We start from the raw sequence: 111478 nt of genomic DNA, 5'->3' as shown, positions 1-111478 counted from the left end.
AGCACCTGGGAAGCGAGCACTTGGGAAGCGAGCACTTGGACAGCATCAACGATGCTTTCCTGAAGGGAACGCTGAACGAGCCGGTCCGGCCGATGTCGGATCAGGAACTCGCCCACGTTATCCGCGAGTTCCGCGCTATGCCCGTCTCCGACTGGACCGTCGCAAAGCTCTCGCGGCGCTTCGTCGACGTGCCCCGTGACGACTGAAGTCTCATGCCGCATCCGAATTTCATCGCGCGCCTCGATGCCATAGAAGGCCTTTCCGAGGACGAACGCCGGCAAATCGCCGGCTTGCCGTCTACGCTGCGCCAGGTCGCGGACGGCGAGATCGTGTTGCGCCAGGGCGAGGCCGCCACGCGCTGTGTCTTTGTTGTGAGCGGCTTCTTCTATCAGGCCCGCATCGTCGGTGATCGCAGCCAGATCCTTGCATTCCACGTGCCCGGCGACATGCCGTGCCTGCACACGCTGCTGGTATCACCCATGGATGCGGACCTCGTCGGCCTCGGGCCAAGCATCGTCGGCACCGTCGCGCACAGTCAGCTCAGGCAGCTTCTCGATGGCTCCGTCCACCTGACCCGCGCGTTCTGGCGCGAGACGCTGATTGACGCGGCGATCTCGCGGCAATGGATCGCCCGCCTCGGCGCTCAGGCAGCGCTGCCGAAGGTAGCGCATCTCATTTGCGAGCTCGCCGCGAGGCTGGAGATCGTCGGGCTCGTCACCGACGGCTGCTTTCAGATGCCGATGACACAGCGGCACGTGGCGGACGCCTGCGGACTGTCCATCGTCCATGTCAATCGCACCATTCAGGAGCTGAGACATCGCGGATTGATCGCGTGGGAAGGCAGCGAGATCGAGCTGTTGCAGCCCGAAGAACTGCGAAGGCTTGCGGATTTTGCGCCTGACTATCTGAGCTGAACGCAGCGAGTGAACGCATGCTCGAGCTGGGGCTGGACGCATTACCCTCTCGCTCGCGGCTTCGTCCGCCATGATTTGAGCAGCGGGCCGTTACGTCCCAGCACCGGATCTGTTTTCGGCCTGCGCACCTTGGTGATGCGTTTGATGGCGTCTGGACGCTCCCTTGTGTCGGTGCACTCGTCATACGTTCCGTCCCGCGGATACGCTCCGACGACCAGAAAGTCCCGGCTGGCCTCGATGAGCCGGTGTCCGATGCCTGCGGGAAGCACCAGAACGTCGCCGGCCTTCACGCGCAGAACCCGCCCCTTGATCCCGCCGCACTCGATCTTGGCCGTGCCGCGCGCCACACCCATCACTTCATGGACTTGCGAATGATAGTGCACAAAGTCGTACACGGTATCGCGCCATGACCGGCCCCAGCCGTTCGCATCGAACAGCGTGTCGATGATGACCTCTGGCGCAAAACGCCGAGGCTTGAGGTTCACCGCCCCGCGATAGTGCAAGAGCGGAAAATGCGGGTTGTTCGGCACGACGCCGTCGTCCCTGAAATGGATGGCCACCGGCTTCCGAGCCCGCACCAGCGCCCGCAGTGTCGCCGCGTCGGGATGCTCCTCCACCAGCTTCTTGGCGAGATTCTTGATCTGGTCCTTAACCGGCATAGCGTCGCCTCAGCCGCGATTCAACGGCTGCGGAGATGATAAGTTTCCAACGGAGAACCTGCGCAGCCTGCCATTTGATTTCTACTCCGGTACGTTGCGCAGCCGCCGCAACAAGCCGCCGAAAATCGGTAGACCTTCGATGCAATTGGTGAGGCCGTGCGCGGCGCTGCATGAAGGGCGATAGTCCGGAGTTGTCTGACGTGAGGGCGTTGGCCGCAACCTTTCCAGTCACGACGAAATACGTTCGGATTATTTCCATCACGACTAATAGAAGGAGCGCCCAGAAACGAAGGCTGCCAGTGCGTAGCCGCTTCGGCTCCGCTTGCTTGCAAATGACGTAGAATCCGAGACGACGGGCGGCGGGGTTGATGTTGCCCCCGGGGCCGCCGAGCAAAACACCTCGTCAAGCCCTCGCCGCGAAAAGATTTTTCTTTTCCGAATTTCGGATTGTGGCATACACCGCGACAACCCGGCCCTCCCAAAGGGGCGTTCGCGACCGTCACGAGACGCGGGCCGGGTGGCGGTGGACGCGGCAGCGTCGGCGCGAACCGTGGGTTGACAGGGCGGCCAACCGTGAGTCCTCACACGGCGCGGTGCGACACGATGCTGTAACAGCGGTCTCGTTGATGCCGGGGGCGGGCACACGCAAGCCTCCAGCCATTCAGGCGGGACCGTCCGCGGACGGAGAAGTCGTGTGGTCCTGACGCCCGGGGTCTGTGCGTCAAGTCCTGCGGTGATGTGGCGGCCCGACCGGGCACGTGCATCAATCATCGGCAGTGGCGACGGGGGCAATAAAAACGCGCCGCGGGGAGCGCGCCGGCGGCCGCAGCGGTTGCAGCTGCGGCGGACCTGGAGTTCGGCGGGACCAGCAGCGACGCGAAAAGGCCCGATTTCGCGGCGGAACCAACGCGCCGCGAGCCCGATTCAAGCCACATCCTCTCCGGATTTGCGGCTCATTGCCACCCAAGTCTTTGATGACAAAGGGGCGAGTAAGAGTTGCGTCATGCGTAACCGGGAGACCAGGATGGGCAACCGCACCGCAAAATTCATATCCGCGCTAGTCGGCAGCATCATTGCCGGCGCGCCACTGGCCGCCGTGTCGCAGAACGCGCAGAACGCGCCGAGCACGGCCAACGCGGCCGCCGACTGCCTCGTCTCGCCCAAGGGCGCCGCGCCGCAGGGGCAGCACTGGTACTATCGCATCGAGCGCGGGACCAAGCGGCAGTGCTGGTATCTGCGCGCCGCCGACGACAAGGACGGCGCGAAATCCGTGCAGAGCGCGCAGGCTACGAGCGATACGCCGACCGGAGTCGCGCCGGCGCAGCAGCAGCAGCAGCAACAGCAGCAGCACCCGGCGCAGGATGCGCGCGCCGAATATCTGACAGCACGGAGCGGTGTCGCCGCCAAAGCACCAAACGCAACTGCGCAAGCCGCAGGCGCGACACCGGCGCAACCATCTGCAGATCAGACCGCTGACGGCAACGCGCAACAATCCGCCACGCCGTGGCCCGACGTCTCCGCAACCTCCGCCCCGCCCGCGCCGCAGCCGGCGCCTGCCGTTGTCGCGACAGCCGCCCAGCCGAGCGCAAAGCCATCAAAATCCCCTTCCTCCCCGGCACCCGCCGCGGCAGACAGCACGACCGACAAGCCGACCGGCTCGGTCCAGATGCTGCTGCTCGTGATTGGCGGTGCGCTGGCGCTCGCCGGAATCCTCGCCAGCCTCATCTACCGCTTCGCCGGCGCGCGCGTCCGGGTCCAGTCCGCCGACCGCCGCATACATTGGGACGATTGGGAGCCGCAGAAACAGGACGCAAGCCGCGCGCCCTGGCTCGATGCGACGTCGGCCAACGCCCAGCCGTCGCGCCCCATCGACTTCGATGCGCCGCGTCCGCAAGCGACGAAACAAGCGACAAAACTTGCCGCGATCGGTCGCGAGATCGATCTGATCGACGCGCGCAAGTCGCGTGCCGCGATCCCTGCCGCAGAACCCGACGAGGTCAGGCCCGCCGAGGCCAAGATCAAGATGTTCGACCGGGATTTCGAAATCGAGGCCGCTGCGCCCCGGCTCGCCGCCAACGAGATCGGCAAGGATCGCGATGAGGCGCCTGCAGGCCGCGACGAGGATGCGGTCGACGTCGACGTCATCACGACGATGCTGGAACAGCTGGTGAAGGAAGGGCCGCGCCTGTCGCGGCCTAACCTTGAAGCTGACCTTGCAAACTTCGCACGAAGCCTACAAGGCCAATCCGCCGCTCGCGCTTGAGGCGCTCGGCCTTCAGGATCGACTGTACCTCGGCGAAGGCCTGGTCGACGTCGTGGTTGATGACGATATAGTCGTACTCGGCCCAGTGGCTCATTTCGTGGCTGGCGCGGCTCATCCGCTTGCGGATCACCTCGTCGGAATCCTGTGCGCGCGAATGCAGGCGCTTTTCGAGATCGGCCGCGGAGGGCGGCAGGATGAAGACGCGAACGACGTCGACGCTCGCTTTCTGGTGCAGTTGCTGCGTGCCCTGCCAGTCGATGTCGAACAGCACATCCTGCCCGGCCGACAGTGCTGCCTCCACCGGAGCACGCGGCGTCCCATAGAGATTGTCAAACACGGTGGCCCATTCGAGCAGTTCGCCCTGCTCCACCATCGTCTCGAACTTGCGCTTGCCGACGAAGAAATAGTCGCGCCCCTCGACCTCTCCCGGCCGCTTCTCGCGCGTGGTCGCCGACACTGACATCTTCAGGCCGGGCTCCCGCTCGAGCAACATCCGCGACAGCGTCGTCTTACCCGCGCCCGAGGGCGAGGACAGCACGAACATCAATCCGCGGCGCTCGACACCGTCAGTTCCGTGACTGCCCGTCGTCATCGATCACTCCAGATTCTGGACCTGCTCGCGGAACTGCTCGACCACATTCTTCATGGCGAGTCCCGTATTGGTGAGCTCGATGTCATTCGACTTCGAGCAGCAGGTATTGACCTCGCGGTGAAACTCCTGCGCCAGGAAATCGAGCTTGCGGCCGATCGGACCGCCCTTGCCGATCAGCTCGCGCGCCTGCGCAATGTGGGAGGCGATGCGATCAAGCTCCTCGCGGATGTCGGCCCTGGTCGCGATCAGGATCGCTTCCTGCATCAGGCGATCGGCATCGAAACGATCGGAGGTGTCGAGCAGGGCCGCGATCTGCTCAGTGAGCTTCGCCTTGATCGCCTCCGGCTTGCGGCCGGGCGCAGCCTCCGCTTTCTTCGCCAATTGCTCGATCTCGTCGACGCGCTGGGTCAGGATCTGCCCCAGCGAGATGCCCTCGCGCTTGCGCATCCCTACGAGATCGGCAAGCGCTTTGTCGAAGGCCTCCGCCACGGCGGCGCGTGCGGCCTTGTCCTCCTCCTCGTCGCCGTCGGGCTCGGCGACCTCGACGACGCCCTTGATGGCGAGCAGGCCGTCGACGCTCGGCGCCACCGCATCGACCTTGCCGGCGATCAGCGCCGCCGCCTTCAGCACGGCGTTGAGCACGTCCTCGTTGATGCGGACCGTGGCGGCGGCGTTGGTGCGCTTGACGTTGAGATTGGCGTAGACCGTGCCGCGCGACAACAGCTCGCCGGCGCGCTTCTTGGCGTGGGCCTCGAGCTCGTCGAACCCCTGCGGCAGCCGCACCCTGAGGTCAAAACCCTTGGCGTTGACCGACTTCAATTCCCATTCGAACGTGTACGGCCCGCTTGCGCCGTTGCTTCGGGCAAACCCGGTCATGGACGACAGCGCCATCGGTTGAGATTCTCCAGAAACTCGGGATTCGCGAGGACATCAAGCCACGCGAATCTTAAGACTATTTTGCCGGAAAGTGTAATCCGCAAAGTGTGATGGACGGCGCTGCGCGCAGCCCCGGCCTAGCGCTGGACCACCGGCGGCGAGGGTTGCACCGCGCCCTGCCGGGCCGGCGCGGGATTGGCTGGATTGGCCGGCCGGGCCGCGGGTGGCTTTTTCTGCTGGTTGGACCGCGCCGGCGTGGTCGCGGTCGGTGTATCGGCGGCGCCGGGCGCAGCAGCGGCCGGCGGCTGCGCGTCCTCGGCCGGCTCGACCGTGTCGTTCTGGATCTGCTTCTCGATCGCACGAAGCTTCGCGACGTTCTTCTGATGCGCGTCGTAGGTCTCGGTGAAGGCGTGCCCGCCGCTGCCGTCCGCGACGAAATAGAGATCGCGGGTGCGGGCCGGGTTGGCGGCGGCCTCGAGCGAGGCTCGGCCCGGATTGGAGATCGGCCCCGGCGGCAGGCCCTCAATCACATAGGTGTTGTAGGGAGAGGGCTGCGTGATCTCGCTGCGCTTGATCGGACGGCCCAGCGTGCCCTTGCCGCCGACGAGGCCGTATATGATCGTGGGATCGGACTGCAGCTTGATCCTCTGCTTTAGGCGGTTCACGAACACCGCCGCGACGCGGCTGCGCTCGTCCGGCTTGCCGGTCTCCTTCTCGACGATGGACGCCAGCGTCACCAGTTGCTCCGGCGTCTTGACGGGAATGTCCTGGTTGCGGCGCTCCCAGATCTCGGCCAGCACCCGCTTGTGCGCCTGCTGCATGCGCTGGATCACCTGCTCGCGCGTGGTGCCGCGCGGGAACTTGTAGGTCTCCGGCAGCAACGTGCCCTCGCGCGGCAGCTCGCGCACGGTGCCGGTGAAAATGTCGTTGTCGGACAGCCGCGCCACGATCTGCTCGGAGGTCAGGCCTTCCGGGATCGTCACGGCATGCTGCACCACCTTACCCTCGACGATGGTGGCGATGACGTCGCGCAAGGATGCGTTCTTCTGGAACGAATACTCACCGGGCTTGAGGTCCGAGCTCGCCTTCAACGCGGCGACGCTGGCGATGAACACCCACGGATTGACGTCGGTCACGCCTTCCCGGTTCAGCGTCTCGGCGATGTCGCGCTTGCCCGCGCGCTGCGGGATGTTGACGATCTTGTCTTCCTTCAGCGGTCCTGGCGCCTCGAGTACCTGCCGGCCGTAATAATAGACGCCGCCGGCACCGAGCATGGCGAGCAACAGCAGCGTGATGATCGCGTTGCCAACCACCACGAAGGGATTGCGCGCACGGTCCGATCGCTTGGGCGGCGGCGGGACCTGCTCGGGCTCGAGTGCAGCCCGCGGACTCCGGGGCGAAATGGGCGGCCTTTCACTCATCGAAGCAACCTGAATCCTGCCGGTTCAATCGCGGCCTGACAATGACTTGCCGAGCCAAATGCACGCGCCCACTTCTATGACTATCGCCGAATACGGCAAAACGGTGGATTCGTCTCAAACACAAACTAATTGGCCAAACGCCGGACGATCACCGACGCATTGGTGCCACCAAAACCAAAAGAGTTCGACAATGCGACATTGACCTCACGCTTCTTCGCCGTGTGCGGCACGAGATCAATCGCGGTCTCGACCGACGGATTGTCGAGATTGATGGTCGGCGGCACGACATTATCGCGAATCGCAAGAATGGCGAAGATCGCCTCGATCGCACCGGCCGCGCCGAGGAGATGACCCGTCGACGATTTGGTCGAGGACATCGCAACCTTGGAGGCAGCGTTACCGAGCAGGCGCTCCACCGCACCGAGTTCGATCTCGTCGCCGAGCGGTGTCGAGGTGCCGTGCGCATTGATGTAGTCGAGATCGGATGCGGTGAGACCAGCACGCTTGAGCGCGGCCGACATGCTGCGGAAGCCGCCATCGCCATCGGGCGACGGCGAGGTAATGTGATACGCATCGCCGGAAAGGCCGTAGCCGATCACCTCGGCATAGATCCTTGCGCCGCGTCGCCTGGCGTGCTCGAGCTCCTCGAGCACCAGGACGCCGGCGCCCTCACCCATCACGAAGCCGTCACGGTCCTTGTCATAGGGACGCGAGGCCTTTTCGGGCGTCTCGTTGAAACCGGTGGACAGCGCGCGCGCGGCATTGAATCCGGCAATGCCGATACGGCTGATCGGCGATTCCGCACCGCCGGCAACCATGACGTCGGCATCGCCGAGCGCAATCAGGCGAGCGGCATCGCCGACCGCGTGCGCGCCGGTCGAGCAGGCTGTGACCACCGAATGGTTCGGTCCCTTCAGCCCGTGCGCGATCGACACGTAGCCAGAGGCGAGGTTGATCAGACGACCGGGAATGAAGAACGGCGACACTCGGCGCGGCCCACGCTCCTTGAGCAGGATCGCGGTGTCGGCAATGCCGTTGAGGCCGCCTATGCCGGACCCGATCATGGTGCCGGTCGCGCACTTGTCCTCTTCGGTCTCGGGATGCCAGTTGGCATCGTCGAGCGCCTGGCCGGCTGCGGCCATGCCGAAGATGATGAAGTCGTCGACCTTGCGCTGGTCCTTCGGCTCCATCCACTTGTCAGGATTGAACGTGTCGTTCGACCCGTCGCCGCGCACGACCGTGCAGGCGATCTTGGTCTGAAGATCGGAGACGTCGAAGCTCTCGATTCTGCGCGCACCGCTCTCGCCGTTGAGGATGCGCTTCCAGGTCGGCTCGACGCCACAGCCGAGTGGCGACACCATGCCGAGACCCGTGACGACGACCCGCCTCATATCCGAAAACTCCGTATCGAAAGATTCACGGCCAATAACAAGAAACCGGCTGACCGCTGCGAAGCGGCCCGTCCGGTTTCAATGTTGTCCCCGCGAAATTGAAGAGCCTTAGCTCTTCGCGTTCTTCTCGAGAAACTTCGTAGCGTCGCCGACGGTGAGAATCGTTTCCGCAGCGTCGTCCGGAATCTCGCAACCGAATTCCTCTTCGAACGCCATCACCAGTTCGACGGTGTCCAGACTGTCGGCGCCGAGGTCGTCGATGAAGCTCGCGTTGTCGACAACCTTCTCGGGTTCAACACCAAGGTGTTCGACCACGATCTTCTTAACCCGCTCGCCAATGTCACTCATTGCTTAACCTCGTGTTGTTCCCTGTAGACCCGACCCCCCGGGACGATACGAGCCGTCGTGGTCGTTTGACTGCCTTCGCTTACGAACTTTGATTTGGCCCATCCTAACCGATGCAGGCCCCGGCGAACGACGGCCAAAGGCTCCGCATCGCCAATATACAGGGTTTCAAAAACCTGCAATGGCGTTCTTTGCCCATCCGTTGTAGGTCCGGTTATCATACTTCAATTGCCTTGACTACAAGCCTCATTTCGCTCCGGAAACGGCCGTTTGCCGCATCCGGCACCGGTCTGACCGGCGGTGCGGCACGAGGCGTCAGATCATGGCCATGCCGCCGTTGACGTGGATGGTTTGCCCGGTGACGTAAGCCGCTTCGTTCGAGCTCAGGTAGACGGCGGCTGCCGCGATGTCTTCGGGCGTCCCCAGGCGGGCAGCCGGAACCTTGGTCAGAATCGTTTCGCGCTGCTTGTCATTGAGCGCATCCGTCATCGGCGTCTTGATGAAGCCGGGCGCGATGCAATTGGCGGTCACGCCGCGCTTGGCGTATTCGGCGCCGAGCGTCTTGATCATGCCGATCAGGCCCGCTTTCGATGCTGTATAATTGCCCTGTCCCGGATTGCCGGTGACGCCGACCACCGAAGTGATGGCGATGATGCGGCCGAAGCGCTTGCGCATCATCAATTTGGTCGCCGCGCGCGCCAGGCGGAAGGTCGCGGTCAGATTGACATTGATGACCTCCTCCCAATCCTCATCGCGAAGCTGCACGAAGAGATTGTCGCGGGTGATGCCGGCATTGGCGATGAGGATGTCGACTTGTCCCATCGCGGCTTCCGCGGCGGGCACCAGCGCTTCGACCTCATCGGCCTTGGAGAGGTTGCAGGGCAGCACAAAGGCGCGCTCGCCGAGCCTGCCGGCAAGCTCGTCCAGCACGTCCTTGCGTGTTCCGGAAATCGCAACGGCAGCGCCCTGCGCATGCAGCGCCTGCGCGATCGCGCCGCCGATGCCGCCGGTCGCGCCGGTGACGAGCGCCTTTCTGCCAGTCAGATCGAACATGAAGTACTCCTCTAAGCCTGCTTGGCAGCGGCCAGTGCATCCTTGGCGGCAGCGATATCGCTCGGACCGCCAACCGCAACGCCGACGGCACCGTCCGCAATGCGCTTGACGAGTCCCGTAAGCACCTTGCCCGCGCCGATCTCGAAGAAACGGGTGACGCCCTGCCCTGCCATATAGGCGACCGATTCACGCCAGCGCACCGTGCCCGTGACCTGCTCGACCAGGCGGCGACGGATCTCGTCGGGATCGGTGATGGCGCTCGCCAGCACGTTCGACACCAACGGCGCGGCCGGCGCCTTGATCGTGACCGTCGAGAGCGCCTCCGCCATGGCGTCGGCGGCCGGTTGCATCAGCTTGCAATGAAACGGCGCCGACACCGGCAGCAGCATCGCGCGCTTGGCGCCCTTGCCCTTGGCGATCTCGACGGCGCGATCGACCGCCGCCTTGTCGCCGGAGACCACCACCTGCCCGCCGCCATTGTCGTTGGCGGCCTGGCAGACCTGCCCCTGCGCCGCCTCATCGGCGACCTCGATGGCGGCCTCGTAGTCGAGGCCAAGCAGCGCGGCCATTGCGCCGGCACCGACTGGCACGGCTTTTTGCATTGCGAGACCGCGGGTGCGAAGCAGCCGAGCGGTATCGGAGATGCTCAGGCCGCCGGCCGCAGCCAGCGCCGAATATTCACCAAGCGAGTGGCCAGCGACGAAGGCTGCGTCCCGCCCGACGGAAAAACCGGCTTCACTCTCCAGCACGCGCAGGGTTGCGAGGGAGACCGCCATCAGCGCTGGCTGGGCGTTTTCGGTAAGCTGAAGGGTCTCGGCCGGACCATCCCAAATGGTCGCCGTCAATTTCTCCCCAAGCGCAGCATCGACCTCGTCGAACAGGGCGCGCGCTGCCGGAAAGGCGTCGGCGAGGGCCTTGCCCATGCCAACCGCCTGGGACCCCTGCCCCGGAAATGTAAATGCTGCCGTCATCGGCGCTCCCTGCATGTCGGGCGTGATCCTCACGAGAACCGGCAGCCGACTACGCGCGGCCTCAGCCCAAGGTTCCGGATCACGCTCCAAAGGGGGCCGTAGACACTGTCCGGGGTCGGAATGTCAAGCCAAGATGGGAACCCCGGCCGGATTCAACCGGTGATACGGTTTCCTAGAATCCGCCGGCCGTCTGGTTGACGTCGACCTCTGCCCCCGCCCGCGCGCGGCGCGCGCTGTTGACCAGTTGCCCCGGCCGATCGTCCTGATTTGGCTTCGCGGTGGCAAGCCGCAGCACCGCGGCGTAGCCCGGCTGCACCTCCATGCGGTCGGCATGCCGGCTGGCGCTCAGCAGGCGATGCACCTTCGGCAAATTGTAGCAGGGCACATAGAACAAGAGGTGATGCTCGAGATGATAATTCACGTAGTACGGGGCGATGAACAGGCGCTCGAGAAAATTGGCATGCGTGGTCCGAGTGTTGCGCAAGGGATCATTGCTGTCAGGGACGACGGCGTGCTCGGCGATGTTGCGGATGCGGGTGATGACCATCATCCAGGTCAGCAGCGGCACCAGCCATAGCAATGGATAGGCCCACCACACGCCGGCCGCCGCGAGCGCAGCGAACATTGCGGCATTGACGACGCATTGTGGGCCGAGCTTCTCCCAGAAATGCGCCGCACGCTGCCGCCATGCCCAGTCCTTTGGCCCGAGCGCGTTGAGCAATTGCGCCTTGCGCTGCTGGTAGCCGGTCTGTCCGGTGATGTCGCGAATGAACTTGCGGCGATAGCTCAGCTTGGTGATCGGAAACGGCGCCGACAGCACCAGATCGGGATCGTCGTCCTGCTGGGTGCGCGCGTGATGCTGCAAGTGATAGCGCCGGTAGCTCCGCGTCTCCGCAAACAGCGGATAGGCACAGAACCATTGGCTCAGCGCCAGATTGGTTTTCTCATCGGCGGACAAGCAGCCATGCGCGCCGTCATGCATGAGGATGGCAAGTCCAAGCTGGCGCGAGCCGATGATGGCGACGGCGAGAATGTACGTCAGCGGATTGGGCCACCACGCGACCAGAGCGATCGCACCGATGATGAGCGCCCAGGCGTGCGCGATCAGCGCAACGCCCTTCCACGTCACGCGCTGGCGCACGTCGGCCAATTGATCGTCGGTCAGGAAATCGCGGGCACGCATGCGAAGCGCGGTCATGGCCTAACTCTCCTCGTTCGAATTGCTCGGCGCGTCGCGCTGCTCGACAAGACGCAGGCGCGCAGCCTCGCCCGTGGATTTCGCCTGCTCACCGAGCACGCGCAGCATCTCGCTGCAGAGCTCCTCCGGCGATCGGCCCATGGCGTAGCCTTCGAGGATGACGCCGATGGCAACGGCCCAGAACCGCCGCGAGCTTTCATCGGGCGCGCGCAGCGTGCGCCAGCCGTGTCGTGCGACCTGGCTTGCATAGGCCCGCGCGCCTTCGCTGTGCAGGCGCTCGATGGTGCGCTCGACCAGGGGTGCGAGATCCTGGCGACGCCGCGTCAGCGTCAGCGCCTCGGCGAAGAAGGCGACCGAATCGCTCGCCGTGACCGTCTCCGCCAGCGCGTGCGTGTATTCCTGCGGCGTGCGCGTCCTCAGCGCCGCCTGTTCCGTTGCGCGCGCCAGATACAGCAGCTCGCGGCAGGCACATTCGACGAACAGCGCCTCCTTGGTGCGGAAGTAGTAGGTGATCTGGCTCGGGAACGCGTCCGCCGCGGCCGCGATGTCGGTGATCGACGTGCCCGACAGCCCCCGCTCCCGGAACAGCGGGCTTGCCGCATCCAACAGCAGCGACCGCATCTTGCGGCCGGCCGTGCGTGTGGCGCGCGCGGCGTGCTTGGGGTCGCTGGCGCCCGGTTCAAACGGAGCATGGGCAGAATTGTCTGCCATTGGATCCTCCCGCTGACTTCTTTGTATGCCATACAAACAAACAGGTCAAGCTGATTCGATTTGCGGGCCGACCACCACCCGCCTTCGGTTGTGCGAGCCGAGACTTGGCCCCCAACCTTGCAAAGCCGGCCAAAATCCGTATAAGGCGCACATCCGCAGACCCCGGCCGGGAGCTGAACGGACGGTCTCAGCAAATCATTCGTGATTTTGGTGTGGCAGGGCCAGTCGGCCCGTCGTCCCGTGTTTCCGCCTTCTGAGCTTAATCCCAGAGTCCTTTCCGAAGGTCTCTTAAGGGCTTGACGCCGGGCGATGCGCCAACATGAGGAAAGGACTTCCATGCCTCTTTACGAGCATGTTTTTCTCGCGCGTCAGGACGCGAGCCCGCAGCAGGTCGAAGAGCTGACTGCACAGATGACCGGTATCGTCGAGGGTCTCGGCGGCAAGGTCACCAAGACCGAGAATTGGGGCGTTCGCTCCCTCACCTATCGCATGAACAAGAACCGCAAGGCTCATTTCGTGCTGCTCAACATCGATGCGCCGTCCGCGGCGATCGCCGAAATCGAGCGCCAGGAGCGCATCAGCGAAGACGTGATCCGCTATCTCAGCGTCCGCGTCGAGGAGCTTGAGGAAGGCCCGTCCGCGATGATGCGCAAGGCCGATCGTGATCGCGAGCGTGACGACCGCGGCGGTGGCTTCCGCGGCGAGCGTGAAGGCGGCTTCCGCGGCGACCGTGAGGGCGGCTTCCGCGGTGACCGCGGTCCGCGCCGTCCGCGCGAAGAAGCTGAAACCACTGCGGATGCGGAGTAAGATCAATGGCTGAAGCTGGTGCACGCCGTCCGTTTTTCCGTCGTCGCAAGAGCTGCCCGTTCACGGGCACCAATGCTCCCAAGATCGACTACAAGGACTCCAAGCTGCTGATGCGTTACGTCTCTGAGCGCGGCAAGATCGTGCCGAGCCGCATCACCGCGGTGTCCGCGAAGAAGCAGCGTGAGCTCGCCCGCGCCATCAAGCGCGCGCGGTTCCTGGGCCTCTTGCCCTACGTCATTCGCTGACACGACCAATTCGACCGGCGGCCGCTGAGCCGCCGGTCGTCATATTCTGAAATCATAAGGCCTCCGGGTCGTCCGGTCGCCGATGGTTGGGGCAAACGACGCCTCTAACCGCTCGAAGGGAGCGGGACAGCTGATGATGGCCTTTGGATTGATAGCCCTGATCGCCGGCGCCGCGTCGGCGCTGATGTTCGCCTCGATCATCTCGGGCGCGCTGATCTCGCTCGTCCTGTTCTATCTCGCACCGCTGCCGCTGATGGTCGCCGCGATCGGCTGGGGGCCGCTTTGCGCGTGCCTCGGCGGCATTGCCGCCGCAATCGGCCTCGGCGCGCTGTTCGGCCTGCCCTACTGCATCGCCTTCGCCGTCACCGTCGCATTGCCGGCCTGGTGGCTCGGCCATCTCGTCCTGCTTGGCCGGCCAGTGGGAAGCGTCGCACCAGATATCTCTGCCGTCGAGCCGCCGGCCGAGCCCGAGATCGAGTGGTATCCGGTCGGCCGCATCCTGCTCTGGATCGCAGGCTTCGCCGCGCTGACCACCATTGCCGCCCTGCTCACGCTCGGCACCGACGCCGACACCATCAGCGGCACGCTGCGGGGGGGCTTGATGCGCCTCCTCCCCGCCGCCGATCCGCAAACTTCGGGTGAAGCCAGCCAGTTCGTTGACGCACTCGTGCGCATTGCACCGGCCGCCGCCACCATCGTCGCGATGATGACGCTGACTCTCAGCCTCTGGCTCAGCGCCAAGGTGACCGCGACGTCGGGCCGGCTGCGTCGTCCCTGGCCGGACCTGAAGGCGGCCGAGCTGCCGCCGATGACGCTCGTGGCGCTCTGCATCGCGCTCGCCTTCTGCTTCACCGGCGGGCTGCTCGCGATCGTCGCGCAGATCACCACGGCCGCGCTGATGATGGGCTATGCGCTGACCGGTTTTGCCGTGCTGCATACGCTGACACTGGCGCTGAAGAGCCGCACCTTCTGGCTCGGCTCGACCTACGCCGTCGTCGTCGTGTTCGGATGGCCTGTCATCGCGATGGTGATCCTCGGTCTTGCGGATGCCGTGTTCGGCTTCCGCGAGCGCTTCCTGCGCAGCCGGCGGCCGCCGCCGCTGCCAACCTCTTAAGTTCAACCCCGGAAACTGAAACTCAGATCCCTTCAAAGGAGAACGAATATGGAAGTCATTTTGCTGGAACGCGTCACCAAGCTCGGCCAGATGGGCGAAGTCGTGAAGGTTCGCGACGGCTATGCCCGCAATTTCCTGCTCAAGCGCGGCAAGGCGCTGCGCGCCACTGCCGACAACCGTGCCAAGTATGACGGCATGAAGGCTGAGCTCGAGGCTCGCAACCTCCAGGCCAAGGGCGAAGCGTCCAAGGTCGCCGAAAAGATCCAGGGCAAGAACATCATCGTGATCCGCCAGGCCTCCGAAGCCGGCCAGCTATTCGGCTCGGTCACCGTGCGCGACATCGTCATGGCGTTCGAAACCGACGGCGTCCATCTTGACCGCCCGCAGGTGCAGCTCGACGCACCGATCAAGACAATCGGCAAGCACACGGTCACCGTCGCCGTTCACCCGGAGGTCGAGGTCGACATCACCGTGACGGTCGCGCGCAGCCAGGACGAGGCCGAGCGCATCAACCGCGGCGAGGACATCTCGACCCGCAACGAGGACCGCGACGCGGCTGCCGAGGCAATCGCCGCGGCCGGCGAGTTCTTCGATCCGGAAGCCCAGCACGACGAGGTCGAGCCGGCGCCGGCTACGGAAGAGAAGTAACTCCAATGTCGTCATTCCGGGATGGTCCGAAGGACCAGACCCGGAATCTCGAGATTCCGGGTTCTCGCTTCGCGAGCCCCGGAATGACGAGCTCAAAATCAGCCCGGCTGCCTCAGGCGGCCGGGCTTTTCGTTTTCGCGGCGTCCTCGCTCAGCATCGCAATCGAGGCCAGCGCCGTTGCCGTGTGCTTCTCGACGCCGTCGCTGACGCAGAATACGTCGGCCGCAACCACCGAGACCTGACGGCCCGGCTTGATCACCCGGGCACGGCAGATCAGCTTCTCGCCGACTGCAGGCGACAATAAATTGAGCTTGTACTCCGCCGTCAGCGCCGGCTGGCCACGCGAGGTCGCGGCTGCGATCGTTGTGGCGTTGTCGATCAGGAAGGCGGTGACGCCGCCGTGGAAGAAGCCGTGCTGCTGCAGCAGCTCCGGCCGGCGATCCACGGCGATCGTGCAGCTGCCGCGCGACAAGTCCGAAAGCTCGGCGCCGACCAGGGTCATGAAGCCCTGCCGGCCGACATTGGCGTGGATGCGGTCGGCAATCGGTGCGAACTCCGGATCAGCTGCGGCTGACATGCACTCTGTCCTGTTGCTGGTTGATGCGGTCGAACGGCCTTAGCGCCCGAATGGCGCAGGCGATCAGTATGTCGGCCTCCCCGCGAGGGTCGGTGTGGTCGCGTCCCGACAGGAAGGCGCGGCAGAAGATCTGCGCCGGCCCGATCAGCTGGCTGATGAACATTGCCGGCGTCATCGGCAAGAGCTCACCGCGTGCAACCAGCGGCGCGCGCCAGCGCTCGATGCCGTCGGCGAGGCGCGCGTTCTGCGCGCGCTGGGCATCGCGAACCTCCTCGCCCCACTCGCTGCGGGAAATCTCGAAGAGGTAGCGCGCCTCGCGCCGGCTGCTCACGACCCACTCAAGATGCGCCCGGATCAGCCGATCGATGCCCTGCTCCGCACCGGGCACGGGATTGAGCGCGGTCAGCATTGCGGCGTGATAGTGCCGCAGGACCTGCAGGAACAGCGCACCGGCGAGCTCCTTCTTTGAGCCGAAGGCGTGAAAGAAGCTGCCATTGGAGGCGCGCGCCCGGGTGCGGATCGCAGCCACCGTCGCGGCTTCGAAGCCGACGCGGTCGAACACGATCAGCCCGGCCGCCAACAGGTCGTCTCGCACGTTCGACGTCATTGCCGCCTCCTAGAGCATTAATCTAGAGTATCACTCTAGGCCTCGTCAATACGGTGCGGAGGCCGCGATCAACGCGGTCGGCGCATGTCCATCAAAACCAAGCTGGTTTAGCGCGAGATCGGCGGCGTCGGCGGGCCGGACGACTCGGCCGGCGGCGCAGGCGGGGCTGCAGCGGTCGCGGGAGGTGCCGGCGCCTTGGCCGGTTCGGAGCTGGCAGCAGGCGCAGTCGGAGCCGCCTCTTCCGTCGCTCTGGGCGCGGCCGGCTCGGTCGGCTTCACGGCGGCTGGTGCAGACGGCGTCACCTGCGGCACCGGATCCGGGCGCAGCGACGGAGCTTCACTGCCGCGCGGCTCTACCTTCGCGCTATCAGGCATGGCGTCGGCGGGCTTCTCCGATGCCGTGCCACTGTCGGGCTCGGTCTCGTCACGATTCGGCTCGACCTTGGCCCTGTCGGGCTTGACCGTCTCAGGCTTCGACTCGGCCTTCGGCTCGCTCTTCTTGTCTTCAGTGGCCGGCGCGGCGGCGTCGAACTTCGGTGCTTCCTCAGTGCCGGGCTTCCCGCGGCGCTTGGCCTTGCGTCCCTCGGGTGCTGCCTGGCCTTCGGATTTCATGCCTTCGTCGGCCGGCCGCGCAGCACGCTTTTGGCGCGGGCCCTCGACCGCAGGAGCGGACCCCTCGCCCTCCGGCTTGGCGGCCTCCTGCGAGCGCTGGCGGCGGCCCTGATGTTCGGACTGGCCCGGAGCTGTATTGGCTTCTCGCTCCCTGGTGCCGTCCTTCTTGTCCCTGCCGTCCTTGGCCTGATACCGGGTGTCGGTGGCACCATTGGAGACGAGGTAGGAGGCGAGAATGCCCGCCATGTCCGAGCTCGTGGTGTAGTGCTGGCGCAGGAATCCCGGCAGCGAACTCGGCGCCACGGACTTCAGAAGTCCACGCGGGCTCTTGTGGCAGGCATTGCAGGTCTGCGCGAAGAGCTGGGACGGAGTCTTGCCGGCCTCGAGGTTCGTTGCCTGCGCAAGAACGGTATCGGTCGCGCCGAAGCCGATCAGAAGCAGTACCGTCGCGAGACTGAACGCTCGGCTCGACATTTCCCATCATCTCCACTGAAATACGAGAGGTGCACCGGCATCCCGCGCGGCGGCGGTCACCTTTTATCCGATTGCGCCGCGAATGGAAGCAGGCCCGCGCGCAAGGATGTGATTAAGCGCTTTTCGAATATCGGCTTTGAGCACAGCGCAATGGCGGAGCCGGAACTGGCTCGCTAGATTTTAGATGCAAACGCATAGGAACCGCTGCGGCGCCTGGGCGTCAGATATGAAGGCCGGGTTAGTCGCATCTTTCGGGTCCGCTCGAGAGGAAATGCCGATGGACCGCTTGTTGCATAAGTTTCTGTCTCAATTCATCCGGCGCGGGTCGATGACGGTGACCAGCGCAAGCGGGACGACGTTCACCGTCGGTGACGGCTCCGGCGCCCCGGTCGCAGTCCGCTTCGTCACGAAAGACGCAGAACGAAAAATCCTCATCAATCCCGAACTCGGGCTTGGCGAAGCCTACATGGATGGCGAGTTCGTGGTCGAACACGGCACCATAGCTGATGCCCTCGCGATCCTGCTGGATCAACCCGACCTATTGCCGCAGTGGGCCAAACCGTGGTGGCACCTGCGCTATCTGACGCGCCACCTCAAGCAGTTCAATCCGCGCTCGCGCTCGCGCAGTAACGTGGCGCACCACTACGATCTCGACGCCCGGCTCTATTCGCTCTTTCTTGATGCCGACAAGCAATATAGCTGCGCCTATTTCGAGACGCCGGAGACGACGCTCGATGACGCGCAGCTCGCCAAGAAGCGGCACATCGCCGCGAAGCTGCTCGTCGGGGTCCGCCAGCGTGTGCTCGACATCGGCTCGGGCTGGGGCGGGCTCGGGCTCTATCTTGCCGAGATCGCGGGCGCCGACGTCACCGGCATCACTCTGTCAACCGAGCAATTGCGGATCGCCAATGCACGCGCCGCCGAAAAGGGGCTGACGGGCTCGGCCAAATTCCTGCTGCAGGACTACCGCGACATCGAAGGCCCATTCGACCGCATCGTCTCAGTCGGCATGTTCGAGCATGTCGGCGCCCGCTTCTACGACACCTACTTCCAGCGCTGCGCCGAGCTCCTGAGCGAGGACGGGGTCATGCTGCTGCATTCGATCGGCCGTTCGCAGGGACCGGACTCGACCAATCCCTGGATCGCCAAATACATCTTCCCCGGCGGCTACATCCCCGCGCTGTCCGAGGTGCTGCCGTCGATCGAGCGGGCGGGCCTATTGGTCTGCGACATCGAGATCCTGCGCCTGCACTACGCCGAGACGCTCAAAGCCTGGCGAGAGCGCTTCATGGCGCGGCGCGAGGAGGCCGTGCAGCTCTACGATGAGCGCTTCGCGCTGATGTGGGAGTTCTACCTGGCGGCCTGCGAAATGACCTTCCGCAAGCAGGCGATGATGAACTTCCAGATCCAGCTCACCCGGCGCCAGGGCATCGTGCCGATGACGCGCGACTACATCGCGCGCGAAGAGGCCCGGCTGCGGGCCATCGAGGGCGGCGCCAAGCCCAGGCTCAAGCTGGCAGGTGAATAGGCCCTAATGATGCAGGCCGGAAATCTGGGAAAGCCGCAAGGAGGCGCTTAGCGCCAGTTGCGTCCGCAATTCCAAAAGCACTTCAGGTGCAACCGGCTGACGCCGCACTTCAGGCCGCTCGGCGTGCTCCATGGCCGCGATCAGTCCAGCTAGCCAAAGCCGGCTGCCTGCCTCGCTTCGCCACATCTGCTGCTGCCGTTCTGGCCGCATCGCTTGCGTCTCCCTGCTGGCGGGTCGGGGACAACCCCCTGCCCGCCGGCCTGTTCCGGCTCTACCCGAAAGAATCCGGGAAGATGTGATCTGCTTCACACAAAGCTGGTCGGACTTGGCTTAGATCGTCGCCATGCGCAAAGAGACCCAAACCGCATTCGACGTGCAGAACGACCTCCGCACCGATTACGCCCTGATCGTCACTGGCGTCGGGGCGGCCTTGGCTGCGCTGGTCTACCTCCTGCTGGTCTGAATCCCAGCCGAAAGCTCCCAGCGTGCGTCAATTCGCGCGCTCTTCGATGGGTCTGCGCGCCAATCCATAAGGTTCACGGCTTCAGGCTTTTTCCACCGCGCGGGTGCGTCCGCTCCCAAGCCGCACCCGGTTCCGCGAAAATCCGTCAAGCGTGGGGCGTGCTGCGGCGGCCAATCATCCACCATTTTCACTGAACGGTTGATAGCGGTCAGCTTTTGCTTCCGCTTTCGCCTGCAGCGGCGCTTTATCCCCGCCCCGCATCCGCCCAAGAAAATTGCTAAGCACGTCCGACCATGGCCCTGACTGATTCGAACGTTCTCAAACTCGCGCCCGACGCCGGAACGCCCGCCTATCGGAGCGCGCCGCACAATATCGAGGCGGAACAGAGCCTCCTGGGCGCGATCCTAGTCAACAACGACGCCTTCTATCGCGTCTCCGACTTCCTGGAGGCGAAGCATTTCTTCGAGCCGCTACACCAGACCATTTTCGAGACCGCCGGCAGCCTGATCCGGATGGGCAAGATCGCGACGCCCGTCACGCTGAAGACGTTCCTTCCCGCCGATACCGATGTCGGCGGCATGACCATCGGGCAATATCTGGCGCGGCTCGCGGCCGAAGCGACCACCATCATCAACGCCCAGGATTACGGCCGCACCGTCTACGACCTGTCGCTCAGGCGCGACCTGATCGGCATCGGCGAGGACATGGTCAATGTCGCATACGACGCGCCCGTCGATTTCCAGCCGCGGGCGCAGATTGAGGACGCCGAACGCAAGCTCTACGAACTTGCCGAGTCTGGCCGTTATGACGGCGGTTTCCAGAAATTCTCGCAGGCGCTGACGGTCGCCGTCGATCTTGCGGCGAAGGCGTTCCAGCGCGACGGAAAGCTGTCAGGCATCTCGACGGGCCTGCGCGATCTCGACACCAAGATGGGCGGCTTGCAGCATTCCGACCTCATCATCGTGGCGGGACGTCCCGGTATGGGCAAGACCTCGCTGGCGACCAACATCGCCTACAACGTCGCGCAAGCCTATGTTCCGGAACTCCAGGCCGACGGCACCATGAAGGCCGCCAATGGCGGCGTGATCGGCTTTTTCTCCTGCGAAATGTCGGCCGACCAGCTCGCCACGCGTATCGTGGCCGAGCGCACCGGCATCCCCTCCTCGCACATCCGTCGCGGCGGCATCACGGAAGCCGATTTCGAGAAGATCCGCCAGGTCTCGATCGAGCTGCAATCGCTGCCGTTCTATGTCGACGCCACCGGCGGCCTGTCGATCGCGCAGCTAATGGCGCGCGCCCGCCGACTCAAGCGCCAGAAGGGCCTCGATCTCCTGGTGATCGACTACATCCAGCTGTTGTCCGGCTCAGGCAAGCGCGCCAGCGACAGCCGCGTGCAGGAAATCACGGAGATCACGACCAGCCTGAAGGCGCTGGCGAAGGAGCTCAACGTCCCCGTGATCGCGCTGTCTCAGCTTTCGCGTCAGGTGGAGTCGCGTGACGACAAGCGGCCGCAGCTCTCGGACCTGCGCGAATCCGGCTCGATCGAGCAGGACGCCGACGTCGTGCTGTTCGTGTTCCGCGAGGAATATTACCTCGCCATGAAGGAGCCGCGTCCCGGCACTGAGGAGCACGCCAAATGGCAGGCCGACATGGAACGCACGGTCGGCCGGGCCGAAGTCATCATCGGCAAGCAGCGCCATGGCCCGACCGGCACGGTCGAGCTGCACTTCGACGCCTCCGTCACCCGCTTCGGCGACCTCGCCCATGACGGCCAATTGCCGGATCGCAGCGACTATTAGAAACTGTTCCCCGGGTTGAACCCTTGGGGCCTCTTGCGTAAAACGGCGCCATGACAATGGCGTCCGACCCGAAAACGATCCCGCAATCCGGTCTTCTCTCCGCGGAGGCCAGTCAGGCTGCCGCGCTCGCCGCCTATGGCGGCGTGCTCACCGTCGATCTCGACGCCATCATCGCCAATTGGCGCAAACTCGAGAAGACGGCGGTGCCGGCCGAGTGCTCGGCGGTTATCAAGGCCGACGCCTATGGCTGCGGCGCCGCCGAAGTCGCGCGTGCCCTGAGCAAGGCCGGCTGCAAGACCTTCTTCGTCGCCACCATAGAGGAAGCGCGCAAGGTGCGCGCGGCCGTGCCGGAGCCCACGATCTACGTGCTCAGCGGCTATTTCCAGAACACCGGCGAGCACTATGCGAAGATCAACTGCCGGCCGGTGATCGGCGACCTCAACGAGCTCGCCGAATGGGACGTGTTCTGCCGCCGCACCGGCTGGACCGGAGGCGCCGCTGTTCACATCGACACCGGCATGAACCGGCTCGGCCTGACGCTTGCGGAAGCGCAGGCCATCATCCCCCGCATCAATGCCGGCGATCACGGCATCACGCTGGTGATGAGCCATTTGGTCTCGGCCGAGCAGCTCAACAGCCCGGTGAATGCAAGACAACTCGCAGCCTTCCGCGGCATCGCCAGCGAGTTCTCCGGCGTGCCGGCGGCGCTCGCCAATTCCTCCGGCATCTTCCTGGGCGCGCCCTTCCAGTTCGACATGGTGCGGCCTGGGGCCGCACTCTACGGCGTCAATCCGACGCCGGAGGCCGATAATCCGATGCAGCAAGTCGTGGATCTCAAGGCGCGCATCGTGCAGATCCGCACCATCGAGCGCGGCGAGACCGTCGGCTATGGCGGCACCTGGACCGCACGGCGGCCGACCAAGCTCGCGATCATCGCGGTCGGCTATGCCGACGGCTATTTCCGCGCCGCCAGCTCCAATGACGGCACCCGCGGCGCCGAAGTCATCGTGGCCGGAAAACGCTGCCCGGTCGCGGGCCGCATCTCGATGGACCTGATCGCAATCGATATCACCGACCTGCCGCCGAACGCGGCGCGGCGCGGCCACATGGTGACGCTGCTCGGCGAGGGCATTACCGTCGACGAGCTCGCGCATCATTTCGGCACGATCGGCTATGAGGTGCTGACCAGCCTCGGCCGCCGCTATGCCCGCCTCTACAAGGGCGGCAATATCGTGGAGCCGGTGACAAAGCCAGCTGCCGCACAGGCAGTTGAGCAGCCGCCCTCCCCGCCGTCGATCGAGCAGCCGGCAAGCCCGCCGCCGCTGCGGAGCTGAACTGCTCCTCGCTTACTTCTTTTTCCGGTTGTCCAGCGCCGCCTTGCAGGTCGCGCTGAGCTGATCGCGCTTGCCGTTCAGACAGGCGACGATGCCGCCGCCGGGCGCGATGCCGGCGCAGAATTTGTCATAGTCCGCCTTGCACGCGCCGCGCGGATCGGACGATTGTGCCGATGCGCCTCCGGAGAACGCGACGACAAGTGCGATGGCAATAAAGCTCAACTTGGACATTGTGTCTCCGGAATCGGAAGGCAGAAGCGTCAGCCCTACATGAAGATTGCGACATTCAACATCAACAACGTCAGTCGCCGCCTGCCCAATCTCTTGGCATGGCTGCGGATCGCGAAGCCCGATGTCGTCGCGCTTCAGGAGTTGAAGGCAAGTGATGGCGAATTTCCGGCGGCGGCCATCGAAAAAGCCGGCTATGGCGCAGTCTGGCGTGGACAAAAGACCTGGAACGGCGTCGCCATCCTCGCCCGCAGCGCCGAGCCGGTGCTCACCCGCGACCGCTTGCCGGGGACGACCGACGATCACGAAGCCCGCTACATCGAAGCCGCCGTCCGCGGCGTCATCGTCACGAGTATCTATCTGCCGAACGGCAACCCGCAGCCCGGGCCGAAATTCGATTACAAGCTGGACTGGTTCGCGCGGCTGAGGCGCCACGCCAAGAGCTTCATCAAGCAGGAGCTACCGGTGGTGCTCGCCGGCGACTACAACGTCGCGCCGACGGCGATCGACATCTATCCGACGCGCTCATGGGACAAGGATGCGCTGATCCAGCCGAAGAGCCGTGCGGCGTTTGCCTCACTGGTCGAACAAGGCTGGTGCGACGCGATCCGCGAACTGCATCCCGAAGAGCGCATCTACACGTTCTGGGACTACAAGCGAAACCGCTGGCCGCGCGATGCGGGCCTGCGGCTTGATCATCTATTGCTCAGCCCTGCCCTCGCCCCGCGCCTGGTCAAAGCCGGCGTCGACAAGAAGATCCGCGGCGAGGATGGCGCGAGCGATCACGCGCCGGCGTGGATCGTGTTGCGGTGACTCCTCACCACAGATTCCTGCCGTCGATCACGTTCACCGGTACCGCGTCCAAATCGAAATCGTCGAACAGGCGCGCATTCACGGCGACCTTGGGATTGTCGAAATCGGGCTTGCCCGTCGACCAGTCCGGCGATTCCGAATAGGTGCCGCAGCCGCAATTCGCACAGAAGTGATGCTTGACGGAGCGGCTGCCCCAGAGATAGGTCGCGACGTTGTCGGGGGCAGGCGGAACTGCGCCGGCGTGTAATAGGCCCATAGCGCGCCGCGCTTGGTGCAGAGCGTGCAGGTGCAGCGCGTCACGCTCGACGGCGCCTCCGTCACCTCGAACACCGTCTCACCGCAATGACAGCTTGCCTCGATCGGCATGATCCTCTCTCCGTTTTAGTCAGGACATGGTCGTAGCCGGCCGCTGCTGCCAACATGCTGTCAGCAGCCTCGCCATTGGGTTTCAAAACCCACGCGGATGGCGGTCATCCGGTCGCTCCAACAGAACATGGAAAACAACCCCATGCACAGTAGCCCACCCCTATCCGCTCAATGGGTTACGCGTATTCCGATTCCATTTGACTCGTCGGCCTCCAAGCCGGCCGTCTGGAAGCAGTTCGCGCATTTTCCGACCCATTCAATGTTGAGCCTCTTGACCTCAGCGGTGCTGGTTATCATACTGGTCTGACCAGGATCAGACCAAGAGACGTGGGATGGAGCTCAAGCGGGCGGTCGAAGGCGAAAAAGGGTTCGAGAAGGTGTTCGCCTTCTTGCGCGAGCGCCTGCTGGCGGGCTCGCTCAAGCCCGGCGACCGGCTGATTTCCGAACGCGAGCTGGCGACCCTGCTCGGCGTCAGCCGGCCGATTGTCCGCGAAGCGCTGCGGGCCCTGACCGTCCTCGGCATCGTCGAGATCCGCCACCGCATCGGCACCGTGGTGACGCGGCCGGACGTCTCCGTGCTGAATGACTTCTTCACCTTCGCGCTGGCCCAACAGGCGGACATGCTCGATGACGTCATGCAGGCCCGCGTGGCGATTGAATGCCAGGCGATCAGGCTGGCCTGCGAACGCGCCAACATAGCCGATTTCGAACGTCTCCAACGCGCGCTGGCAAAAATCGGGGAAACGATCGACGAGGCGGATGCCGGCGGCATGGCCGACTTCGACTTCCATCGCGCTATCGTCGTCGCCTCGCATTCGGAGACGTTGACGGTTCTACACAGTTCGATGGGAGGCCTGTTGACGCATTCGCATCGCAGCCGCCGCGAGCTGGTCCAGGCTTTCCCGTCGATGAAGACGTATCTGATCGATGATCATCGGCGCATCTTCGAAGCGGTCATTGCACGTGATCCGGAGCGCGCAGATGCGACGCTGCGCAAGCATTTTGCCATCGGCGACGAATACCGGCGGCGCGCCGTTGCCGGCGACATCGACAAGACCAGCGCCTCAGGTTGATCGCGGCAGGCCAATCAAGCAAGAAACCAATCAAGCAAGAAACGGACTGACACCATGGGACGGAACGACAAGGGCAATGTCGGCTTCATAGGCATCGGCACGATGGGACGCGAGATGGTGCGCAACCTTCTGGCGGCCGGACACGCGGTTCGCGTCTTCGATCTGAACGAAGTCGCGCTGGCGGAAAGCGTCAAGGAAGGTGCGACCCGCACCAACAGCCCCGCCGACGCCGCGCAAGGCGCCGAGATCGTCATCACCATGCTGCCCGACACGCCCCATGTCGAGGCGACCATTTACGGCGACCATGGGCTCCTGAAGTCCCCTCCTCCCGGCAAGCTGATCGTCGACATGAGCACGATCTCGCCGGTCGCCGTCCGTCGTATCCATGCCGAGCTGCAAAAAGCCGGTGTCGGCTTCATCGACGCGCCGGTCTCGGGCGGGCCTGTGGGCGCCAAGAACGCTGCGCTGTCGATCATGGCCGGTGGCGATGCCGAAGCCTTTGCCAAAGCCGAGCCGTTCTTCCGTGCGATGGGCACGACCATCACGCATGTCGGAGCCTCCGGCGCTGGCCAGACCGTCAAACTCTGCAACCAGCTGATCTGCGGCATCAACATCCAGGCCATTTGCGAGGCGGTTGCGCTCGGGCGCGCCTCGGGGGTCGATCTCAACCTGCTGCGTCGGGTGCTGCTCGGCGGCTCGGCTGCCTCGTGGATGCTCGACAAGCTCGGCCCGTCCATGATCGAGGGCGACGTCGGCGCCGGCTTCCGCATCGACCTGATGCTGAAAGATCTGCGCCTGGTGCAGGAGCACGCGCAGGCGCTGAACGTGCCGCTGCCCGGCACTGCGCTCGTCACCAGTCAATATGTCGATGCGCGCGCGCATGGCGAAGGCAGCAACGGCAACCAGGCGCTGTTCCGCGTCTATGACCGCATGACCAACCAGGTGACGGGCTGAACCCGATACGATGACCCTCCAACTCGACTTTCCCGCAGTGCTGGAGCGCTGGCCAAGTTTTCTGGCCGGTGCCGCGCTCACGTTGGAGTTGGCATTCTTCGCGACCGTGCTCGGCGCCCTGCTCGGAACGCTTGCGGCGGTCGGGCGCGGCACGCATAACGCGCTGATCGCGGGCGCCTGCAAGGTCTATGTCGAGACCATCCGCAACACCCCACTGCTCGTGCAGATCTTCCTGGTTTATTTCGGCCTCGCCAGCCTTGGCCTAAAGTACTCCGCCTTCACCGTGGCGGTGGCCGCGCTGACCATCAATGTCGGCGCCTATACCGCCGAGATCATGCGGGCCGGCTTCGAGGCGATCCCGCGCGGACAGATCGAGGCCGCCGAAGGGCTGGCACTGTCGCGTCTCCAGATCTACTGGCACATCATCCTGCTGCCGGCGATCGAGAAGGTTTATCCGGCGCTGACCAGCCAATTCGTGCTGCTGATGCTGGCCTCCTCGGTCTGCTCGCAGATCTCGGCCGAGGAGCTCACCGCGGTCGCGAACTACATCCAGTCGGACACGTATCGCGCCTTCGAGACCTACATCATCGTGGCCGTTCTCTACGTCATCCTGTCGTTGGTGATGCGCGCGGGCTTCTGGGGCCTCGGCCTCGTGCTGTTTCCGCGCCGACGCCGGCTCGGCACGCCGTTGTGAGATGACCATGGGCGGACATCTCAACATCAATCATCTGATGTTCCTCGGCCAGGGCGCGCTGTGGACGATCGGATTGTCCATGATCGCGCTGATCGGCGGCGGCATCGTCGGCTTCGTGATTGCGCTGGCGCGTATCTCGCCGCTCAAATCGGTGCGGATCGCCAGTGCCGTCTATGTCCAGCTCGTCCAGGGCACGCCGCTGCTCGTCATTCTGTTCCTCGGCTATTTCGGCTTGGCCGCCATCGGCCTGAAGGTCTCGCCGCTCGCGGCGGCCGGCGCCTCGCTGACGCTCTATGTTGCCGCCTATCTCGGCGAGATCTGGCGCGGCTGCATCGAGTCCGTGCCGAAGCCGCAATGGGAGGCTGCCGAAGGCCTGGCGCTGAGCCGGACCCAGCGCATGATGAAGGTGATCCTGCCGCAGGCGATCCGCATCGCGACGCCTCCGACCGTCGGCTTCATGGTGCAGATCATCAAGAACACCTCGCTCGCCTCCGTCGTTGGCTTCGTCGAGCTGATGCGCTCGGGCCAGATCGTCAACAACTCGCTGTTCGAGCCGTTCGCCATCTACGCCATCATCGCCGCCACCTACTTCGCCATGTGCTATCCCCTGTCGCTGTTCAGCCAGAGGCTGGAACGGCGGATGGGGTATGGCAGGTCCAACCTCGCGCCGGCCTGACATGCAACAAAACGCCCTCTCCTCCGAGCCCATCGTGTCACTTCGCGACGTGCAGAAAAGCTTTGGCCCGCTGCGGGTGCTCGACGGCGTCTCCTTTGCCGTCGAACGCGGCGAGGTGCTGGCGCTGATCGGACGCTCCGGCTCCGGCAAGAGCACGGCGCTGCGCTGCATCGACCGCTTCGAGAAGGTCGACGGCGGCGAGATCGTCGTCTGCGGACACCGGGTCGACCGACCGGACGTCGATCTGCGTGCGCTGCGCCAGGACGTCGGCATCGTGTTCCAGAGCTACAATCTGTTTCCGCACCTCACGATCGAGCAGAACATCACGCTCGCGCCGTGTGCCGTGAAGGGCCTGACCGCTTCGCAAGCCAAGGACCTCGCGCGAAAAGTGCTCGCACAGGTCGGGCTCGAGGAGAAACTGCATGCCTATCCCGAACAGCTCTCGGGCGGCCAGCAGCAGCGCGCCGCGATCGCCCGCTCGCTTGCCATGCAGCCGAAGGTGATGCTGTTCGACGAGGTCACTTCCGCGCTCGATCCGGAGCTCACCGGCGAAGTGCTGAAGGTGATCGAGCAACTCGCGGCTGATGGCATGACCATGGTGATGGTCACCCACGAGATGGGCTTTGCCAAAGGCATCGCCGACCGAATCGTCTTCATGCATCGCGGCAAGGTCCACGAGACTGGGCCCGCCTCGATCCTGACGTCGCCGGTAACGCCCGAGCTCATGCAATTCGTGGGCACGGGAAACCTGAAATCATAATAGGAGAGGAGAACCAAGGATGACAAACAAGACATTGCTGGGGGCGGCCGCGCTGTGCTGCCTCGTCATGATATCAGCCACGCCGGCATCTGCCGATCTGCTCGACGACATCACGAAGGCGAAGAAAATCCGCATCTCGACGGACCTTGCCATTCCGCCCTCGGGCATGATGGATTCCACGATGAAGCCGACCGGCTCCGACGTCGAAGTCGCCCAGCTGCTCGCCAAGGATTGGGGGCTCGAGCTGGAATTCATCCAGACCACCGGCGCGACCCGGATCCCCAACGTCCTGACCGGCAAGGCGGACATCATCATCTCGACCCTGTCGGTGACGCCGGACCGCGCCAAAGTGATCGACTTCACCAAGCGCTATGCGACGCTGCAATCCGATGTCGGCTGCCTGAAATCGTCGGCCGTCAAGGACTGGCCCGACCTGAAGGACAAGCCGATCGGCGTCTCGCGCGGCACCACGCAGGACACGACGCTGTCCAACATGAAGGACAAGGACCTCAAGATCGCCCGCTACGACGATGATGCCACGATGGTGACGGCGGCCGTCTCCGGCCAGGTCGACTGCGTCGCCTCGTCCGCGACGATCATCAACCAGATTGGGGTGAAGAACCCCTCGCGGGTGTTCGAGTCCAGGATTCCGCTGGCGACCTTCGACCTCGCCATCGGCCTGAAGAAGGGCGAGCAGCGCCTGATGGACAAGCTCAACGCCTGGATCACCGAGAACGTCAAGAACGGCAAGCTCAACGCGATCTACAAGAAATTCCACGGCGTCGAACTGCCGCCCGACATGCGCAGCTGAATCAAACGGACAATCGTGACAGCCGCATACGGCTGTCACGATCAATGCAAGCTCAAGAAGGATATTACATGCGTCTCGTCATCGGATCCGACCACGCCGGCTGGCCGCTCAAGCAGACCGTCATCGATCACATCCGCAAGCTCGGCCACGACGTTATCGACGTCGGCTCCTATGACGACAAGCCGGTGGACTTCCCCGACATCGCGCGCGCGGTGGCGCAGAAGGTGACTTCGGGCGAAGCCGCACGCGGCATCATGGTGTGCGGCACCGGCGTCGGCGCCTCGATCGCGGCCAACAAAATGAAGGGCATCCGCGCCGCGGTCTGCCATGACGTCCATTCCGCCCATCAGAGCGTCGAGCACGACGACGTCAACGTCATGTGCATCGGCGCGCAGATCGTCGGCGCCTGGCTCGCTGTGGATCTCGTGTCCTCCTACCTCTCGGCCGAATTCTCGACCGACGAGGATTTCCGCCGCCGCGTGGAGAAGCTGCGCGTCATGGACGAGCAAGGCTGACCGCCTCTCCATGACCCTGGTGTTCGGCTCGCCGGCCGATACGATGGGGCCGGCGATACCTTTGTCGGCGCATTCGCAGCCATGCTCAGGGAAAGCGTGTCGCTGCAGCGCGCTCGTGGTAAGCTGCAAAGCCGCGGCATTGAAATGTCTCAAAGCCGGCCAGACCGGCATGCCGATGCGTCGCGCGATCGGTTCCCTCGCCTCACGGATCGCCCATATCGCTGGGCGCGGCTAAACTCTCCCGATTCGCGGAGCCCATTTTGGCCTTTCTCTTCGTCCTCAGCGTCGGCCTCATCGCCGGCACCATCTCCGGCATCGTCGGCACCGGCTCGTCGATCATGCTGATGCCGGTGCTGGTCTATGCCTACGGGCCGAAGGAAGCCGTGCCGATCATGGCGGTGGCCTCTGTGATGGCGAACTTTTCACGGATTTTGGCGTGGTGGCGCGAGGTCGACTGGCGGGCTTGCGTGGCCTATTCGGTGACGGGCATTCCGGCCGCAGCGCTCGGCGCACGGACGCTGCTGGCGCTGCCCGCGCACGCGGTCGATCTCACCATCGGCATCTTCCTGATCGCGATGGTTCCGGTGCGACACTGGTTGGCGCAGCACGACCTGAAGGCCAATCTCTGGCATCTCGCGATCGGCGGCGCCGTCATCGGCTATCTCACCGGCATCGTGGTCTCGACTGGCCCGCTCAGCGTGCCCTTGTTTCTGTTTTACGGGCTCAGCAAGGGCGCCTTCCTCGCGACTGAAGCTGCCTCCTCGCTTGGCCTCTACTTCGCGAAATCCGTGACCTTCGAGCGCTTCGGCGCCCTGACCGGCGAGGTCTTCGTCAAGGGCCTGATCGCGGGCGCCTCGCTGATGTCGGGCGCCTTCGTCGCGAAGCGTTTCGTGCTGCACCTGAAGCCGGAGATGTTTCGCCTGCTGATGGATGGCATCATGCTGGCGGCGGGCTTGACGATGCTGTTCAACGCGTTCTGACTGCGCTCCCTTCGAGACATATCGCCGAGAAGGACCAATGCATGCACACAGTGCCCCTGATTGTCGCTGCCGCCGGCATCGTCCTTTCCGCACCACAGCCGACTTTCGCCGCGCAGCCGTTCGACGGTTTATGGGCTCTAACCAAGCAGGATTGCCGCGACAAGAACGCCCCGGACAGCAAGACGATGATCGATCTCGACAACGCCATCAAGGGCAAGCCGGCCCCGCTGATCGATCGGTAAGAAAACCACTGCCGCGTCGACCGCACAGTGCCGGCCGGCGACGGCCTTGTGCTGTCCGCCACCTGCTTCGAATTCTCGGACGACTTCACCAGAGGCGCGAACGGCAGCAAGGTCGCGATCAAGTTGGCCCCGGGCGCAAACGGCGCGATCAAGATCGACGGGAGGCCATACGTGCTGTGCAAGCGCAAGGACGAGTTGCCAAGAGCGCGATAGCGGGAGACGGTTCGCAACTTCGGGTCTGATCGTGCTAAGCACGCCGCACCCAAAGTAGCGACTCACTTCGTTCCATGGCCAAGAGCACCCTCTCCTTCGTCTGCCAGAACTGCGGCGCGGCCTATAATCGCTGGCAGGGTAAGTGCGAGTCCTGCGGCGAGTGGAACACGCTGGCCGAGGAGGACACCAGCGGCAGCGTGCCGGTGTCGATCCGTTCCAAACGCAAGGGACGGACGTTTGCGCTGGAGAGCCTTGCCGGAAGAAGCCCGGATGCGCCGCGTTTGTCGTCAGGGATGACCGAGCTCGACCGCGTCACCGGCGGCGGGTTCGTCCGCGGCTCGGTGCTGCTGGTCGGCGGCGATCCCGGCATCGGCAAATCCACCCTGCTGACGCAGGCGACAAGCCTGCTGGCGCGCGCCGGCCACCGCGTCGTCTACATCTCCGGTGAAGAGGCGGTCGCGCAGGTGCGCCTGCGCGCAGAGCGGCTTGGGCTGTCGGATGCGCCGGTGCAGCTCGCCGCCGAGACTTCGGTGGAGGACATCGTGTCGACGCTGTCGGAGGGCGCGGTCCCTCGGCTGATCGTGATCGACTCGATCCAGACGATGTGGACCGACACGGTGGAATCCGCGCCCGGCACCGTGACCCAGGTCCGTGCCTCGGCGCAGGCGCTGATCCGCTTTGCCAAGAAGACCGGTGCTGCCATCATCCTGGTCGGCCATGTCACCAAGGACGGCCAGATCGCCGGCCCCCGCGTGGTCGAGCACATGGTCGATGCCGTGATGTCGTTCGAGGGCGAAGGCTCGCAGCAATTCCGCATCCTCCGTGCCGTGAAGAACCGGTTCGGGCCGACCGACGAGATCGGCGTGTTCGAGATGACGGGCCTCGGCCTGCGCGAGGTCACCAACCCCTCCGAGCTGTTCCTGTCCGAGCGCGATCTCGGCACGCCCGGCACCGCCGTGTTCGCAGGAATCGAGGGCACAAGGCCCGTCCTGGTGGAATTGCAGGCACTCGTGGCCCCGACCTCGCTCGGCACCCCGCGCCGGGCCGTGGTCGGCTGGGACCCGAGCCGGCTCTCGATGCTGCTGGCGGTGCTGGAAGCCCATTGCGGGGTCAAGCTGTCCGGCCATGACGTCTATCTCAATGTCGCCGGCGGCCTGCGCATCAACGAGCCGGCGGCGGATCTGGCCGCTGCGGCGGCACTGGTGTCGTCCCTGGTTAATGCGCAGTTACCGACCGATGCCGTCTATTTCGGTGAGATCTCGCTGTCCGGCGTGGTCCGCCCCGTCGCGCAGACCCCAGCCCGGCTGAAGGAAGCGGCAAAACTCGGCTTCCAGCGCGCCGTGCTGCCCGAATCGGCCCGGGGTGAGACCAGCGCCGATGCCGGGTTGTCGCTGAACGCGGTCAACAGCCTGACGACATTGGTGGCCGAAATCGCCGCCCGCGGCTCGCGCCGGGGCGAATCGAACGGGCCGGCAGAGAAAAATGCCACACCGGCAAGATTCCGCCGTGGAGATGGTTAGCCGGAGGTGACGTCGGAGGCCCCCGCCGCTATACAGCCGTCACAAAAGCAGCATGGGATTGCGTGGTTGCGGCCTTGCCGGGAACGCCGTCTGCCCGTCTTTTAGGGCAGCGGCCAAACACCGATTCGCTAGAGCACCTTTGAGAGTACGAGCGGACCAGACCAGCCGATGCCAGTAACACTCCTCGACCTGATCCTGCTCGGTGTGATGCTGATTTCGGGCCTGCTCGCCATGGTCCGCGGCTTCATGCGCGAAATCCTGTCGATCGCAGCCTGGGGCGCTGCCGCGATCGTCACGCTGTACTCCTTCTCGAAGCTGCTGCCGACCGCCAAGACCTATTTCAACAACGACACTGTGGCGAGCGTGGTCGTGGTCGCCGGCGTATTCGTGGGCACCCTGGTCGTGGTCTCCGTGATCACGGTCCGAATCTCGGACATGATCCTGGATTCGCGCATCGGCGCGCTGGACCGCACGCTCGGCTTCCTGTTTGGCCTGGCTCGCGGGCTTTTGATCGTCGTGGTCGCCTTCCTGTTCTTCACCTGGCTGGTTCCAGACAAGCAGCGTCCGGACTGGGTTACAGGGGCGAAATCCCGCGTGGTGCTCCAGGGAACCGGGGATTGGCTGATGGCCCTCTTGCCCGACGACCCCGAGAACACCATCTTGAAGAGATTCAAGAAAAACAAACCAGATGATGATCAAGCTGAATCCGAGCAGCAGCCTTCGGGCAGTGGCGACGGATACAGTAAACCGGCTCGTGACAGCCTGAAAAAGCTGATCGAGAAACCTGCGGCGCGTTGATTGGCCCTAAAGAAAGGCGCGGACGAGATGCGACACCCTGACCAGGACGCCCAGCTTGATCTCGATCCAAGGGCCGGTTTGGGCCCGGCCGCTCTGGAGGTCCAGGACGATCTGGAGGGGGATACGCTGCGAGAGGAATGCGGCGTGTTCGGCATCTACGGCCATCCCGATGCCGCCGCCATCACCGCGCTCGGTCTCCACGCTCTTCAGCACCGCGGCCAGGAAGCCGCCGGCATCGTCTCCTACGACGGCAGCCGCTTTCACTCGGAACGCCGCCTCGGCCTCGTCGGCGACACCTTCTCCCGCCGCGAGGTGATCGACCGCCTGCCCGGCAATGTCGCGGTCGGCCATGTCCGTTACTCCACCACCGGCGCCACCATCCTGCGCAACGTGCAGCCGCTGTTCGCCGAGCTCAACGCCGGCGGTCTTGCCGTCGCGCATAACGGCAACCTCACCAACGGCCTGACACTGCGCCGCGAGCTCGTGAAGAACGGCGCGATGATGCAGTCGACCACCGACACCGAGGTGATCCTGCATTTGGTTGCGCGCTCCAAGCGCAGCCGTTTCATCGAGCGCTATGTCGACGCGCTGCGCGAGATCGAAGGTGCCTATGCGCTGGTCTCGCTGACCAACAAGAAGCTGGTCGGCGCGCGCGATCCGCGCGGCATTCGTCCGCTCGTGCTCGGCGAGCTCGACGGCTGTCCGATCCTGACCTCGGAGACCTGCGCCCTCGACATCATCGGCGCGCGCTTCGTGCGCGACATCGAGCCCGGCGAAGTCATCGTGTTCGACGAGAACGGCCAGGACATCCACAAGCCGTTCCCGCCGATGGCGCCCCGCCCCTGCATCTTCGAATATATCTACTTCTCCCGTCCGGATTCCATCGTCCACGGCCGTTCGGTCTACGAGGTGCGCAAGAACTTCGGTGCGCAGCTCGCGCGCGAGAGCCACGTGCCGGTCGACGTCGTGGTGCCGGTGCCGGATTCCGGCGTACCCGCGGCGGTCGGCTACAGCCAGTTCTCCGGCGTGCCGTTCGAGCTCGGCATCATCCGCAACCATTATGTCGGCCGTACCTTCATCCAGCCGACGCAGGCGATCCGCGAATCCGGCGTGCGCATGAAGCACTCGGCCAACCGGGCTGCGATCGAAGGCAAGCGTATCATCCTGATCGACGACTCCCTGGTGCGCGGCACCACCTCGAAGAAGATCGTGCGCATGATGCGCGATGCGGGTGCGACCGAAGTGCACTTCCGCCTCGCTTCGCCGCCGATCCTCTATCCCGATTATTACGGCATCGACCTGCCCGACCGCGGCGGCCTGCTCGCGGCGACGCATTCACTCGAGGAGATGCGCGAGATCATCGGCGCAGACTCGCTCGCCTTCCTGTCGATCGACGGCATGTACCGCGCCATGGGCGAACCGGGCCGCGATCCCGCCAATCCGAAATTCTCGGACCACTGCTTCACCGGGGCGTATCCGACCCATCTCACCGACCAGACCCAGACCGAGCCGCAGCCGCGGCAGCTCTCGCTGCTGGCGGAGGCGAGCTGACCACTGTCATTCCGGGGCGCGCGCAGCGCGAACCCGGAATCTCGAGATCGTGTCGTAAGCTCTGGATTCCGGGGTCGGTCCTGCGGACCGCCCCGGAATGACGAGACCATGGGGGCTTGTCCCGGCCATCCACGCCTGTAAAACCCCGCCATGACCAAACCCCTCACCGACCGCATCGCTCTCGTCACCGGCGCCTCGCGCGGCATCGGCTTCGCCACGGCCAAGGCCCTCGCTAAAGCCGGCGCGCATATCGTGGCGGTGGCGCGCACGCAGGGCGGGCTGGAGGAGCTCGACGACGAGATCCGGAAAGACGGCGGCAGCGCCACCTTGGTGCCGCTCAACCTCATCGACTCCGACGGCATCGCTCGGCTGGGCGCAGGCCTGCACGAGCGCTACGGCAAGCTCGACATCCTGGTGGGCAATGCCGGCGTGCTCGGCCCGTCCTCGCCGGTCGGCCATATCGAGCTGAAGGCCTTCAACGACGTGATGGCCGTGAACGTCTCCGCGAACTTCCAGCTGATCCGCTGCATGGAGCCGCTGCTGAAGCAGTCCGATGCCGGCCGCGCCGTGTTCATCACCTCGGGTGCGGCCAACAAGGCTACCGCCTATGTCAGCCCCTACGCGGCGTCCAAGGCCGCACTGGAAACGCTGGCCCGCGCCTGGGCGCAGGAGACCGCGAACACGAAACTGCGCGTCAACCTGTTCAACCCCGGCCCGGTCCGCACCCGCATGCGCGCCACCCTGATGCCGGGTGAGGATCCGGCGACGCTCGACACGCCCGAGCAGGTGGCCGAATTCATCGTGCCGATGTGCACGCCCGACTGGACCGAGACCGGCAAGTTCTACGATTACAAGACGCGCAGCCTGATGAGCTTCCGCGCGCCGGCCTGATTGACTCGGATGCCTCCCCGCGATTGACTGCCGCCGCTCAAACGGCAGCAAGCCGCAAAGCCAAAAAAGGGAGGTTGTCATGGCGCCATGGCATGATCGCGCAGGCCCTGCGCGTGCGCTCGCAAATGTCTCTCGAGCTTTCTTCGTCCTGATCGCAGCCAGCGCATTCGCGCTTCCCGTTGCCGCAACCGCCGGCGACGTCCCGACCTTCGCGGTCGATGCCTCCTGGCCAAAGCAGTTGCCGAACAACTGGATCCTTGGCCAGGTCGGCGGCATCACCGCCGACTGGCAGGGCCACATCTGGGTAATCCATCGCCCGCGCTCGCTGACGGACGACGAGAAAGGCGCGAGCCTCAATCCGTCGCGCTCGAAATGCTGCGTGTCGGCACCGCCCGTGCTCGAATTCGACAGCGATGGCAATCTGCTGCGGTCCTGGGGCGGTCCGGGCCAGGGTTATGAATGGGTCGGCCGCGAGCACGGCATCGAGGTCGACGAGCGCGGCTTCGTCTGGGTCGGCGGCAATGCCGACAACGACAACGCGATCCTGAAGTTCACGCTCGATGGCAAGTTCGTCGCCCAGATCGGCAAATTCGCGCCGAGCCTCGGCAGCAACGACACGACGCAGCTTGGCAAACCCGCTGAGACTGCGATCGACAAGGAGGCAAACGAGATCTACGTCGCCGACGGCTACGGCAACCGCCGCGTCATCGTGTTCGACGCGACGACGCTCGCCTACAAGCGGCACTGGGGCGCCTATGGCAACAAGCCTGATGACGCCAAGCAGGCACCCTACGATCCCAAGGCGCCGGCGGCCCAGCAATTCGGCAACCCGGTCCATTGCGTGAAGCTCGCCAATGACGGACTGGTTTACGTCTGCGATCGCATCAACAACCGTATCCAGGTGTTCCGGAAGGACGGCAGCTTCGTGAAGGAGTTCTTCTACGAGAAGAACACGCTCGGCAACGGCGCCGTCTGGGACGTCGCGATCTGGCCTGATCCGAAGCAGACCTATATGCTCACTGCCGATGGCGAGAACAACGAGATCAGGGTGATCAAGCGCGAGGACGGCAGCGTGGTCGGCAGCTTCGGGCACAACGGCCGCAACGCCGGCCAATTCCACTGGGTGCACGCCATGGCGATCGACGGCAAGGGTAACGTGTATACCGCCGAGGTTGACACCGGAAAGCGCATCCAGAAGTTCAGGCTGACATCGGACGCGCTCAAATAGCGACTTGACGCATTTTGCCCAAAAGTTAACCGATGGATGACGCTACGACGCAGCGTCATCCGGCTTTAGGCGCATTGCCGCCGGCCATGGGACAGGCTAGAGCCAACAGCCGGAAACAAGGCTCCGCAAGAGAGCCGTCCGCTTATTTGACAATGGAGGGAACCTTTCATGACGACGACATTCGCGCGCCGGTCGGCGGCGCTTCTGGCCTGTGCCGCTTTCGGTTTTGCCACATCCGCCTACGCCCAGGACAAGACCGTCAAGATCGGCGTGCTCAACGACATGTCGAGCCTCTATGCCGACATCGGCGGCCCGAACTCCGTGGTCGCAATCAAGATGGCTGTCGAGGATTCCGGCCTGCTCAAGAAGGGCTGGAAAATCGACCTCGTCAGCGGCGACCATCAGAACAAGCCTGACGTCGGCGTCAACATTGCCCGGCAATGGATCGATACCGAGAAGGTCGACGCCATCGCCGACACGCCGAATTCCGGCGTGGCGCTCGCGGTCAGCAATGTCGTCAAGGAGAAGAACGCAGTGCTGCTCAATTCGGGCGCGGCCACTGCTGACCTGACGGGCAAGGCTTGCACGCCGAACACGATCTCGTTCACTTACGATACCTACATGCTCGCCAACGGCACCGGCAAGGCGCTCACGAAAGCGGGCGGCGACACCTGGTTCTTCCTGACAGCCGATTATGCATTTGGTCATGCGCTCGAGCGCGACACCAGCGCGGTCGTCACCGCCAATGGCGGCAAGGTGCTCGGTGGGGTCAAGCATCCGCTGAACACGGCCGACTTTTCGTCCTTCCTGTTGCAGGCGCAATCCTCCAAGGCCAAGGTGATTGGGCTCGCCAATGCCGGCGGCGACACCACCAACGCGATCAAGCAGGCCGCCGAGTTCGGCATCGTTCAGGGCGGCCAGAAGCTCGCCGCGCTGCTGCTCTTCATCAACGACGTGCATTCGCTCGGTCTGAAGACGGCGCAGGGACTGACCTTCACCGAATCCTTCTATTGGGACCTGAACGATCAGACCCGCGCCTGGTCGAAGCGCTTCTCGGCGCAGGCCAACAAGAACGCGATGCCTTCGATGACCCAGGCCGGCAATTACGCCATGGTGCTGCACTATCTCAAGGCGATGGAAGCGCTTGGCGGCAATCCGCATGACGGCGCCAAGGTCGTCGCCAAGATGAAGGAGCTGCCGACCGACGACCCGCTGTTCGGTAAAGGCCCGCTGCGCGAGGACGGACGCCGCCTGATCCCCGCCTACCTGTTCGAGGTGAAGAAGCCCGAGGAATCGAAGGGGCCGTGGGACTATTACAAGCAGATCGCCACGATCGCGGCGGAAGACGCGGCCAAGCCGCTCAAGGACAGCGATTGCCCGCTGGTGAAGAAGTAGGCGAGGCAACGCTGCCGTAGGGTGGGCAAAGGCGCGTAAGCGCCGTGCCCACCTTCTCTCCGCGAACTGACGAAGCAGCGGGGGGCACGCTTCCGCCTTCGCTCTTCGAGCTACGGCGGACAAGCCGCTCCTGCCATCCTACGAGACTGTCTTGGTCGCACCCAGCGACCGCACCGCGATCGCCACGCAGACCACCATCAGCACCGCCGCAAGCAGGAACGGCGCGCCGGGCAGATGCAGCGGCGCGCTGGCCCCGATGAAGTAGGAAAATGTCAACGTGAACAGGAACGGGCCGACGAGCTGCGACACGCTCTGCACGCTCGCGGTCGCGCCCTGCAACTGGCCCTGCTGATCGGGTGCAACCAGCCGCGTCATCAGCGATTGCGAGGCGGCGCCGGAGATCCCCCATAGCGCCAAAACGGGAATGCCGAGCCAGGATAGCGGTCCGGTCGGCGCAGCGCCCAAGACCACAAAGCCGATCGCGCCACAACACAGGCCCAGCAGCAGCGCGTTCCGCTCGCCGAGCGCGCGCACAATCGGGCCGATGGCGAGTCCCTGCACCACCATGGCACAGATGCCGACCATGGCGAGCGTCAGCCCCACGGTCTTGGAATCCCAGCCGTAGCGATATGTCGCATAGAGCACGAAGGTCGAGGGCAACACAACATGCGCGACCTGCGCAATGAAATTGACGACCGACAAGGCGGCAAGCACCGCGTTGGACCGCAGCAGGTGCAGCGCGCCGACCGGATTGGCACTCCTCCAGCGGAACGGCGCACGCCTGTCGGGCGAAAGCGATTCCGGCAGGACGAAAAGCCCGTAGAGCGCATTGGCGAAGCTCAAGGCCGCCGAGGCCCAGAACGGCAGGCGTGGATCGATGTCGCCAAGCAGGCCGCCGAGCGCCGGGCCCAGGATGAAGCCGGCACCGAAGGCCGCGCCGATCCTGCCGAAGACCGCCGCGCGCCGCTCCGGCGGCGTGATGTCCGAGATATAGGCGAAGGCGGTCGAGATGCTCGCCGAGGTGATGCCAGAGATCACGCGGCCGATGAACAGCCAGACCAGCGACGGCGCCAGCGCCATCAGCACGTAGTCGGCCGCAAGCCCGAAATTCGACAGCAGCACCACGGGCCGCCGCCCGAAGCGATCCGACAGCGCGCCGAGCAGTGGCGAGAACACGAACTGCATCAGCGCCCAGGCGGTGCCGAACAGGCCGAAGATGCGGGCCGCGTGCGCGGTGTCGTTGTCGACGAAGCTCTCGATCAACTTCGGCAGGATCGGCATGATCACGCCGAGTGCCAGCATGTCGAGCAGGATGGTGACGAAGATGAAGGCGACGGCACCACGCCGGACCGGCGCGGCGCTCTGCGCCATCGCCTCGCCCGTCTCCCCGCTCACGACGGCCGCTTGCGCTTATGCGCGAAGGGATTGGCCTTCTCGCGCAAGGTGATGCGCACCGGAGTACCCGGCAGCTCGAAAGTCTCGCGCATGGAATTGGTGAGGTAGCGCAAGTAGGACTGCGGCACCGCATCGGCACGCGAGCAGAACAGCACGAAGCTCGGCGGGCGCGCTTTCGTCTGGGTGATGTAATTCAGCTTCAGCCTGCGGCCGGACACCGCGGGCGGCGGATTGGCCTGGACCGCCTGCTCGAACCAGCGATTGAGCGCGGCCGTCGGCACCCGACGGTTCCAGATCGCGTAGGCGTCCTGGATCGCGTGCATCAGGCGGTCGATGCCCTCGCCCATCAGGCCTGATACGGCGACGATTGGCACCCCCTTGAGCTGTGGCAGCCAATGGTCGGCATCACGGCGCAGGCCCGAGATCGCGCCGCCGCCCTTGGTCTCCATCAGGTCCCATTTGTTGACGGCGAGCACGACCGCCCTTCCCTCACGCTCGACCAGATCGGCGATGCGAAGATCCTGCTCCTCGAAGCGGTTCTGCGTGTCCATCATCAGCACGACGACTTCGGCAAAGCGCACCGCGCGCAGCGCGTCGGCCACCGAGAGCTTTTCCAGCTTCTGCTCGATGCGCGAGCGACGGCGCAGGCCTGCGGTGTCGAACACGCGGAAATCGCGGCCCTTCCAGTTGATCTCCACTGCAATAGAATCGCGTGTGGTGCCGGCTTCCGGGCTGGTCAGCAGGCGCTCCTCGCCGAGCAGATGGTTGATCAGCGTCGACTTGCCGGCATTGGGCCGGCCGACGATAGCGACCCGGATCGGGCGCGTCGCTGCCTCTTCTTCGGAAAGCTGTTCGTCGTCCTCGTCTTCGTCGTCGTCAACGGGCGCGGGCATCAGCTTAGCCAAGGCATCGTAAAGCTCGCCCATGCCCTCGCCATGCTCTGCCGAGATCTGGATGGGATCGCCTAGGCCGAGGGCAAAGGCCTCCATCGCCCCCGCATCGCCATGCTTGCCTTCGCTCTTGTTGGCGACCAGCAGCACCGGCTTATTGGCCTTGCGGGCGAAATCGGCGAAAGCGCGATCGGTGGGCGTGAGGCCGATGCGGGCATCGATCACGAAGAACAGCGCGTCGGCCTGCGCGATCGCGGTCTCGGTCTGCTCCTGCATGCGCGCCGTCAGCGAGCCCTTGGCGCCCTCGTCGAGACCGGCGGTATCGATGATGGTGAATTCGAGATCGCCGAGCCTCGCCTCGCCCTCGCGGCGGTCGCGGGTGACGCCAGGGAGGTCATCGACGAGCGCCAGCTTCTGTCCGACCAGGCGGTTGAACAGCGTCGATTTGCCGACATTGGGCCGGCCGATGATGGCGATCGTGAAGGGCATCAGTCATTCGTGCGCTGCCGGAGCCGCGTCTGTCAATGCAGTGAAAGTAATTGTTTGAGCATGATCTTTTCGGAAAACCGCTTCACACTTTTCCGGATCATGCTCTAGCGCGAGAAGCTGCCACTCGGCAGCGGCGCCGGGAAAGCGCCCTGCGATTGCTGCTGCGTGGTCTGGGTCGGTTGCGCCTGCTGGACCGGCTGATCCGGCGGCGGCGCGGTGGTGCGCTTGCGGACGATCTTATGCTTGGGCGACGGAGCGGCGGTAGACGGCGCAGCCTCCGGCTGGGCCTCGCCATCGACCTCGGCGCCAGCGGGCGCGGCGGCCGCAGCGGCTGGCTGCCTGGACTTCGTCGCCTTCGCCCCCTTCACAGGCTTGGCCGGCTCGGGCGGCGGCTCCGCGGGCAAAGCCGCGACGGCAGGCGCGTTCGGATCGGGCTGCTGCTGCGCACCCTTGTACATCTCCTTCGGCACGCCCTGCTCGAGGCCCGGCACACCCTCTGGGAAGACCGGCTTGCGGTCGCCTGGCAGCTTCTTCTTGGTATCGAGGAAGTCGAGCATGTCGCTTGGATCGAAGCTGGAGCAGCCGCCTAGGACGCCCGTGAAGGCGATCAGGACGGCGGCTGCGATCAAGCGTGGCGTGCGGCGCATCTTGTGTCTCGTTTGCGTCAGAGGGCCGTCGTCAGCTCTTGGCGACGGGCGGCAGCAGAGCCTGGAGCGCCTCGGCGCGCGAGCGCAGGCCGGGCGGTGTTTCGCCGTCCTCGGCAATCGCGTCGAGCCATTTGCGGGCCGCGGTCATGTCGTTGTTGCGCCAGGCCGACAACGCCAGCATCTCGCGGGCGCTGTGGCGGAAGGTCGATTTGGGCGCGGCGGAGGCGTCCAGCCGTTGCTGCATGTCGGCGTAGCTGGCGCTGTCGAGGAGCAAGCCGGCCGCGCGGATCTTGGCCAGATCCTGCCACTCGCCGCCGACGCCGCGGTCGGCGGCAATGTCGTCATACATCTTCGCGGCGGCCTTGGGATCGCGGGCAGCGGCCTCTGCCGCAGCGCGCAGCCGCGCCAGGGTGCGATAGCCGGACGGGGCCTTGGCGGCGAGCTCGGTGAAGGCCTTTTCGGCGTCGGCGTGCTTGTCCTGCTCGGACAGCTCGACGGCCTTCTCGAAGGCGGCGCCGGCCTCGGCGGCCTTCTTGGCCTCCAGATATTGGTAGCCACGCCAGCCAGCAACGGCGGCCACGATCAGCACCATCAGGGCGATGAAGTAGATCGAATACTTGTCCCACAGCTTCTTGAGCTGTTCGCGACGTACTTCCTCATCGACTTCGTCAAATAGTTCAGACACTTATGCTAATCCCATGCCCGTCCGGGTGCGCGCGCCAAAGCATTCGCGTCAGGAATCCCGTCCCCGTGTGGCGGCGAGGTACCCTAACGATATGGCGGTGGCAAGGCAAAGCCAGCTCGATCAAGGCGTTAACCACTCCGGGACAGCCCGGAGCCGCCTGTCTGGCTCAGCTTCCGAGCAGCTCCCGCAACTGCCGCTTCAGCACCTTGCCATTGGCATTCCGCGGCAATGGCTCGGCGGTGATCGCCACGGTCTCGGGGACCTTGTAGTCGGACAGCCGCTCCGCGCACCAGGCCCGCAGGGCCTCGCTGGCAACCGGGCTGCGCGTCACCACTACCGCATGGACGCGTTCGCCCAGCACCGGGCAGGCCCTGGCGATGATCGCGCTCTCGACCACCGCGGGATGGCCGGCGAGCACGGATTCGACCTCGGCCGAATAGATCTTCAGGCCGCCGCGATTGATCATGTCCTTCTGCCGGTCGAACACGCGGACAAACCCTTCCGCGTCGACGGAGCCGAGATCGCCGGAGTGCCAGAAGCCGCCTGTGAAGCTTTCGGCCGTGGCCTTCGGGTTGTTCCAATAGCCCTTGATGACGGAGGCACTCTGGATCCAGAGCTCGCCGATCTCCCCGGGCGGCAGCTCGCGCCCCCCGGTGTCCATCGCGACAATGCGCGCGCCCGGGCACGGCAGGCCGACGCTGTCGATATGGCTCTGCGTCAGCTCGCCCGGCATGATGGTCGAGGGCGAGGTCGTCTCGGTCGCGCCGTAGCAATTCATCAGCTTCAGGCCGGGGATCTTCGCCTTGAGCTTCTCAATGGTCGCGACCGGCATCGGCGCGCCGCCAAAGCCGCCGATGCGCCAGCTCGACAGATCGTAGTTGTCGAAATCTGGTTGCAGCAGGCAAAGATTATACATCGCCGGCACCATCACCGTGTAGGTGACGCGCTCGCGCGCAGCGAGCTTGAGATAGTCGGCCGCCTTGAACTCCGGCATGATGATCAGCGCGCCTGCGCAGCGGATCATGGTCGTGACGTTGGCAACAACGCCGGTGACGTGGCCGAGCGGCACCGCGGCGATCGAGCGATCCGCCGCCGTCAATTGCAGGCAGGACACGAACACCATCGAGGAATGGATGATGTTGCAATGGGCCAGCATCGCGCCCTTCGGCTTGCCCGTCGTGCCCGAGGTGTAGAGGATCATCGCGGTGTCCTCCTCATTCACCTCGACCGAGGCAGGCGCCGACGCATTGTCAGCGAGAGCGGAGAAGCGCGACCGGGCCGGATCGTCGTCAATGGCGATGCGGTGGATCACATCGGGCACATCCTGCGCATCGGGCAGCCGCTCGGCGAGCGCTGCCTCGTGGATCAGGACCTTCGCGCCGCAATCCGTGAGCACATAGGCGATCTCCGGCTTCTGCTGGCGCGTGCTGAGCAGCACCGTGACCAGTCCCTCATGCGCGGCGGCGAACAGCAGCAGCGGAAATTCGATGCGGTTGCCGAGCAGGATGGCGACGCGGTCGCCGCGTTGCAGGCCGAGCTGGCGAAGCCGGCCGCGATCCGCGCGGACTGCTCGACGGCTTGTCGCCAGCTCAGGCGGACATCGCCGCAAATCAGCGCGTCGCCATCACCGTTGCGCGCGGAGGCTTCCGCGATCATGGCCCACACGCTCGACGGCCGATCGCAAAATGCCGGCACCACCCGATCGCCAAAGCGCGCCTCGAACCGCATCGGCGGAATCTGAGATTGCGACCAATCCATCGAAGGGCCCTCGGCTTATTGCTCTTGCCAACTATCGCCCATGGACGTCCAGGCTTCGTCTTGTGCTGACCGGCTAGACGCCGATGACGGGAACACCGATTACGACCGGATGGAACGCGAAGGCCAGCGCGAGATAAGCGACACTTCCGACCGCGACCGCGATCAAATCGTTGGTGACACCGCCCACCGGGATCGGCGGACCGCCGGCATCGGTGCGGTGCTTGAGCGTGATACGATCATACACCGCCCAGCCCAGGAACGAGCCGAACAGAATGATGGAGCCGAGATCGCCATTGGCGAGCAGATGCGCGGCCGCCCACAGCTTGATGCCGGTCAGCATCGGATGCTTCAGTGTCGCATAGATGCGGCCGCGCAGGTACGAGGCCACCACCAAGATGACGGCCGGCAGCATCAAGGCGAGCGTGATGTGCTTCAGCACCTTCGGCGGGTACCAGACGTCGATCCAGCCGGAGCTGCGATAATGGGCAAAGCCCCAGATGATCAGCGCGAGCCCCGCGAGCGAAACGAGCGAATAGACAATCTTGTAGGTCCCCTCGCCCAGCCTCGCGATCGCCTCTGCGCGCGCCTTTCGTTTCGTCGTGAAAATATGGGCCGCGAAAAACAGCACCAGCCCCAGCATCATGACCAGCAGACCCACGACATCCTCCCCCTCAAGCAGCCCCGCATCTGAAGTATCATCGATTGGCCGCCGCTCGCAACTCTCACCGCTCATGGTGAGGAGGCGCGAAAGCGCCGTCTCGAACCACAGAGGCCCCCTCTGTCACAGCCCGGCCTTCATCCTTCGAGACGCGCGTGAAGAACGCGCTCCTCCGGATGAGGAGATAGAGCTGCGCTATTTGGCAAGCTCGCGATTATCGACATAGCGGATCGCGATCGGCCTGCCCGCCAGCGCGCCGCCAAGGCCGCTGGTGAATTTCAGCGGCAGGCATGCATTCAGCGATGCGTTGATGGCATTGAGATAGGTCGTGCGAGTGTCGGCCGGCACGCCCGCGGTCGCGTATGTCAGGCGCGGCGGGCCGATCAGACCACCCGACTTGTTGAAGCTGAAGCGCACCGACATCTGCATGCCGGCGCGCGAATTGTCCGACGGCGGCGACCAGCAGCTGCGCAGCGCGGCGAAGAGGTCGCCGATCGTGTTGAGATCGTGATCCGGCCTCTGATATTTGGCACGATCGGCCTCGGACGGCACGCTCTCGATCGTAAGCTGGAGGTTCTGCCCGTAAGGATAGTCGATCTCGGGAATGCAGGGACCCTCTTCGAGCACGCTGCAATAGGACGGCGTGCAGGGCCCGCCATCGAGCACGCTGCAGGGCTCGTGCGAGAACGGGATGGGATTGATCTGCCGGGGCCGCGCGGCGGCGACACTCACGGCCAAGAAGGTCAGCAGCAGAACCAGGATTGCGCGCAGCATTGAGAAGCACCGCGATGAGCGACCACCATCATCTTGGGAGATCTTGCAGCGGCTTCAAGCCCATCTCGTGTTCACATGCGCGCGTTCAAACGCGGTTTCGCCGCCGGGCCGAACCCGCTCACTATTCCAGGGGATGGTTGTTGAGCCGAGAGGCGCGCTGGATGCTCCACCTTCGCGGGCATGACAGCTGAGGGGTGGCTGCACAGCGGAGGGGGTAGCCGCCCTACGCCTTCTTCTTGACGTCCTTGACGTTGGTGAACTCGATGCCCTCGGCGCGCTCGCGGGTGTAGCCGAGATAGAACTCGTTCCGCGCCAGATACACGGGATCGCCGTCGACATCGTCGGCGATGCTCGAGGTGTTGGCGGCAATGAAGGTGTCGAGCTTCTTGCGGTCCTCTGAGGAGACCCAGCGTGCCAGCTGGAACTCGCTGACCTCGAACTCGACCGGAAGTGAATATTCCGCCTCCAGCCGCGCTTTGAGCACATCGAGCTGGAGCGCGCCGACGACGCCGACCAGCGCGGGCGCGCCGTCGCGCGGGCGGAACACCTGCACCACGCCCTCCTCCGACATCTGCTGTAGCGCTTCCTTGAGCTTCTTCGCCTTCATCGCGTCGGTGAGACGGACGCGGCGGACGATTTCCGGCGCAAAGCTCGGCACGCCGACGAAGTTGAAATCCTCGCCCTCGGTCAGCGTATCGCCGATGCGCAGCGTGCCGTGGTTGGGAATGCCGACGACGTCGCCGGCAAAGGCCTCATCCGCAACCGAACGATCCTGCGCGAAGAAGAATTGCGGGCTCGACAGCGGCATGCTCTTGCCGGTGCGCACCAGCTTGGCCTTCATGCCGCGGCTGAGCTTGCCCGAGCAGAGCCGCGCAAACGCGATGCGGTCACGATGGTTCGGATCCATGTTGGCCTGGATCTTGAATACAAAGGCGCTCATGCGCGGATCGGTGGCCTCGACCTTGCGCTGGTCGCTGTCCTGCGCGCGCGGCTCGGGCGCGAACTTGCCGAGGCCCTCCAGGAGGTCGCCGACGCCGAAATTGCGCAGCGCGCTGCCGAAATAAACCGGCGTCAGATGGCCCTCGCGGAACGCTTCGAGCTCGAACGGTTTTGACGCTTCGGTGACGAGATCGAGCTCGTCCTTCACCGCGGACACGTCCAGATTGGCATTGAGCTTGGCGAGCTCTTCGATCTCGATCTGCTGCGCCGCGCCGGTCTTGGCGCCGCCGCCTTCGAGCAGGCGCACGCCGCCATTGACGACGTCATAAGTGCCGAGGAAGTCACGGCCGCGGCCGACCGGCCAGGTCATCGGCGTGGTGTCGAGCGCCAGCGTCTTCTCGATCTCGTCCAGCAGCTCGAAGACGTCGCGGCTCTCGCGGTCCATCTTGTTGATGAAGGTGATGATCGGGATATCCCGGAGACGACATACCTCGAACAGCTTTCGGGTGCGCGCCTCGATGCCCTTGGCGGCGTCGATCACCATTACGGCGGAATCGACCGCCGTGAGCGTCCGGTAGGTGTCTTCCGAAAAGTCCTCGTGGCCCGGAGTATCCAGCAGGTTGAAGACGAGGCCTTCGAACTCGAAGGTCATCACCGAGGTCACGACCGAGATGCCGCGCTCGCGCTCGATCTTCATCCAGTCGGAACGCGTGTTGCGGCGCTCGCCCTTGGCCTTGACCTGGCCGGCGAGGTTGATGGCGCCACCGAACAGCAGCAGCTTCTCGGTCAGCGTGGTCTTGCCGGCGTCGGGGTGGGAGATGATCGCAAAGGTCCGCCGCCGCGCCACTTCAGCGGCAAGCGGGGAACGGGCCGGCGATTCGGCTGCGGTGGCGACGATGTCGGACATGGCGGGAGCGTTTGGCAGGGAAACTGGGCCTGATCAAGCCTCATTTGGTGATTGCGTGGCCTTCCGGCCAGCCCCATATCGGCATTTGGGAAGGACGGCCTTCCCGTTCTCAGCACCTCAGCCGCGGGGACGACCCTGCCTAGAAAGGAGGGTCGTCATGGCCTGGAGTATCCTGTTGATCGCCGGGCTTCTCGAGATCACCTGGGCGATCGGCCTGAAATACACCGAGGGCTTTACCAGGCCTGTTCCGTCCGTCGTCACGCTCGCGGCCATGGCCGGCAGCGTCATCTTGCTCGGACTCGCTCTCAAATCACTGCCCGTCGGAACCGCCTACGCTGTCTGGACCGGAATCGGCGCGGTCGGCACCGCGACGCTCGGCATCATCCTGTTCGGCGAGCCGGCCACGGCGTTCCGCCTCGCCAGCATCGCGCTCATCGTCGCCGGAATTGCGGGCCTAAAGTTCGTTACTTGACGAAGATCTTGACCACCCACCAGGTCAGCGCGGCGACGATGGCCGAGGCCGGGATCGTGATCACCCAGGCATAGACGATCGAGCTCGCGACGTTCCAGCGCACCGCCGAGACGCGGCGGGCGGCGCCGACGCCGACGATGGCGCCGGTGATGGTGTGGGTGGTCGAGACGGGAACGCCGAGGAAGGTCGCCATGAACAGGGTCGCAGCGCCCCCGGTCTCGGCGCAAAAGCCCTGCATGGGCGTCAATTTGGTGATGCGCAGGCCCATTGTGCGGACGATGCGCCAGCCGCCCATCAGCGTGCCCAGCGCCATCGCGGCCTGGCAGGACAGCACGACCCAGAACGGCACCGAGAATTCGCTGCCGAGATGACCCTGCGAATAGAGCAGCACCGCGATGATGCCCATCGTCTTCTGGGCGTCGTTGCCGCCATGGCCGAGCGAATAGAGCGAGGCGGAGGCGAATTGCAGGATGCGGAAGGCGCGATCGACGGCGAAGGGCGTCGAGCGCACCGAGGCCCAGGACACGATCGCCACCAGCATCATTGCGAGCAGGAAGCCGACCAGGGGCGACAGCACGATTGCCAGCACCGTCTTCGACAATCCGCTCCACACTGCCGCCGAAATGCCCGCCTTGGCCATGCCGCCGCCGACGAGCCCGCCGATCAGCGCATGCGAGGACGATGACGGGATGCCGAGCGCCCAGGTCACGAGGTTCCAGACGATGGCCCCGACCAAGGCCGCAAAGATCACTTGGGCGTCGACGATGGAGGGATCGATGATGCCGGTACCGATGGTCTGGGCGACGTGCAACCCGAAGACCATGAAGGCGACGAAATTGAAGAACGCGGCCCAGAATACCGCAAATTGTGGCCGCAGCACGCGGGTCGAGACGATGGTCGCGATCGAATTGGCGGCGTCATGGAGCCCGTTCAAGAAATCGAACAGCAGCGCGACGGCGATCAAGCCGACCAGGACGGGAAGAGCCAACGCAGCATCCACAGCGGCCCTGCCTCAGTTTTTTCGCATGATCTCCGCGCAAACGCGTTCAGCGCTTGTCGCGAAGGAAAACCGCGGCACATTTTTCCGGATCATGCGTTACACTTGCTCGATCACGATGCTGTTGATCTCGTTGGCGACGTCGTCGAAACGGTCGGCCACCTTCTCGAGATGGTCGTAGATCTCTGCGCCGACGATGAAATCCATCGCGTTGCCCGCGCGATGCTTGAGGAACAGCTCCTTCAGCCCGATGTCATGGAGGTCGTCGACGCGGCCCTCCAGCTTGCCCAGCTCTTCGGTGATCGCCGTCAGCATGGCGACGTTCGGGCCGATCGACTGCATCAGCGGCAGCGCGCGCCCGACCAGATTGGCGCATTCGATCAGAAGCCCGCCGATCTCGCGCATCGGCGGCTCGAAGGCGCGGACCTCGAACAGCATCACGGCTTTCGCCGTCTGCTGCATCTGGTCGATGGCGTCGTCCATCGAGGTGATCAGGTTCTTGATGTCGCCGCGGTCGAACGGAGTGATGAAGGTGCGGCGCACCGCCGTCAGCACTTCGCGGGTGATGTTGTCGGCGTCGTTCTCGAACTGGTTGACGCGCTGGCAATAGACCGGCGTTTCCTCGCCCCCGTTGAGCATGCTCTGGAGCGCGATCGAGCCCTGGATCACGGTCTGGGCATGACGGTCGAACAGGTCGAAGAACCGTTCCTCCTTGGGCAGGAAAGCACGAAACCATCGCATCATGGGGATAGGCTACCGGTTGGAAAAATGGCCTGGCCCGAATGGGCCGTCATGAAACTGTCATAGACCATTTTCGATCCACGCGCGTGTCATCTCACGCCCGCGGCGCCGGATCATCCACCGCTTTCGAGCGACCGGTAAACCGATTTTAAATCAGCTACTTAGAGCGATCGCCGGAAGTAATGCGCGATTTCGCCGATGACCCCGCGGCGGAAGGTGAGCACGCAGATCACGAAGATCGCGCCTTGGATCACCGTCACCCATTGGCCGAAGCCCGCCAGATATTGCTGCATGGCGATGATCACGAAGGCGCCGATCACGGGACCGAAGATGGTTCCGAGACCGCCGACCAGCGTCATCAGGACGACCTCGCCCGACATCGACCAGTGCACGTCGGTGAGCGAGGCGTTCTGCGCCACGAACACTTTCAGCGCACCGGCAAAGCCGGCCAGCGTGCCCGACAGGATGAAGGCCAGGAACTTGTACTGGTCGGTACGGTAGCCGAGCGAGATCGCCCGCGGCTCACTCTCGCGGATCGCCTTCAGGACCTCGCCGAACGGCGAGTTGATGATGCGGAAGATCAAGAGGAAGCCGGCGAGGAAGCCGACCAGCACGACATAGTAGAGCACGGTCGGCTTGGACAGATCGAGTACACCGAACATGTACCCTTGTGGAATGCCCTGGATGCCATCCTCGCCATGGGTGAACGGCGCCTGCAGGTAGATGAAATAAAGAAGCTGCGACAGCGCCAGCGTGATCATCGAGAAATAGATGCCCTGGCGACGGATCGAGATGTAGCCGGTCACGATCGACAGCACGAACGCGGCGGCGACGCCGACGAGGATGCCGAGCTCGGGCGGAAGCGCCCATACCTTCAGCGCATGTGCGCTGCAGTAGCCGGCAGTCCCCAGGAACATCGCGTGCCCGAACGACAGCAGGCCGCCATAGCCGACCAGCAGATTGAAGGCGCAGGCGAGCAGCGCAAAGCACAGCGCCTGCATCACGAAGAACGGATAGACTCCTGTGAACGGCACCGACGCCAAGAGCAGCGCCATCACTACGAACACGATCATCTCGTCGCGCACCGTGCGCGGGGTTACCGGCAGCGTGTCGTCCGTCAAGGCTGTCATATCAGGCCGCCCTTCCCGTCAATCCCGTTGGCTTCACCAAGAGCACCAGCACCATCAGCACGAACACGACGGTGTTGGAGGCCTCGGGGTAGAAATATTTGGTCAGGCCCTCGATCACACCGAGCGCAAAGCCGGTGATGATCGAGCCCATGATCGATCCCATGCCGCCGATCACGACCACCGCGAACACGACGATGATGAGGTCGGCGCCCATCAGCGGCCGCACCTGGTTGATCGGCGCCGAGAGCACGCCGGCGAGCGCGGCAAGGCCGACGCCGAGACCATAGGTCAGCGTGATCATGCGCGGCACGTTGACGCCGAAGGCGCGCACCAGCGTCGGGTTCTCGGTGGCGGCACGCAGGTAAGCGCCGAGCCGCGTCTTCTCGATCAGGAACCAGGTCGCAAGGCACACCACCAGCGAGAACACGACCACCCAGCCGCGATACACGGGCAGGAACATGAAGCCGAGGTTCATGCCGCCCTTGAGCTGGTCCGGAATGGCGTAAGGCAGGCCGGAGGAGCCGAAATAGTTCTGGAACACGCCCTGCACGATCAGCGCGATGCCGAAGGTCAGGAGCAGGCCGTAGAGGTGGTCGAGCCCGGTCAGCCATTGCAGCATGGTCCGCTCCAGGATCATGCCGAAAATGCCGACGATGATGGGCGCCAGCAGCAACGCCCACCAATAATTGATGCCGCCGAGGTTCAGCAGGAAATATGCGACGAAGGCGCCCATCATGTAGAGCGCGCCGTGGGCGAAATTGATGATGTTGAGCATGCCGAAGATCACGGCAAGCCCGAGACTGAGCAGCGCGTAGAACGAGCCGTTGATCAGTCCCACCAGTAGCTGAGCGTAAAGAGCCTGCATCGATCCCGCACCCGGTCCCTTCGGCGTTCCCTTAAAAAGTTGCTCGCAAGCCTGATGGCCTGCGGGCCGTCATCTTACTTCTTCAAGAGCGCGCACTTGCTCTCGGACAGCGGCGTAAAGGCCTGATCGCCCGGCACCGTGCCGACCAGCTTGTAGAAGTCCCACGGTCCCTTGGACTCCGAGGGCTTCTTCACCTCGAATAGATAGGCGTTGTGAATGGTGCGGCCGTTGGGCTGGATCTCGCCCTTGCCGAACAGATCGTCCTCGGTCGGCATCGACTTCATCTTCTCGACCACCTTGACGCCGTCATGCGGATTGCCGCCGAGCGCTTCGAGGGCCTTGAGATAGTGCCGCACGCCCGCATAGACGCCGGCCTGCACCATGGTCGGCGGCGCATTGTTCTTCATCTTCTCGGCGAAGCGCTTGGAGAACGCCCGGGTCTGGTCGTTCATGTCCCAATAGAACGTCTCGGTGAAGTTGAGGCCCTGCGCCGTCTCGAGGCCGATCGCCTTGACGTCGGTGAGGAAGAGCAGCAGCGCCGCCAGCTTCTGACCGCCCTTGACGATGCCGAACTCGGCCGCCTGCTTGATGGTGTTGGTGGTGTCGCCGCCGGCATTGGCCAGGCCGATGATCTTGGCCTTGGAGGCCTGCGCCTGAAGCAGGAACGAGGAGAAGTCCGGCGTGTTCAGCGGATGCTTGACGCCGCCGACCACCTTGCCGCCGTTGGCGGTGATGACCGCCGTGGTGTCGCGCTCGAGCGCCGCGCCGAAGGCGTAATCCGCGGTCAGGAAGAACCAGGTGTCGCCGCCGGCCTTGACCAGCGCCTGGCCGGTGGTGTGGGCCAGCATGTAAGTGTCGTAGGTCCAGTGCACGGTATTGGGCGAGCACTGCGCGTTGGAGAGGTCCGAGGTCGCCGCACCGGAATTGATATAGACGCCGTTCTTTTCCTTGATGACGTTGTTGACGGCGAGCGCGACGCCCGAGTTCGGCACATCGACGATGACGTCGACCTTGTCCACGTCGAACCATTGCCGCGCGATCGCGGTGCCGATGTCGGGCTTGTTCTGGTGATCGCCCGAGATGATGTCGATCTTCCAGCCCTTCGCCGCGAGGCCAGAATCCTCAACGGCCATCTGCGCGGCAAGCGTCGAGCCCGGCCCGCCGAGATCGGCGTAGAGGCCGGACTGATCGGATAGCGCGCCGATCTTGACGGACTTGTCCTGCGCGGACGCGACGCCTGCTGCGGCGAAGGTAAGCGCGGTCGTCAGCAGCAATGACGCAATCGACCTGGTCTTCATGCAACTTTCCTTTTTGAATTTTTTCGTTGGCAGTTCTAGACACCCAAATAGGTGTGGAGCTTGTCCATGTTGGCGGCAAGCTCCGCATTGGAGAATCCGTCGATGATCTTGCCGTGCTCGACCACGTAATAGCGGTCGGCAACAGTGGATGCGAAGCGGAAGTTCTGCTCGACGAGAAGGATGGTGAAGCCTTCCTTCTTGAGCCGCGCAATGGTGTGGCCGATCTGCTGGATGATGACGGGCGCAAGGCCCTCCGTCGGCTCGTCCAGCATCAGGAAGCTCGCGCCCGTGCGCAGGATGCGCGCGATCGCCAGCATCTGCTGCTCACCGCCCGAGAGCTTGGTGCCCTGGCTGTTGAGCCGCTCCTTCAGGTTCGGGAACAGGTCGAAGATCTGATCGAGCGGCAGCCCGCCTTCGCGGACCACCGGGGGCAGCAGCAAATTCTCCCGCACGTCGAGACTGGAGAATATGCCCCGCTCCTCGGGGCAGAAGGCGATACCCATCCGCGCGATCTTGTCGGAGGTCGCGCGGATGATGTCCTGATTGTTGAACTTCACCGAGCCGGTTCGCTTGCCGATGATGCCCATGATCGATTTCAACGTGGTCGTCTTGCCGGCGCCGTTGCGCCCGAGCAGGGTGACGACCTCGCCCGCATTCACGTCGAAGTTGATCCCGTGCAGGATGTGGGACTCGCCGTACCAGGCTTCCAGGTTGCGGACTTGAAGGATGTTTCCGCCGGTCGCGGCCTTTGCCGGAGCCTCGGCGATCGCAGTGTCAGGCATGACCGGCTCCCAGATAGGCTTCCTTGACGCGCTCGTCCTTGGTGAGCTCGGAGTAATGGCCCTGCGCGAGCACCTGCCCGCGCGTCAGCACGGTGATGATGTCGGAGAGATTGGCCACGACGCTCAAATTATGCTCGACCATCAGGATGGTATATTTCGCGGAGATGCGCTTGATCAGCGCCGCGATCTTGTCGATGTCCTCGTGACCCATGCCGGCCATCGGCTCGTCCAGCAGCATCATCTCGGGGTCGAGCGCGAGCGTGGTTGCGATCTCCAGTGCGCGCTTGCGTCCGTAGGGCATCTCGACCGCCGGCGTATTGGCAAACTCGCTGAGGCCGACATCGTTCAACAGCTCGCGCGCGCGATCGTTGAAGCGGTTGAGCACGGATTTGGAGCGCCAGAAGTCGAACGAAGAGCCGTGCTGGCGCTGAAGGGCGACGCGGACGTTCTCCAGCGCGGTGAGATGCGGAAAAACCGCCGAAATCTGGAACGAGCGAACCAAGCCCATGCGCGCCACGTCGGCCGGCGCCATCGCAGTAATGTCCTGTCCCTTGTACAGGATCTTTCCGGCAGACGGTTTGAGGAACTTGGTCAAAAGATTGAAGCACGTCGTCTTGCCGGCCCCGTTCGGACCGATCAACGCATGAATGCTCCCACGGCGAACCTTGAGCGCAACGTCGCGGACGGCGAAGAAGCCCGCGAACTCCTTGGTCAAGCCTTCCGTTTCGAGAATGAACTCATCGGCCAAACAGATTTCCCCCTGCCCGCGCGACGCGCTGGCCGCGCGTGGCTGTCCTTGTTGCTTCGGCTTTCCGGAGGCCTTGGAGCCCCTCCGGAACGCCGCCTCCGGGCGCGGAATATGCCGGAGGTGACGGGGGTTAGGCAAGGCGGAAAGCTGAGCAGATCAGGCCTCCGGCTGGGATACAAATGCTCCCTTAGTCGGAGATGTTTTGATGTCGTGCCTGCCCGGCCTCCCGGTTCGCAAGGCACCGGTCGTCAAGCCGTCGTTAACGGTCTTTCGTCTCCCGCGCCAGCCTTCATAGAAAATTTTCCCGCGGCATAGATCATGTGCGGGTTTTGACATGCCGGGAATATTGTTTTGGATTTCGCAAGCGCCGCGCCCTCCGTCGTCAAGTCGATCAGGCAGCGTGATCTCCTGAACACGTGGCTGCGACTTTATGCGCGCCAGCAGGTCGCACCGGCGATCTGGGAGTACCAGCCCGCGCGGCTCGAGGAAGAGCTGTCCGATCTCATCTATTACACGGTAGACAATTCGACGCCGACGCCGCACCTGATCATCCAGAGCGAAGGCACGCGCATTTCGCGCGCCTATGGCCACAGCGGCAAGGGCATCCTGCTGCACGACTATGTCGGACCGCGGCTCGCGCCCTTCGTGATGCCCATCTATCACGAATGCGTTGCGCGCGGGCTTCCGATCTACAGCGTTGCCGACATCGACGACATCTACGGTCGCATCGTCGCCTATGAACGGCTGTTGCTGCCGTTCTTGACCGAGGACAAGGTCAGCCACATCATCGCGTCGGTGAAGACCTTCTGCGAGGACGGCGGCTTCGAGATCAAGAATCTGATGCGCGGAAATGACGCGCCGCCGCGTCCGAGACTGCGCGTCGTGATCGACCGCGACCTCTTTCATCGCGCGCCTGGTCGCATCGCAGCAGCCGACGTGGTCGAGATCGCCGACCAGTCCGGCCCAAGCGTCACCGCCGAGACCATCGAACTGAATTAGCGCGCCTTGGCTTCAGCGTTCTTGGCGCCGACTTCCTTGGCATAGATATCGGGCTTGAATCCGACCAGCAGCTTGCCGCCAATTTCCAGCACCGGCCGCTTGATCATCGATGGTTGCGCTAGCATCAACGCCAGCGCCTTCTTCTCGCCGAGCCCTTCCTTGTCGGAATCAGGGAGCTTTTTGAAAGTCGTGCCGGCGCGATTGAGCAACGTCTCCCAGCCGACCTTTTCGCTCCATTGCTTGAGCTTGTCCTTCTCGACTCCCGCCGTCTTGTAGTCGTGAAACTCGTAAGGCACGCCATGGCTGTCGAGCCAGGTGCGCGCCTTTTTCATGGTGTCGCAGTTCTTGATGCCGTAGATGATGTTGGGCAAGTCGTCCTCGCGCATGCGTCGCATGGTGACCGCAGCGTTGTACGAAACTCCGGTTCGCGCGACAATATTGCGAACGACGCCATTTGCCGAACGGATGGACTATGCACGTCACTCACGACCCCGCGGCCGCCGCCTCGCCGGCCATCGACTTCAACAGCTTCCTCGCGGTCGATATCCGCGTCGGCACCATCGTCGACGCCAAGCCGTTTCCGGAGGCGCGCAAGCCGGCCTTTCGGCTATGGATCGACTTCGGCCCTGCGATCGGCGTCCGCAAGAGCTCGGCGCAGATCACCGAAAATCATCCGCTCGAGACGCTGGTGGGGCTGCAGGTCGCGGCCGTCGTCAATTTCCCGCCGCGCCAGATCGGCCCGGTCGTATCCGAGGTGTTGACCCTCGGTTTCCCCGATGCTGCCGGCAAGGTCGTGCTGGTGCAGCCGAGCAAGCCCGTGCCCAACGGCGGACGGCTGTTCTAGCGGCACACGAGCCAAGAGCCGCCCCGCCGCCGCTGGCAGGGCGCGTCAGCCACTTCACCGCCTTATCTCCCGGTCCGGCGCCGGCAGGTCTTGACCTCGCTGCCGCTCTGCTTTAAAAATGACTGATCGATCGGTTTTTATGTAGATCACCGAGAATTTGTGCGTCGCTGACAAACCTCCAAAGTGATCAATCTGTCAGTTATTTATGGACTGAGCCGATGCCCAAGATCAGCGACAAGAAGCGCGAAGGCGGCGGCAGCAGATCCTCGAAGCGGCCCTCGCCTGCTTTGCCGAGAACGGTTTTCACCAGACCGGCATGGCCGATATCGTCAAGCGATCGGGCTTGAGCCATGGCGCGGTCTATCTCTATTTCCAGAGCAAGGACGATCTGATCGAAGCGCTCGCGGACGACCGGCATCGCCGTGAGGCCGTGCTCAACTCGGTCGCTCAAGGATCGGGCGATCCGATCGAAAGGCTGCACGCGCTGGTCCGCGTCTACGCGCAATGGCTTACCGATCCCGCCGGCGAGCCCCGCCGCCGTGTCGGCATTCATGGCTGGGCCGAAGCGCTGCGCAACCGCCGCGTCCGCAGCAGCGTCGTCGAAGGCATCGACATGCCGCGCGCGCTGATCGTGGCGCTGGTCGAGCGCGGCCAGCATGACGGACTCATCAAGCGCGACCTCGGCGCCGAGGCGATCGCGCGCGTGCTGATCGCAATTTTCCAGGGTTTTGTGCTGCAACAATGCTGGGGCGAGGATTTTGACGTCGACGCCTGCATGATGGCCGTTGACAGCGTGGTCGACGGCCTGCGCACGACCAAGGCGGACGTCAAGCGACGAACCAGGACATGAACGATGACCTGGATATATGAACTCCTCGCCGGCGCCGGCGTCGGTCTGGTCGCGGGATTGGCATCGGGCTTCTCGGGCACGAGCCCCGGCGGCGGCCTCGTCATCTTCTCCGTGCTGTTGCTCGGCGCCGAGCAGCACGTCGCCCAGGGCACATCTCTGATCGCACAAGTGCCGCCGACGGGCCTTGCGGGCGTACGCCGCTACTGGCAGAGCGGCAACCGCAGCCCGCTGCAATGGATCGTCTGGATCGGCATCGGATTTCTCATCGGCGGCGCCAGCGGTAGTTATGCTGCGGCCGCCACGCCCGACACAGTGCTGCAATGGACCTACGTCATCTATCTCGTCGCGCTGATCGCAGTGCTGGCGCTACGCCGCGACCGCAAGGACGGCGAGAGCAAGGCCGGCGATCCCGCCGAATTGCCGTGGCTCCCTCTGCTGCTTGTCGGCGTGCTCGCGGGCTTTTCGTCCGGCTTCATGGGCATCGGCGGCGGCCTCGCGATCACCGTCGGCCTCGCCGCGGGCCTGCGCGTACCGCAGCATCAGGCACAGCTCGTCAGCCTCATCTTCTCGGTGATCCCGACCAACAGTCCGGCGGCCTGGATTTACTGGAGCAAGGGACTGATGGTCAGCTGGCCGGCCATCATCGGCATTCTGGCCGGCCTCTGGATCGGCACCGATCTCGGCGCACGCATAGCCAATGGCGTCAGCAAATCGGTGCTGCGCCGGACCATGATCGCCCTCGTCGCGCTGATGGCGCTCTATATGACGTACAAGGCGCTGGGCTAGCCTCACGGCCGTTTCGGAATATTCAGCCCGCGCTGCACCGCCGGACGCGCGAGACCTCGTTCAAGCCAAGCGCCGACCGATTTGAACTGGCTGAACTCGACGAGATCGCCTGCGCCGTAGAAGCCGATGAGATTACGCACCCAGCCGAGCATCGAGATGTCGGCGATCGTGTAATCGTCATCCATGAACCAGTGCCGGCCGGCGAGTTGCGTCTCCATCACGCCGAGCAAGCGCTTGGACTCGCTCACGTAGCGTTCGAGTGGCCGCCTGTCCTCGAAATCCTTGCCGGCAAATTTGTGGAAAAAGCCCACCTGGCCGAACATCGGCCCGATGCCGCCCATCTGGAAATGCACCCATTGGATGGTCTGATAGCGGCGTGCGGCGTCTTCCGGCAGAAGCTTGCCGGTCTTCTCGGCGAGGTATTGCAGGATCGCCCCGGATTCGAACAGCGGTAGCGGCCTGCCGCCCGGGCCGTTCGGATCGAGGATCGCCGGGATCTTGCCGTTCGGATTGAGCGAGAGGAATTCGGTCGTCTTCTGGTCGTCCTTGCCGAAATCGACGAGGTGGACTTCGTAAGGCAATCCAATCTCTTCCAGCATAATCGAGACCTTGACGCCGTTCGGCGTCGGCAAGGAATAGAGCTGAAGCAGTTCGGGATGTTTCGCCGGCCAACGCTTGGTGATGGGAAAGGCGGAGAGATCGGACATCGAGACCTGTGGTGCATGGACTGAGGCGTGCACAATCTAGGCAGGACGCCGTCCGGCGCAAGTCACGATTCGTCCCGGCGAACCCGCGCTTATGGCGGCAGCGTTGCGAGCGCCACGATCGGAATCATTGCTTCATGTTGCAATCGGTACTCGATGAACCGTTGGCCCGTGATCAACAGCAGGGCCGTAAAGGCAACCGCGAGCATCGCGGTCGCCAATTGGCAGGTGTCATACATAGTTATCTTGTCCCTCAGCAGCCTTTGGCTTCAACGTCGGCTCAGGAACCATGTTCCTTGGCCGCTTGAAAATATTGCTACTTTTTCCCGGTCATCGAGACAAAGCCCCTTGCGCTGTTCCAAGCGCCCGCGCAGGGACCATTAAGCCTTCCAAGCGTTATCGCCGGATGAGCATCGAGAAGCGCGCACTGCTGGACCATGCTGAGCGGTGCCGCCGCGTCGCCGGCGATCTCGCACATAGCGAAGCTGCGCGGCGGCTGCAGTCCATGGCCGAGGAGTACGAACAGAGAGCAGCAAGGCTGGACGACGATGGCGTTCATCTGAAGCAGAGTTATCCTCGCCGGCGCTACACGGGAGACGGAAGCGATCGCGAGGGCTAAGGAGGGCTCAATAGTTGATCTCCATTCTCAGGCCTCGCGGATCGATCTCGTCGTCGCCGACACGTTGCGTGCTCTCGCGCGCCGCGACCGCGCAGGCGCAGGCATCGATCAGATCGTCACGGCCGATGCCGGTGCGATAGCGAAGCGTCAGCCATGTCTCGATCTTGGTGAAGCCCCGGTCTCTCAGCAGAGCAATACGCTGCGCTTGACCACGCGGTGACGTCTTCGGCTCAAGCCGAACTCGTCCGGCCAGATTCCAGAAGATCAATTCAGGATGGGCCTCGCCGATCGTCGGTTGCCGCGCCGGCGCCATGGCATCGTCGACCTCCTTGAGCTTGTCTCTGATGTTCCAGAGCTGCGCCGATACGCCCCTGCCCTTGCCCTCCTGATCCCAGTAATAGCGATTCGCCGCAGCCATATCCGGGAACGTCCACAGGTCGCGGCGCGCGCCGAGAAACACGGCAGGGCCGATCAATTCGCGCGCACGCAGATCGCAAGCGCGATAGCCGCTCGGATTCAAGCCGATCGGCATGTCGATCATCGCGCGCGCATGCGGCAACGCGAGCAGGCGCGTCAGGCCCGGTGAGTAATCGAAGCCGTGATCGCCGCGCTCATCGATCCAGGCAGCGACCCAGCCGAAGCGAAATCCATCGAGACCGAGATAGGTTGGCACTCATTCGTCCATGTCTTGCGTCCATATCTTGCAATTTCACACGCGCCGTTGCTTGACAACCGCGGGTTGCCTCCCGCGGCCTCGCGAGCACTTCCGTTCGCGACCGACAACATGAACCGAGCGATGCTGTACCGCTACGAAAGATTTGCGCGACTGTCGAACGGCCTTCGGCCAATCCGATGTCGCATGCCCGGCTCATCGGAGCGATCTTGCCTAACCGCAAGATCGACAGTCCGCTTCTCACGGACCCTCCCGAGCCTGCCGCTCCGGAGGGTTTTTTGTTGCCCGCGGCGCTTCTCCGAAGCCTCGGTTGCGTGGATCACTACCTCGAAGACGGCGTTGAATTAATGCGAAAGGACAGCGAATCCGGACGCGGGACTGCGCCTGGAACCAGCGAAATCTCTGACAGGAGCCGCGCGTCCACTCTGTGGTGCGCGCAGGAAGTGAAGCAGGAATCACGGCCATGCGACGATCCGATCCCTACATGGAACGCGCCCGCGAGCTCTGCCTCGCCGCCGGTATCGATCCCGACTCGCGCGTCGGCGAAGGACGCGGCCAGCCGGCCTGGTGCTCGTACCGCGACGCCGCGCGCAAGGAGCATCTCGCCCGCGAAGCCAACACCGCCGCGAGCGAGCTCGCGAAGCTGCGCCCGCAGGAGGCGCGCTTCCAGAATGCGCCGCTGAAGATCTTCGGTCCGCATGAGGAGGCGACCGTGGCGCAGATGCGCAACTGCATGGCGGTCGGCAATGTCGTATCCGGCGTGATCTGCGCCGACGGCCATCTCGGTTATGCCCAGCCGGTCGGCGGCGTCATCGCCTATGAGAAGCAGATCAGCATCTCCGGCGTCGGCTTCGACATCGGCTGCGGCAACATGGCCGCAAAGCTCGACACGCGCTTCGACGATATCGTCGACATCGTGCCCACGATCATCCGCGACGTCGCCAAGACGATCTCGTTCGGTGTCGGCCGGGCCAATGCCGAGCGGGCCGAGCACGCGCTGTTCGACGACGGCGATGCCTGGCGCGAGAGCGACATGGAGGCCTATCGTCAGAAGGCGGTGAGCCAGCTCGGCACGGTCGGATCGGGCAACCACTATGTCGATCTCATGCGCGACGAGGAAGGCTTTGTTTGGGTCGGTGTCCACTTCGGAAGCCGCGGCCTCGGGCACACCTCCGCGACGCGCTATCTCAAGGCCGCCGGCGGCAAGGATGGCATGAACGTGCCGCCTGCCGTGGTCGACGAGGAGTCCGAGCTCGGCCGCCGCTACATCGCGGCGATGCAGCTCGCCGGACGTTACGCCTATGCCGGCCGCGAGTGGGTCGTCGAGCGCGTCCGCCGGATCATCGGCGGCAGCGTGACCGAGAGCGTGCACAACCACCACAACTACGCCTGGCGCGAGACCCACGACGGCCGTGATTTGTGGGTGGTGCGCAAGGGCGCGACGCCGGCGTTTCCGGGCCAGAAGGGATTCGTCGGCGGCTCGATGGGTGACGACGCCGTCATCCTCGAGGGCGTCGACAGCCCCGAAGCCAAGGCCTCGCTGTACTCGACCGTGCACGGCGCCGGCCGCCTGTTCGGACGAAGGGAGGCGAAGCGGCGCTTCTCGCGCGCGGAGATGGACCGATGGCTGAGCGAGCGCGGAGTCACCCTTGTTGGTGCCGACCTCGATGAGAGCCCGATGGCCTATCGCCGCCTGCCGGACGTGCTGGCGCAGCACGCCGGCACCGTGCGGGTGCTGCACACGCTGCGGCCGTTCGCCGTCGCCATGGCCGGCGAAGGCGAGTTCGATCCGTGGAAGGACTGACGAGGACGGGCGGGAGGCAACGCCTCCGGCTCACCTTGTGTCTGGCACAGCCGACGAGCCAGGCCGAACTCTCGTCATGTCGCGCCGACCGCCTGATAGGCCAGACGCTTGAACTCGAAGAAAAAGGGATTCCAGAACCCCATGTAGCGCTGGGCCATCAGCACGCCGGCGGTGTTGGCGTCAGGGCAGATCCACCAATGGGTGCCTGCAAGCCCGCCCCACTGGAATTCACCGGTCGAGTTCGGCGGATCAAACGGCGTCGGCGCGAAGGTGACGGCGCCACCGAGACCGAACCCCTTGCCGGGGATCGGCCCGAGATTGGCGAAGCGGATGGTCTGGCCAGCGGGCAGCTGGTTCGTCATCATCAGCCGCAGCGTCTCCGGCTTCAGCAGCGCATCAGAACCGGGCAGCAACGCGCGCACCAGCGCCAGCATGTCGGGCAAGGTCGAGACCAGACCGCCGCCGCCGGACAGCCGCGGCAACGGCCGCCGATAGGCCTGCGAATAAGGCAGATGGTCGGCCCGCGTGAGGCCGGGCTTCATGGGATCGAGCACATCAGCGCCGTTATAGAGTGCCACCAGCCTGCCCTGCTGCGCTTCCGGCACATAGAAGCCTGTATCGGTCATGCCGAGCGGATCGAAGATGCGCGCCTTGAGGAAAGCGTCGAACTGCTGGCCGGAGACGACCTCGACGACGCGGCCGAGCACGTCGGTCGCCACCGAATATTCCCAGCCGGTGCCGGGATGATAGGACAAGGGCAGATCGGCAAGCCGGTCGATCATGTCGGCGAGCGGCGTCAGCGGATTGAGCACGCGCGCCTCGTTGTAGCCTTTGAACAGCACCGTGCCCGGATCGAAGATGCCGTAGCTGAGCCCGGACGTGTGGGTCAGCAGCTGTCGGATCGTGATCGGGCCCCTCGCCGGCTCGACATCGGCAAGGCTCGCAGCCCCCGGCTTCAACACCGTGCGATGGCCGAGCTGCGGCAGAAATTTCTCGACGGGATCATCGAGCCCGACGCGGCCCTCCTCCACCAGCAGCATGATGGCGCAGGTGACGAAGATCTTTGTATTGGAAAATGCACGAAAAATGTGGTCGGGCCGAAGCGCGGTGTTGGCCTCGCGGTCGGCAAAGCCGACGCATTGCTGGTCGACGACATCGCGCCCCCGCAGCACAGCCCAAGATGCACCGGGGATGATCTCCTGATCGACGTAGCGCTGCATCGCCGTCCGCGCGGCGGAAAAATCAGGTGTCCTGGCGTCCATGTGTTTCCTCAAATTATGGTTGGGAACGATATAGCGCGAATTCGCCGGATATGAAGCCCGCGGCGCAGCTCATTCCTGCTTCATCAGCGCCGTCACGTGCAGGCGACGGCGAATCCGCATGCCCTGCCGCTGATAGAGCGCGATGGCGGACGCGTTGTTCGAAAATACGTGCAGGAAAGGAATTTCGCCGCGCGCCTCGATCTGCCGCGCGACCGCCGCGAGCAGCGCCTGCGCATAGCCGCGGCCGCGATGATCAGGATGCACGCACACGGCCGTCATTTCCGTGAAATTGCCTGGCTTCATCCGCTCGCCGGCCATGGCAACCAGCTCGCCGCCGGCACGGATGCCGAAGAACGTCCCCAGTTCGTGCGTGCGCAGCGCGAACGGGCCCGGCTTGGTCAGCTCTGTCAGCGCCATCATGGCGGGCACGTCGGCGGGTCCCAGCGTGACGATCTCGGCATCGCGGAGCGGGCTGTCGGCGGGCGATCCGATCATCTGCTCGCCGGTCTCGGCGAGCACGACCTTGAAGCCGGCGGGCACGTCGACCGGCTCCGGCGTAAACAGCGCAGCGACTTGCGATCCCGTCATGAGATCACCGAGCGCAGCAAAGCTTGCCGGGGACAGGTCGATCATGTCGGCAAACGGCGTCATGTCCACGGGATAGCGCAGCGCCCGCGGGCCGCCTTCGGCCAGATGCTTCTGACGCGTTGTCAGAGCGCTCCAGATCGGACGATCCAGCAGCGCCATATCGCTGTCGGACACCGGCCTAGTCCTTGTCGAAGCTGACGATCACGGCCGCATTGGCGATGAGGATGGGGTCGTTGGCCACTTCCGTGGCCGAGGGAATCTCCAGCCCGCCCTTGACTGCGTTGACAGTCACTGTGCCGTAAGGCAGCTCCTTGGCGACGGCTTCCTTGTCGACGGCTTCCGGATTGGGCACGGCGATCGTGACGTCGACAAACATGTCGTTCGCGGTCTTCCCGATCATCCGAAAAAAGCCGAGGCTCGAATGCCTGATCGCGTCCGACACCGCACGTTTCGCCGCCTTGGTGGCATCCCTGCCGTGGACGTCGACGCCCATGCCCATCTCGGTGACACAACGAACCCGGGTCATTTCATATTCCTGTGGTTGGTTGGATGTTGCCGCAAGTTGTTATCGCATTCGGGCTGGTCGGCATACCCCGTCATTGCGAGGAGCGAAGCGACGAAGCAATCCAGACTGCCTCTGCGGAACGGCTCTGGATTGCTTCGCTGCGCTCGCAATGACGGGTGTGGCGAAGTGTCGAACACACTTACGCCTTTGACTTTTCATGCGCCCGCAGCTCGTCGACCAGCACCCGCACGTTCTCCGAATAATCGATCGGAATCGAGACGAGGTGCACGCCGCCCTCCTTGAAGGCCGCCTCCAGCGTCGGGCCGAAGCTGTCGATGCTCACGATGCGATGCCCCTTGGCGCCGTAGGCCTTGGCATAGACGACAAAGTCCGGATTTCCAAAGGTCATGCCGTAATCGGCAAAATGATCTACCGCCTGCTTCCAGCGGATCATGCCGTAGGCGTTGTCCTCGAGCACCAGCACGACGAGATTGAGCTTGAGACGGACGGCACTCTCCAGCTCCTGGCTGTTCATCATGAAGCCGCCATCGCCGGCGACCGCGAGCACACGGCGGTCCGGATGGAGCATCGCGGCCATCATTGCCGACGGCAGGCCGGCACCCATCGTCGCCAGCGCATTGTCGAGCAGCAGCGTGTTGGCAACGCGAGTGCGGTAGTTGCGCGCGAACCAGATCTTGTACATGCCGTTGTCGAGCGCGACGATGCCGTTCTCCGGAATCACCTGGCGGATGTCGTGCACGATCCGCTGCGGTGTCGGCGGCCAGCGCGCCTCGGTGGCGCGATCGGCGATGTGCCTGAGAATCTCTTCGCGTAGCGGCAAAAGCGCCGCCGCCTGCGGCAGCTTGCCTTCGAGCCGATCGGCGAGCAGCTCCAGGCTCGGGCCGACGTCGCCGACGACCTCGGCGTCTGGAAAATAGACCAGCTCCACGCTCGCCGGTGTATAGCTCACGTGAATCACCTTCGGCCCCGCCGGCCCCATGATGAAGGGTGGCTTCTCGATGGGGTCGTGGCCGATCGCGACGATCAGGTCGGCGGCATCGATCGCGTCATGAACGTAGTCGCGTTCGGACAGCGCGGCGGTCCCCATATAGAGGTTGGTGCCGCCGGGCACGGTGCCCTTGCCCATCTGCGTGGTGAAGAAGGGAATGCCGGTCCGCCGCACGAAGCTTGCGATGCCATGCGTCGACCGCGGCCGGCTGGTCGCAGCGCCCATCATCACCAGCGGACGCTTTGCAGCCAGGATCATCTCGGCGGCACGGTCGAGTGCGGCACGATGGGCGACCGGAATTTCGATCGGATGGACAGGGATCACCGGGACGGCGGATACTTCGTCGCCCGCGATATCTTCTGGCAATTCGAGATGAACCGGCCCGGGCCGTTCTTCCATCGCGACGCGAAAGGCGTCGCGCACCACGGTCGGGATGCTGGAAGCGCTGACGATCTGCCGTGACAGCTTCGTCAGCGGCTTCATGGTCGCAACCACGTCGACGATCTGGAAGCGCGCCTGCCGGCTGCTCATGATCGGCTTCTGACCGGTGATCAGGATCATCGGCATCGCACCGAGATGCGCATAGGCCGCGCCGGTGGACAGATTAAGTGCGCCAGGTCCAAGCGTCGACAGACACACGCCGGGCCTGCCGGTCAGCCGCCCATGCGTGGCAGCCATGAAGGCGGCGGCCTGCTCGTGGCGCGTCAGGATCAGCTCGATCCTTGAGGTGCGGAGCGATTCGACGAGGTCGAGATTCTCCTCACCGGGGACACCGAAGATGCGGTCGACGCCCTCGTTCTCCAGCGCGGCGACAAACAAGTCCGATCCTTTGACTTTGTGGTCCTGTCCGCTCATGTGGTCTCCGCTTGCTGCACGTCCCACGCTCCGGGAGCGGCCGCATGGTAGCGGCTCGCGGCACGGGCACAACTCACAAAGAGGCGCGCGAGAGCTCCAGCCTCGTCATTGCGCGCGCAGCGAAGCAATCCAGCGTCTCTCCCGGATCCATTTCCTGCGCTCGCACTGAGAGAGTGTGGAGCGACAGCCTCCACCTCTCGCGTGTCCCGGCCGCGGTGTAGCACGCGTGACCGGCGGCTCCCGCGGCATCGCCGCGGCGATCTCCCGTCGGCCGGCGCAAGGGAAGCGCGGTTGCGATCTGCGCCATGCGAGGACCTCTTGACCTGCCCAAAGCGATTGACAGCAGGAGATACCTGACTAAAGTCAGACATCATGCTCGACCCCGTCTCCCGCGTCCGCCGCTTCAACCGCGCCGTCACTTCCGCTGTCGGTGCACTGGATACCTCGTTCCTGGGCCGCGGCCGGCCGCTTGGCGCGGCGCGGGTGCTCAACGCGATCGGCCACGGCCGCTCGGACGTGGCGGAAATCCGCGACTATCTCGGTCTTGATTCCGGATTGATGAGCCGGCTGCTTCGCAGCCTCGAGGACGAAGGGCTGATCGAGACCAATGCGCGCGAGGACGATGCGCGCCGGCGCATGGCAAAGCTCACGCGCGCGGGCCGGCGCGAGTTCGCAGCCTATGAGGCGCTGTCGAACGCGCAGGCGGACGGCATCCTCGCGCAACACTCGCAAGCCGAGGCGCTGCTGGCGGCGATGGACCTGATCGCCTCCGCGCTGACGCGCGAGCGTGTCACGCTGAACGAGATGGACCCGCAAGGCGCGGAGGCCCGCTATTGCCTCGGCGAGTACTATGCCGAGCTCGGGCGCCGCTTCAAGCAGGGCTTCGACGTGTCGCGCTCGCGTGATCCCGATGCCAAGGACATGCGCCGGCCGCGCGGCACATTCATCGTTGCGATCTCGGACACGCTGCCGATCGGCTGCGTCGGGCTGAAGGGCACCGATCACGGCTATGCCGAGATCAAGCGGCTGTGGGTTGCGCCCGCCGCGCGCGGATTGCGGCTCGGCCGCCGCCTGATGGATGCGACCGAAGATGCTGCGCGCGAGCTCGGCATCAGGCTGCTGCGGCTGGACACCAACAGCGCGCTGCCCGAGGCCGGCCAGCTTTACCGCAGCACCGGCTGGCGCGAGATTCCTCGCTTCAACGACGATCCCTATCCCGATCTGTTCTTCGAAAAGCGGCTGTGACGCCGCGAGGCGAATTCGCCTCCTGCCGCGTTATCCTTGCAGCATGGAGCTTCACGATGAACAGCGCCGATCTCGCCGACCGCTATCGCAATTACATCGCCTGCCTGAACCGGCAGGACTGGCCGGGCCTCGGCCAGTTCGTGCATGACGATGTCGTCCACAACGGCCGCCCGCTCGGCCTGTCTGGCTATCGTGCGATGTTGGAGCAGGACTTTCGCGACATCCCGGATCTGCGTTTCAACATCGCGCTGCTGACCTCAGATCCGCCCACCATCGCGTGCCGGCTGGCATTCGACTGCGCGCCGGTCGGACAATTCCTGGGACTCGAGGTGAACGGCAGGCGCGTGTCCTTTTGCGAGCACGTCTTCTACGCGTTTCACAATGGAAAGATCCGGCAGGTCTGGTCGGTGATCGACAAGGCGGCGATCGAGGCGCAGCTCTGATGCTGCGCCTCGATCACGAACTTATGCCGGCGCCGCTGCCACCTCGCCTTGCGGCTTTGCGAACGGGCGGAACGTCATTGCCATCAGGAAGGCCCCGAGACCCATCGCCCAGGAGGCGATATAGAGCCAGGCATAGCTCGAGAACGCGTCGTAGATCAGGCCGCCGGCGAGCGGACCGGTTGCCATGCCGAGGCTGCCGGCCATCGCCGTGCCGCCGATCACCGTGCCCATCATCTTGAGCGGAAAGTTCTCGCGGATGAGCACGGCGTAGAGCGGCATGGTGCCGGCATAGATGAAACCGAAGACGGCGCCGACCGCGTAGAACGTCGTGAGCTGATGCGCGAAGACGTAGGCGAGCGCACCGAACGCCTGGAGCAGGAGGCCGGAGACCAGCACCCGCTTGGCGCCGAAGCGGTCGCCGAGCACGCCGAAGGCGATGCGGCCGCCCAGGCCGGCAAAACCCTCGATGCTGTAGATCGTCACTGCCGCGACCAGCGGAATGCCGCAGCTCACGGCATAGCTGACGGTGTGGATGATCGGACCGGAATGGGTGGCGCAGCAGAAGAAGTTGGTGGCGAGCAGGATCAAAAATTGCGGCGAGCGCAATGCCTCGCCCATCGACAGCTCGCCCTGCCCGGCCCCCTCGCCCGTTGGTGCGGCGGCCGCGTGCGCGAGCGCCGGCGGACGGCGCACCAGGAACGAGACCGGGATCATGATGGCGCCGACCACCAGGGCGACAATCTGCATCGAGGTCCGCCAATCGTGGCCGGAAACGAGCCAGGCCGCGAACGGCGCCATCGTCATCGGCGCCATGCCCATGCCAGCCGACACCAGCGACACGGCGAGGCTGCGATGGGTCTCGAACCAGCCGGTCACGGTCGCCATCATCGGCGCGAAGATCGCCGCGCAGGCCGCCCCGACCAGGAGCCCGAACACAAACTGGAAAACGATCAGCGAGGTCGCATGGCTCGCGGCGAACAGGCTCAGCGCCAGCACGGTCGATCCCGTCAGCACCACCGGCCGCGGCCCGAATCGATCCGTCAGCGTGCCCCAGGCCATGCTGGTGAAGGCCATTGCCAGAAAGCCGATCGTCATCGCGCTGGAGATGCCGGTCACCGACCAGCCGGTGTCCTTCGCGATCGGCTGCAGGAACACCGGCAGCGAAAACATGCCGCCGATCGCGACGCAGCCGAGCAGGCCGCCGGCGGCGACGATCACCCAGCGATAGGGGGATTGGGTCATTTGGGTCTCCCGTTCAGGTCTGTCTTGCGTGGAAGACGAATGGGAACAGCCGGGGTCGACAAGCCGACGTAAAATTTTGCGGCACGTTTTGTGATCTGCCAATTAAAAGTCGCGAAAACAACCCCATGCACAGTAGCCGGGTGCTGCAAGATCAACGACTTAGGGTGCTGGCACCTCACGATGCGCGAGCCGCAATTTGACTCGTCGGGCAAAACAGCTGCACAATGGCATCATCCCACTGATCCTGACCTGGTCCACGATTGCGATCGTGACCATTCGTCCGTCCGCTCTCCAGACGCTCGCCGCGCCGCGTGCGGCTGTGTCCGACGATGCGTCGCGATGTGCTCCTCCATCGGCGCGCTGAAATGCAGGGAACCCGTCCATGCCCAAGATTGACCTCGCCAGGACGCCGGCCCGCAAGGGTTCCGGCTATCCGGCGCCCTTCAGCACCCCATGCGCCGACCGCATCCGGCAGCGGCTCGGTGATGCCGGAGGCCTGTCGGATTTCGGCGTCAACCTGATGCGCCTGCCGCCGGGCGGTTGGTCGAGCCAGCGGCACTGGCATTCGCACGAGGACGAATTCGTCTATGTGCTGGAAGGCGAAGTGACGCTGATCGAGAACGACGGCGAAACCGTGCTGCGCGCGGGCGATTGCGCCGCCTTTCCCAAGGCAAGCGGCAACGGCCATCACATGATCAACAGGTCGAATGCGACGGCGGTCTATCTCGAAATCGGCTCGCGCTCGCAAGACGACCTCATCACCTGCTCCGACATCGACATGATGAGCCCGGCATCCGACGGCCGCTTCCTGCACAAGGACGGCACGCCGTATCCGGACGCGTGATGCCCTGCATGACCATCCGCCCCCTCCTCCGCTACCCCGACCGCCGACTCGCGACGCCAGCGCGCCCCGTGACCGCGTTCGACGACGGCTTGCGCGAACTTGCGCACGACTTGCTCGACACGATGCGCGCCGCACCGGGCATCGGCATCACCGCGCCGCATATCGGAGTGCCCTTGCGCGTCGTGGTGCTCGAGCTCGACGCCAGGGACGACGGCCCGCTCACCTATGTCAATCCGGTCATTGAATGGGCCTCGCCCGAGATGATCCTGCATCGCGAAGGCAGCGTCTCGATGCCCGGCGTCAACGACGAGGTCCAGCGCCACGCGCGCGTGCGGATCAGCTATCAGGATCTCGACGGCAACACACGAACCGAGGAATCGGACGGCCTGCGCGCGGTGTGCCACCAGCACGAGATCGACCAACTCGACGGCATGTTCTGGATCCAGCGGCTGTCGCGGCTGAAGCGGGAGCGACTGGTGAAGCGGTTCGAGAAGATGTCGCGAAGTTGAGGCGTCGCCGGGGCGGCGATGAGGTTCAATCCCCTGCGCGCAGTAGCCTGATCTGCTTCAGTTCGCTGATGCTCATTCACATGAACAGTCATGGCCCGGCGGTCGTGGATAACGGCCTCTCCGTTGCTCGCGATCGGCTGGGACAGGCCGCGGTCCGAGGACCTATTTCAGCGGCAGAAAGAGCTCCGCGACCGTCTCATGCTCCGGCACCTCCGGGAAGAAGCTCAGCCGCTGGCAATAGATCGGGAAGTCGCGCGCTTCCTCGCCGCTGGCCGGAAGCCAGTCGCGATAAAGATAGAGCGCGGCGGGCTCCAGATTGTTGGTGTAGCCGACCACGCGCAGCACGGCGCAGCGGCCGCCGGGGATCTCGCCGGCCTTGATCCCTTCGCCATTGGCCACGATCGCCCGGTCGGTACCGACGCAAAGGTCCACGCTGTAGTCGGCGGGCGAGGCAGGACGCCGTTCGGAGCGCCAGACGTTGAAGGTCGGATTTGTCCTGGGGTGCAGGCCCGCTGCCTTGCGCCACGCGATGAAGCGCTGGAGGGTAGCTTGTAGCGTTGCCGGGTCGCCTCGATGCTCCATGATCGCCACCTTCGTGGTGGGCACATCGCGGATCGTCACGTCGTCACGGGTAAAGGTCGTCTGCATGAGCTTGCTCCTCGCGTTGTCGAGAGGCCCGAAGGCCGCAAGCCACGGTTCCCAGTCGGGAGATTTCCGGAACGACGACGGCGATTGCCCGAACCGTTGCCGAAAGGCGCGGGCGAAGGCGTCCGGTGCGTCGTAGCCGGCCTCGATCGCGATGTCCGTGACTCTCTGCGCGTCCGTGTAGGCGAGCTGATGCGAAGCGCGCTTCATGCGGGCGAGCTGGACATAGCGATGCACGGACAGCCCGAAGGTCGCCGAAAACTGCCGGTGGAAATGAAATTTCGAGAAGGCCGCAACACCGCTCAACGTGTCGAGGTCCAGATCATGGTCGAGATGCCGGTCGATATGGTCCAACACCCGTCGCATCCGGTCCTGATAGGTTTGCAGCGCCGCCTTCATCGTCCTTCCTCCGTGGCGGCTCCAGTTAGCTGCGGACGGCCATGGCGTGCTCGACCGATCTTGCGGTTTGTACTGTCGTCGCCCGGCTCGACCGGGCGACCCAGTACGCCGCGGCCTCTCGGTTCAATCATGATCGTCTCTGGATACTGGATCACCCAATCAAGTCGGACGATAACACCGAGCGTGTGGCGCGAACGGGCGCCTCGGCCACCCTACCCGCCCGCCATCAGCTCCTTCGCCAGCGCCATGTAGGCCGGCAGTGTCACGGGATCGTTGGCGGCGTTGCCCGCCATGGGATGCGAGGCATAGCGGGCGATCACCATTTCGGCTTTGGGATCGATGTAGATGCCCTGGCCGTGGACGCCGCGCGCCATATAGGCGCCGTGGGCATTGTGGCTGACCCACCATTGATTGCGGTAGGAGGCGCCCGGCAGCGTGGTGTAGCCGGCCGGCTTGAATTTCTGGGGATCGCCGCCGCGCGCGATGTCCTCGACCACAGACGAAGGCACGATCTGGCGGCCGTTGAAGCGGCCGTGATTGCGCATGGTCTCGCCGAAGCGGGCGAGATCGCGCAGTGTCGTGGAGAGACCGCCACCGCCGCTCTCGGTGCCGATGCGGTCGACGTGATAATGCGCGTCCTCCTCTGCACCCATCGGCTGCCAGATGCGCTCGGAGAGAAGATCGGACAGCGTCATGCCGCTGACGCGGCGGCAAATCCAGGCCAGCACGTCGGTGTTGATCGTCTTGTAGGCAAAGGCCTTGCCGTGCTCGCCCTGCTTCTTCTGCGCGATGAGGAAATCGAAGATCGTGGTCGCGCCGTCATAACCCGGCGGGATCGGCGCCATGCCGTTCGCACGTCGCAATCCCCACACATCCGAATTCTTGTCGGTGTAGACCTCCGTGTATGCGAGCCCCGTGGTCATATCCATGACCTCGTGCACGCGCGCGTCGGCGAACGCGCTTGCCTTCAGCTCCGGCACATAATCCGTGACGGGCGCCTGCGGATCGATCTTGCCCTCGGCGACCAGCATGCCCGCCAGCACGCCGGTGAACGACTTCGTCACCGACATCGCGATATGCGGTTTGTGCGGCTTCAAGGCACCGAAATAGCGCTCATAAATCAGCTTGCCCCGATGCAGCACCGCGATGCCGTCGGTGTAGGTCTCCTCCAGCATTTTTGCGAACGTAAGCGGGCGGCCGTCCATCGTAATCGAGGCGACCGCGCCGATGTCATGGTCCTCCCGCGGCAGCACCGACGCCGGCCCCGCCCCGCGCCAGACGTTCACCGTCGGCACCAGCTGGCGGATGTTGCTCCAGGCCCAGCGCAGTTCGGGGAAGCTGCGGAACGAGCCGTCCTGGAAGGTAATGGTGCGGTCGGGCGGCGGCGGAAAACCACGCATCCAGCCGAGGGTTTCGGGGTCGGTGGAGGTGGGCGTCGTGGGAGGTTGAGCGGTGGCGGCGGTCGACATAAACACAGCTCCGGAGGGCGGTGCAGTGTTGTATCATGGCGGAGCGCAACACACATCGGACGCCAGCGCTGGGCACCTGCGCGAGATCAGGACTACGGCAAGTCTCGAAACAGCTCGAGCACAGGACCGAGTCACACCATCGAAAGGGCCTCGTTTAAGATGGTCTGGCGCTTCAATCGGTCTAGAGATACCTCTCCTAAGGCCTGATAAATTTCCACGACCTTATTGAAAACCAAAGTCGCTGGCTGACCATGCTGGCCCATCGCCCCAATGATTTGGGCCGCTTCCACTTCCGCTCGCTTAGAGTTTAGCTGTGGGACAGTTTTACTACTTACGATCGCGCGAACCAGTGGCAACATGTGCCATTTAAAGCGTTTCATGTTCTGTGGAATGGTGCTGTTCGAAACAAGCAGATTGAAATGGTACATGGTCAAACACGATGCATAAAAGACCGACTCCTTCGTCTCGTCGGCAAAAATAGATTTCGTCAGCTCTTCGTACATCTGTTTCGGATATCGGGCAGCCAGTTCGGGCCGATTGCAAAACATTGCCGCCACACACTTCGCGGCATTGTGAAGAGAAAAGATTCTCGTTGCCGGGATATCTTGTCCGACGTACTGGCGATCTCGCCGTTCGAGATGAAGCCGACTCTCCATGCCATCGTAAGTGTTGAAGTACTGCTCAACTCGCTTGATTATTGGACGCAATGAAAGGAACTGCGTATCCTCCACTTTCGTCTGACTATTTGTTGCACGGACTAGCTCAGAGAAAACGTCCTCAAGCTGCGTCTTCACCACTTTGATGTTGACCATAACGTCGCCCACCGCATTGCGATTTTCAAAGAGCACGTTGGACGTCTGACATCCGTTGACGATCTGGTAGTTACGTAGATGCAGGGTGGTACCCTGCAATTTGATATCGGGACTGACGATTGTGATTCCGTTGTTCAATACTGGAAACCGGCTCGCCGCCTCTGATCCCAGAGTTGCCGCGATGGATTGGTTGACCGGATTATCGTGACCGAGGAACGAACGGACGTTCTCCTCGAATACCTGCGTCCGCAAATTTCCATCGTCCGACACAAGGAGGTTAGTTACAAAGTCGCTCGCCCGAACCACAGCCAAGTAAGCTTCGTCAATTCCGGCAATGTTCGGTAGGGCCGCTGTACTGAAAGCAGGCAAGCTCGCGTCAATCCCGGAGTACGTACTCACCCACATTCGTGTGAGTTCGTCTCGGTCGATAAACCGGACGTCAATGTCGTGAAACAAACCAAGCTCTTTAAGCTGAATTTGAAAATCAGCTAACGCGGTCTCAAGGGCCGCTGGTTTCTGATAAAGGCCGGTCGTGACAAAGCGCGCAGTCAACGAAGGCTTGCCGTTCCGAATTTTCGGCACTTCGTTGACTACAACGTCGAAGATTTGCCGTGCCTCTATCAATACATCATTAGTTACGAGGTAGGGCGATTGAGTCGCAAAACGAAGTATCGCCTCTTTGAACTTGAGAAAATCACCGAGATCGAAACCTTCGGACCGCTTAGCCTGAATAAACTGAACATCGACGTCGTGGTTTCGCCGAGACGAAGAAAAAATGTCCTTTGCGTCTTCGTTAGAAGTTGTAACGATCTCATCAATGACAATGGCGGCCCCATCGATCCCATCCTCGCCCGCCCCTGCGGAAATGTCGTCGAGATCGAACGCAGCGCTATAGCGCGACGAAAGAACACAGTAGATCGCAAACTTCTCAAACTGAATTGATTCTTCGTCCGCTTCGAGTCCTTGACTCTGAACAAAACTGTTTAGATGCGCCTTTATAATTCTATGCATCTATTGTTGCTCCTCAAAGCGCCTCAACACCGGCGAGACCACATTGGCCTCAACTCGCCCCCCTACTCCCACTCAATCGTCCCCGGTGGCTTGCTCGTCACGTCATACACCACCCGGTTCACGCCCTTCACCTCGTTGATGATGCGCGTGGCGGTCTCGCCCAAGAACTTCATGTCGAACTGGTAGAAGTCCGCGGTCATGCCGTCGGTGGAGGTGACGGCGCGCAGGCCGACGACGTAGTCGTAGGTGCGGCCGTCGCCCATGACGCCGACGGTCTTGACGGGGAGCAGCACGGCAAAGGCCTGCCAGATCTCGTCGTAGAGGCCTGCTTTCCGGATCTGATCGATGTAGACGGCGTCGGCCTTGCGCAGGATGTCGAGCTTGTCTTTGGTGATTTCGCCGGGGCAGCGGATGGCGAGGCCCGGGCCCGGGAACGGGTGGCGGCCAACGAAGATTTCGGGAAGGCCGAGCTCGCGGCCCAGCTTACGCACCTCGTCCTTGAACAGCTCGCGCAAGGGCTCGACGAGCTTCATGTTCATGCGCTCGGGCAGGCCACCGACATTGTGGTGCGACTTGATTGTCACCGAGGGGCCGCCAGTGAAGGAGACGCTCTCGATCACGTCAGGATAGAGCGTGCCCTGCGCGAGGAAGTCGGCGCCGCCGATCTTCTTGGCCTCCTCTTCAAACACCTCGATGAAGAGGCGGCCGATGGTCTTGCGCTTCGTTTCCGGATCGGTGACGCCTTCGAGCTCGCCGAGGAACTGCTTCGAGGCATCCACGTGCACGAGCGGGATGTTGTAATGGTGGCGGAACAGGTCGACCACGGTCTTGGCTTCGTCGAGGCGCAAAAGGCCATGATCGACGAAGACGCAGGTGAGCTGGTCGCCGATCGCCTCGTGAATCAGCACGGCCGCGACGGCTGAATCGACGCCGCCGGAAAGGCCGCAGATCACCTTGCCTTTGCCGACCTGCTGGCGGATTTTTTGGATCTCCTCCTCGCGGAAGGCGCGCATGGTCCAGTCGCCGGAAAGGCCGGCGATCCTACGCACGAAGTTGCGGATCAGTTTCGCGCCGTCGGGCGTGTGCACCACTTCCGGGTGGAACATCAGGCCGTAATATTTGCGCGTCTCGTCCTGGATGATGGCGAACGGCGCGTTCGGCGAGGTGCCGGCCACCGAGAAGCCCGGCGGCATCCTGGTGATCCGGTCGCCATGGCTCATCCAGACCTGATTCTTGCCGCCTGGTGACCAGACGTCCTCGAACAGCTTGCTCGGCGCCTTCACCTCGACATCGGCGCGGCCGAATTCGCGGTGATGGCCGCCCTCGACCTCGCCGCCGAGTTGGGCTGCCATGGTCATCTGGCCGTAGCAGATGCCCATCACCGGCACGCCGGAATCGAAGATCGCTTGCGGGACGCGGGGCGAGCCGGCCTCGTGCACCGACTCTGGCCCGCCGGAGAGGATCACCGCCTTCGGTTTCATCTCGTTGAAGGCGGCTTCGGCCTTGTTGAACGGGACGATCTCGCAATAGACGCCGTCCTCGCGCACGCGGCGCGCGATCAGCTGCGTCACCTGGCTGCCGAAGTCGACGATAAGAATCTTGTCGTGCGCCGAGGCCACCGAGGGCGTCGACGTGGAGCGGTCGTTTTGTGCTGCTGTCATGGCCAGCAGATACGCGACACGGGAGCCGCCCGCAACCGCGCGAGCGCGCGCCCCACATCCTTCTTTGGGCATGGACAAAGCCATATAGGTAAGTAATATTGACCTATTGTGCCCTCCTCTCAAACATGGGCCGAACAGGGAGAACGCCATGTCTCAGCATCATCAGCCAACAACGCTCGCCGCACTCGGTCGCAGCTGGATCGAGGCCTGGAATGCGCGCGACCTCGAACGCGTGCTCACGCTCTATGACGAGGCGGCCGTGATGACGTCGGACCGCATCCCCGTGATGGGGTTCGATGCCAGCGGCACCGTGCGCGGCAAGGACGCGCTTCGCGCCTATTGGGGCAAGGCGCTGGGGCTTTTGCCGAACCTGCATTTCTCGCTGATCGATGTGTTCGTCAGCCCGGACAGCGTGGTCGTGTTCTACGAGAACGAGCGGGGGAAGCGGATCTGCGAATATCTGCGGGTGAACGCCGAAGGGCTGATCGTGCAGGGGTCGGCCAATCATTTGGCGGCCTAGGCCCCGGTTCGGAAGGCCGCGCCGCCCTCGCTGTCATTCCCCGCGAAAGCGGGCAATCCAGTACGCCGCGGCTTCTCGGCTCGATCGTTGCCGCCCCTGGAATACTGGATCGCCCGCCCCAGTGCGCAAGTGCGCACAAGGCTGGCGATGACAGTGTGAATGAGGAAGGGTTCGTGACTCCCACACGCGGTGACGGAGACCGCGGTGTGCGCTAACAACACTGCCGACACCGATAGGACTGCGCCATGAAACTTCCGGCATCCCCGTTCACCGTGACCGACTGGAGCCAAGTCGAACCCAGCACGCATCCCGGCGAGACCGGCGAGGCCAAGTGGCGGACGCTCAATATCGGCGAACTCCGGGTGCGGATGGTGGAGTATTCGCCGGGCTATCTCGCCGATCATTGGTGCGATCGCGGTCACGTGCTCTACGTGCTGAAGGGCGAGCTCGACTCGGAGCTGCGCGACGGGCGCAAGTTCAAGCTGACGGCGGGGATGAGCTACCAGGTCTCGGATTTCGGCGACGCCGCGCACCGGTCCTCGACGGCGGTGGGTGCGACGCTCTTCATCGTCGATTGAGAGGCGCGAGGGCGGCAAATTTGCACCGCAAAATAGCAAACGCGCGCGACATGCCGAGCCACGGGTGGTGCCTTGAACTGGCCCCAAATTCTCGCTATATTGTGATCATCGATACTTGGCCGAACGACTGGGCCGCTTCGCTTCGTTGCTGACGGGCGCGCACGCTTCAGATGAATTCTCCAAACATCGACTCATCAGGGACTATGGGCGCAATGCTGCGTACCGGTCTGCGTGCGTATCCTCTCTAACTAACTAAAGGACATTCCCATGGCTATGGGCACCGTGAAGTGGTTCAACACCCAAAAGGGTTATGGTTTCATTCAGCCGGACGACGGCCAAAAGGACGTATTCGTGCACATCAGCGCCGTCGAGCGCGCTGGCCTCTCCTCCCTCAACGAGGGTCAGAAGGTCTCGTTCGACATCGTCGCCGACCGCCGCAGCGGCAAGTCCTCGGCTGACAATCTCCGCGTCGGCTAACGCCCGCGCAAGGCGCTTCTGACCACGGACGTACCGGTCAGAAGCGGTTAGCGAATACAGGCCCCGCGACCGGATTCGGTTCGTGGGGCTTTTATTTTGGGCGCCGCTGGCGCGGTCAGCCCGATTTCCTCAGCACCGACACGAAGAACCCGTCCGTCCCGGTCCGCCGCGGCGTCATCAGCCAGCCTTCATCCGATTGCAGTGCGGCCTCGCCAAACGCCTCCGCCTTGTCCCAGAGCACGCTCGCGGTCTGCTCGGGCGGGACGACCGTGAACTCGGAATGGCGGCCAGTGAACGCCCTCACCTGCTCACCGTTCTCTTCCGGCAGCACCGAGCAGGTGATGTAGGCGATGCGGCCCCCCGGCTTCACCAGCGGAACCGCGCGCTCCAGCACCTCGGCCTGGTCGCGCAGGCGAATCTCCAGGGCGCCCGGCCGCATGCGCCATTTGGCGTCGGGGTTGCGGCGCCAGGTGCCGGTTCCCGTGCAGGGCGCGTCGATGACGACGAGATCGGCGGTGCTGCGGATGTCGGCAAGCGGATCGGCGTCGCCCTTGGGCGTGCGGACATCGGCATTGTGGACGCCGGCGCGCGATAGCCGCTCGTGGATCGGGGCGAGCTGGCGCTTGTCACGGTCGGTGGCGATCAGCCGGCCCTTGCCCTGCATCAGGGCGGCGAGCGCCAGCGTCTTGCCGCCGGCGCCGGCGCAGAGGTCGATCACCTGCTCGCCGGGTTTTGCCGCAGTGAACTGGGCTGCAAGCTGCGATCCCTCATCCTGCACCTCAATGGCGCCCTTGATGAAATCCTCCTCGGCCTGGATGCCCGGGTTGCGCGCGTCGGCCGAAAGCTCGATGCGAAGGCCGGTTGCGGACCAAGGCGTCGGTTTTGCATGAAGATGAGCAAGTGCACGCAGCACCTTGTCCCGATTGGATTTTAGCGTGTTGACGCGCAGGTCGAGCGGGGCCCGGCTCGCCATCGCCGCGGCCTCGGCGGCACGGTCCTCGCCGAATACTTTTGCAAGGTGGGCATCGAGCCAGTCTGGATAGTCGCCGGCCACGGCGGCGGGGGCGTCCTTGAGGGAACGCGAGGCGAGCGCGGCCTGCTCGGCTTCCGTCAACGGCTCTGGCGCAAACCGGCTGCCATCGAACATCGCGGCCATGGTGGCCGTGTCCATGTTGCGCTCGAGGCGGAGCATGCCGATCAGCCGCGCCCGCGCGGTATCGGCATCCATCAGGTACGCGCTCGAGGCGTAACGGCGCAGCACGTCCCAGACCAGGCCGGCGATGGCGGCGCGGTCGCCGGAACCGGCGAAGCGGTGCGCGGTGCCCCACTCCTTCAGCGCCTTGGCCGCAGGCACGCGGTCCTTCTCGATGGTGTCGATCAATTCGATGGCTGCGGACAGCCGGGCAGCGGGCGTCATTTCAAATCTTTCAAAAAGATTGGCGCACAGGCGCCTAGATCAGCAAGAGCAGCTTCAGCGCGAAATAGATCCACATCGCCAACAGCACCAGCGCGCCGGCAAGCCAGACCGTGGAGCGCCGGCCGAGATCGTTGGAGGAGACGAAAACGCCGGCATGGGCAAAGCGCGTCACCACGAACACCCAGGACATCAGCACGATGAAGAGATCGGCACGGCGCAGCGGCAATGCCAGTGCGATCAGGACGTAGAACAGCACCGGCAGTTCGAACTGGTTGCGGTAGCAATTGGCGATTTGTGTGGCGCCCTTCGGCCAGTTCGGCTCGCCGAGTGCAATGTCGCGGATCTTGGTCTCGCCCGAAACCAGCGTCTTGCGGCGCGCGACGACCATGCCGATCAAGAGCGCGAAGGTGAGAGCGACCTGCACGAAGACCGGCAGCAGGACCATCTGAACAGACATCGGAACTTTCCCGGAAGGCGAAATGCCGCCGACCGTCATTAGCTGCGAGTTTTGGCGCTGACAATGAACGACTTGAACCCGTGTTCCCGCTCTCGCGATCAAATGTCGATCGTTAAGGCGATTTCGGTGCCCGCGGGCCGCCAGGCGAGAGGCCGCATCGCCTCGCCGCTCCGCCGGCGCCGTCGCCCCGCAGGACGGCTACACGATCCGCTATCGCGTGCTTTAAACTTTGTTCGTTGCGACGCATGCCCGCACCGTCATGGTTCCGACGCGTGAGAACCGGTATGATGAACGCATGTCCGAATTTCGCCTCACGCAGATTTCCGACACCCATCTCGGCCGGCGCTTTCCCGGCCTGATCGCCAACTTCCACCGCGTCAGCGAGCACATCGACGCCATCAGGCCCGACCTCGTCGTCAATACCGGCGATGTCTCGTTCGACGGTCCGACCGGCGTGGACGATGTCGCATTCGCGAAAAGCCTGCACGATGCCCTGCCCGTCGCCTGCCGCTATCTCCCCGGCAATCACGACATCGGCGACAATCCAACCATGATTGGACCGGCGCCGAAGCCGCCGGTCAGCGAGGCGCACCGCCGGCAATTCTGCGACATCATCGGCGAGGACCATTGGGCGTTCGAGGCTGCCGGCTGGTGCTTCATCGGCCTCAATTCACTTGTCATGAATTCAGGGCTCGCCTTGGAGGCCGAACAATTCGAATGGCTGGCCCGCGAGATCGCGCGCACCACTGGAAAGCCGGTCGCGCTGTTCCTGCACAAGCCGCTGTTTCTCAACCTGCCGGAAGATCCCGAAACGCCGGAAACCGCGATCCGCTATGTGCCGCAGCCGGCCCGGGCGCGACTGATCGAGATGTTTGAGCGCGTCGATCTCCGCCTCATCGCCAGCGGTCATGTGCACCAGCGGCGCGACTTCACCCATCGTCACACCCGCCATGTCTGGGCGCCGTCGGCCGGCTTCGTCATCAACGATGCGCGACAGGACCGGATCGCGATCAAGGAAGTCGGCCTCGTCGAGTATCGTTTCCAGCCCGATAGTTTTGAGGTCCGCCACGTCAGGGCCGCGGGCCAGGTCGATGTCGACATCGAGGAGCTCCTCGCCCAGATGGGCGACGAGCACTAATGCGTGCTTGACGGCTCAGGCGACGAGGTCCTGCTGGATCGCGGCCAGCAAGGATTGCAGCGCCTCGCTGTTGACCGTCTTGGCCGTGGGATCCTTGGCAGGCTGGACCCTGGCCGGCCGGGCGGCTTTGACCGGACGCTTCGGGAATGGCGGCGGCAGCGCCGGCAGCGCTGGACGAATGAAATCGCCCTCCTCGTCGACATGCACGAATTTGCCATGGATGACGTCGTCGCGCCGGCCCATGACGAACATGGTCGCCCAATAGCCGGCTGCCAGCACGATTACGCAGAAAATACCAATCTCTAACATCGCAGCACCTAAAATATGCGCGATGATTCAATGCCTTCACCTCGGGGTCAATGAACACCGGTCACACCTGCGGCTTTTGCCGCCAGGTGTGACCATTTGGTGACTCTTTCTTAACCATACCCGCCGGCGTGTGGCCCCGGCGCAGCTAGACCTTGTCCGGTCCGACCCGCACCAGCTGCTTGCCGAAATTGGCGCCCTTCAAGAGGCCCATGAAGGCGCCGGGCGCGCTCTCCAGGCCCTCGGTGACGAACTCCTTGTATTTCACCTTGCCCTCGCGGACCCAGGCCGACATGTCGCGCAGGAAATCGCCATGGCGCGCGGCGAAGTCGGAGACGATGAAGCCGCGGAAGGTCAGGCGCTTGGTCAGGGTCGCGCGCATCAAGGATGCGGCCCATTTTGGCGGCTTGGCCTCGGTGTCGTTGTAATGCGCGATCAGGCCGCAGACCGGCACGCGCGCGAAGGGGTTGAGCAGCGGGAACACCGCCTCGAACACCGCGCCGCCGACATTCTCGAAATAGACGTCGATGCCCTTCGGGCAGGCGTCCTTGAGCTTGGCCGCGAGATCGGGGCTGCGGTGATCGATGCAGGCATCGAAGCCGAGCTCCTTGACGACGTAATCACACTTGTCCTTGCCGCCGGCGATGCCGACCGCGCGCGCGCCCTTGATCTTCGCGATCTGGCCGACGGCCGAGCCGACCGCACCTGAGGCGCCGGCGACGACGACGGTCTCGCCGGGTTGCGGCTTGCCGATGTCGAGCAGGCCCGTATAGGCGGTCATGCCGGGCATGCCGAGCACGCCGATCGACGTCGAGATCGGGCCGAGCTTGGGATCGACCTTGATCAATCCTTTGCCGTTCGAGATTGCGTGGGTCTGCCAGCCGGAGCGGATGCGCACGATATTGCCTACCGCGAAATCCGGATTGTTGGACGCCGCGACCTCGCTGACCGCCTCGCCTTCCATCACGCCGCCGATCGGCACCGGTGCGGCGTAGGATGGCCCCTCGCTCATGCGCCCGCGCATATAGGGATCAAGCGACAGCCAGATCGTGCGCAGCAGGACCTCGCCTGCCGCAGGCGTCGGCACCGCGAAATCCTCCAGACGAAAATCAGACGGCTTGGGTTCGCCGACGGGACGCGCGGCGAGAACGATGCGTTTGCCTTGGGACATGATGGCTTCCTCCGGAGTTTCTTCGTTGCGAGCGAAGCGGAGGGAGCGAGGCGCGTCAATACAAAAGCAGTGGAGGGATGGTCGGGGAGGCATGCGCCGTTCTCGTGTCCCGGACGCGCTGCAGCGCTCTTGCCCTGCTGCGCAGAGCTGGGACCCACGCAGCACGGATGATTGCCCAGTATGGAAGAACACTGGGCCCCGGCTCTGCAGCGCACCGCTGAAAGAGCGCTGCGCTGCATCCGGGGCACGAGAGCGAAAACGACTAACCCCCGCCCGGATAGTTCGGTGCTTCGCGCGTAATGGTGACGTCGTGGACGTGGCTTTCGCGCAGGCCCGCGCCGGTGATGCGGACGAACTGGGCCTTCTGGTGCAGCTCCTTCATGTCGCGCGCACCGACATAGCCCATCGCGGCGCGCAAGCCGCCGGCGAGCTGGTGCATGACGTTACCGACCGGGCCTTTGTAGGGTACCTGGCCCTCGATGCCCTCAGGCACGAGCTTGAGCGCGTCCTTGATGTCCTGCTGGAAGTAGCGATCGGCCGAGCCGCGCGCCATCGCGCCGACCGAGCCCATGCCGCGATAGGCCTTGTAGGAGCGGCCCTGCCACAAAAACACTTCGCCCGGCGTCTCGTCGGTGCCGGCGAGCAGCGAGCCGACCATGGCGATGTCGGCGCCGGCGGCAAGCGCCTTGGCGAGATCGCCGGAGAACTTGATGCCACCGTCGGCGATCACCGGAATGTCGGACTTCTTCGCAGCTTCCACCGCATCCATGATCGCGGTGAGCTGCGGCACGCCGACGCCGGCGACGATGCGCGTGGTGCAGATCGAGCCCGGGCCGATGCCGACCTTGATGCAATCCGCACCCGCGTCGATCAGTGCCTGCGCGCCTTCGGTGGTGGCAACGTTGCCGGCAACGACCTGCACGGAATTGGAGAGACGCTTGATGCGGTTGACGGCGTGCAGCACGTGGCGGGAATGGCCGTGCGCGGTGTCGACGACGACGAGGTCGACGCCGGCATCGATCAGGCGCTCGGTGCGCTCGAAGCCGGTGTCGCCGACAGTGGTGGCAGCAGCAACACGCAGGCGGCCCTGCGCATCCTTGCAGGCGAGCGGATGGGCCACCGCCTTTTCCATGTCCTTTACGGTGATGAGCCCGACGCAGCGATATTGCTCGTCGACCACGAGCAGCTTCTCGATGCGATGCTGGTGCAGCATCCGCCGCGCCTCGTCCTGGCTGACATTCTCGCGCACCGTGACGAGATTTTCGTGCGTCATCAGCTCGGAGATTTTCTGCTGCCGGTTGGTCGCAAACCGCACGTCGCGGTTGGTGAGAATGCCGACCAGCTTGCCCGGCGTGGACTTGCCGGCGCCGGTGACGACGGGAATGCCGGAGATGCCGTGATCGCTCATCAGCTTGAGTGCGTCGTCGAGCGTCGCCTCGGGGCTGATGGTGAGCGGGTTCACCACCATACCCGACTCGTAGCGCTTGACCTGCCGCACCTGGGCAGCCTGCCCGTCGGGATCGAAATTGCGATGGATGACGCCGAGGCCGCCGGCCTGCGCCATGGCGATCGCCATCCGCGCCTCCGTGACGGTGTCCATGGCGGAGGCCATGATCGGGATGTTGAGCGGAATGGCGCGGGTGACGCGGGAACGGATGTCGACCTCGCCCGGCATGACGTCCGACAGGCCCGGCTTCAACAGCACGTCGTCGAACGTGAAGGCTTCGCGAATGCCTTGAAGTTGCACCGTGGCCATCTGCCAACTCCTTCCTGCGGCCCTGCCGCAAATAGCTATGGATGAGCGCCGCCCTCGGCGTGCCTTGCGGCATCGCCGGAGAATCGGAGCCCATCGGTGGGGTTGACGCGGGTCGATAGCACGGCCGCGTGACGAATCAAAGCAATTCGGACCGCCGGCCAGCCATGCACAGGCTTTTTGGGCAGATTCAGCGGGGATAGCCTGTGCGCGCCCCCACCCACCGTCATTCCGGGCTGGCGCCAGAAGGGGACCGGCAATGACGAGGGAGCGCGACTCCCCGGGGTGCAACCGTTGAAGCGGGTCACACCGTTACGCGGGATTTAGGTGCTATGCGTTGTTGCGCAATGGTCCCGGCCTGACGGGGGTGATAAGCCGCAAGTCCACTCTTCCTTCCGATTTTCATTACCAATCCGTCATGGTCGACAAGCAACGCGTCATTCCGCTGATCGTGGCCACTGCTCTCTTCATGGAGAACATGGACTCGACGGTGATCGCCACCTCGCTGCCGGCGATCGCGGCCGACATCGGCACCAGTCCCCTGACGCTGAAGCTCGCGATCACCTCCTATCTGCTGTCGCTGGCAGTGTTCATCCCGGCGAGCGGTTGGACCGCCGACCGCTTCGGCGCGCGCATGGTGTTCGCGATCGCGGTCGGCGTGTTCATGGTCGGCTCGGTCGGCTGCGCGCTCTCGACCTCGGTCACCGATTTCGTGTTCGCGCGCATCCTGCAAGGAATGGGCGGGGCCATGATGACGCCGGTCGGGCGTCTCGTGCTGCTGCGTTCGGTCGACAAGAGCGCGCTGGTCAACGCGATGGCCTGGGTGACGGTCCCTGCCCTGATCGGCCCGGTGATCGGCCCGCCGCTCGGCGGCTTCATCACCACCTACGCCTCCTGGCACTGGATCTTCCTGATCAACATCCCGATCGGGCTGCTCGGCATCTTCATGGCGCTGCGCTTCATCGATCCCATCAAGAGCGAGACTCAGGAACCATTCGACCTCTACGGCATGATGCTGGCGGGCATCGGACTGGCCGGCATCGCGTTTGGTCTCTCCGTCGCCGGGCTCAACCTGCTGCCCTGGAGCACGGTTGCCGCGCTGGTGGTGGGCGGCGCGATCTCGATGGCGCTCTACGTCATCCACGCAAGGCGGACGGGATCGCCGGTGCTGGATTTTTCGCTGCTGAAGCTGCCGACGCTACGCGCGGCCGTGCTCGGCGGCTTCATGTTCCGGCTCGGCATCGGCGCGCTGCCCTTCCTGCTGCCGCTCCTGATGCAGATCGGCTTCGGCCTGTCGCCGTTCCACTCCGGCCTCGTCACCTTCGCCTCCTCGCTCGGCGCCATGGGCATGAAGACGCTGGCGGCGCGCATCATCCGCGCCTTTGGCTTCCGCAATCTGATGACGGTGAACGCGATCATCAGCGCATTCTTCCTCGGCGTCTGCGCGCTGTTCACGGTGACGACGCCGCTGCTCATCATCATGGTGATCCTGGTGGTCGGCGGCTTCTTCCGCTCGCTGGAGTTCACCGCCATCAACACGGTCGCCTATGCCGATGTCGAGACCGCCCAGATGAGCCGGGCCACCACGCTGGTCAGCGTCAACCAGCAGCTCGCGGTCTCTGCCGGCGTCGCCGTCGGCGCGGCCTGTGTCGAGACGACCATGTGGTTCAGTCATGTCAGCGAGCTCAACGCCACCGTGTTCGCGCCGGCCTTTGTCGTGGTCGCGCTGACCTCGGCGGCCTCGAGCTGGTTCTTCTGGCAGATGCCCGCTGACGCCGGTCACGAGATCTCCGGCCGCAAGGCGGCGGAGATCGCAAGCCGCAAAGGTGCCGGCAAGGGCGCAGAGAAGGCAGCGCTCAAGGCGGCGAGCGAGGATACCCAGGACGTGCGGGATCAGCGGCTGGGGTGAGTTCCTTCGGTCATTCCGGGGCGATGCGTAGCATCGAGCCCGGAATCTCCGGAATTTATTGTGCCGCGGAGCGCGAGGAGAAATGGATTCCCGGCTCGCCTCTTCGAGGCGCCCCGGAATGACAGCGCTTGTGGTTACGCCTTCGCCTCGCCCCGAAACCCCGTCGCCAGCACGTAGCGTTCCGAGGAATCCTGGCGGCTCGCGGCCGGCTTGACGTGACGCACGGCGGTGAAATCGCGCTTGAGCTGGGCGAGCAGATCGGCGTCGGCACCGCTCTGGAAGGTCTTTGCCAGGAAACTGCCGCCGGGCTTGAGCACGTCGCAGGCAAAGGCCGCCGCGGTCTCGACGAGACCGACGATGCGGAGCTGGTCGGTCTTGCGGTGGCCGGTGGTGTTGGCCGCCATGTCGGACATCACGACGTCGGCGCCGCCGCCCAGCATCGCGGTGAGCTTCTCGGGGGCGTCATTGTCCATGAAGTCGAGCTGCGCGAAATCGACGCCCGGGATCTCCGGCATCTCCAGCAGGTCGATCGCAACGACCTTGCCCTTGCCTTCCGCGGAGCCGACGCGCTTGGCCGCGATCTGGCTCCAGCCGCCGGGCGCGGCGCCGAGATCGACCACGGCCAGGCCTGGCTTGAGAAGACGGAACTTGTCGTCGATCTCCAAGAGCTTGAACGCCGCGCGCGAGCGATAGCCCGCCGCCTTGGCTTTCGCGACATAGGGATCGTTGAGCTGCCGCTCCAGCCACAGCTTCGACGAGAGCTTGCGCTTGCCGCCGGTCTTGACCTTGGTCTTGACTTGGACGTGCAAGCGGCCGGTGGTGTCCTTGGCCATCTCACCAGCTCCTGAGAGCGCCGTCCTCGCGCATCATCTCGACCAGCATGCCTTCGCGCAGGCCCCGATCGGCGACGCGGAGACGCGGCAGCGGAAAGGCGCGCCTAATAGCATCGAGGATGGCGCAGCCGGCGAGCACGAGATCGGCACGCTCGATGCTGATGCAGCTGTTGCCGGCACGCTCCTCGTAGCTCATACCGAGCAGCTTGTTGATGGTCGCGGTGATGTCGGAATCGTTCATCCAGATGCTGTCGATGCGACGGCGGTCGTAGCGCGCGAGGTTGAGATGGATGCCGGCGAGCGTGGTTACCGTGCCCGAGGTGCCCAGCAGATGCATGTCGGCGAGATCGCCGCCATGCTCTTCCGCAAACGGCGCGACGTAACTCGCAACCTCCTGCTCCATCGCGGCATAGATCTCCGAGGTCACGTCGCGGCCGCCGAACTGCTCGGCGAGCGTGACGACGCCAAGCGGGATCGACATCCAGGCTTTTATGCGCGGCTGGGGATTTTGCGGATCGCGCTCGATCCGCACCAGTTCGGTCGAGCCGCCGCCGATGTCGAACAGGATCGCGCCGCGTCCCCTGGGGTCCACCAGCGGCGAACAGCCGAGCACGGCGAGCGCCGCTTCGGTCTCGCGATCGATCACCTCCAGCTCGATGCCGGTCTCGGCCGCGACACGGCTGCGGAAACCTTCCGCATTCGAGGCTGCGCGGCAGGCTTCGGTCGCGATCAGGCGCAGCCGCCGCGCCTTGCGCAAATTGATCTTGTCGCGGCAGATGCTGAGCGCCGCGATGGCGCGCTCGATCGCCGCCTCGCTGATGCATCCCGTTGCCGAGACGCCCTCGCCGAGCCGGATGATGCGCGAGAAGGAATCGACTACGCGAAAGCCGTCCTGGGTCGGACAGGCGATCAGGAGCCGGCAATTGTTGGTGCCGAGGTCCAGCGCCGCATAGACGCCGGTTCCCGGCGCCTGCGCGCCGACGGCCGGTACAGTGGCCAACGCCACCGCCGCCATCGACCCCTCCAGCTCACCGTGCAGCCCAAGGCCGTCGCGGAGCCGCGTGTGGTCATTCATACAAACTGTCTTTCCGCGACCCATCGGGCCGATCTGGAATTGCTTTTCGCCTGAAACATTAGCAGCGCAGCAGGTCTGCGCAACATCGCATCACATGGGACCATGCCCATTCGTGCGTTGTCGTGAACGGGGCCGTGGGTTATTTCAGTGAGGTCCGGTCTCCCGCTGCCGCGAAAATGCGCAAATACCGGCTTTTCAGGTCAACTCGATGCAAGAACACACCAAATCGTCCGCGCTCGAAAACGCCATTGCACTGCAAAAATATGGCGTCGGGCAGCCCGTCCGACGTAAGGAGGACGACACGCTGGTGCGCGGCAAAGGCCGCTATACCGATGATTTCAACCTGCCCGGCCAGGCCTATGCCGTTGTCGTCCGTTCCACCCATGCCCATGGCATCATCCGCGGCATCGACATTGATGCCGCCAAGGCGATGCCGGGCGTGCTGGGGGTATGGACCGGCACGGATCTCGATGCAGCCGGCTACGGCCCCTTCACCTGCGGCCTGCCGCTGAAGAGCCGCGACGGCTCGCCCCTGCTTCAGACCAACCGTCAGCCGCTGGCGACCGACAAGGTCCGCTTCGTCGGCGATCCCGTCGCCTTCGTGGTGGCAGAGACGCTGGCCCAGGCGCGCGATGCGGCCGAGGCCGTCGAGGTCGACATCGAGCCGCTGCCGGCAGTGACGGACCCCGAGGAGGCGGCCAAGCCCGGCGCGCCGCAGCTCTACGACCATATCCCGAACAACGTCGCGCTCGACTACCACTATGGCGACATGGAGAAGGTCAACGCGGCGTTTGCCAGCGCCGCCCATGTCACCAAGCTCGATATAGAGAATACCCGCGTCGCGGTGGTTTCGATGGAGCCGCGCGTGGGGCTTGCCTCCTACGACAAGAAGACCGAGCGCTACACGCTTCAGGTGCCGACGCAGGGTGTCGCCGGCAACCGGGCCAATCTCGCCAAGAACCTGAAAGTGCCGAACGAGAAGGTACGCATCCTCACCGCCAATGTCGGCGGCTCCTTCGGCATGAAGAACATCAACTATCCCGAGTACATGTGCATCCTGTACGCGGCGAAGGCGCTGGAGCGGCCGGTGAAATGGCTGGACGAGCGCTCCACCAGCTTTCTCTCCGACAGCCACGGCCGTGCACAAAAGATCCATGCGGAGCTCGCGCTCGATGCCGAGGGGCATTTCCTCGCGGCCAAGCTCTCCGGCTACGGCAATCTCGGCGCCTACATCACTGGCGTTGCGCCGGGGCCGCTCTCGCTCAACACCGGCAAGAATTTTTCCAGCGTCTATCGCACGCCGCTCATGGCGGTCGACATCAAGACGGTTTTGACCAACACCACGCTGATGGGCGCCTATCGCGGCGCCGGTCGGCCCGAGGCGAACTATTACATGGAGCGGCTGATCGACCGCGCCGCCGACGAGATGGGCATCAACCGACTGACCTTGCGCAAGCGCAACTTCATCAAGCCGGACCAGATGCCGTTCGCGGCCTCCTCCGGCGTCACCTATGACAGCGGCGACTTCCAGGCCGTGTTCAACAAGGCACTCGAAATCTCCGACCACGAGAATTTCGCGAAGCGCAAGAAGGAAAGCAAAAAGGCCGGCAAGCTGCGCGGCATCGCGGTCGGCTCCTATCTGGAGGTCACGGCCCCGCCGAGCCCCGAGCTCGGCAAGATCGTGTTCGACCCTGACGGCACCGTGCAGCTCATCACCGGCACGCTCGATTACGGCCAGGGCCACGCGACGCCGTTTGCGCAAGTTTTGAGCGAGCAGCTCGGGGTGCCCTTCGAGCGCGTCAAGCTCGTCCAGGGCGACAGCGACATCGTGCACGCTGGCAACGGCACCGGCGGTTCGCGCTCGATCACCGCCAGCGGCATGGCGATCGTGGGCGCCGCCAAGCTCGTGATCGAAAAGGGCAAGCGCGCCGCCGCGCACATGCTGGAGGCATCCGAGGCAGACATCGAGTTCGAAGGCGGCCGCTTCACCATCGCTGGCACCGATCGCAGCATCGACATCATGGAGCTGGCGCAGCGCCTGCATGGTGGCAAGGTGCCGGAGGGCGTGCCTGACAGCCTCGACGTCGACCACACCAGCGAGCCGGTGCCGTCGGCCTTCCCGAACGGCTGCCACGTCGCCGAGGTCGAGATCGATCCGGAGACCGGCGTGGTGCAGATCGTGCGCTACAGCGCGGTCAACGATTTCGGCACGGTGATCAATCCGATGCTGGTCGCAGGCCAGCTCCATGGCGGCATCGTCCAGGGCATCGGCCAGGCGCTGATGGAGCAGATCCGCTACGACGACAGCGGCCAGCCGATCACGGGCTCGCTGATGGACTACGCGCTGCCGCGCGCCGAGGATGTGCCGAACATGACGGTCGGCGATCATCCGGTGCCGGCCACGACCAATCCGCTCGGCAGCAAGGGCTGCGGTGAAGCCGGCTGCGCCGGCAGCCTGTCGACGGTGGTCAACGCGGTGCTTGACGCGCTTTCAGAGTACGGCATCAAGCACATCGACATGCCGCTCACGCCGGAGCGGGTGTGGCGGGCGATCCAAGAGGCGAAGGCCAAGGCGGCGTAAGGGCCGCGCTTCTTCGATCGTCATGGCCGGGCTTGACGCCGTCCTTAAATCTCACCTCGTCATTCCGGGGCGGTCCGCAGGACCGAACCCGGAATCTCGAGATTCCGGGTTCGATGCTTCGCATCGCCCCGGAATGACGGTGTCGGTAATTACGCCGCCGCCTGCTCGCGTGGCTGATAGATCGCGGTGTGCTGGCAGTGCGCCAGCGGCGTGGTGCCGTTGGCGACAACCAGCGCGTCGAGCTCGACGAAGCGGTGGCCCTTCTTCTCGTAATTCGCGGTGACTCTTGCCCGCGCGCTGATCTCGTCGCCAGCGCGCGCGGCCGCCAGCAATTGCATACGGCTACCGACGTGAATCCACGGCCCCAGAATGGTGTTGTCGACCAGCACGCGGTTCATGACGCGCTGGATCAGGCCGGGATGGCCGAGCCCCTCGCATGCGAAGATCGGATCGGTCTCCCTGATGTCGGCGAGATAGTCGGCCGCATCCTGTCCAGCCCAGCGACGCGGAATCGTGCCCAGCCATTTCCCCGTTTCGAACGTCGCCGGACTGACTGGCGCGCGCTCGGCAACAACAGGCACCTCGACATAATCGCTCAGCGAAATCGCCGGCGCCGCCGCTGGCAACGTGGCCGTGCCGGTCGCACAAAGCTCGGTGCGACTGAACACCTCGATCGTCAGTAGGCCGTTGTGCTCGGTGGCATCGACATCGGCGGTCTCGCCGTCATAGACCGGCTTGATGAAGCGCGCCTCGACCAGTCCGCGGGTGAGGAAGTCGCGGCCCCAGCGGGCAATCGGCACGTGCATCATGTAGGCGAAGACATCGACGCCCGGCACCAGCCCGCCGGAAAAGCCGAAACGGCGCGCCACCGTGTCGTCGTGCATCTTGTTCTCGGACTGCTTTGCAGTGTTGTAGGCTTCGACGCGATAGGTTTCGAGCCGGTCCGGCATGGCTGGCGTTCCCCGTTCTTGTTGTTTCGGAGCTGATCGTAGAGCCCAGGGAACACCGGTCAATCCCCTCGCCTTTGCGGCCCGAATGGGGTACCACGCGGCCAATGACTGACACCCCCACCCGCATCTATGTCGATGCCGACGCCTGTCCGGTGAAGGACGAGATCTACCGCGTCGCGCTCCGCCACGGCGTGCCCGTGAGCGTGGTTGCCGGGAATCTCATCCGCGTGCCCCAAGAGCCCCTGATCCAGCGCATCGCCGCCGGTCCGGGCATGGACGCGGCCGACGACTGGATCGCGGAGCGCGCCAAGCCCGGCGATGTTGTCGTGACATCAGACATTCCGCTGGCCAGCCGCTGCGTCAAGGCGGGTGCCGACGTGATCGCACCGAACGGCAAGCCGTTCACGGAGGAATCCATCGGCATGACGCTGGCGGTGCGCAACCTCATGACGGATCTGCGTTCGGCCGGCGAAGTCACCGGCGGCCCGCGCTCGTTCGCGCCGCGCGACCGTTCCGCATTCCTCTCGGCGCTCGACCAGACGCTGCGCCGGATTCAGCGCCGCCGCGCTGATGCGGCCGCAACCAGTCAGAGCTGACCATGGCGCCGCCGCTGATCCAACTGAAAGACATCAGGCTGACGTTTGGCGGCACCCCGCTTTTGAGCGGCGTCGAGCTCAATGTCGCGCCAAGCGAGCGCGTCTGCCTGATCGGCCGTAACGGATCCGGCAAGTCGACGCTGCTCAGAATCGCGGCCGGCCTGGTCGAACCCGACGGCGGCACGCGCTTCGTGCAGCCTGGCGCCACCGTGCGCTATCTGCCGCAGGAGCCGGATTTCGGCGAGCACAAGACCACGCACGCCTATGTCGAGGCAGGCCTCGCGCCTGGCGACGACCTGCACCAGGCGCGTTATCTCTTGGAGCAGCTCGGTCTCACCGGCGAGGAGAACCCGCATAACCTCTCCGGCGGCGAGGCCCGTCGTGCCGCGCTCGCCCGCGTGCTGGCGCCCTCGCCCGACATCTTGCTGCTGGACGAGCCGACCAACCATCTCGATCTCTCCACCATCGAGTGGCTGGAAAAGGAGCTGGACAGCCGGCGCAGTGCGCTGGTGCTGATCAGCCACGACCGCCGCTTCCTCACCAACCTGTCGCGCTCCACCGCCTGGCTCGACCGCGGCAAGATCAAACAGATCGACCGCGGCTTTGCCTCGTTCGAAGCTTGGCGCGACGAGGTGCTGGCGGAGGAAGAGCGCGACCAGCACAAGCTCGACCGCAAGATCGTCGACGAGGAGCACTGGCTGCGCCACGGCGTCTCCGGCCGGCGCAAGCGCAACGTCAAGCGCCTCGCCAATCTGCATGCGCTGCGCGACCAGCGTCGCAATTATCGCGGCAGCGCCGGCAGCGCCAATCTGGCAGCCGCGGAGGCCGAGCAGTCCGGCAAGCTGGTGATCGAGGCCAAAGGCATCACCAAGACCTATGGCGAGCGGAAGATCGTCGAAAACTTCTCCACCCGTATTCAGCGCGGCGATCGGCTCGGCATCATCGGGCCGAACGGCGCCGGCAAGACCACCCTGGTCAATCTGCTCACCGGCGGCACGCAGCCGGATTCCGGCATTGTGCGGCTCGGGGCCAATCTCGAGATGGCAACGCTTGACCAGCACCGTGAAAGCCTCGATCCGAAGTCGACGCTGGCTGAAGCGCTGACCGGTGGCCGCGGCGATCACATCATGGTCGGCGGCAAGCCGAAGCATGTCGTCGGCTACATGAAGGACTTTCTGTTCGCACAGGAACAGCGCGGCACGCCCCTTGAGGTGCTCTCCGGCGGCGAGCGTGGCCGGCTGATGCTGGCCCGCGCGCTGGCAAAGCCCTCGAACCTCCTGGTGCTGGACGAGCCGACCAACGATCTCGATCTCGACACTCTCGACGTGCTCGAGGAGATGCTCGGCGATTACGAGGGCACGGTGATCCTGATCAGCCATGACCGCGATTTTCTCGATCGCGTCGTCACCTCCGTGATCGCGCCCGAGGGTAACGGCAAATGGATCGAATATGCCGGCGGCTACAGCGACATGCTGGCGCAGCGCGGCGCGGACTTGAAGCGTGACACGGCAAAGGCGCAAGCCTCGGCGGAGAAGAAAGAGGAGCGGCCAGCTGCTCCCGCCGCCACGCCAAAGCGGCGCCTGAGCTTCAACGAGAAGCACGCGCTGGAAACGCTGCCGAAGAAGATGGAAGCGTTGCAGGCCGATATCGCCAAGCTGCAACGCGTGCTCGACGATCCCAACCTCTACACCAAGGATCGTAAGAAGTTCGACGACACCTCCGCCGCCATCGCCAGGGCGCATGAAGAATTGTCTGCTGCCGAAGAGCGCTGGCTCGAACTTGAAATGCTCCGCGAAGAGATTGAACAGGCATAGCGCGTATTCCGCAAAAGTGGGCACCGGTTTTGCGATTGGAATACGCGCCAACTAAAGGACATCCATGACCACCCCCCTCGCCGCAAAAATCGCCCGCGAATACGGCACGCCCTGCGCCGTCATCGACATGGACAGGGTCGAGCGCAACATCGCGCGCATCCAGAAGGCCTGCGATGATGCCGGCATCGCCAATCGTCCCCACATCAAGACACACAAGAACCCGACGATTGCAAAAATGCAGGTTGCGGCCGGTGCCAAGGGGATCACCTGCCAGAAGCTCGGCGAAGCCGAGATCATGGCCAATGCGGGCATCGACGATATCCTGATCAGCTACAATCTCCTGGGCGAAGAGAAGATGGCGCGGCTCGGCGCGCTCCAGGCGAAGGCCAACATGACCGTGGCCGCCGACAATTCGACCGTCGTCGCAGGGCTCCCCAAGGCAGCCGCCGCATCAGGCCGCCCGCTCTCGGTCGTGGTCGAATGCGACACGGGCCGCAAGCGCGCCGGTGTCGAGATGCCGGCCGAAGCAATCGCTTTGGCGCGGGAGATCGCCGCGTCCAAAGGACTGCAGTTCGCCGGCTTCCTGATGTATCCGACCGAGACCGGCTGGGCGGACGCGCAAAAATTCTACGACGAGGCGCTAGCCGGCGTGCGCGCGCACGGGCTGGACGCGAAGATCGTCTCGACCGGGGGCACGCCGAACCTGAAGAACCTCGGCAAGCTCAAGGGCGGCACCGAGCACCGCTTCGGCACCTATATCTACAACGACCGCATGCAGGTCGCCGCCGGCGTCGCCAGTTGGGACGACTGCGCACTGCACATCTATTCGACAGTGGTGAGCCGCGCCGCGCCCGAGCGCGGCATTCTCGATGCCGGTTCGAAGACGCTGACCACGGACACCGGCGGCCTCGATGGTCACGGCCTGATCCTGGAGCATCCCGAAGCGAAGATCGCGCGCTTTGCCGAGGAGCACGGCTTCCTCGACCTCTCCCGCAGCAACACGCGGCCCAACGTCGGCGACGTCGTCCGCATCGTGCCGAACCATGTCTGCGTCGTCGTCAACATGATGGATGAGGTCGTGATGGTGCGCGGCGAGGAGATCATCGGCACACTGCCGGTCGCGGCGCGGGGAAAGCTGCGCTAACGCCCGATCAGGGCCTGGAGCTCTCTGTCCAGCTCGTCGCGGAAGAGCTTGATCGGCCGCTTCAGACGCCCGGCGGGCGCGCGATGGATCATCCATGCGCGCACGGCGGGTTTGAAGTCGCGCGCAGCGACGGCCTTGAGCTTGTCACGAAACGCGCTGTGCTTCAGTGCGATCGGAGTGACCAGCCCGATGCCGAGGCCGCGCGACACCAGCGACAGGCGCAGTTCGCTGTCCAACGCCTCTACCGCGATATTGAACGGAAGATGCGCGGCATCGAACTTTCGTTTCAGCGTATCGCGAAACCCGCAACCGTCCTGGTTGATCACCCAGGATAGCTGCGACAGTCGTTCCAGGTCGACGATGCGCGGAATCTTCATGTCGCGCGCGACGACAAACACAACCGGCTGCGCCCCGAGATCATCCGCAACGAGATCGGCAGGCGGCACGGCTCCGTCAGGCAGACAGATCGCGGCGGCATCGAGTTCATTGCGACAGACACGTTCGAGCTGGTTTGGCGACCAACCTGAGACGACACGCACGGCAAGTACGGGAAATTCGGCGCGCACAGCATCGAGCGGTCCGGTCAACCCTGCCTCCGAGAGGAACGGCGTCAGACCGAGCCTGAACTCGCCGCGCACCATGCCGTCATCGGCAACGCCCGACTTGAGGTCGTCCAGCATCCTGAGCAGGCGCCGGCCCCGCTCATAGGCCTCGTGGCCCGCCGCCGTCGGTTTCAGCGGCTTCGACAGCCGATCCAGGAGCTGTGCCCCCAGCATCTCCTCGAGATTCTGGATGCGACGCGTCACGCCGGGCTGCGTGAGATTGAGACGTGCCGAGGCCGCGACGATCGATCCGGTCTCGACCACCGCGACGAAGGCGACAAGGTCATGGGTGTTCATGAGCAACTCGCATATTCTTTATAGTCTTATTTGAATTGTAGCATATTGATGCTTCCGTTTAAAGGGTCCCGCACCAGAGCTGCGAGGATCCATGACTATTTCCGAAGTAACCAAGCCGGGGTCTCGAGGGCAACTCGCCGAGCGGCCCCTGATCTGGCTCGGCGCCGTCACCGCCGGTGTCGTCGTCACGGATCTGTTCGCGCCGCAGATCCTGCTCGGACTGATTGGCCGGTCACTGTCCATGACTGCGTGGCAGGCCGGCCTGATCAGCACGCTGACATTGCTCGGCTATGCGCTCGGCCTGCTGCTGCTCGTGCCTCTGGTCGATCTCGTCGAGAACCGGCGACTCATCCTGCGGACGCTCGGCTGCGCCATCCTCGCCGCGCTCGCAATGGCACTTGCGCCGACGCCCTCGCTCCTGCTGCTCGCCACCTTCATCCTCGGCGCGTCCTGCGCGGCGATCCAGATGATGGTTCCGCTGGTCGCATCCATGGTGCCGCCGGACCGTCGCGGTCAGGCCATCGGCGAAGTGATGGGTGGATTGATGGTCGGTATCCTCTTGTCACGGCCCGCGGCGAGCCTGATCGCGGATCTCTGGAGCTGGCGCGCCTATTACGTCGTCTCGGCCGCGCTGATGGCGCTGCTTTCCGGTGCACTTGGCCGCTATCTTCCAACGCTTCAAACGACAGCACACGCGAGCTACGGCGAATTGCTCCTATCCTTTCCAAGGCTGCTGCGGGAAGAGCCCGTGCTGCGGGTGCGCGCCTGGACCGCATCGCTTGTCATGGCTTCCTTCACCGCGTTCTGGTCGGCAGTCGCACTGCGGCTGCCCGATGCTCCATTCGGCCTCGACGCCAAGGGAATTGCTGTGTTCGCGCTGATTGGCGTGGCTGGCGCGGCGGCAACACCGATCGCCGGCCGCTGGGGCGACAAAGGCAGGGCGCGGCCGATGTTCCTTGCGGCCCATCTGCTCATCATCGGCTCACTCGCGCTGTGTGCTTGGGCGGGCATGCTGGAATCCCGCATCACCGCACTGCTGGTGTTGAGCCTTGGCACGATCCTGCTCGACGTCGGCATCACCACCGACCAGACGCTCGGCCGCCGCGCCATCAACCTGCTGCGACCGGAAGCGCGCGGCCGACTGAACGGCCTGTTTGTCGCGCTGTTCTTCTTCGGTGGCGGCGTCGGCGCCGCGGCGGCCTCCCTGGCCTGGAGCTATGGCGGCTGGACCCTGGTTTGCGCCGTCGCAGCAAGCTTCGGCGTGTTGGGCCTCCTCACGAATCTCGTCTCTAGGACCGGCACGTTATGATCGGGAAGATCAGGACGACAATTGGGCGAGCCGTTTCAGCACGCCCCTGCCCGCCGCGGCGCCGGTCGCAAACGACGCCTGCAACAGATAGCCGCCGGTCGGCGCCTCCCAGTCCAGCATCTCGCCGGCGGCAAATACGCCGGGCAACTTGCGGATCATGTAATCCGCAGTGAGTTCATCGAATGAGATGCCCCCGGCGCTGGAAATGGCACGCGCAATTGGCGCTACGCCAGTTAGCTTGATCGGCACGGCGTTGATGAGCTCCGCCAATCGCTCGGGCGGCATCGCCGACAGCGACTGGCCCGTGCCGATTGCCACCTCCTGCAGCAACCCGGCGGATACGGGCGAAAGCTGCGCGGCCTTGCGCAGGAAGTTGGAGAGCGACTGTTTGCCGCGCGGGGCAGACAGGCGCTTGACGAGTTCGGCCTCATCAACGTCCGGGCGCAAGGCGACGCGCAGCACCGCCTCGCCGTCCGCAGCGATCGCCTCGCGCAGTTCGGCCGACAACGCGTAGATCGCCCCGCCCTCGATGCCGGCCCGCGTGATGATGGCCTCGCCGCGCAGGCCATGCGGACCGAAGTTGAGCGCAATTCCCTTGAGCGGTTGGCCTTCGAAACGCGTGCGGAACACATCGGACCAGGCGACGGTGAAGCCGCAATTGGCAGGCCGCAGCGGCGATATCGCAATGCCCTTGTCCGCCAGAATTGTCGCCCAGCCGCCGTCTGAGCCGAGCCGCGGCCAGCTTGCGCCGCCGAGTGCCAGCACCGTCGCTTTGGCAGCGATTTCAGCCGTTCCATCGGGTGTTTGGAATTGCAGCCGTCCCCCGTTGTCCCAGCCAGTCCATCGATGGCGAAAGGCGAAGCGGACACCGCGCGCATCCAGGCGCCGCAACCAGGCTCGCAGCAGGGGCGATGCCTTGAATGCCTTCGGAAACACCCGCCCGCTGCTACCGACGAAAGTCGGCTCGCCCAGCGCCTCGCTCCAGGCGCGCAGCGCGTCGGGCGGAAACGCGTCGATGGCACCCTTCAGCTTCGGCGCCGCCGCGCGGTAGCCCGCCATGAACTGCGGCAGCGGCTCGCTATGGGTGAGATTGAGACCGCCGCGGCCGGCCATGAGGAATTTTCGGCCAGCAGACGGCATGGCGTCGTAGACGGTGACGCGCAGGCCTTCCTGTGCCAGCACCTCCGCCGCCATCAGCCCGGCGGGACCGCCGCCGATGACGGCGACCGCTATCAGAGTTTTACCCCCGCCCGCGCCGCGGCCTGCGCGACGTATTTCTGCGTCTGCTCGAACGCACCCGTCAGCGCCTTGGCCTTCGACATGTCGCTGATCTCGGCGAAGTGCGCGGCGACCGCGTCCGGGGTCCATTCGGATTCCGGCAGGTTGATGCCTTCGCTCTCCAAGATCTTGATCACCGCGAAGGAGCCGGCGCCGGCACCCATGATGGTGCGGGTCGGCGCGTCCTCGCTGAGCATGTACTCGACCGCGGGCGTGATCGCGTTGGGCTTCATCAGTTGCAGGGCCTGCGGCGGCAGCAGCTCTTCGGTCATGCGGGTTGCCGCTGTCGGCGAGATAATGTTGACGCGGATGTTGTTCTTGCGGCCCTCTTCCGCGAGCACGTTCATCAGGCCGACCATGCCCGATTTCGCCGCGCCGTAATTGGCCTGTCCGAAATTGCCGTAGAGGCCGGAGGACGACGTCGTCAGCACGATGCGGCCGTAGTTGCGGTCGCGCATGCCGGCCCAGACCGCCTTGCAGCAATAGAAGGTGCCGACGAGATGCACGTCGAGCACCTTCTGGAAGTCGGTCGCCTCCATCTTGCCGAACGACTTGTCGCGCAGGATGCCGGCATTGGCGCACAGGAGATCGACGCTGCCCCACTCCCTGGTGGCGCGCTCGACCATGGCTGTGACCTGCTCGAAATTCGAGACATCGGCGCCGTCGGCCATCGCGGAGCCGCCCGCTTTGCGGATCTCCTCGACCACGGATTCGGCCGGCGACAGCGAGCCGCCGGTGCCGTCGCGCGCGCCGCCGAAGTCGTTGACGACGACCTTGGCGCCGCGGCTGGCCAATCCCAGCGCATGCGCCCGCCCCAGACCATTGCCCGCGCCGGTGACGATGGCGACGCGTCCGTCGAACCTGATTGCCATGAGTAGGAGTCTCTGTTCTTCTTCCCTTCTCCCCTTGTGGGAGAAGGTGGCGCGAAGCGCCGGATGAGGGGTCTCTCTCGGCAAAGATGCGCTCGCGGAGAGAGACCCCTCACCCGCCTCGCGTTCGCGAGGCACCCTCTCCCACAAGGGGAGAGGGTGAAACCCCGCTCTGGGGTGCCTTTTTGAGCAGCGATGGATTGCCGGGTCAAGCCCGGCAACGACGGGCGGGGTCAGGCGAAATAGATCAACCCGAGCCAATCCGCGACCAGCGCGGGCTTGTCCTCGCCTTCGATCTCCACGGTCACGTTGGTGCGGGATTGCAATTCGCCTGCCTTGCGCAGCTTGGCCTCCGTCAGCATGAAGCGACCGCGGACGCGCTTGCCCGAGCGCACCGGCGAGATGAAGCGGAGCTTGTCGAACCCGTAATTCACGCCCATCGTGGTGCCCGCGATCACAGGCATCACCTCATACGACATGATCGACATCAGCGACATCGTCAGGAAGCCGTGTGCGATGGTGGTGCCGAACGCGGTTTCCTTCTTGGCGCGCTCCGGGTCGACATGGATAAACTGGTGATCCTCGATCACGTCGGCATAGGCGTCGATGCGGGGCTGGTCGATCAGGTGCCAAGACGACACGCCGATCTCTTTGCCGACCATGGCCTGATAGGCGTCCAGCGTAATCGGCGGCTTCTTCCAGGCTTCGTTCACTTAGGTCTCACTCCGTGTTTTTGCCAGCTCCGGAAAATCCTCCTCGCGGAATTCGCGGCCACGCAGGGGATCGTTGCGGTCGTCATCGCGCTCCAGCCGCCGTAGGTGCACGCGACGGATTTTTCCAGAAATGGTCTTCGGCAGCTCGGTGACGATTTCGAGACGGCGGATACGCTTGAACGGCGCAAGGCGCGCGTGCAGGTGCTTGAAAATCGAGAGCGCGGTTTCCGGCGAGCGCTCTGCGCCCGACGTCAGCAACACGAAGGCCTTGGGAATCGCGAGCCGGATCGGATCGGGGCTCGGCACCACGGCGGCCTCGGCGACGAGCTCGTGCTCCAGGAGCACGCTCTCCAGTTCGAACGGGCTGATGCGGTAGTCGGACGATTTGAACACGTCGTCGGAGCGGCCGACGAAGGTGAGATACCCGTCCTCGTCCGCGAACACGACGTCGCCGCTGCGATAGAGCTCGCCTTCCGCACCGGAGAGCTTGCCGTCATCACTCTGATAGCCCTGCATCAATCCGGCGGGACGGTTCACGCCGAGCACCAGCGTCACCTCGCCCTCCTTCGCCGGGTTGCCGTCGGCATCGCTGATCTGCACGCGATAGCCCGGCAGCGGACGGCCCATCGATCCGACCTTGATTGGCTGGCCCGGCGAATTGCCAGCGAGTGCCGTCGTTTCAGTCTGACCGTAGCCGTCGCGGATGGTGAGGCCCCAGGCCGCCTGCACCTTGTCGATCACTTCAGGATTGAGCGGCTCGCCGGCGCCGCAGACCTCGCGAAGCGACACCTTGAAGGAGGCAAGGTTCTCCTGGATGAACAGCCGCCATACCGTCGGCGGCGCGCATAACGTAGTGACGCCACAGCGGCCGATGGTGGCGAGCAGGCTTTTTGCGTCGAAGCGCGGCTGGTTGACCACGAACACGGTGGCGCCCGCATTCCACGGCGCGAAAAAGCAGCTCCAGGCGTGCTTGGCCCAGCCGGGCGACGAGATGTTGAGATGGACGTCGCCGGGCTGCAGCCCGATCCAATACATAGTCGAGAGATGGCCGACCGGATAACTGCGCTGACTGTGCCGCACCAGTTTTGGTTTTGCGGTCGTGCCCGAGGTGAAATAGAGCAGCATCGGGTCGTCGGCATTGGTCGGACCGTCAGGCGCAAAACTCTCCGAAGCGTGCGCCGCCTCGTCATAGGCCAGCCAGCCGCTGGAGGCCGCGCCGACCACGATGCGGACGATACTCTCGGCACCGAGGCTTGCGAATTTCGCGACCTGATCCTCGGCAGCAATCACCGCCTTCGCCTTGCCGCGATCGAGCCGGTCGCGCAGCTCGTCGGCGGTGAGCAACGTGGTCGCGGGAATCACGACGACGCCGAGCTTCATCGCCGCCAGCATCGTCTCCCAGAGCGGAACCGCATTGCCGAGCAGCAGCAAAAGGTGGTCGCCGCGCTTCAAGCCCTGCGCGCGAAGGAAGTTCGCGACCTGGTTGGAACGCTTTGAGAGCGCCGCGAAGGAGAGCTTGGTCTGCCGATCCTGCGCGGCATCGACGATCCAGAGCGCCGGACGGTCCTTGCTGTCCGCATTCGCCGCCAGCTCGGCGTCGAACCAGTCGAGCGCCCAATTGAAGGGAGCCGGATCGGGCCAGCGGAAGCCTTTGACCGCTGCGTCGAAATCCGTGCGGTGCTTGAGCAGAAACGCGCGCGCTTCCTGAAATGTCGTCATCAAGTGTTCCCGGCCAGCGCCCTAACGTGCTTGATAATTCCGGAAAAATCCACCCCGCCCTGCCCGGCGGCGTCGAAGGACTGATAGATCTCCTGCGCATGCTTGCCGAGCGGCGTCACCGCACCTGCCGCCTTCGCCGCGTCCTGCGCCAGCGTCAGATCCTTCACCATCAGCGCCGAGGCAAAGCCCGGCTTGTAGTCGTTGTTGGCTGGCGAGGTCGGCACCGGGCCCGGCACCGGACAATAGGTCGTCAGCGACCAGCACTGACCCGACGAGGTCGAGGCGACGTCGAACAGCGCCTGATGCGAGAGCCCGAGCTTCTCAGCCAGTGCAAATGCCTCGCTCACCGCAATCATGGAAATACCGAGGATCATGTTATTGCAGATCTTCGCGGCTTGGCCGGCGCCGGCGCCGCCGCAATGGACGATCTTCTTGCCCATATTCTCCAGCACGGGCTTGGCCGCCGCAAACGCACTCTCCTCACCGCCGCACATGAAGGTCAGCGTGGCACCCTTGGCGCCGCCCGTGCCGCCGGAGACCGGCGCGTCGACGGAGAGCACGCCGTGCTTGGCGGCGAGCGCATGCGCCTGCCTTGCGCTCTCGACGTCGATGGTCGAGCTATCGATGATCAGCGTGCCCTTGGCCATCGCGGGAACGACCTCGTTCCAGACGGAGAGCACGTGCTTGCCGGCCGGCAACATGGTGACGACCACGTCCGCGCCTTTCACCGCGCCCGCTGCGCTGTCGGCAATACCTGCGCCGTCGGCCTTGGCCTGGTTGCGCGAGGCCTCGACGAGATCAAACGCGACCACCTTATGGCCGGCCTTGACCAGATTGGCGGCCATGGGGCCGCCCATATTGCCGAGACCGATGAATGCGACCGTGGCCATTGTCGTTTCCTCCGCTTCAATATTCTAGTTGAACTTCAGCTCGTCGGCGCCGATTTCGGCGAAATATGGTGCCAGCATCTGCGGCGTCACATCCTCGATCCGCGGCGGCGACCAGGTCGGATTGCGGTCCTTGTCGATCACGGCGGCGCGCACGCCCTCGCGGAAATCGTCGCTGCGAAATACCTCCAGGGCGGCGCGATATTCGCGCACGAGACACTCTTCCAGGCTGGACGCCATGCGTGCGAGCCGCAAGAGCTTCAGCGTCACCACCATGCCGCGTGGCGATTTTTCGCCGAGCGTCTTCAACGTGGCGAGCGCAAACTCTGAGCCGTCGCGCTTGAGCGCCGCAACAATATCTTCCATGCGGTCGAAGCCGAACAGCGGGTCGATGATCGGCTCCTTCGCAGATACTGGTCCTGCTGTCTCGCCGGTCGCAAAGCTGTTGATGATCATGCTGACCTCGGCCGCAGTCGCATCGGGGCGCAGCTTCGTCAGGACGTTGCGCAGCTCCGGCAACTTCACCGCCGGCACGACCCAATCGGCGAACTTCGCATGGATCGCGTCCGGCCCGTTCATGGTCTGGCCGGTCAGCCCGAAATAGGTGCCGATCTCGCCCGGCGAATGCGACAACAGATAGGTGCCGCCGACATCGGGGAAGAAGCCGAGACCGACTTCCGGCATTGCCAGCTTCGTGCGATCCGTAACGACACGATGGCTGGCATGGGCTGACAAACCGACGCCGCCGCCCATCACGATGCCGTCCATGAAGGCGACATACGGCTTTGGGAACTTCTTGATCCGGGCATTGAGGATGTACTCCTCGCGCCACAGGATCTTGCCGAGGTCACCGTTGACCTTCGAGCTTTCCCAGAGTGTGCGGATGTCGCCGCCGGCGCACAGCCCACGCTCGCCGGCGCCTTCCAGCAGGATCACAGCGACGGCCGCATCGGCCTCGAAGCGGTCGAGCGCCTTGTCGATGTCGCGAAACATCTCCAGCGTCACGGCATTGAGCGCCTTCGGGCGGTTGAGGCGGATCACGCCGACTGCGCCCTCGACACGGGCGATCAGGTCGCCCTCTTCCACGCCACTCATGGTGCGCCCTCGATCAGCTTGCGCGCCACGATGAGCCGCATGATTTCATTGGTGCCTTCGAGGATCTGGTGCACGCGGAGATCGCGCACGATCTTCTCGATGCCGTATTCGCTTAAGTAGCCATAGCCGCCGTGAAGCTGGAGCGCATGGTTGGCGACCTCGAAGCCGACGTCGGTGCCGAAGCGTTTCGCCATGGCGCAGAGCATGGTGGCATCAGGATCCTTGCGATCCAGCGCCGCGGCTGCGCGCCACAAAAAGGTGCGGGCGGCCTCGAGCTCGATCGCCATGTCGGCGAGGCGGAATTGCAATGCCTGGAACTCGTCGAGGCGTTTTCCAAAGGCCTTGCGCTCCTTCATGTAGCTGCGCGCCTTTTCGAGCGCTATTTGCGCACCACCGAGCGAGCACGCGGTGATGTTGAGGCGGCCACCATCGAGGCCGGCCATCGCGATCTTGAAGCCGGCGCCCTCCTCGCTGAGGCGGTTGGCGACCGGCACGCGGGCATTCTCGAACATCACGGCGCGGGTCGGCTGCGCGTTCCAGCCCATCTTGCGCTCATTGGCGCCGAACGAGACGCCCGGCGTCTTGCCGTCGATGACGAGGGTCGAGATGCCTCCGGGACCATCGCCACCGGTCCTGACCATCGCGACCAGGAGGTCGGTGCCGCCGGCGCCGGAGATGAACTGCTTCTGGCCGTTGAGCACGTAGTGGTCGCCGTCGCGCACGGCACGGGTGCGCAGCGCCGCTGCGTCCGAGCCGGCGCCCGGCTCGGTCAGGCAATAGCTCGCGATCAGCTCCATGGTGCAGAGTTTTGGCAGCCATGTGTGGCGCTGGGTGTCGCTGCCATAGGCATCGATCATCCAGGACGCCATGTTGTGGATGGAGATGAAGGCCGAGGTGGTCGGGCAGCCCGTCGCCAGCGCCTCGAAGATCAGCGCCGCATCGAACCGCGTCATGGCGGAGCCGCCGACGTCGTCACGGATGTAGATGCCGCCCATGCCGAGCGTGGCGGCCTCGCGCATCACGTCGACGGGGAAATGCTTCTCCTCGTCCCAGCGCAGCGCCTGCGGCGCGATCTTCTCCGCCGCGAACACCAACGCCATGTCGCGAATTGCGATCTGATCCTCGTTCAGAGCGAACTGCATGACGTCGCCTACCCTTTGCTCCACCGTCGTTGCGAGCCAACGGGTCCGCGGGAAGCGCGGCCCGATGACAGGCTCCGCGAAGCAATCCAGCCTGTCTCCGCTGGATTTGCTTCGTCGCTACGCTCCTCGCAATGACGACTGGGCTACAGCCCTACTTCATCAGCGGGATCGAGAACTCCGCACCTTCCTTGACGCCGGACGGCCAGCGCGAGGTCACCGTCTTGGTCTTGGTGTAGAAGCGGACCGAATCCGGGCCGTGCTGGTTGAGATCGCCGAAGCCCGACTTCTTCCAGCCGCCGAAGGTGTAATAGGCGATCGGCACCGGGATCGGCACGTTGATGCCGACCATGCCGACATTGACCTTAGCCGCGAAGTCGCGCGCGGCGTCGCCGTCGCGGGTGAAGATGGCAACGCCGTTGCCATAGTCATGATCGGACGGCAGCGCCAGTGCTTCCTTGTAGTCGTGCGCGCGCACGACCGAGAGCACGGGGCCGAAGATCTCTTCCTTGTAGATCCGCATGTCCTTGGTGACGTTGTCGAACAGCGAACCACCGAGATAGAACCCGTTCTCGTAGCCCTGCATCTTGAAGCCGCGGCCGTCGACGGCGAGCGTCGCACCTTCCTTGATGCCGATGTCGATGTAGCTCTTGACCTTCTCGACCGCCTCGCGCGTAACCAGCGGACCGTAATCGGCCGAGGGATCGATCGAGGTGCCGATCTTGAGGCTCTCGACGCGCGGGATCAGCTTCTCCATCAGGCGGTCAGCAGTCGACTTGCCGACCGGGACGGCGACGGAGACGGCCATGCAGCGCTCGCCGGCCGAACCGTAGCCGGCGCCGATCAGCGCGTCGACGGCCTGGTCCATGTCCGCATCCGGCATCACGATCGCGTGGTTCTTGGCGCCGCCAAAGCACTGGCAGCGCTTGCCGGTTTGCGCGGCACGCTCATAGATGTACTGCGCGATCGGCGTCGAGCCGACGAAGCCGACGGCCTTGATGTCGGGATCGTCGAGGATGGCGTCGACCGCCTCCTTGTCGCCGTTGACGACGTTGAGGATGCCAGCGGGCAGGCCGGCCTCGATCATCAACTGGGCAAGCTTCATCGGCACGCCGGGATCGCGCTCCGACGGCTTGAGGATGAAGGCGTTGCCGCAGGCGATCGCGGGGGCGAACTTCCACATCGGGATCATCGCCGGGAAGTTGAACGGGGTTATGCCGGCGACGACACCGAGTGGCTGGCGCATCGAATAGATGTCGATGCCGGGGCCGGCGCCTTCGGTGTATTCGCCCTTCATCAAATGCGGGATGCCGCAAGCGAACTCGACGACCTCGAGGCCACGCTGGATGTCGCCCTTGGCGTCGGGCACGGTCTTGCCGTGCTCGCGCGCGAGCAGCTCGGCGAGCTTGTCGTAGTCGCGCTGGATCAGCTCCAGGAATTTCATCATGACGCGGCCGCGGCGCTGGGGATTTGTCGCGGCCCACTCCGGCTGTGCGGCGCGCGCGTTCTCGACGGCGGCGCGAACCTCGGCGTTGGACGCCAACGCGACCTTGGCCTGGACGTCACCGGTCATCGGTTCGAAAACGTCGGCGGTGCGGCCCGAGGTACCCTTGACCTCCTTGCCGCCGATGAAATGTCCGATTGAACGCATGGAATGATCTCCTTGGAAGTCGAGCCTGATCGCTGGAAGTCGAGCCTGATCGCTTTGACAAATCCTATCGACCTGCATTTTATAGGATTCAAGTCTGAGATATTGCACCATAGATGTGCGAAAATGCTGGATCAAGGCGCTATCGATTGGGACGACTTTCGCTTCGTGCTGGCCATCGTGCGGGGCGGCTCGGTGTCGGCTGCGGCAAAACAGCTCGGGGTCGATCATGCCACGGTGATTCGCCGCGTCGACCGGCTGGAGAAGCATCTCTCGGCAAAATTGTTTGACCGGCGCAAGACCGGCTATCTCCTCACCGAGGCCGGCCAGCGCGTCGCCGACAGTGCGGAAGCGATGGAATCGACCATCGTCGCCAATCAGGAGCAGGTCGGCGGCTCGGTCGCACGGCTGACCGGCACCGTGCGGATCGGCGCGCCCGATGGTTTTGGCACTGCCTTTCTGGCACCGCGGCTGGCGCCCTTTGCGGACCGTTATCCCGATCTGGACCTGCAACTTGTGGCCACCGCTCGGCTGTTCAGCCTCTCCAAACGCGAGGCCGACATCGCCATCAGCCTGACCATGCCGAAGGAAGGCCGCATCGTCGGCCGCAAGCTCCTCGACTACCGCCTCGGGCTCTATGCCGCGCCTGGCTATCTCGAACGTTTCCCAGAGATCACGTCGCGCCAGGACCTGCCGCAGCACCGTTTCGTCGGGTACATCGAAGAGCTGCTGTTCACGCCGGAACTCGACTATCTGCCGCAGGTGTCGCCGAAGATCTCCGCACGTTTCCGCAGCGCCAATCTGATCGCGCAGCTCAATGCAACGCTCTCAGGCTTCGGAATCGCGGTGCTGCCGCACTTCATGGCAAGCGACTACCCGCAGCTCGAAGCCGTACTGCCCGAAGAAATCTCGATCACGCGGACGTTCTGGATGTTGATGCACGCCGACAGCAAGGACCTCGCGCGGATCAGGGCCGTCGCAGATTACATCAGCGAGATCGTGGAGCGCGAGCGAGCGCTGTTTGCGGGGCGGTAACGTCGATTAGTCGGGTCCGAAGCACAACTGCCAGCTCCTCATGGTGAGGAGGCGCGAAGTGCCGTCTCGAACCATGCAGGCCCGTATCTCACCCGCGGCCATCCTTCGAGACGACCGGTTGGCGGTCTCCTCAGGATGAGGTCCCGAGGGGGTGTAGCTGGCACTAGTTCTGCTTCTCGCGCGCCTTCTTCGCGGCCGCGGCCTTCGGCTCACGCCGCGCGCCCTCAAGCGCGCTGTCCCGGCCCGCCTTCAGCACCTCGTCGGACAATTCGCTCGAGCCGGCGATGCGCGCCAGCAGCATGGTGCCGGCCATCGTGGCGAGCGTCGCAATCGCCTGTTTTCGTGCGGCCTTGCGCGGCATGTTCGGGATATAATCGGTCATCATCTCGATCATCTCGTCGAGCTTGCCGGCAAACGCCTTCCGCGTCTTCGGGCTCTCGCGGGCGATCTCGGCGCCGAGTGAGGGGATCGAGCAGCCATGGCCTGGATTGTCGCGATGCAGCGCGCAGAGATAGCTATCCGCGATCAGTGCCAAACGCTTCTCCGGCGCAGCCTCGCTCGTGAGCTTGCGCCAATGCTCCATCGAGCGATCCATGGCGTAGGCGAAGGACTCGATCACCAGCGCCTCGCGGGAATCGAAATGCGCGTAGAAGCCGCCGTGGGTCAGGCCTGCCTCCTTCATGAGATCGGCGACGCCGATGCCGTGGGCACCTTTTTCGCGCAGTCGCACCGAGGCCTTCTTCACGATGCGGTCGTGGGTTTCCTGCTTGTGTTCCCGGGAATAGCGCATGCGGATCTCATTGAATGTCGGAAATCATCTCATAACACGCGAACGTCGCGAACGGCGCATTAAATCGCAGTTAGATTGTTGCCGATCATGGAAAAGGTTGCGGTTGCATGCACCGCCAGCGCGCCCTTGCCGTCACGAACGAAACCTTCAGCGTAGCTGGTCTGGCGCCCCAGCTTGATCACCTTGCCTTCGGCCGAGATCAGGCCTGAACGGACCGAGAGCGGACGCAGGAAGGTCAGCTTCAGATCGAGGGTCACGGAGCCCTGCCCGGCCTCCAGCCGGGTCGAGATCGCGCACCCCATGGCTGTATCCAGCAGCGCCGCAGCGGTTGCGCCGTGCAAGAGGCCGACAGTATTTTCGAGATCTTCACGCGGCTCCAGTTCCATGACGATCCGGCCCGGCTCAACCACGGCCATGGTGAAGCCGATGAGTTTTGCGAAGGGCGGCGGCGGCAGGCGGCCGTCACGAATGCCCAGCATGGCGTCCACGCCCGACAGACCCATCGCCACCTTCGCAACCGGTGCAGGCATCTGCCAATCCACCACGCGCTCGCGCCGCTGGTCGGGCGAAAACAGGTCAAGATGGTCGGATTGGGTCATGACCGCCTCTTGTATGATTTACATCATACTATGTGGCGGACTTCGCCCTGGCAACTCCGCCCACCGCCCGCTTGACAAGCCGGGCGTTTCGGCCCGGAAGTGACCTCGACCCGGTGCGCCCTGCGCCTGTCCACCAAACCTCGAGATGCCACATGGAAATGCTCAACCACCATTGCGGCGTGACGCGTGATGCGCGCGGCGTCGTCCATGTCGCGATCTGCAACGCCGGCCCGCTCAACATCCTCGGCTCGCCCGTGACCGACGCCATGCGCGAAGGCTTGCAGCGGCTTGCCACCGACCACGCAATCCGCGTCGTGGTGCTGCGCGGCGAGAGCGAAAAGAGCATGATCGGCGGCGCGGACATCAAGGAGATGGCGAAACTCGACCAAAGATCGGCCGAAGCCTTCATCAGCCGCCTGCGCGATCTCTGCGAGGCGGTGCGCGCCTTCCCGGCTCCCGTGATCGCGCGCATGCCCGGCTGGTGCCTCGGCGGCGGCCTCGAGGTTGCCGCCGCCTGCGACTTCCGCATCGCCGCCCATGATGCGCATTTCGGCATGCCGGAGGTGCGCGTCGGCATCCCCTCGGTGATTCATGCCGCGCTGCTGCCGCGCCTGGTCGGCTGGGCCCGCGCGCGCTGGCTGGTGATGACGGCGGAGAACATCGACGCGCCGACGGCGCTCGCGTGGGGATTGGTCGACAAGGTTGCGCCGCAAGGCGGGCTGGATGCCGAGGTCGAGCGCGTCGTGCAGGCGTTGCTCGCATGCGGCCCCGAGGCGCTGCGATCGCAAAAGGCGCTGCTGCGGCAATGGGAGGAATTGCCGCTGACGGAGTCGGTCAATCTCAGTGTCAAGGTGTTCGGCGAGTCGTTCCTGACGGACGAGCCGACGCGGCTGATGCAGGCGTTCGTGAACCGGAGGCGATAGGGCTGTCGCCGCAATCGTCTCTGATTAGTAAGTCGCCGCCACGCCAAACGTGTCATGCCCCGGCTTGCCGCCTTCGCTAAAGCTTCGGCGGCCGAGCACCCTGACGGCCCGGCGTAGCCTTGGCGGAGCCGGGACCGGGCATCCAGGACGCCGCGGCTTCTCCGTATCCCACGACGGCCTCTGGAATACTGGATCACCCGCCTTCGCGGGTGATGACAATGTGCCTCGAAGAAGCACCTCCTCGAATCGAACGACTAAATCTCATCCGAACGACGACATTTTCTCATCCCTGGCGCGGTTGCATTTTTTGCGCCGCATCATATGATGAGCATAATCTTACTTATCCCCGCAGGGAGTTCGTCATGGCCGAAGCTGCCGATCCCGTCGTCATCGTCTCCGCCGCCCGCACCCCGCTCGGCCGCTTCATGGGCGAATTGTCGCCGCTCCCCGCGCACAAGCTCGGATCGCACGTAATCGGCGCGGCGTTGGAGCGCGCAAAACTCGCGCCTGAGAAGGTCGACGAGGTGTTCATGGGCTGCGTGCTGCCAGCCGGTCAGGGCCAGGCTCCGGCGCGCCAGGCCGCGCGTGCAGCAGGTCTCCCCGACGCCACGGGTGCGACCACCGTCAACAAGGTCTGCGGCTCCGGCATGAAGGCGACCATGCTGGCGCACGACATCATCCGCGCCGGCTCGGCCGAGATCGTCGTCTCCGGCGGCATGGAGAGCATGAGCAACGCGCCGTATCTTTTGGCCAAGGCGCGCGGCGGCTACCGCGCCGGCCATGACCGCATCATCGACCACATGATGATGGACGGGCTGGAGGACGCCTACGAGACCGGCCGCTCCATGGGCGATTTCGGCGAGGCGACTGCGGAAGCCTATCAGTTCACGCGCAAGGACCAGGACGCCTATGCGATGGAGACACTCAGTCGCGCGCGCAAGGCGGTCGAAGGCGGCGCGTTCAAGGCCGAGATCGCGCCGGTCACGCTCACCGAGAAAGCGGGTCCCCGCGTCATCGCCAACGACGAGCATCCGCTGAAGGTCGATCCCGCCAAAATCCCCGGCTTGAAGCCGGCGTTCCGCGCCAACGGTACCATCACGCCGGCGGCCTCCTCCGCGAACGCCGACGGCGCTGCCGCGCTCGTGCTGACCAAGCGCTCGCTCGCCGATCGGAGCGGCCTGCCGGTTCTGGCCGAGATCAAGGGCCATGCCACCCACAGCCAGGAGCCGCAATGGTTCACCACGGCGCCGATCCCGGCGATCCGCAAGCTGCTCGACAAGGTCGGTTGGAGCGCAAGCGATGTCGATCTGTTCGAGATCAATGAGGCCTTCGCCGTCGTTGCGATGGCGGCGCAGCGCGATCTCGGCATTCCCCGCGACAAGCTCAACACCAATGGCGGCGCCTGCGCGCTTGGCCATCCCATCGGCGCGACCGGCGCGCGGCTGATCGTGACGCTGCTTCATGCGCTGGAGGCGCAGAACCTCAAGCGCGGCGTCGCGGCGCTCTGCATCGGCGGCGGCGAGGCCACGGCGATTGCGGTAGAGCGGCTGGGGCACTGACGCAAGAAAGTCTGAAAACGAGGGAACTCTGTCAT

The 111478-nt window shown here is 64.4% G+C and carries 109 protein-coding genes and 3 pseudogenes; 51 read left to right on the top strand and 61 right to left on the bottom strand.

Features of this window, described 5'->3' with window-relative positions; translation table 11 throughout:
* Positions 1–35: 35 nt before the first annotated feature.
* Positions 36–206, top strand: coding sequence for a hypothetical protein (locus IVB01_RS18635; protein ID WP_247281610.1), 171 nt, complete (start codon positions 36–38; stop codon positions 204–206).
* 6 nt (positions 207–212) lie between these two features.
* A complete protein-coding gene (locus IVB01_RS18630) occupies positions 213–914 on the top strand; it encodes a Crp/Fnr family transcriptional regulator (protein WP_247281611.1) in 702 nt (233 codons plus the stop codon).
* A 41-nt stretch (positions 915–955) separates the two neighbouring features.
* Here the strand turns inward: IVB01_RS18630 and IVB01_RS18625 are convergent, their stop codons facing one another.
* Positions 956–1573 carry a cupin gene (locus IVB01_RS18625; RefSeq protein ID WP_247281612.1) on the bottom strand — a complete coding sequence of 206 codons (618 nt, stop codon included), beginning with the start codon at positions 1571–1573 and terminating at the stop codon, positions 956–958.
* A gap of 1024 nt (positions 1574–2597) precedes the next feature.
* Here IVB01_RS18625 and IVB01_RS18620 point away from each other — a divergent pair.
* Positions 2598–3836: a hypothetical protein gene (locus IVB01_RS18620; protein ID WP_247281613.1), complete on the top strand. Its 1239-nt coding sequence runs from the start codon at positions 2598–2600 to the stop codon at positions 3834–3836.
* On the opposite strand, the gene gmk is transcribed toward IVB01_RS18620, so the two are convergent.
* The 9 genes from gmk to IVB01_RS18575 all read right to left on the bottom strand — a co-directional run bounded on the left by gmk (position 3769) and on the right by IVB01_RS18575 (position 12394).
* Positions 3769–4428, bottom strand: a complete 660-nt coding sequence (gene gmk / locus IVB01_RS18615) for a guanylate kinase (protein ID WP_247281614.1) — start codon at positions 4426–4428, stop codon at positions 3769–3771. The genes IVB01_RS18620 and gmk overlap by 68 nt on opposite strands.
* Positions 4429–4431: 3 nt before the next feature.
* Positions 4432–5319 (bottom strand): YicC/YloC family endoribonuclease, encoded by an 888-nt coding sequence (locus IVB01_RS18610; protein WP_247281615.1) that lies wholly within the window; start codon positions 5317–5319, stop codon positions 4432–4434.
* Positions 5320–5441: 122 nt separating this feature from the next.
* Positions 5442–6725, bottom strand: coding sequence for an endolytic transglycosylase MltG (mltG, locus tag IVB01_RS18605; protein ID WP_247281616.1), 1284 nt, complete (start codon positions 6723–6725; stop codon positions 5442–5444).
* A gap of 125 nt (positions 6726–6850) precedes the next feature.
* Entirely contained in the window at positions 6851–8116 is a 1266-nt protein-coding gene (gene fabF, locus IVB01_RS18600; RefSeq protein ID WP_247281617.1) for a beta-ketoacyl-ACP synthase II, read from the bottom strand.
* Between the two features lie 108 nt (positions 8117–8224).
* Positions 8225–8464 carry an acyl carrier protein gene (locus IVB01_RS18595; RefSeq protein WP_008551805.1) on the bottom strand — a complete coding sequence of 80 codons (240 nt, stop codon included), beginning with the start codon at positions 8462–8464 and terminating at the stop codon, positions 8225–8227.
* 312 nt (positions 8465–8776) lie between these two features.
* On the bottom strand, positions 8777–9514 hold the full coding sequence (fabG, locus tag IVB01_RS18590) for a 3-oxoacyl-[acyl-carrier-protein] reductase (RefSeq protein WP_247281618.1): 738 nt from the start codon (positions 9512–9514) through the stop codon (positions 8777–8779).
* An 11-nt stretch (positions 9515–9525) separates the two neighbouring features.
* Positions 9526–10485 (bottom strand): ACP S-malonyltransferase, encoded by a 960-nt coding sequence (gene fabD / locus IVB01_RS18585; RefSeq protein ID WP_247281619.1) that lies wholly within the window; start codon positions 10483–10485, stop codon positions 9526–9528.
* A 172-nt stretch (positions 10486–10657) separates the two neighbouring features.
* Positions 10658–11683, bottom strand: a complete 1026-nt coding sequence (locus IVB01_RS18580) for a fatty acid desaturase family protein (protein WP_247281620.1) — start codon at positions 11681–11683, stop codon at positions 10658–10660.
* Positions 11684–11686: 3 nt separating this feature from the next.
* Positions 11687–12394 (bottom strand): TetR/AcrR family transcriptional regulator C-terminal domain-containing protein, encoded by a 708-nt coding sequence (locus IVB01_RS18575; protein WP_247281621.1) that lies wholly within the window; start codon positions 12392–12394, stop codon positions 11687–11689.
* 336 nt (positions 12395–12730) lie between these two features.
* Between IVB01_RS18575 and rpsF the strand changes: the two genes are divergently transcribed.
* From rpsF to rplI, 4 genes are all read left to right on the top strand, one after another.
* Positions 12731–13201 carry a 30S ribosomal protein S6 gene (gene rpsF / locus IVB01_RS18570; RefSeq protein WP_247281622.1) on the top strand — a complete coding sequence of 157 codons (471 nt, stop codon included), beginning with the start codon at positions 12731–12733 and terminating at the stop codon, positions 13199–13201.
* Between the two features lie 5 nt (positions 13202–13206).
* The gene (rpsR, locus tag IVB01_RS18565; RefSeq protein WP_212371059.1) at positions 13207–13446 is read left to right on the top strand and encodes a 30S ribosomal protein S18; all 240 of its coding nucleotides are present in this window, start codon (positions 13207–13209) and stop codon (positions 13444–13446) included.
* 133 nt (positions 13447–13579) lie between these two features.
* Positions 13580–14560, top strand: a complete 981-nt coding sequence (locus tag IVB01_RS18560; protein WP_247281623.1) for a DUF2232 domain-containing protein — start codon at positions 13580–13582, stop codon at positions 14558–14560.
* Positions 14561–14608: 48 nt separating this feature from the next.
* The gene (gene rplI, locus IVB01_RS18555; protein WP_247281624.1) at positions 14609–15208 is read left to right on the top strand and encodes a 50S ribosomal protein L9; all 600 of its coding nucleotides are present in this window, start codon (positions 14609–14611) and stop codon (positions 15206–15208) included.
* A 112-nt stretch (positions 15209–15320) separates the two neighbouring features.
* On the opposite strand, the gene IVB01_RS18550 is transcribed toward rplI, so the two are convergent.
* The 3 genes from IVB01_RS18550 to IVB01_RS18540 form a co-directional block, all read right to left on the bottom strand.
* The gene (locus tag IVB01_RS18550) at positions 15321–15785 is read right to left on the bottom strand and encodes a PaaI family thioesterase (RefSeq protein WP_247281625.1); all 465 of its coding nucleotides are present in this window, start codon (positions 15783–15785) and stop codon (positions 15321–15323) included.
* Positions 15769–16392 carry a TetR/AcrR family transcriptional regulator gene (locus IVB01_RS18545; RefSeq protein ID WP_247281626.1) on the bottom strand — a complete coding sequence of 208 codons (624 nt, stop codon included), beginning with the start codon at positions 16390–16392 and terminating at the stop codon, positions 15769–15771. Before IVB01_RS18545 ends, IVB01_RS18550 begins: the two co-directional genes overlap by 17 nt.
* Before the next feature lie 107 nt (positions 16393–16499).
* Positions 16500–17477: a hypothetical protein gene (locus tag IVB01_RS18540; protein WP_247281627.1), complete on the bottom strand. Its 978-nt coding sequence runs from the start codon at positions 17475–17477 to the stop codon at positions 16500–16502.
* Positions 17478–17754: 277 nt separating this feature from the next.
* Here IVB01_RS18540 and IVB01_RS18535 point away from each other — a divergent pair, with 277 nt between their 5' ends.
* The 3 genes from IVB01_RS18535 to alr all read left to right on the top strand — a co-directional run bounded on the left by IVB01_RS18535 (position 17755) and on the right by alr (position 22601).
* Positions 17755–19005, top strand: a complete 1251-nt coding sequence (locus tag IVB01_RS18535) for a cyclopropane-fatty-acyl-phospholipid synthase family protein (RefSeq protein ID WP_247281628.1) — start codon at positions 17755–17757, stop codon at positions 19003–19005.
* A 756-nt stretch (positions 19006–19761) separates the two neighbouring features.
* Positions 19762–21267 carry a replicative DNA helicase gene (locus IVB01_RS18530; RefSeq protein ID WP_247281630.1) on the top strand — a complete coding sequence of 502 codons (1506 nt, stop codon included), beginning with the start codon at positions 19762–19764 and terminating at the stop codon, positions 21265–21267.
* Between the two features lie 56 nt (positions 21268–21323).
* Positions 21324–22601, top strand: a complete 1278-nt coding sequence (gene alr / locus IVB01_RS18525; RefSeq protein WP_247281688.1) for an alanine racemase — start codon at positions 21324–21326, stop codon at positions 22599–22601.
* A gap of 12 nt (positions 22602–22613) precedes the next feature.
* Here alr and IVB01_RS18520 read toward each other — a convergent pair whose 3' ends face one another.
* Positions 22614–22832, bottom strand: a complete 219-nt coding sequence (locus tag IVB01_RS18520) for a cysteine rich repeat-containing protein (RefSeq protein ID WP_247281631.1) — start codon at positions 22830–22832, stop codon at positions 22614–22616.
* A gap of 39 nt (positions 22833–22871) precedes the next feature.
* Here IVB01_RS18520 and IVB01_RS18515 point away from each other — a divergent pair, with 39 nt between their 5' ends.
* Positions 22872–23642, top strand: a complete 771-nt coding sequence (locus tag IVB01_RS18515) for an exodeoxyribonuclease III (RefSeq protein ID WP_247281632.1) — start codon at positions 22872–22874, stop codon at positions 23640–23642.
* 4 nt (positions 23643–23646) lie between these two features.
* Here IVB01_RS18515 and IVB01_RS18510 read toward each other — a convergent pair.
* Positions 23647–24008: pseudogene (locus tag IVB01_RS18510) on the bottom strand (GFA family protein).
* Positions 24009–24340: 332 nt separating this feature from the next.
* Here IVB01_RS18510 and IVB01_RS18505 point away from each other — a divergent pair.
* The 16 genes and pseudogenes from IVB01_RS18505 (at position 24341) to IVB01_RS18430 (ending at position 38309) form a co-directional block, all read left to right on the top strand.
* Positions 24341–25081, top strand: a complete 741-nt coding sequence (locus tag IVB01_RS18505; RefSeq protein WP_247281633.1) for a FadR/GntR family transcriptional regulator — start codon at positions 24341–24343, stop codon at positions 25079–25081.
* A gap of 27 nt (positions 25082–25108) precedes the next feature.
* Positions 25109–26035 (top strand): annotated as a pseudogene (locus tag IVB01_RS18500) (NAD(P)-dependent oxidoreductase); the annotation flags it as partial.
* 10 nt (positions 26036–26045) lie between these two features.
* Positions 26046–26729 (top strand): amino acid ABC transporter permease, encoded by a 684-nt coding sequence (locus IVB01_RS18495; RefSeq protein ID WP_247281635.1) that lies wholly within the window; start codon positions 26046–26048, stop codon positions 26727–26729.
* A gap of 7 nt (positions 26730–26736) precedes the next feature.
* Positions 26737–27405 (top strand): amino acid ABC transporter permease, encoded by a 669-nt coding sequence (locus IVB01_RS18490; RefSeq protein ID WP_247281636.1) that lies wholly within the window; start codon positions 26737–26739, stop codon positions 27403–27405.
* Between the two features lies 1 nt (position 27406).
* The gene (locus IVB01_RS18485) at positions 27407–28165 is read left to right on the top strand and encodes an amino acid ABC transporter ATP-binding protein (RefSeq protein ID WP_247281637.1); all 759 of its coding nucleotides are present in this window, start codon (positions 27407–27409) and stop codon (positions 28163–28165) included.
* A gap of 19 nt (positions 28166–28184) precedes the next feature.
* Complete coding sequence (locus IVB01_RS18480; RefSeq protein ID WP_247281638.1) at positions 28185–28976, top strand: transporter substrate-binding domain-containing protein; 792 nt, start codon at positions 28185–28187, stop codon at positions 28974–28976.
* A 68-nt stretch (positions 28977–29044) separates the two neighbouring features.
* Positions 29045–29491, top strand: a complete 447-nt coding sequence (rpiB, locus tag IVB01_RS18475) for a ribose 5-phosphate isomerase B (protein ID WP_212433903.1) — start codon at positions 29045–29047, stop codon at positions 29489–29491.
* Positions 29492–29751: 260 nt separating this feature from the next.
* Positions 29752–30471 carry a sulfite exporter TauE/SafE family protein gene (locus IVB01_RS18470; protein WP_247449270.1) on the top strand — a complete coding sequence of 240 codons (720 nt, stop codon included), beginning with the start codon at positions 29752–29754 and terminating at the stop codon, positions 30469–30471.
* A 41-nt stretch (positions 30472–30512) separates the two neighbouring features.
* Positions 30513–30713 carry a hypothetical protein gene (locus tag IVB01_RS18465; protein ID WP_247281640.1) on the top strand — a complete coding sequence of 67 codons (201 nt, stop codon included), beginning with the start codon at positions 30513–30515 and terminating at the stop codon, positions 30711–30713.
* A gap of 27 nt (positions 30714–30740) precedes the next feature.
* Positions 30741–30926 (top strand): hypothetical protein, encoded by a 186-nt coding sequence (locus IVB01_RS18460; RefSeq protein WP_247281641.1) that lies wholly within the window; start codon positions 30741–30743, stop codon positions 30924–30926.
* 74 nt (positions 30927–31000) lie between these two features.
* The gene (radA, locus tag IVB01_RS18455) at positions 31001–32446 is read left to right on the top strand and encodes a DNA repair protein RadA (RefSeq protein WP_247494723.1); all 1446 of its coding nucleotides are present in this window, start codon (positions 31001–31003) and stop codon (positions 32444–32446) included.
* 168 nt (positions 32447–32614) lie between these two features.
* Positions 32615–33244 carry a CvpA family protein gene (locus IVB01_RS18450; RefSeq protein WP_018317599.1) on the top strand — a complete coding sequence of 210 codons (630 nt, stop codon included), beginning with the start codon at positions 32615–32617 and terminating at the stop codon, positions 33242–33244.
* 27 nt (positions 33245–33271) lie between these two features.
* Complete coding sequence (purF, locus tag IVB01_RS18445) at positions 33272–34795, top strand: amidophosphoribosyltransferase (protein ID WP_247281643.1); 1524 nt, start codon at positions 33272–33274, stop codon at positions 34793–34795.
* 150 nt (positions 34796–34945) lie between these two features.
* Positions 34946–35686, top strand: coding sequence for an SDR family NAD(P)-dependent oxidoreductase (locus IVB01_RS18440; RefSeq protein ID WP_247281644.1), 741 nt, complete (start codon positions 34946–34948; stop codon positions 35684–35686).
* A 79-nt stretch (positions 35687–35765) separates the two neighbouring features.
* Positions 35766–36914 (top strand): hypothetical protein, encoded by a 1149-nt coding sequence (locus IVB01_RS18435; protein WP_247281645.1) that lies wholly within the window; start codon positions 35766–35768, stop codon positions 36912–36914.
* Positions 36915–37082: 168 nt separating this feature from the next.
* Entirely contained in the window at positions 37083–38309 is a 1227-nt protein-coding gene (locus IVB01_RS18430) for an ABC transporter substrate-binding protein (RefSeq protein WP_247281646.1), read from the top strand.
* A gap of 138 nt (positions 38310–38447) precedes the next feature.
* On the opposite strand, the gene IVB01_RS18425 is transcribed toward IVB01_RS18430, so the two are convergent.
* The 8 genes and pseudogenes from IVB01_RS18425 to IVB01_RS18390 form a co-directional block, all read right to left on the bottom strand.
* Positions 38448–39704: a TCR/Tet family MFS transporter gene (locus IVB01_RS18425; RefSeq protein ID WP_247281647.1), complete on the bottom strand. Its 1257-nt coding sequence runs from the start codon at positions 39702–39704 to the stop codon at positions 38448–38450.
* Positions 39701–41083, bottom strand: a complete 1383-nt coding sequence (gene der, locus IVB01_RS18420) for a ribosome biogenesis GTPase Der (RefSeq protein WP_247281648.1) — start codon at positions 41081–41083, stop codon at positions 39701–39703. The genes IVB01_RS18425 and der overlap by 4 nt, the downstream gene beginning before the upstream one ends.
* Positions 41084–41187: 104 nt before the next feature.
* The gene (locus IVB01_RS18415) at positions 41188–41730 is read right to left on the bottom strand and encodes a hypothetical protein (RefSeq protein ID WP_247281649.1); all 543 of its coding nucleotides are present in this window, start codon (positions 41728–41730) and stop codon (positions 41188–41190) included.
* 31 nt (positions 41731–41761) lie between these two features.
* Positions 41762–42415, bottom strand: a complete 654-nt coding sequence (locus IVB01_RS18410) for a tetratricopeptide repeat protein (RefSeq protein WP_247281650.1) — start codon at positions 42413–42415, stop codon at positions 41762–41764.
* Positions 42416–42581: 166 nt separating this feature from the next.
* A pseudogene (locus IVB01_RS18405) lies at positions 42582–44173 on the bottom strand (class I adenylate-forming enzyme family protein).
* Between the two features lie 73 nt (positions 44174–44246).
* Complete coding sequence (locus tag IVB01_RS18400; protein WP_247281651.1) at positions 44247–44831, bottom strand: NnrU family protein; 585 nt, start codon at positions 44829–44831, stop codon at positions 44247–44249.
* A gap of 195 nt (positions 44832–45026) precedes the next feature.
* The gene (locus IVB01_RS18395) at positions 45027–45605 is read right to left on the bottom strand and encodes a hypothetical protein (RefSeq protein ID WP_247281652.1); all 579 of its coding nucleotides are present in this window, start codon (positions 45603–45605) and stop codon (positions 45027–45029) included.
* Positions 45606–45828: 223 nt separating this feature from the next.
* On the bottom strand, positions 45829–47451 hold the full coding sequence (locus IVB01_RS18390) for a peptide chain release factor 3 (protein WP_247281653.1): 1623 nt from the start codon (positions 47449–47451) through the stop codon (positions 45829–45831).
* 157 nt (positions 47452–47608) lie between these two features.
* Here IVB01_RS18390 and sugE point away from each other — a divergent pair, with 157 nt between their 5' ends.
* Positions 47609–47923 (top strand): quaternary ammonium compound efflux SMR transporter SugE, encoded by a 315-nt coding sequence (gene sugE / locus IVB01_RS18385; protein ID WP_247281654.1) that lies wholly within the window; start codon positions 47609–47611, stop codon positions 47921–47923.
* On the opposite strand, the gene IVB01_RS18380 is transcribed toward sugE, so the two are convergent.
* The 7 genes from IVB01_RS18380 to IVB01_RS18350 all read right to left on the bottom strand — a co-directional run bounded on the left by IVB01_RS18380 (position 47916) and on the right by IVB01_RS18350 (position 54484).
* On the bottom strand, positions 47916–48923 hold the full coding sequence (locus IVB01_RS18380) for an inorganic phosphate transporter (RefSeq protein WP_247281655.1): 1008 nt from the start codon (positions 48921–48923) through the stop codon (positions 47916–47918). The genes sugE and IVB01_RS18380 overlap by 8 nt on opposite strands.
* A 96-nt stretch (positions 48924–49019) precedes the next feature.
* Positions 49020–49664, bottom strand: coding sequence for a DUF47 domain-containing protein (locus IVB01_RS18375; RefSeq protein ID WP_247281656.1), 645 nt, complete (start codon positions 49662–49664; stop codon positions 49020–49022).
* 158 nt (positions 49665–49822) lie between these two features.
* The gene (locus IVB01_RS18370; RefSeq protein ID WP_247449260.1) at positions 49823–50791 is read right to left on the bottom strand and encodes a branched-chain amino acid ABC transporter permease; all 969 of its coding nucleotides are present in this window, start codon (positions 50789–50791) and stop codon (positions 49823–49825) included.
* A 1-nt stretch (position 50792) separates the two neighbouring features.
* Positions 50793–51656 (bottom strand): branched-chain amino acid ABC transporter permease, encoded by an 864-nt coding sequence (locus IVB01_RS18365; RefSeq protein ID WP_247281658.1) that lies wholly within the window; start codon positions 51654–51656, stop codon positions 50793–50795.
* Between the two features lie 74 nt (positions 51657–51730).
* Positions 51731–52954, bottom strand: a complete 1224-nt coding sequence (locus tag IVB01_RS18360) for an ABC transporter substrate-binding protein (RefSeq protein ID WP_247281659.1) — start codon at positions 52952–52954, stop codon at positions 51731–51733.
* Between the two features lie 35 nt (positions 52955–52989).
* Entirely contained in the window at positions 52990–53736 is a 747-nt protein-coding gene (locus tag IVB01_RS18355; RefSeq protein ID WP_247281660.1) for an ABC transporter ATP-binding protein, read from the bottom strand.
* A complete protein-coding gene (locus tag IVB01_RS18350; protein WP_008551999.1) occupies positions 53729–54484 on the bottom strand; it encodes an ABC transporter ATP-binding protein in 756 nt (251 codons plus the stop codon). Before IVB01_RS18350 ends, IVB01_RS18355 begins: the two co-directional genes overlap by 8 nt.
* 351 nt (positions 54485–54835) lie before the next feature.
* Here IVB01_RS18350 and IVB01_RS18345 point away from each other — a divergent pair, with 351 nt between their 5' ends.
* Complete coding sequence (locus IVB01_RS18345; RefSeq protein ID WP_247281661.1) at positions 54836–55483, top strand: hypothetical protein; 648 nt, start codon at positions 54836–54838, stop codon at positions 55481–55483.
* Here the strand turns inward: IVB01_RS18345 and IVB01_RS18340 are convergent.
* Positions 55480–55854 (bottom strand): ArsC family reductase, encoded by a 375-nt coding sequence (locus tag IVB01_RS18340; protein ID WP_247281689.1) that lies wholly within the window; start codon positions 55852–55854, stop codon positions 55480–55482. The two genes, IVB01_RS18345 and IVB01_RS18340, sit on opposite strands and share 4 nt — an antisense overlap.
* Before the next feature lie 101 nt (positions 55855–55955).
* Between IVB01_RS18340 and IVB01_RS18335 the strand changes: the two genes are divergently transcribed.
* The 3 genes from IVB01_RS18335 to IVB01_RS18325 all read left to right on the top strand — a co-directional run bounded on the left by IVB01_RS18335 (position 55956) and on the right by IVB01_RS18325 (position 57963).
* Complete coding sequence (locus tag IVB01_RS18335) at positions 55956–56327, top strand: tRNA-binding protein (protein WP_247281662.1); 372 nt, start codon at positions 55956–55958, stop codon at positions 56325–56327.
* A 316-nt stretch (positions 56328–56643) separates the two neighbouring features.
* Entirely contained in the window at positions 56644–57177 is a 534-nt protein-coding gene (locus IVB01_RS18330; RefSeq protein ID WP_247494722.1) for a TetR/AcrR family transcriptional regulator, read from the top strand.
* A gap of 3 nt (positions 57178–57180) precedes the next feature.
* Positions 57181–57963, top strand: coding sequence for a sulfite exporter TauE/SafE family protein (locus tag IVB01_RS18325; RefSeq protein WP_247281664.1), 783 nt, complete (start codon positions 57181–57183; stop codon positions 57961–57963).
* Between the two features lie 2 nt (positions 57964–57965).
* Here the strand turns inward: IVB01_RS18325 and IVB01_RS18320 are convergent, their stop codons facing one another.
* Entirely contained in the window at positions 57966–58670 is a 705-nt protein-coding gene (locus IVB01_RS18320; protein WP_247281665.1) for a glutathione S-transferase N-terminal domain-containing protein, read from the bottom strand.
* Between the two features lie 403 nt (positions 58671–59073).
* Between IVB01_RS18320 and IVB01_RS18315 the strand changes: the two genes are divergently transcribed.
* On the top strand, positions 59074–59286 hold the full coding sequence (locus tag IVB01_RS18315) for a hypothetical protein (RefSeq protein WP_247281666.1): 213 nt from the start codon (positions 59074–59076) through the stop codon (positions 59284–59286).
* A gap of 7 nt (positions 59287–59293) precedes the next feature.
* Here IVB01_RS18315 and IVB01_RS18310 read toward each other — a convergent pair whose 3' ends face one another.
* Positions 59294–59959, bottom strand: coding sequence for a DUF429 domain-containing protein (locus IVB01_RS18310; protein ID WP_247281667.1), 666 nt, complete (start codon positions 59957–59959; stop codon positions 59294–59296).
* Positions 59960–60422: 463 nt separating this feature from the next.
* Between IVB01_RS18310 and IVB01_RS18305 the strand changes: the two genes are divergently transcribed.
* Complete coding sequence (locus IVB01_RS18305) at positions 60423–61763, top strand: RtcB family protein (RefSeq protein ID WP_247281668.1); 1341 nt, start codon at positions 60423–60425, stop codon at positions 61761–61763.
* 74 nt (positions 61764–61837) lie between these two features.
* Here IVB01_RS18305 and IVB01_RS18300 read toward each other — a convergent pair whose 3' ends face one another.
* The 4 genes from IVB01_RS18300 to IVB01_RS18285 all read right to left on the bottom strand — a co-directional run bounded on the left by IVB01_RS18300 (position 61838) and on the right by IVB01_RS18285 (position 65982).
* Entirely contained in the window at positions 61838–63025 is a 1188-nt protein-coding gene (locus IVB01_RS18300; RefSeq protein WP_247449251.1) for a serine hydrolase domain-containing protein, read from the bottom strand.
* Positions 63026–63094: 69 nt separating this feature from the next.
* Positions 63095–63787 (bottom strand): GNAT family N-acetyltransferase, encoded by a 693-nt coding sequence (locus IVB01_RS18295; RefSeq protein WP_247494721.1) that lies wholly within the window; start codon positions 63785–63787, stop codon positions 63095–63097.
* 4 nt (positions 63788–63791) lie between these two features.
* Positions 63792–64139, bottom strand: a complete 348-nt coding sequence (locus IVB01_RS18290) for a Lin0512 family protein (protein WP_200454603.1) — start codon at positions 64137–64139, stop codon at positions 63792–63794.
* Positions 64140–64317: 178 nt separating this feature from the next.
* Complete coding sequence (locus IVB01_RS18285; protein ID WP_247281672.1) at positions 64318–65982, bottom strand: acetolactate synthase large subunit; 1665 nt, start codon at positions 65980–65982, stop codon at positions 64318–64320.
* A gap of 372 nt (positions 65983–66354) precedes the next feature.
* Between IVB01_RS18285 and IVB01_RS18280 the strand changes: the two genes are divergently transcribed.
* Positions 66355–67227, top strand: a complete 873-nt coding sequence (locus IVB01_RS18280) for a bifunctional helix-turn-helix transcriptional regulator/GNAT family N-acetyltransferase (protein ID WP_247281673.1) — start codon at positions 66355–66357, stop codon at positions 67225–67227.
* Positions 67228–67283: 56 nt separating this feature from the next.
* Positions 67284–67670, top strand: coding sequence for an ester cyclase (locus tag IVB01_RS18275; protein ID WP_247449248.1), 387 nt, complete (start codon positions 67284–67286; stop codon positions 67668–67670).
* Between the two features lie 21 nt (positions 67671–67691).
* On the opposite strand, the gene IVB01_RS18270 is transcribed toward IVB01_RS18275, so the two are convergent.
* The gene (locus IVB01_RS18270; protein WP_247281675.1) at positions 67692–68912 is read right to left on the bottom strand and encodes an MFS transporter; all 1221 of its coding nucleotides are present in this window, start codon (positions 68910–68912) and stop codon (positions 67692–67694) included.
* A gap of 382 nt (positions 68913–69294) precedes the next feature.
* On the opposite strand from IVB01_RS18270, the gene IVB01_RS18265 reads away from it, so the two are divergent.
* Positions 69295–69756: a cupin domain-containing protein gene (locus IVB01_RS18265; RefSeq protein ID WP_247281676.1), complete on the top strand. Its 462-nt coding sequence runs from the start codon at positions 69295–69297 to the stop codon at positions 69754–69756.
* Between the two features lie 8 nt (positions 69757–69764).
* Positions 69765–70265 (top strand): peptide deformylase, encoded by a 501-nt coding sequence (locus IVB01_RS18260; RefSeq protein ID WP_247281677.1) that lies wholly within the window; start codon positions 69765–69767, stop codon positions 70263–70265.
* A 162-nt stretch (positions 70266–70427) separates the two neighbouring features.
* On the opposite strand, the gene IVB01_RS18255 is transcribed toward IVB01_RS18260, so the two are convergent.
* The 4 genes from IVB01_RS18255 to guaA all read right to left on the bottom strand — a co-directional run bounded on the left by IVB01_RS18255 (position 70428) and on the right by guaA (position 76262).
* Positions 70428–71309, bottom strand: a complete 882-nt coding sequence (locus tag IVB01_RS18255) for an AraC family transcriptional regulator (RefSeq protein ID WP_247281678.1) — start codon at positions 71307–71309, stop codon at positions 70428–70430.
* Between the two features lie 212 nt (positions 71310–71521).
* A complete protein-coding gene (locus tag IVB01_RS18250) occupies positions 71522–72778 on the bottom strand; it encodes a serine hydrolase (RefSeq protein ID WP_247281679.1) in 1257 nt (418 codons plus the stop codon).
* Between the two features lie 131 nt (positions 72779–72909).
* Entirely contained in the window at positions 72910–74601 is a 1692-nt protein-coding gene (locus tag IVB01_RS18245; RefSeq protein WP_247494720.1) for an AIPR family protein, read from the bottom strand.
* Between the two features lie 62 nt (positions 74602–74663).
* Positions 74664–76262: a glutamine-hydrolyzing GMP synthase gene (guaA, locus tag IVB01_RS18240; RefSeq protein WP_247276967.1), complete on the bottom strand. Its 1599-nt coding sequence runs from the start codon at positions 76260–76262 to the stop codon at positions 74664–74666.
* Positions 76263–76410: 148 nt separating this feature from the next.
* Between guaA and IVB01_RS18235 the strand changes: the two genes are divergently transcribed.
* The 3 genes from IVB01_RS18235 (at position 76411) to IVB01_RS18225 (ending at position 77837) form a co-directional block, all read left to right on the top strand.
* The gene (locus IVB01_RS18235) at positions 76411–76782 is read left to right on the top strand and encodes a nuclear transport factor 2 family protein (protein WP_247276966.1); all 372 of its coding nucleotides are present in this window, start codon (positions 76411–76413) and stop codon (positions 76780–76782) included.
* Between the two features lie 245 nt (positions 76783–77027).
* Positions 77028–77360, top strand: a complete 333-nt coding sequence (locus tag IVB01_RS18230) for a DHCW motif cupin fold protein (protein ID WP_247449243.1) — start codon at positions 77028–77030, stop codon at positions 77358–77360.
* A 267-nt stretch (positions 77361–77627) separates the two neighbouring features.
* The gene (locus IVB01_RS18225) at positions 77628–77837 is read left to right on the top strand and encodes a cold-shock protein (protein WP_008141931.1); all 210 of its coding nucleotides are present in this window, start codon (positions 77628–77630) and stop codon (positions 77835–77837) included.
* Between the two features lie 115 nt (positions 77838–77952).
* On the opposite strand, the gene IVB01_RS18220 is transcribed toward IVB01_RS18225, so the two are convergent.
* Together IVB01_RS18220 and IVB01_RS18215 are read right to left on the bottom strand one after the other, a co-directional pair.
* A complete protein-coding gene (locus IVB01_RS18220) occupies positions 77953–79254 on the bottom strand; it encodes an RsmB/NOP family class I SAM-dependent RNA methyltransferase (RefSeq protein WP_247276965.1) in 1302 nt (433 codons plus the stop codon).
* Positions 79255–79288: 34 nt separating this feature from the next.
* A complete protein-coding gene (locus tag IVB01_RS18215) occupies positions 79289–79711 on the bottom strand; it encodes an MAPEG family protein (RefSeq protein WP_247276964.1) in 423 nt (140 codons plus the stop codon).
* A 295-nt stretch (positions 79712–80006) separates the two neighbouring features.
* Between IVB01_RS18215 and IVB01_RS18210 the strand changes: the two genes are divergently transcribed.
* The gene (locus IVB01_RS18210; RefSeq protein ID WP_247276963.1) at positions 80007–80849 is read left to right on the top strand and encodes a metallophosphoesterase; all 843 of its coding nucleotides are present in this window, start codon (positions 80007–80009) and stop codon (positions 80847–80849) included.
* Between the two features lie 15 nt (positions 80850–80864).
* Here the strand turns inward: IVB01_RS18210 and IVB01_RS18205 are convergent, their stop codons facing one another.
* From IVB01_RS18205 to guaB, 3 genes are all read right to left on the bottom strand, one after another.
* Complete coding sequence (locus IVB01_RS18205; RefSeq protein ID WP_247494719.1) at positions 80865–81158, bottom strand: hypothetical protein; 294 nt, start codon at positions 81156–81158, stop codon at positions 80865–80867.
* A 145-nt stretch (positions 81159–81303) separates the two neighbouring features.
* Positions 81304–82326 carry an NADP-dependent oxidoreductase gene (locus IVB01_RS18200; RefSeq protein WP_247276961.1) on the bottom strand — a complete coding sequence of 341 codons (1023 nt, stop codon included), beginning with the start codon at positions 82324–82326 and terminating at the stop codon, positions 81304–81306.
* A gap of 262 nt (positions 82327–82588) precedes the next feature.
* A complete protein-coding gene (guaB, locus tag IVB01_RS18195) occupies positions 82589–84082 on the bottom strand; it encodes an IMP dehydrogenase (RefSeq protein ID WP_247276960.1) in 1494 nt (497 codons plus the stop codon).
* Positions 84083–84497: 415 nt separating this feature from the next.
* Between guaB and IVB01_RS18190 the strand changes: the two genes are divergently transcribed.
* A complete protein-coding gene (locus IVB01_RS18190) occupies positions 84498–85988 on the top strand; it encodes an MFS transporter (RefSeq protein ID WP_247276959.1) in 1491 nt (496 codons plus the stop codon).
* Positions 85989–86122: 134 nt separating this feature from the next.
* Here the strand turns inward: IVB01_RS18190 and IVB01_RS18185 are convergent, their stop codons facing one another.
* Positions 86123–86821, bottom strand: coding sequence for an RlmE family RNA methyltransferase (locus IVB01_RS18185; protein WP_247276958.1), 699 nt, complete (start codon positions 86819–86821; stop codon positions 86123–86125).
* Between the two features lies 1 nt (position 86822).
* Entirely contained in the window at positions 86823–87896 is a 1074-nt protein-coding gene (locus tag IVB01_RS18180) for a Ppx/GppA phosphatase family protein (RefSeq protein WP_247276957.1), read from the bottom strand.
* A gap of 208 nt (positions 87897–88104) precedes the next feature.
* Here IVB01_RS18180 and IVB01_RS18175 point away from each other — a divergent pair, with 208 nt between their 5' ends.
* Positions 88105–90477, top strand: a complete 2373-nt coding sequence (locus IVB01_RS18175) for a xanthine dehydrogenase family protein molybdopterin-binding subunit (RefSeq protein ID WP_247449236.1) — start codon at positions 88105–88107, stop codon at positions 90475–90477.
* Between the two features lie 149 nt (positions 90478–90626).
* Here the strand turns inward: IVB01_RS18175 and IVB01_RS18170 are convergent, their stop codons facing one another.
* Positions 90627–91427, bottom strand: a complete 801-nt coding sequence (locus IVB01_RS18170; RefSeq protein ID WP_247276955.1) for a hypothetical protein — start codon at positions 91425–91427, stop codon at positions 90627–90629.
* Between the two features lie 104 nt (positions 91428–91531).
* Between IVB01_RS18170 and IVB01_RS18165 the strand changes: the two genes are divergently transcribed.
* The 3 genes from IVB01_RS18165 (at position 91532) to IVB01_RS18155 (ending at position 94981) form a co-directional block, all read left to right on the top strand.
* Positions 91532–92023: a YaiI/YqxD family protein gene (locus tag IVB01_RS18165; protein ID WP_247276954.1), complete on the top strand. Its 492-nt coding sequence runs from the start codon at positions 91532–91534 to the stop codon at positions 92021–92023.
* A 2-nt stretch (positions 92024–92025) separates the two neighbouring features.
* Positions 92026–93837: an ATP-binding cassette domain-containing protein gene (locus tag IVB01_RS18160; protein ID WP_247276953.1), complete on the top strand. Its 1812-nt coding sequence runs from the start codon at positions 92026–92028 to the stop codon at positions 93835–93837.
* A 64-nt stretch (positions 93838–93901) separates the two neighbouring features.
* Positions 93902–94981 carry a D-TA family PLP-dependent enzyme gene (locus IVB01_RS18155; RefSeq protein ID WP_247276952.1) on the top strand — a complete coding sequence of 360 codons (1080 nt, stop codon included), beginning with the start codon at positions 93902–93904 and terminating at the stop codon, positions 94979–94981.
* Here IVB01_RS18155 and IVB01_RS18150 read toward each other — a convergent pair.
* Positions 94978–95880 (bottom strand): LysR family transcriptional regulator, encoded by a 903-nt coding sequence (locus tag IVB01_RS18150; protein ID WP_247276951.1) that lies wholly within the window; start codon positions 95878–95880, stop codon positions 94978–94980. The genes IVB01_RS18155 and IVB01_RS18150 overlap by 4 nt on opposite strands.
* 91 nt (positions 95881–95971) lie before the next feature.
* Here IVB01_RS18150 and IVB01_RS18145 point away from each other — a divergent pair, with 91 nt between their 5' ends.
* Positions 95972–97189, top strand: a complete 1218-nt coding sequence (locus IVB01_RS18145; protein WP_247469455.1) for an MFS transporter — start codon at positions 95972–95974, stop codon at positions 97187–97189.
* 9 nt (positions 97190–97198) lie between these two features.
* Here the strand turns inward: IVB01_RS18145 and IVB01_RS18140 are convergent, their stop codons facing one another.
* The 8 genes from IVB01_RS18140 to IVB01_RS18105 form a co-directional block, all read right to left on the bottom strand.
* Positions 97199–98425, bottom strand: a complete 1227-nt coding sequence (locus IVB01_RS18140) for a TIGR03862 family flavoprotein (RefSeq protein WP_256464573.1) — start codon at positions 98423–98425, stop codon at positions 97199–97201.
* The gene (locus IVB01_RS18135) at positions 98422–99339 is read right to left on the bottom strand and encodes an SDR family NAD(P)-dependent oxidoreductase (protein WP_247276948.1); all 918 of its coding nucleotides are present in this window, start codon (positions 99337–99339) and stop codon (positions 98422–98424) included. Before IVB01_RS18135 ends, IVB01_RS18140 begins: the two co-directional genes overlap by 4 nt.
* 230 nt (positions 99340–99569) lie before the next feature.
* Complete coding sequence (locus IVB01_RS18130; protein ID WP_247420141.1) at positions 99570–100049, bottom strand: MaoC family dehydratase; 480 nt, start codon at positions 100047–100049, stop codon at positions 99570–99572.
* Entirely contained in the window at positions 100050–101768 is a 1719-nt protein-coding gene (locus tag IVB01_RS18125; protein WP_247494718.1) for an AMP-binding protein, read from the bottom strand. It abuts the gene before it with no gap.
* On the bottom strand, positions 101768–102658 hold the full coding sequence (mmsB, locus tag IVB01_RS18120) for a 3-hydroxyisobutyrate dehydrogenase (protein ID WP_247276945.1): 891 nt from the start codon (positions 102656–102658) through the stop codon (positions 101768–101770). Before mmsB ends, IVB01_RS18125 begins: the two co-directional genes overlap by 1 nt.
* Before the next feature lie 24 nt (positions 102659–102682).
* Positions 102683–103750, bottom strand: coding sequence for an enoyl-CoA hydratase/isomerase family protein (locus IVB01_RS18115; protein ID WP_247276944.1), 1068 nt, complete (start codon positions 103748–103750; stop codon positions 102683–102685).
* Positions 103747–104892 (bottom strand): isobutyryl-CoA dehydrogenase, encoded by a 1146-nt coding sequence (locus tag IVB01_RS18110; protein ID WP_247276943.1) that lies wholly within the window; start codon positions 104890–104892, stop codon positions 103747–103749. The genes IVB01_RS18115 and IVB01_RS18110 overlap by 4 nt, the downstream gene beginning before the upstream one ends.
* 151 nt (positions 104893–105043) lie before the next feature.
* Positions 105044–106540 (bottom strand): CoA-acylating methylmalonate-semialdehyde dehydrogenase, encoded by a 1497-nt coding sequence (locus IVB01_RS18105; protein WP_247276942.1) that lies wholly within the window; start codon positions 106538–106540, stop codon positions 105044–105046.
* A 123-nt stretch (positions 106541–106663) separates the two neighbouring features.
* Between IVB01_RS18105 and IVB01_RS18100 the strand changes: the two genes are divergently transcribed.
* Positions 106664–107572, top strand: a complete 909-nt coding sequence (locus IVB01_RS18100) for a LysR family transcriptional regulator (RefSeq protein ID WP_247276941.1) — start codon at positions 106664–106666, stop codon at positions 107570–107572.
* Between the two features lie 163 nt (positions 107573–107735).
* On the opposite strand, the gene IVB01_RS18095 is transcribed toward IVB01_RS18100, so the two are convergent.
* Positions 107736–108362: a TetR/AcrR family transcriptional regulator gene (locus IVB01_RS18095; RefSeq protein ID WP_247276940.1), complete on the bottom strand. Its 627-nt coding sequence runs from the start codon at positions 108360–108362 to the stop codon at positions 107736–107738.
* 59 nt (positions 108363–108421) lie between these two features.
* Positions 108422–108961 (bottom strand): PaaI family thioesterase, encoded by a 540-nt coding sequence (locus tag IVB01_RS18090; RefSeq protein ID WP_247276939.1) that lies wholly within the window; start codon positions 108959–108961, stop codon positions 108422–108424.
* Between the two features lie 152 nt (positions 108962–109113).
* On the opposite strand from IVB01_RS18090, the gene IVB01_RS18085 reads away from it, so the two are divergent.
* Together IVB01_RS18085 and IVB01_RS18080 are read left to right on the top strand one after the other, a co-directional pair.
* Positions 109114–109884, top strand: a complete 771-nt coding sequence (locus IVB01_RS18085) for an enoyl-CoA hydratase (protein WP_247494717.1) — start codon at positions 109114–109116, stop codon at positions 109882–109884.
* Between the two features lie 362 nt (positions 109885–110246).
* Complete coding sequence (locus tag IVB01_RS18080) at positions 110247–111443, top strand: acetyl-CoA C-acyltransferase (protein WP_247276937.1); 1197 nt, start codon at positions 110247–110249, stop codon at positions 111441–111443.
* The last annotated feature ends 35 nt before the right edge of the window (positions 111444–111478 follow it).

It is taken from the genome of Bradyrhizobium sp. 164 (assembly GCF_023073715.1).
GTDB lineage: Bacteria > Pseudomonadota > Alphaproteobacteria > Rhizobiales > Xanthobacteraceae > Bradyrhizobium.
Note: the sequence above shows the minus strand (reverse complement) of the source record. Positions and strands in the feature narration are given on the sequence as shown.

What these genes read in the sequence shown, in the direction of transcription:
- IVB01_RS18390 (WP_247281653.1), bottom strand. Translation starts at nt 47,451, where the DNA reads ATGTCCGACATCGTCGCCACCGCAGCCGAATCGCCGGCCCGTTCCCCG.
- IVB01_RS18530 (WP_247281630.1), top strand. Translation starts at nt 19,762, where the DNA reads ATGGCCCTGACTGATTCGAACGTTCTCAAACTCGCGCCCGACGCCGGA.
- IVB01_RS18165 (WP_247276954.1), top strand. Translation starts at nt 91,532, where the DNA reads ATGACTGACACCCCCACCCGCATCTATGTCGATGCCGACGCCTGTCCG.
- alr (WP_247281688.1), top strand. Translation starts at nt 21,324, where the DNA reads ATGGCGTCCGACCCGAAAACGATCCCGCAATCCGGTCTTCTCTCCGCG.
- IVB01_RS18370 (WP_247449260.1), bottom strand. Translation starts at nt 50,791, where the DNA reads ATGACAGCCTTGACGGACGACACGCTGCCGGTAACCCCGCGCACGGTG.
- IVB01_RS18300 (WP_247449251.1), bottom strand. Translation starts at nt 63,025, where the DNA reads ATGGACGCCAGGACACCTGATTTTTCCGCCGCGCGGACGGCGATGCAG.
- IVB01_RS18545 (WP_247281626.1), bottom strand. Translation starts at nt 16,392, where the DNA reads ATGACGTCGAACGTGCGAGACGACCTGTTGGCGGCCGGGCTGATCGTG.
- IVB01_RS18170 (WP_247276955.1), bottom strand. Translation starts at nt 91,427, where the DNA reads ATGCCGGACCGGCTCGAAACCTATCGCGTCGAAGCCTACAACACTGCA.
- IVB01_RS18190 (WP_247276959.1), top strand. Translation starts at nt 84,498, where the DNA reads ATGGTCGACAAGCAACGCGTCATTCCGCTGATCGTGGCCACTGCTCTC.
- IVB01_RS18540 (WP_247281627.1), bottom strand. Translation starts at nt 17,477, where the DNA reads ATGTCGAGCCGAGCGTTCAGTCTCGCGACGGTACTGCTTCTGATCGGC.
- IVB01_RS18480 (WP_247281638.1), top strand. Translation starts at nt 28,185, where the DNA reads ATGACAAACAAGACATTGCTGGGGGCGGCCGCGCTGTGCTGCCTCGTC.
- IVB01_RS18085 (WP_247494717.1), top strand. Translation starts at nt 109,114, where the DNA reads ATGGAAATGCTCAACCACCATTGCGGCGTGACGCGTGATGCGCGCGGC.
- IVB01_RS18090 (WP_247276939.1), bottom strand. Translation starts at nt 108,961, where the DNA reads ATGACCCAATCCGACCATCTTGACCTGTTTTCGCCCGACCAGCGGCGC.
- IVB01_RS18355 (WP_247281660.1), bottom strand. Translation starts at nt 53,736, where the DNA reads ATGCCTGACACTGCGATCGCCGAGGCTCCGGCAAAGGCCGCGACCGGC.
- IVB01_RS18135 (WP_247276948.1), bottom strand. Translation starts at nt 99,339, where the DNA reads ATGGCAATCAGGTTCGACGGACGCGTCGCCATCGTCACCGGCGCGGGC.
- IVB01_RS18185 (WP_247276958.1), bottom strand. Translation starts at nt 86,821, where the DNA reads ATGGCCAAGGACACCACCGGCCGCTTGCACGTCCAAGTCAAGACCAAG.
- IVB01_RS18630 (WP_247281611.1), top strand. Translation starts at nt 213, where the DNA reads ATGCCGCATCCGAATTTCATCGCGCGCCTCGATGCCATAGAAGGCCTT.
- IVB01_RS18175 (WP_247449236.1), top strand. Translation starts at nt 88,105, where the DNA reads ATGCAAGAACACACCAAATCGTCCGCGCTCGAAAACGCCATTGCACTG.
- IVB01_RS18395 (WP_247281652.1), bottom strand. Translation starts at nt 45,605, where the DNA reads ATGCTGCGCGCAATCCTGGTTCTGCTGCTGACCTTCTTGGCCGTGAGT.
- IVB01_RS18260 (WP_247281677.1), top strand. Translation starts at nt 69,765, where the DNA reads ATGACCATCCGCCCCCTCCTCCGCTACCCCGACCGCCGACTCGCGACG.
- IVB01_RS18620 (WP_247281613.1), top strand. Translation starts at nt 2,598, where the DNA reads ATGGGCAACCGCACCGCAAAATTCATATCCGCGCTAGTCGGCAGCATC.
- IVB01_RS18465 (WP_247281640.1), top strand. Translation starts at nt 30,513, where the DNA reads ATGCACACAGTGCCCCTGATTGTCGCTGCCGCCGGCATCGTCCTTTCC.
- rpiB (WP_212433903.1), top strand. Translation starts at nt 29,045, where the DNA reads ATGCGTCTCGTCATCGGATCCGACCACGCCGGCTGGCCGCTCAAGCAG.
- IVB01_RS18415 (WP_247281649.1), bottom strand. Translation starts at nt 41,730, where the DNA reads ATGCGCCGCACGCCACGCTTGATCGCAGCCGCCGTCCTGATCGCCTTC.
- IVB01_RS18125 (WP_247494718.1), bottom strand. Translation starts at nt 101,768, where the DNA reads ATGACGACATTTCAGGAAGCGCGCGCGTTTCTGCTCAAGCACCGCACG.
- IVB01_RS18230 (WP_247449243.1), top strand. Translation starts at nt 77,028, where the DNA reads ATGAAACTTCCGGCATCCCCGTTCACCGTGACCGACTGGAGCCAAGTC.
- IVB01_RS18315 (WP_247281666.1), top strand. Translation starts at nt 59,074, where the DNA reads ATGAGCATCGAGAAGCGCGCACTGCTGGACCATGCTGAGCGGTGCCGC.
- purF (WP_247281643.1), top strand. Translation starts at nt 33,272, where the DNA reads ATGCGACACCCTGACCAGGACGCCCAGCTTGATCTCGATCCAAGGGCC.
- IVB01_RS18490 (WP_247281636.1), top strand. Translation starts at nt 26,737, where the DNA reads ATGGGCGGACATCTCAACATCAATCATCTGATGTTCCTCGGCCAGGGC.
- IVB01_RS18550 (WP_247281625.1), bottom strand. Translation starts at nt 15,785, where the DNA reads ATGTCAGCCGCAGCTGATCCGGAGTTCGCACCGATTGCCGACCGCATC.
- IVB01_RS18335 (WP_247281662.1), top strand. Translation starts at nt 55,956, where the DNA reads ATGCACGTCACTCACGACCCCGCGGCCGCCGCCTCGCCGGCCATCGAC.
- IVB01_RS18580 (WP_247281620.1), bottom strand. Translation starts at nt 11,683, where the DNA reads ATGACCGCGCTTCGCATGCGTGCCCGCGATTTCCTGACCGACGATCAA.
- IVB01_RS18535 (WP_247281628.1), top strand. Translation starts at nt 17,755, where the DNA reads ATGGACCGCTTGTTGCATAAGTTTCTGTCTCAATTCATCCGGCGCGGG.
- IVB01_RS18595 (WP_008551805.1), bottom strand. Translation starts at nt 8,464, where the DNA reads ATGAGTGACATTGGCGAGCGGGTTAAGAAGATCGTGGTCGAACACCTT.
- IVB01_RS18150 (WP_247276951.1), bottom strand. Translation starts at nt 95,880, where the DNA reads ATGAACACCCATGACCTTGTCGCCTTCGTCGCGGTGGTCGAGACCGGA.
- IVB01_RS18105 (WP_247276942.1), bottom strand. Translation starts at nt 106,540, where the DNA reads ATGCGTTCAATCGGACATTTCATCGGCGGCAAGGAGGTCAAGGGTACC.
- sugE (WP_247281654.1), top strand. Translation starts at nt 47,609, where the DNA reads ATGGCCTGGAGTATCCTGTTGATCGCCGGGCTTCTCGAGATCACCTGG.
- IVB01_RS18220 (WP_247276965.1), bottom strand. Translation starts at nt 79,254, where the DNA reads ATGACGCCCGCTGCCCGGCTGTCCGCAGCCATCGAATTGATCGACACC.
- IVB01_RS18365 (WP_247281658.1), bottom strand. Translation starts at nt 51,656, where the DNA reads ATGCAGGCTCTTTACGCTCAGCTACTGGTGGGACTGATCAACGGCTCG.
- radA (WP_247494723.1), top strand. Translation starts at nt 31,001, where the DNA reads ATGGCCAAGAGCACCCTCTCCTTCGTCTGCCAGAACTGCGGCGCGGCC.
- IVB01_RS18180 (WP_247276957.1), bottom strand. Translation starts at nt 87,896, where the DNA reads ATGAATGACCACACGCGGCTCCGCGACGGCCTTGGGCTGCACGGTGAG.
- IVB01_RS18110 (WP_247276943.1), bottom strand. Translation starts at nt 104,892, where the DNA reads ATGCAGTTCGCTCTGAACGAGGATCAGATCGCAATTCGCGACATGGCG.
- rplI (WP_247281624.1), top strand. Translation starts at nt 14,609, where the DNA reads ATGGAAGTCATTTTGCTGGAACGCGTCACCAAGCTCGGCCAGATGGGC.
- mmsB (WP_247276945.1), bottom strand. Translation starts at nt 102,658, where the DNA reads ATGGCCACGGTCGCATTCATCGGTCTCGGCAATATGGGCGGCCCCATG.
- IVB01_RS18280 (WP_247281673.1), top strand. Translation starts at nt 66,355, where the DNA reads ATGCTCGACCCCGTCTCCCGCGTCCGCCGCTTCAACCGCGCCGTCACT.
- IVB01_RS18320 (WP_247281665.1), bottom strand. Translation starts at nt 58,670, where the DNA reads ATGTCCGATCTCTCCGCCTTTCCCATCACCAAGCGTTGGCCGGCGAAA.
- fabD (WP_247281619.1), bottom strand. Translation starts at nt 10,485, where the DNA reads ATGACGGCAGCATTTACATTTCCGGGGCAGGGGTCCCAGGCGGTTGGC.
- gmk (WP_247281614.1), bottom strand. Translation starts at nt 4,428, where the DNA reads ATGACGACGGGCAGTCACGGAACTGACGGTGTCGAGCGCCGCGGATTG.
- IVB01_RS18485 (WP_247281637.1), top strand. Translation starts at nt 27,407, where the DNA reads ATGCAACAAAACGCCCTCTCCTCCGAGCCCATCGTGTCACTTCGCGAC.
- IVB01_RS18100 (WP_247276941.1), top strand. Translation starts at nt 106,664, where the DNA reads ATGCTGGATCAAGGCGCTATCGATTGGGACGACTTTCGCTTCGTGCTG.
- IVB01_RS18495 (WP_247281635.1), top strand. Translation starts at nt 26,046, where the DNA reads ATGACCCTCCAACTCGACTTTCCCGCAGTGCTGGAGCGCTGGCCAAGT.
- IVB01_RS18145 (WP_247469455.1), top strand. Translation starts at nt 95,972, where the DNA reads ATGACTATTTCCGAAGTAACCAAGCCGGGGTCTCGAGGGCAACTCGCC.
- IVB01_RS18360 (WP_247281659.1), bottom strand. Translation starts at nt 52,954, where the DNA reads ATGAAGACCAGGTCGATTGCGTCATTGCTGCTGACGACCGCGCTTACC.
- IVB01_RS18290 (WP_200454603.1), bottom strand. Translation starts at nt 64,139, where the DNA reads ATGACCCGGGTTCGTTGTGTCACCGAGATGGGCATGGGCGTCGACGTC.
- fabG (WP_247281618.1), bottom strand. Translation starts at nt 9,514, where the DNA reads ATGTTCGATCTGACTGGCAGAAAGGCGCTCGTCACCGGCGCGACCGGC.
- IVB01_RS18515 (WP_247281632.1), top strand. Translation starts at nt 22,872, where the DNA reads ATGAAGATTGCGACATTCAACATCAACAACGTCAGTCGCCGCCTGCCC.
- IVB01_RS18250 (WP_247281679.1), bottom strand. Translation starts at nt 72,778, where the DNA reads ATGTCGACCGCCGCCACCGCTCAACCTCCCACGACGCCCACCTCCACC.
- fabF (WP_247281617.1), bottom strand. Translation starts at nt 8,116, where the DNA reads ATGAGGCGGGTCGTCGTCACGGGTCTCGGCATGGTGTCGCCACTCGGC.
- IVB01_RS18435 (WP_247281645.1), top strand. Translation starts at nt 35,766, where the DNA reads ATGGCGCCATGGCATGATCGCGCAGGCCCTGCGCGTGCGCTCGCAAAT.
- rpsF (WP_247281622.1), top strand. Translation starts at nt 12,731, where the DNA reads ATGCCTCTTTACGAGCATGTTTTTCTCGCGCGTCAGGACGCGAGCCCG.
- IVB01_RS18255 (WP_247281678.1), bottom strand. Translation starts at nt 71,309, where the DNA reads ATGAAGGCGGCGCTGCAAACCTATCAGGACCGGATGCGACGGGTGTTG.
- IVB01_RS18225 (WP_008141931.1), top strand. Translation starts at nt 77,628, where the DNA reads ATGGCTATGGGCACCGTGAAGTGGTTCAACACCCAAAAGGGTTATGGT.
- IVB01_RS18160 (WP_247276953.1), top strand. Translation starts at nt 92,026, where the DNA reads ATGGCGCCGCCGCTGATCCAACTGAAAGACATCAGGCTGACGTTTGGC.
- IVB01_RS18575 (WP_247281621.1), bottom strand. Translation starts at nt 12,394, where the DNA reads ATGGCAGACAATTCTGCCCATGCTCCGTTTGAACCGGGCGCCAGCGAC.
- IVB01_RS18440 (WP_247281644.1), top strand. Translation starts at nt 34,946, where the DNA reads ATGACCAAACCCCTCACCGACCGCATCGCTCTCGTCACCGGCGCCTCG.
- IVB01_RS18285 (WP_247281672.1), bottom strand. Translation starts at nt 65,982, where the DNA reads ATGAGCGGACAGGACCACAAAGTCAAAGGATCGGACTTGTTTGTCGCC.
- IVB01_RS18375 (WP_247281656.1), bottom strand. Translation starts at nt 49,664, where the DNA reads ATGATGCGATGGTTTCGTGCTTTCCTGCCCAAGGAGGAACGGTTCTTC.
- rpsR (WP_212371059.1), top strand. Translation starts at nt 13,207, where the DNA reads ATGGCTGAAGCTGGTGCACGCCGTCCGTTTTTCCGTCGTCGCAAGAGC.
- IVB01_RS18330 (WP_247494722.1), top strand. Translation starts at nt 56,644, where the DNA reads ATGGCCGATATCGTCAAGCGATCGGGCTTGAGCCATGGCGCGGTCTAT.
- IVB01_RS18505 (WP_247281633.1), top strand. Translation starts at nt 24,341, where the DNA reads ATGGAGCTCAAGCGGGCGGTCGAAGGCGAAAAAGGGTTCGAGAAGGTG.
- IVB01_RS18200 (WP_247276961.1), bottom strand. Translation starts at nt 82,326, where the DNA reads ATGTCCCAAGGCAAACGCATCGTTCTCGCCGCGCGTCCCGTCGGCGAA.
- IVB01_RS18080 (WP_247276937.1), top strand. Translation starts at nt 110,247, where the DNA reads ATGGCCGAAGCTGCCGATCCCGTCGTCATCGTCTCCGCCGCCCGCACC.
- IVB01_RS18235 (WP_247276966.1), top strand. Translation starts at nt 76,411, where the DNA reads ATGTCTCAGCATCATCAGCCAACAACGCTCGCCGCACTCGGTCGCAGC.
- IVB01_RS18215 (WP_247276964.1), bottom strand. Translation starts at nt 79,711, where the DNA reads ATGTCTGTTCAGATGGTCCTGCTGCCGGTCTTCGTGCAGGTCGCTCTC.
- IVB01_RS18210 (WP_247276963.1), top strand. Translation starts at nt 80,007, where the DNA reads ATGTCCGAATTTCGCCTCACGCAGATTTCCGACACCCATCTCGGCCGG.
- IVB01_RS18245 (WP_247494720.1), bottom strand. Translation starts at nt 74,601, where the DNA reads ATGCATAGAATTATAAAGGCGCATCTAAACAGTTTTGTTCAGAGTCAA.
- IVB01_RS18270 (WP_247281675.1), bottom strand. Translation starts at nt 68,912, where the DNA reads ATGACCCAATCCCCCTATCGCTGGGTGATCGTCGCCGCCGGCGGCCTG.
- IVB01_RS18430 (WP_247281646.1), top strand. Translation starts at nt 37,083, where the DNA reads ATGACGACGACATTCGCGCGCCGGTCGGCGGCGCTTCTGGCCTGTGCC.
- IVB01_RS18275 (WP_247449248.1), top strand. Translation starts at nt 67,284, where the DNA reads ATGAACAGCGCCGATCTCGCCGACCGCTATCGCAATTACATCGCCTGC.
- IVB01_RS18625 (WP_247281612.1), bottom strand. Translation starts at nt 1,573, where the DNA reads ATGCCGGTTAAGGACCAGATCAAGAATCTCGCCAAGAAGCTGGTGGAG.
- IVB01_RS18205 (WP_247494719.1), bottom strand. Translation starts at nt 81,158, where the DNA reads ATGTTAGAGATTGGTATTTTCTGCGTAATCGTGCTGGCAGCCGGCTAT.
- guaB (WP_247276960.1), bottom strand. Translation starts at nt 84,082, where the DNA reads ATGGCCACGGTGCAACTTCAAGGCATTCGCGAAGCCTTCACGTTCGAC.
- mltG (WP_247281616.1), bottom strand. Translation starts at nt 6,725, where the DNA reads ATGAGTGAAAGGCCGCCCATTTCGCCCCGGAGTCCGCGGGCTGCACTC.
- IVB01_RS18265 (WP_247281676.1), top strand. Translation starts at nt 69,295, where the DNA reads ATGCCCAAGATTGACCTCGCCAGGACGCCGGCCCGCAAGGGTTCCGGC.
- IVB01_RS18115 (WP_247276944.1), bottom strand. Translation starts at nt 103,750, where the DNA reads ATGAGTGGCGTGGAAGAGGGCGACCTGATCGCCCGTGTCGAGGGCGCA.
- IVB01_RS18560 (WP_247281623.1), top strand. Translation starts at nt 13,580, where the DNA reads ATGATGGCCTTTGGATTGATAGCCCTGATCGCCGGCGCCGCGTCGGCG.
- IVB01_RS18155 (WP_247276952.1), top strand. Translation starts at nt 93,902, where the DNA reads ATGACCACCCCCCTCGCCGCAAAAATCGCCCGCGAATACGGCACGCCC.
- IVB01_RS18450 (WP_018317599.1), top strand. Translation starts at nt 32,615, where the DNA reads ATGCCAGTAACACTCCTCGACCTGATCCTGCTCGGTGTGATGCTGATT.
- IVB01_RS18325 (WP_247281664.1), top strand. Translation starts at nt 57,181, where the DNA reads ATGACCTGGATATATGAACTCCTCGCCGGCGCCGGCGTCGGTCTGGTC.
- guaA (WP_247276967.1), bottom strand. Translation starts at nt 76,262, where the DNA reads ATGACAGCAGCACAAAACGACCGCTCCACGTCGACGCCCTCGGTGGCC.
- IVB01_RS18610 (WP_247281615.1), bottom strand. Translation starts at nt 5,319, where the DNA reads ATGGCGCTGTCGTCCATGACCGGGTTTGCCCGAAGCAACGGCGCAAGC.
- der (WP_247281648.1), bottom strand. Translation starts at nt 41,083, where the DNA reads ATGCCCTTCACGATCGCCATCATCGGCCGGCCCAATGTCGGCAAATCG.
- IVB01_RS18520 (WP_247281631.1), bottom strand. Translation starts at nt 22,832, where the DNA reads ATGTCCAAGTTGAGCTTTATTGCCATCGCACTTGTCGTCGCGTTCTCC.
- IVB01_RS18305 (WP_247281668.1), top strand. Translation starts at nt 60,423, where the DNA reads ATGCGACGATCCGATCCCTACATGGAACGCGCCCGCGAGCTCTGCCTC.
- IVB01_RS18095 (WP_247276940.1), bottom strand. Translation starts at nt 108,362, where the DNA reads ATGCGCTATTCCCGGGAACACAAGCAGGAAACCCACGACCGCATCGTG.